Source organism: Myxococcus sp. CA033 (assembly GCF_013336625.1).
Classification (GTDB): domain Bacteria; phylum Myxococcota; class Myxococcia; order Myxococcales; family Myxococcaceae; genus Myxococcus; species Myxococcus llanfairpwllgwyngyllgogerychwyrndrobwllllantysiliogogogochensis.
This window is the reverse complement of record NZ_JABUMU010000006.1, coordinates 1-115343: the sequence shown is the minus strand read 5'-3', so window position 1 is coordinate 115343 and position 115343 is coordinate 1. Positions and strand designations below refer to the sequence as shown.

Genomic DNA, 115343 nt, shown 5'->3' with positions numbered 1-115343 from the left:
TCGGCATCTACCAGGGGGGCAATGGCAAGGGCCTCAAGATTGAGCTGATGGAGGGCAAGCACAAGCTCGAGCTCAATGGCGGCCCCTTGAAGGAGCCGTTCCACTTCGAGGTCGACATCAAGCCCAACAGCATCAACCGCGAGACGCAGGACCTGTCCGCGTTCCTCGGCTGAGGGCCCCCTCAGTAGCGGGGCAGCGAGGGGTCCACCTGAATCGAGTACAGGTCGATGCCGCCTCGCAGCGACACGGCCTCCAGTCCGCGTGACATCAGGTAGGCCGTACCGTCCAGGCTGCGCACGCCGTGGTGGCAGTAGACGACGACGGGCCGGCCCCGCAGGGCCTCCAGCTCGTCGGCGCGCTCGTCCAGCTCCGGCAGGGGGATGAGCACCGAGTCCGGCAGCGCGACGTACTCGTGCTCATGCGGGAAGCGCACGTCCAGCAGGGCGGGGCGGGACTCGGCGGGGCCGGCGAGCAGCTCGGCGAGTCGGGCGGGCATGATTTCGGGGATGGGCATGCGGGGAGGTTCCTGGCTCGAGTCGCGGGGCGCTCAAGCGGTGGTGGAGCAGAAGCGCTCGTAGTCGATGAGCTCCACCTTCGCGCCCGGCGCGCACACCGGGCACTGCGCGTCCCGGCGCAGCTTCAGCTCCTGGAAGCGGGTGCTCAGCGCGTCGAAGGTGAGCAGCCGGCCGACGAGCGACTCGCCCTGGCCGAGAATCAGCTTGAGGGCCTCGTTGGCCTGGAGAAGGCCGATGAGCCCGGGCAGCACGCCCAGCACTCCGGCCTCCGCGCATGAGGGCGCGAGCTCCGGCGGCGGCGGGGCGGGGTAGAGGCAGCGGTAGCAGGGCCCCTGGCCGGGGACGAAGGTCGTCACCTGTCCCTCGAAGCGGAAGACGGAGCCGTGGATGTTGGGCAGGCCCTTCATCACGCACGCGTCGTTGAGCAGGTAGCGGGTGGGGAAGTTGTCTCCGCCGTCGAGGACCAGGTCGAACCCCTCCAGCACGCGCAGGACATTGTGCGAGGTGAGCCGCTCCTGGAAGGGGATGACGCGGACGTCTGGGTTGAGGGCTTCAATCGCGGCCCTCGCGCTGACGACCTTGGGCTGGCCCCGGCGCTCCTGGGTGTGGAGCACCTGCCGCTGCAGGTTGCTCAGGTCCACCACGTCCGAGTCGACGATGCCCAGCGTCCCCACGCCCGCGGCCGCCAGGTACAGCGCCGCCGGAGAGCCCAGCCCGCCCGCGCCCATCAACAGCACGCGCGACTTCAAGAGCTTCGCCTGCCCCTCCTCGCCGACCTCCGGGAGGATGAGGTGTCGGCGGTAGCGCTCCTTCTGTTCGGCCGTGAGCACGAAGGGCTTCTCCACCGGCAGCGCCGCGTCGCTCCAGCGGTTGTAGCCGCCCGCCAGCGAGGCCACGCGTGTGTAGCCCAGCTCCTTGAGGCTCTTCACCGCCAGCGCCGAGCGCGTCCCGCCCGCGCAGTAGACGACGAGCTCCTCGTCCCGCCCGGCCCGCTCCTCGATTCGCAGCTCCAGATAGCCCCGGGGGATGTGCACGGCGCCAGGCAGCCGTCCGCCCGCGTACTCGTCCGCCTCCCGTACGTCGATGAGCTTCACCTGGGCCCGGTCGTCCAGGAGCCGCTTCACCTCGTCCACGGTGACTTCGCGAATCTCCTGTTTCACACCGGCCAGAAGCTCACGGAAGGATGGGGCCATGGGGCGGGGTATAACCCGAGGGCGGGGCGTGTTCCGCTCGGGATGAAGCGTCCGGGGCGGACAGGCGGCCGGTCCCATGGATTTTCCGGCCCCGGGCGTTATAAAGGGCCGTTCGAGAGGAGATTTTCCCGACATGGATACGACGACCACGACCCCCGCCCCGGCCACCACGACGGCCCCCCAGTCCGCCCCGCCCGAGGCCGTGCGTTTGACGGAAGGCGCAATCCAGCAGGTGAAGAAGGTCATCAAGGACCAGGGCTTCGAGGGCTACTTCTTCTCCATCCGCGTCGTGCCGGCCGGCTGCAGCGGCCTCGGCTATGACCTGAACCTGGTCAAGGAGTCGAAGGCCGGCGACAGCGTCTGGGAGCAGGACGGCGTGAAGCTCGCCACCGACGGCATGAGCGCCCAGTACCTGGCCGGCACGGAGATCGACTACGTCTCCGCCATCACTGGCGCGGGCTTCAAGTTCAACAACCCGAACGCGAAGTCCTCCTGCGGCTGCGGCACCTCGTTCACGACCTGAGTTCCCGTCGTGGCGTGACGTGGCTCGCGACGGTCCACGCTTCCTGAGGCGTGGGCGGGTGCTCGCGAGCCGACACGAGGGTGGGTGTGCTGCCCGCCCTCGTGCTTTCCCGTTCCGAGCGGGCCTGCTCAGGCCCCGGCGATGGGCTGCATCACCTTCAACCAGGACTGGTTTTCCTTCTGCCGCGCCAGGCGCTGGGCGCGTCGCGCCTCGGCCTCCCGGAACGACTCGCGCTCGGTGTCCGTCTCCATCAGCAGCGGCGGCACCGGGACGCGGCTGCCGTCCTTGTCGATGGCCACGAAAGTCAGGAGCGCGCTGGTGGTGAGCGTGCGCTCGCCGGTGAGGGGATTCTCCGCGTGCACCGTCACGCCCACTTCCATGGAGGTGCGGAAGGCGGCCAGCACGCGCGAGTGCAAGAGCGCAATCCAGCCGACCTTGATGGGCGCGTGGAAGTGCAGGTCATCCATGGACGCCGTCACCACGACTTGCCGGCAGTGACGCTGGGCGGCCACCGCGCCGCAGATGTCGATCCACTCCATCACCTTCCCGCCGAACGCCGCGTTCAGGTTGTTGGCGTCCGGAGGCAGGATGAGTTGGGTCATCACCACCTCCGTGTCCTTGGCTCGCTTGGGCGTCATGTCCGACATCTCACACCTTCCATGCAGGGACTGGGGGGCGCATGCGTGGCCCCCCGTGCCTCATGCCAGGAAGGTGGAGACGCGGTCCAGGAACTCCTCACGGCCCCGGCCCCGGCGGATGTCCTGGCGGGACACATCCATCACCAGGCACTCCACGCCGTACTTCTCCTGGAGCACCTGGGGGAAGGACGCGTAGTAGCCGTTGAGGCCTCGGAGGAACTGCGGGCGGATGCCCTTCTCTTCCTCGCGGCCGCGGGTGCGGATGCGCTCCAACAACACGTCCACGCTGCCGACCTCGAAGCAGATGACCTTGTCCGGGCGGATGATGTGGCGCGACAGGCGCTGGAAGTACTCGTAGTAGAGGTCCAGCTCCGCGTTCGTCAGGTGCCCCAGGCCGTGCAGGTACTTGGCGAAAATCTCCGGGTCCTCGTACAGCGTGCGGTCCTGCACGCAGCTGCGGCGGTACGAGTGGATGAGCTCGTGGTGCTCCACGCGACGGATGAGGAACTCGAGTTGGAGCGTGAAGGACCAGCGCGACATGTCCGAGTAGTAGTCGCGCAGGAAGCGGTTATCGATGACGGGCTCGTCGAACAGCTCGTAGCCGAAGCTCTGGCTGAGCATCTTCGCCGCCGTCGTCTTGCCCGCGCCGATGTTGCCGGAGAGCGCCACGAAGCGCCGCCCCTTGGGGGCCTTCACCTTCGGCTTCTCCTTCACCGCGTTCTTCGCACGGGGGGCAGCGGCCTCGCTCCGACGGGCTTCGGTGGGAGGCTTCGGGGCGGCGGCCGGAGAGGGGGACGGGCGCGAGCGCGAGGTGGTACGAGGCATGGAACCGGGGCTTAACCCGGCTTGGTAAGGTCGTCCATTCGCTGCCTCAGCAGGTCCGGTCGGTCGGTCATGATTCCGCCGACCCCTTCTTCCAGCAGCCGCTGCATCTCGTCCGGGTCATCCACCGTCCAGACGTTGACCCACTTGCCGCGCGCCGCGCAGTCGCGCAGGAAGTCCGCGTCCACCAGCCGCACCTCGCCGAAGTACAGCGGCATGTCGAGCACGGTGAAGCGCGGGTCCTCCGGCGGCGGCTCTCCGCCGCGCAGCGCGATGACGAGCGCGGCCAGCGCGTCGCGGGGGTAGAAGTGACACGCGTGGGGCAACCGGGCGACCAGCCGCTCGCCCACCGCGTCCTGCTCGCTGCCCATGCACACGCGCTCCACCGCGCCTTCGTCCTCCAGCAGCCGCGCGAAGACCTCCTCGTGTCCGGGCACGTCTGGCTTCAACTCCACGTTGAGGCGCAGCGCCGGAAAGGCGCGCAGCACCTCTCTCAGTGTGGGGATGCGCACGCCCTGGCCCCGGAAGGGAAATGTCCGGCCCTCATCCGGGGTGAATCCATACCCCGCATCCAGCTTCTTCAGCTCCGACAGTGTCTGCCCCGCAAGGGGCCCGAAGCCATCCGTGCAACGCTCCAGTGTGTCGTCGTGCGCCACGATGACTTCGCCGTCCCGCGTCACGTGGACGTCGAGCTCCAGCATGTCCGTGTGGAAGCGCTCCACCGCCTGACGGAAGGCTTCCATCGTGTTCTCTGGGGCGAGTGACGCGCCGCCGCGGTGCGAGATGTGCAGCGTGGGCCGCAGTCCTCGGAGGAAGGCGGGGAGGGCGTTCATGGCTTCCTCGATTTCACGAAGGTGTCACCGGCCTGGCGGGAGTGGCTTCCTTGCCGGCCCCCGCGGGCCGCCGGTATAAGGCCGACATCCTCGGACCGACTGGCGTCGACTTCAACCCTTGGGACGCCGCGACAAGAAATGGAGATACGAGACATGCAACTGCGCAAGACTCTTGGCGCGGCAGCGCTGATCACCGCGGCGGTATTGGCTTCGGTGGCGGGCTGTTCCGGTCGTGACGATGGCGACGACAATCCTGACTCCGGCCCGGGCTGTTCAGGCACGTGCGGCGATGCTGGCACGGACGCTGGCACGGACGGCGGCCCCACGCAGAACTGTCCCGCGCCCGTCAACGGCATGGGCCCCATCGGCAACCTGCGCACCGCTGGTGAGCGTGGCGAGTCGGTCACCCTGGACAACGTGGTGGTGACGGCGGTGAGCAATGTCTCCCGCGGCACCTCGGGTGACTTCATCGCCCGCTTCTGGGTGGTGAACCCCTGCTTCCCGACGGAAGGCATCTACATCGACAAGTTCTACACCGACCTCGTCATGAACTACGAGCCCGTGGTGGGCGACGTGTTGACCATCACCGGCTTCTTCCGCCGCTTCTACCCGAATGGCGACGACAACGTACCCGCCGGGCGTGACGCGTACCGCCCGGTCATCAAGAGCGACTTCCAGCTCAACGTCGCGGGCGTCAGGGGCAAGCTCTCCATCACCAAGCGCGGCTCCGGCCAGATCCTGCCGGACAACGCGGCCCCGGCTAACTTCGGCAACTCCGAGGGCGGCAGCACGAAGCCCAACCCCGAGTTCGCCGGTTCCCGCGTCCACATCCCGGGCCCCCTCACCCTCACCAACGCCAAGCCCACGGCCCTGCGGCAGTACCCGAATGATCCGGAGAACCACAACTACGTGGGCTTCGAGGTGACCGGCGGCGTGCTGGTGGCCAGCTACAAGACGTACCAGGCCTGCGACCTGCGCGCGACGGCCGACGACGGTGGCACGGTGACCTTCCCCAACGGCATCCACGGCGTCTGGGAGACCTTCACCAACACGCCCTGCACGGACGGCGGCACGACGTCCACCGACGGTGGCCCCCCCCGCTTCACCTGCAACACCTACGGCGACGGCGTCATCCCTGGCACGCAGAACGACTACACCTACGTGCTGTACCCCATGACGTGCGACCCGGACATGGTCGGCACGGTCGCGGCGCCGTAGTTCCAGGCCCATCATCCCTTCCGGGATGATCCGCTGATTTCGCCGCCCCTCGCCCGTGTCGGGAGGGGCGGTTTCTTTTTGGACGCGACCCCCAGGTCGGTGTCCGCTACCTGTCGATGTGGGCCCCCGGCTCCCCCAACCGTTTGATTGTGGGTAAGCTCGGGAAAAGTCCAACCTGTCCCACCCTGTCAGACGCCTTGTTCCCTCCGTGAACTCCCCCCAGACGGCCATCCCGTTCGGACAGTACCTGCTGATCAAGCGGCTCGCCGTGGGTGGGATGGCGGAGCTGTTCCTGGCGCACCGTCCGCCGGATCCGGAGCTGGTCGTCCTCAAGCGCATCCTCCCGTACCTGTCGGAGGAGCCCGAGTTCGTTCAGATGTTCCTGGACGAGGCGCGCATCGCCGCGCAGCTCAGCCACCCCAACATCGTGCAGGTGCACGAGCTGGGGAAGGAGGGCGACAACATCTTCATCGCCATGGAGTACGTGGAGGGCGTGGACCTTCGCCGGGTGATGGCGGAGGAGCTGAAGTTCGGCGCCACGGTCCCCTGCGGCGTGGCGGCGCGCATCTGCTCGCTGGTGGCGGCGGGGCTGGACTACGCGCACCAGAGCCGGGGCGTGGATGGCCGTCCGCTGGAGCTCATCCACCGGGACGTCAGTCCGCAGAACGTGATGATTGGCTATGACGGGCGCGTCAAGCTGGTCGACTTCGGCATCGCCAAGGCCGGCGCGTTCATGGAGCGCAGCAAGCCGGGCGTCATCAAGGGCAAGTTCCTCTACCTGGCGCCGGAGCAGGTGTCGCAGGAGCGGTTGGACCACCGCGCGGACATCTTCGCGCTGGGGACCATGCTGTACGAAATCACCACCGGCAAGCAGCCCTTCGCCAAGCCGACGACGGAGGGGATTCTCTACGCCATCCGCTTCGACGACCCGACGGCGCCGCACCTGTTGCGTCCCGACTATCCGCTGGAGCTGTCGCGCATCGTCATGCGGTGCCTGACGAAGGACCGCAACCTGCGCTACCCGCGCGCCGCGGTGGTGCACGAGGAGCTGGAGGCGTTCCTCGACTCGGGCGAGCTGCAGCAGAGCCTGGACGTGTCCGAATACATCGCCCGGCTGATGGGGGAGGAGGAGGAGCGCACCATCCTCCACATCCCCATGGCGAGGCCGGTGGGACGCACCCAGGCCACCGTTCCCCTGGCGGGGAACCGGCTGATGCAGGCGCCGTCCAGGCTGGCCCCGCTGGAGGTCACCGCGCCGACGTTGTCGTCCACCACGCCCATGGCGGAGCCGTCGCCCGGGGCCGTGACGGCGGTGCCCGGGCTCACCGCGCGTCCCACTCCCCGTCGAGTCTCCGCCGAGGCCGTTCCGGCCGCGCGCTACGCGGACGAGCCGGAGCCGGCGACGCAGATGGCGCGCCCACGCGAGCTGCCCACCGGGCATCGTGGTGCCCATGAGGACGCGGACGAGGACATGTCCACCGCAATCCGGACCGCGCCCACCGGATACGTGGTGCCGTCGGAGCTGCAGGACCCGGATGAAGAGGACATGGGGGACGGAGAGTCCACCATTCCGCAGCGGGGGCGGGGCCGCGCGCCTGTCACGCCGCCTCCGGGCCCGCCGGTGCGCCGCTCCAGCACCCAATCGGAGTTCCCTCCCACGCCTCGGTCGCTGTCGGCGGTGGAGCCCCTCACCGCGCCGCCGACCCCGCCGCGCCGCTCGGGCATGTCCCCCTCCGAGCCGCCGCGCGCCGTCGCTCCGCTGGAGCCGCTGCCGTCGCCCCGCGCGGCCGGCTTCGCGGAAGCGCCCGTCGCCAAGACGCCCTCGCCGGTGGAGACCCGCTCCCGTCGCGTGTCGACTCCACCGACGCCCGCCGCCGCGCCGCCCCGCCGGGCCCCGACGCCCGTGCCGCAGGACCCCCGAGACTTCGACATGGGCGAGGCCTCCGGCGACATGACGATGCCCATCCGGCGTCAGTCCATCCTGGACGTGGAGGCGTCGGTGTCGCTCACCACGCCCATGCGACGCATGTCGCCGCTGGACGAGGAGTCCTCGCAGTCGGTGTCGCTCACCACGCCCATGCGGCGCATGTCGTCCGTGGACGTGGAGGCGTCGCTCACCACGCCCATGCGGCGCATGTCGTCGGTGGACGTGGAGGCGTCCCAGTCCGTCTCCATCACCCCGGCGACGGTGAGCCACCGCCATGCCTCCCGGCCGCAGATGCCCGCGTCCCGGGGTGGCAAGGCCGTGGGCGACGAGGACGAGAACTTCCACACCGACTCCAGCATGTCGGCGGCGCACACGAATCCCACGGCTTCGCTCCGCGACGACGGCGAGGACGACGAGTCCACCGCCGGGTACGCCGGCTACGACTACCCCGACACGCGCGCGACCACCGGACGCACGAATCCGCGAGGGCTCCTGCTGGCCATCGTCGGCGGACTCCTGCTGCTGGCGCTGGGGGCCATGTTGCTCTGGGTGCTCTACGGCCGGCTCCGGAGCCCCGTGCCGATGTCGTCTCAGGACCTCTCCCGGAGGGCGCTGGAGGAACAGCAGGTACGGCCGTCGGCTCCGGTGCGGGCCAATACGCCGCCTCCCGCCGTGAATGCCGCGCCCCCAACCGTGGCCCCTCCACCCGCGCCGACGCCGACCGCCCCCGAGGCGGCCGCCCCTCCGTCGCCCGTGCCCTCGACTCCGGACCCGGCAGTGGTGGCGGCTCCCGGCGGCTCGGCGAACGGCGGTTCCGGCCTTCCTCCGCCAGCTCTCTCCCTGGTCGAGGTGCGGTTCGAGGCCCCGGCGAAGACCATCCTTCGCCAGGAGGGGGGCGAGCGGCTGCCCGTCAACCGGCTCCTGGCCCTGCCGCCCGGCCCCATCAAGGTGGCCTACGACTGCCCCGGACGACGCGCACCTCGGGGGGCAATACCCTACCTCATCGAGCAGGCGACCCCGGGGCCGCTCGTGCTCCAGGTCCCCTGCAAGGTCCGGCGCTAGTCCGGACGGGCACTTGCCCGTATGGGCCGTGCTCCCCCCGAATCGGACAAGTGGGACTGGGTGGGCTTGAGTGCCCTTAAGTCGTTGGATTTCCTAGCTTTTCCGAGGCGCGCGCGCATTGCGCATGTCAGACGGGGCCGTAGAATCCGGCGCTCCATGGCGCGCCTCAAGAAGCAGAAAAACATCGTGACGAAGAGGAGTTACACGGCCGGACGGGTAGTGCGACAGCAGCCTGTCGCACCAGAACCGAACCGGCTCGTGAAGGTTTGGAGACGCGTGCTCGAACGCCGCCTCCGCACGCGCTTACGCGCGAAGGTGGCGGTGGAGGTCCACGACAACACGCACACGATGCTGACCTTCCAACGTCACCGGGCGATGTGGCGGCTGCGGCTGCACCACATGTTCCTGGCGGCGCCGGATGACGTCGTGCAGGCCCTGGCCAGCTTCGTGCGCAAAGGGGACCCGGAGGCGAGCACGCTGTTGGACCGCTACATCGAGCGCAACAAGATGTACATCCGGCGGCTGTCTCCGGCGCAGATGCGCAAGCGCATCCGGCTGGAGCCCCTGGGTCAGCACCACGACCTGGAGCGCATCTTCGAACGGCTCAACGAGCGGTACTTCAGCACCCGTCGCATCGATGCGGCCATCACCTACGGCCCGGCGCCTCGGGTGAAGGGGCCCCGCAAGAGCATCAAGATGGGCTCCTACTCGGCGGACTCCAAGGTCATCCGCATCCATCCGGCGTTGGACCAGCCGGTGGTGCCCCGCTACTTCGTGGAGTGGATTGTCTTCCACGAGATGCTCCACCACATCTACCGGACGAGGAAGGGCGACGACGGGCGGCGGTGCATCCACCCGCCGGAGCTCATCGAGCACGAGAAGCGCTTCCACGACTACACGCGGGCCCAGGCCTGGGAGCAGGAGAACCTGGACCTGCTGCTGCGCGCCCGCGTCTCGCCGGACTGAAGGACTCGGCAGGGCCCATCCTCCCCAGGGCTCAGGGGAGGATGAGGCCGCCGGGGCTGCGCCGCTCCTGGGTGGGGGCGGCCTCCGCGGGCGAGGGCGCACTGGCGCCAGGGGCCCCCCCAGCTCGCCGGGCGGCGGCCTCTTCGCGGGCTCCGGCGGCGGCGACCAGACCAACCACCTTCTCGAAGAGATGCTCGGCGAAGCGGGAGAAGGGCTGCGTGGCGCCGTGGAAGAGGCGCCGTGCCTCGCCCCGGGCGACTTCGGCCTCGCGCTTCCTCCCGGTCCGCTCGAAGAAGTCCGCCATTCTCCACAGCCGCAGGGCGTAGCGACGGGACATGTCGGGGGTGAAGTACTCCTGCGTCACCGTGCGCACCGCGCCCTGGAGCTGGTCCTGGCGCTGTACGTCGCTGAGCGCCAGGGGGCTGACCACCACCTCGTCCAACTTCGCGAGCAGGCGCCTGGTGATGGACTCCGGTGGGAGCCACGCTGCCAGCTCCGGTGTCTCGTGCAGCAGGTCTCCGTCGAGCGCGTGGCGGACGTCCTCCGGCTCGGGCGGGGGGAGGGTGGTGGGCTCGAGCTGGGGCTGCACGCCGAAGTGGCGCAGCGCGACATCGAGCCCCTCGGGAAAGGGCGTGTGGGCGCGCAGATTGAGGCCGGCGGCCTCGGCCAGCAGGGCCGCCGCCTCGTGCTGGGGCAGCTCCACCGTGCCGCCCTGCTCCAGTCCGTCCTTGAGGATGCGGCGCCAGATGCTCCGGCTCGCCTCCTGGAGCTGCAACTGGAGGACGCCCTCCTCGTCGGAGATGAGGGCCTGGACCATCTCGATGCCACCCGCGCGCAGCACGCGGCCCATGACGAGGGCCCGCTCACCTCGGCCCGTCACCGTGCTGGCCAGGGCCGGGAGCGCCTCGGGGGAGGGGGAGGGCCGAGGGGCCTCCGGGGGCGCCGTGCGAGGGGGCTCGGCGATGGCGACGCCGCGTGAGCGCAACCGGTACAGCGCCTTCTTGGCGAGCTTGGCCAGGGGCTTCACCGCCGAGGCGGACAGGGCCTCGGGCAGCGCGACCTGGCCGTTGAGCACGGCGGCCTCGAGGAGCGCGGCGGCGAGGGGCTCCGGGAGGGCTTCCACGGAGGCCGGCGTCGCGGTGCCCAGGTCCTTCGCGAGCGCCCGCGCGGACTCCACCGCCTGGACGGGGAGGTCAGGCAGCGAGGTGCCGGCGCGCAGCGCGTCCAGCAGGGAGCGAGGGTCCAGGGCGGAGGATTTCATGCGGGCCTTGTAACGCGCGAAGCGGGTCCCGGGCATCGCTCGGGCCGGCACGCCGCCCACTGGCCCACATTCGTGCGCGGCGCGGCTTCAGCGGCGGCGCACCAGCCAGCTTCGGCCCGACTGGCCCACCACCGTCAGCTCCGTCTGGAGTCGCGCGCCGAACACCTGCGAGGGGTGGACGCCGCGCACCACGAAGGTGTCGTACCAGGCCCCCTGCGTGTCCAGGTCCACGTCCTGCGGGCGCCACTCGGACGGGAAGGTGGGCGGCACCTCGTCGCGATAGCGCAGCGGAGAGTGCGGCGTGGAGGCAAACGTGAAGTTCGGCACGCCTCCGCGCTCGCGGGCCAGCACCGCCGCGGAGTGGATGAACACGGGGAAGCGCACCACGCGCGAGCCCGGGTCGTAGATGAGGCCCATGACGCGAGGCCTCTGGGCGGTGGCCGCCACCAGTCCCTCCCACTCCGTCGCCTCGCGGGAGAAGGCTCGGAAGCCCCGGCCCAGCGTGAAGGCCAGCACCAGCGTGCAGGCCGCGGCGGCCCACTTGAGGGGCAGCCGCCACTCCGGAATCGTCGCGGGCGCGGTGGCCACCAGCAGCGCGGCGGCCAGGTGCGCGTAGCGCGTGTTGAGGTAGTAGACGTAGCCGCGGATATCGAACGGCAGCAGGAAGTAGAGCGCGAGCGCCAGCACCCCCAGCCCCAGCAGCCGCGCGCGTGCCACCGGACCTTGTGTGCCCGTGGGCCCCGGACGCACGAGCGCCGCCACCCAGCCCGCGAGCGCCACCGCGCCCACCGCGTACATCGCCCACCGGTCCGAGCCGTCGCGCAGCGTGTTGGCGAGCACGTCGAACAGCTCCGCGCGGTTCTGCGCGAAGCCCTTCCAGCCCAGGTTCTGCGGGGAGAACGTCGGGCCCCACGCCTTCCAGGGCGCGCCGGGCTGGATGTCCGGCGGCTCGCCGAAGCGCAGCACCACCCAGCCCAGGAACAACGCCACGCCCGGCACCACGCCCAGCAACGCCGGCACGCGGGGCCGCAGCCGCTGCGCGAGTCCACGAGCGGTGGCGTCCTCCGGCACGGCGGTGGTGAGCAGCAGCCATGGCAGCCCGAGCGCGAGGAACCCGAAGGCCTGGACATGGAACAGCAGCACCGTGACGAGGCAGACCGCCAGCGCCGCCGTCCAGCCTCGTCGCCGGGGCACGTCCTCCAGCGCCCGCACGAAGAAGCCGCAGCACAGCAGCGTCAGCGGCAGGGCCGCGCAGTAGTTGATGAAGCCCCAGCCGAAGCTGTCGCCGTACGCGAAGGGCAGGGCGAGCAGCGCGGGCCACGTGGGCCGGCCCAGCGAGCGCAGCAGGAAGCCCAGGCTCAGCGGCAGGCCCACCACGTACGCGGTGAGGAAGACGCGGTTGGCCAGGTCCAGCGGCAACAGCCAGTTCAGCGCGCTGACCAGGTAGTAGTAGCCCAGGTAGGGCGTCAGCGCGTGTCGTGCCTCGAACAGCTGGGGGTACAACGTGCTCGGGTCATCCAGCCGGTGCAGCACGGAGATGAGGTACAGGTGCTGCGGCAGGTCCACCATGGGCAGGTGGCGCGAAACCCAGAGGGGCAGTGCGCCCAGCACCAGGGCGGCGATGTGAATAAAGCGAGCGTTGGGGTTCGTCACGAGAGGTGCCGGACTGTATGCGCCGCTTTCCTGCCCGGCGAGCAACCGACGCGGGGCGTCTGGAGCAGCGCGTCGGGGTAGACAAAGGTATGGCCGTCGACCTTGGCAGTCGACGGGGGCTGCGCTATAGGCGCCGATGGACGGGAGCCGAGGCCGAGAGTCTCCCGAAGGAGAGCATGCACATGACACGCAACGCGACGATGGTGGCCGCGGGGCTGCTGGCCAGCGGTCTGCTGCTGCTCGCTCCCCGCGCGGCGAGCGCCTGTGAGGCCCACGCCCAGGCGGCACGGGAGAAGTCGGCGGAGGCCCAGAAGCCGTCGCCCGACAGCGCCTCTTCGGAGGCGGCTCCCGCCCCCGAGAAGGCGCGGCCCACGGGCGGTGAGGTGGACCGTCCACTGGACGCGCTCGACTCGCTGATGGCCGCCAAGTGCCAGTGTGGCAGCAAGGCGGACTGCACCTGCAAGAAGGGCTCGTGCGAGTGCTCCAAGTGCCAGAAGCCCAAGCGGCAGGTGATGGACGCGCTGCGCGGCCGTCCCGCCGAGCTGAAGCTGGACGAGGCCCGTCGCTACGACGCCTCCGCCGGCATCTTCATCTGAGCGACTCGGCGGAGCCCTTCTCCGCCTTGAGCACCAGCAGCGGCGGCAGGGCCACGCGCTCGAAGCGCACCAGTCCCGCCGCGCTGGTCGCCGCGCGCAGTGTCTCCTCCGCCCGAGGGTGAAGGCCCACGCGGCGGTGCAGGAATCCGGACGCGGAGCCCGGCGGCGCATAGGTGCTCGCCACCCAGCGGCCCCCCGGACGCAGCACCCGCGCCACCTCCAGCATCAGCCGGCCCAGGTCTTCCAGGTAATGCAGCGAGTCGGCCATCAGCACCGCGCCGAGCGTGCCGTCGAGGAAGGGGAGCGCGGGGGCCTGTGCCCGGAGGAAGTCCACCGTGGCGCCCGCCTCGCGTGCCTGGGCCACGCCTTCTTCCAGCATGGCGGGGGACAGGTCCTGGCCCGCGACGAGGGGAAAGGCCGGCTCTCGCGCGAGTCGCCTCGCCACCAGGCCCGTGCCGCAGCCCAGGTCCAGCACCGGTCCGTCGGGCGTGCCCAGCAGGCTGCGGTAGAGGAGGTACTCGCTGTCCGTGTCGAGCGGCTGGCGCAAGAGGGCGCGCTGGAGCGCGGGGCGGACATGACGCTCGTAGGAGCGCGCCACCCAGCGACTCTCCAGGCCCCGCTGCAGTCCTCCGGCGGAGCCATGCTCCAGCACGAGGTCAGCGACGCCCTCGGCCACCGGATAGCTGGCGCGGCACTCCGGGCAGCGCAGGGGGCCGAACATCAACACCGGCGTGGGCGCCTCGGGACGGAGGGCGCCTCTGCGGCAGCGAGGGCAACGAAGGAGCTGGACGAGCGCGTGCCGCATGAGCGGCGGAGGCTACCGTCCCCCGTCCGGCGCGAGAACCGCTTTGTATGCCGCGGACCGCTTCAGGCGGACGGGCCGCTCGGAGCCGCCGCCACCCGCTTGTCCTCGGCCACCAGGACGGGCCAGCCCCGGGCCATGGCCTCGCGGAAGAACACCGCCAGCTCCTTGCGGCTGTGGTTCACCGCGCCCTGGAACGGGTCGATGAGGGCTTCCTCGCCCAGGCTGCGGGTGGCGTTGAGCTCCACCGGCGTCCCGCACCGCTCGCAGCGGATGGACACCTGCCGCACCAGCGCCACGGGCACCGCGTACCGGGCACCGCAGTCGCCGCACTTCCACACCAGCGCGCGCTCGCCGGCCTCGCGACGGGCCAGGCTCTCCAGCTCGTCCGCGAGCCTGAGCAGCGCGGGCAGGTCCTGGGGCGGCTGGGCGAAGACGGCCGACGGACCGAACCCCGCCTCGGGGGAACCCAGCGTGGGAGGTCGGTCCCCCTGGAGCAGGGCGCGCATGCGGTCCTTGGCGCGGACATCGCGGAACTCGGCGCCCGCCAGGGCACGCTCCACCGCCTCATGGACCGGGGGGAGGTCCGGCTCGAGGCGCTCATCAACCGGCAGCGACTGGGGGTGATTCACCAGCCGGTGCGACGGGACTGCGAGAAATCGGAAGGCCACGGATGGCTCCATTGCACCCCGGCCTTTCCGGCGCAAGACGCGAGTTGGCAAATGTCCGCTGTGACGACAGATTCCGCTCTATCTGGACCACTCCAGCATGAGCTGCAACGGCGCCCGGGCCGCCTCGCGCAGGTCCTCCCGCATGGTCAGCTCCGGCGTCCGCTCCTTCATGCACTTCCAGAGCTTCTCCAGCGTGTTGAGCCGCATGTACGGGCACTCGTTGCACGCGCAGCCGTTGTCGGGGGGCGCGGGGATGAAGGTCTTCTGGGGCGCGCCCTTCTTCATCTGATGGAGGATGCCCGCCTCCGTCACGACGATGAACTTCTGCTTCGGGCTCTTGAGCACGTAATCCAACAGCCCCTTCGTGGAGCCGATGAAGTCCGCGTGCCGCAGCACCGCCTGCTCACACTCCGGATGGGCGACGACCTCCGCGTCCGGATGCTCGACCTTGAGCCCCACCAGCTTCTTCTCGCTGAAGATTTCGTGGACGATGCAGCTGCCCGGCCACAGCACCATGTCCCGGCCGGTCTGTTTCATGACGTGGCGTCCCAGGTGCTGGTCCGGGGCGAAGAGGATCTGCCGGTCCCTGGGCACCTGGTTCACGATCTTCACCGCGTTGGAGGACGTGCAGATGACGTCGCTCATCGCCTTCACCGCCGCGGAGCTGTTGACGTAGCTCACCACGAAGGCGCCTGGGTGCTTCTCCTTGAAAACCTTGAAGGCCGCGGGCGGGCACCGGTCCGACAGCGAACACCCCGCCTTCAGGTCCGGCAGCAGGACCTGCCGCGTCGGATTCAGGATCTTGGCCGTCTCCGCCATGAAGTGCACACCGCAGAAGACGATGACGTCCGCTTCCGTGCGCTCCGCCGCCTGCGCCAAAGCGAGGCTGTCTCCAACGAAGTCCGCGACATCCTGGACTTCGCTCTCCTGGTAGTAGTGCGCAAGAATCACAGCGTTCATGGAACGCTTGAGCTCCTGGATTTCCTGCGCGTAATCCACCTCGGTGCTCATGGGCCCTCCTGGCCTGGTCGACATTTAACTCGCCCGCCGGTGCCAGGCCACCTCGTCGGAAGTTGGCTGCCGGGCGGACGGACGCCTGTCGCTGGCGCGCCCTGGGTCGACTCTGCCACCGTCCCCCTTCGTGCAAGAGCGGTGGATGGTCGCATCACCTGACGGCGCGGAGAGGGTAGACTGCGCGCAATCCTCCGGGTCGGCCCGGAGGGAGGCAGTCGCCTTGCTGTCAAGCTTGGACAAGCCACACATTCGGGGTCGAGAACACGCGATCGGCTGGTGGAGAGGGGGCGGCACCGGACCTGTGGCCCGTGGGCAGACGATGGCTCTGCCCCTTCTCCATCTGAACGCCTTTCCCGTCGAGGAGAGAGCATGAGTGTCCCCACTCAGGACGTCCTGATTGTGCATCCGAACGAGGGCCGGCGCGCCGCGCTGGCCGAGGTCCTGGGAATTCACCGCGTGGTGGCGGTGGAGTCCCAGGTCGAAGCCACACGGAGGATGGAGTCCTCCGCGCCCACCCTCATCATCGCGCCCCCGGAGAACGCGCGGCGTTTCCTGAGACATGTCGACAGGGCCGCCCCGGAGGCCGTGCGCGTCTTCGTGTGTGCGCAGTCGGACCGCCAGGGACTGGAGGAGCTCGTGGAGACGGCCGCGGAGGGGCACGTCTTCAATACGCTGGACGACAGTCTCACCATCCCCGAGCTGGGCCGGCGCATCACCAACATCCTCCAGCTTCGCGCCTCCGCGCGCGTCACGCCCAACTCGCGGATGGAAGCGGGCTTCAGGCTCCTGGGCCGGGGCTACACCGCGCGCTGTCTGGACGTGGGCAACTTCGGCGCCGCGCTCCAGGTCCCCATGGATGCGTCGGTAGGCGCCTTCCTTCCCGGCGCCGTGCTGGATGACCTGCACATCGAACGCGAGGGCCGCTGGGTCCTGAAGTCCCGCCGGGCCCTGGTGCGTCACGTCAGTCCGGTGCGCAATGGCGCGGAGCACGCGCTGCGGCTGGGGCTCTCCTGGAGCGGCTCGCTGGAGGAGACGTCGGCGGCGCCCCTCGCCGTGGTGCGCGACCCGGTGAGTGTGCTGGCCGCCCTGCGCAAGGCGGTCCGCCGGGGCTCCGCCCTGTGGGTGCACTACCCGGACACCCCCTCGGTGCAGTTCATCCTCGAGGCGCCCCTGGTGGACCTGGTCGATGGCCGCTCGGTGCTGAGGGGTGTCAACGTCGGCGGCTGTCCCATCTCCGCCGGCGACGTGCTGAACCTCTCCTTCGAGGTGAGCGGGCAGAGCTACCTGGGCGTCACCAGCGTCCTGCAGCGAGGGGAGGGGGCCGTCACCCTGAGCGTGCCGCGCACCCTGGGGGTGCAGAACCGGCGGGGCCTGCAGCGCTTCCGCCCGGGACCGGACCACCGCTTCCTCGTCTCCTTCAGCGCGCCGTTCAGCGGCAAGCGCATGACGCGCTCCGTGCTGGACATGAGCAGCCGCGGCCTGTCCTTCGCCATCGACGCCTCTTGCGAAGTCCTCCCCGCCGGCTCCCAGCTGGACATGTCGCTCCTGCTGCCCGACGGCAGCGAGGTGGCGTGTCGCGCGGAGGTCCGCTCGGTGGATGGGGTGTCCTCCGGTGAGGGCGCGGACAACCCGCTGCGGCCGTACCGCTGCGGCGTGCGGTTCCTGGAGGTTCCTCCCTCGGTCCGCAACGCGGTCCTCTCCGCCTTCATCTCCTCGCGCAACCAGACGGTGGCGGACGGCGGACGGTTCCCGTTCCAGGACATCTGGCGGATGATGGAGGCGGCCCACTACGGCTTCCATCCGGACTACCCCTTCGGCGGCGAGGCCAGATACCTCGACGACCTGGAGCGGACGCACCATCAGCTGTGCGCGTCCGGGGAGCTGGGCAGCTCGCTTGTCTACAACGACGCGGATGGCGTGCAGGGGCACGTCGCGGGCCTGCGCATCCACTCCCGCACGTGGCTGGTGCAGCACCTGGCGGTGCGGCCGGGCTTCCACCGGCAGGACCAGATTGCCCACGAGCTGTCCGCGCTGGCCATCGAGCTGGGCGAGGCCCACGAGGATATCGACTTCATCCGCTTCTCCTGGCGCGAGGACAACCGGTGGCCGAGCCGGCTCGGCACGTGGTTGCTGCGCGTCATGGACAGCCACGGGCTGAGCTGGCTGCGGCACTTCCAGTACATGCGCCTGGAGCTGGACGGCACGGAGCCTTCGCCCCAGGGCTCGCTGCCCGCGGTGCGCGAGGCGTCCGACGCCGACTGCGCGCGCCTGGAGTTCTTCCTGCGGGAGCGGGGCGAGGTGGTGCGCGTGCTCGCGGAGGACCTGCAGGCGGACCAGATGCGGCTGGAGGCCCTGTCGTCGCGCTACGCGGCCCACGGGCTCCACCGGGCCCGGCGCGTCTTCGTCGTGGATGGCGAGACGGGCCCGCTGGCCATCGCGCTCCAGGAAGAGGGCAGCCCGGGCATCAACCTCATCGAGAAGACCAATGCCTTCTGGTTCGTGGTGCTGGAGCCGGGGCATCCGGACGAGGCCGCCGCGGTGCGCGCGCTCATCCAGCGTTGCGAGGAGCACGCCCGGGAGCACGGACGCTCCGCCGTGGTGGCGCTCGCGGCCGACGAGGACCTCAAGGCACTGGAGGCCGCGGGCTTCACGTCCCACGGCCGCTTCTCCGAGTGGTTCTTCCACCGCTCCATGGTGCGCCGGTGGGTGGAGCTGTTCCGTTCCATCTTCGAGCGTGTCCAGCGCACGGGAGGAGAGGCGCGGGCGCGCGGCCGCGCGGCGCGGGGGAAGGCTTGAGCTACATCATGGAGTCCGAGGCGGAGACGCGCCGGCTGCTCCTTCAGGAGCAGGCGGACGACGCCCGCGCGCTACTACTGGCCACCGGGCTGACGCCGGGGGCCCGGGCGCTGGATGCGGGCTGCGGCCCGGGTGGAATCTCTCGGACCATGGCGCGCATCGTCGGCGGTGAGGGCAGCGTCCTGGGCATGGACCTGAGCGACGTGCGGCTGGCCGAGGCCATCCAGCGCTGCGCGGGGCTGCCCCAGGCGCGCTTCATCCGGGGAGACATCCGCCGCACGGGCCTGCCCGACGCCGCGTTCGACTACACCTGGAGCCAGTACGTGCTGGAGTACCTGTCGGACCGGGACGCCGCGCTCGCGGAGCTCATCCGCGTCACCCGGCCGGGTGGCCGCGTCGTGGTGTCCGAAATCGACGGTCAGGGCCTCAACAACTGGCCGCTCCCGGCGGGGCTGGAGGAGGGCGCGCGGTGCTTCGAGCGGGGGCTCGCCTCCCAGGGGTTCGACTTGTTCGTCGGGCGCAAGCTGTTCCAGTCCTTCCGTCGGGCGGGTCTGCGCGACATCCGGGTGCACGTGACGCCCCAGTATGTCGTCGCCGGCACGGCGGATGACCGTTTCCTGGCGGACTGGGAGACGCGCTTCGCGGCGCTGGCTCCCGTGGTGACGCCCGCCTTCGGCTCCGAGGTCGCCTATGGTGAGTTCTGCCAGGCCTACCTGCGGATGCTGCGAGATCCGGATACGCTCAAGTATTCGGTGTTGGTCGTCACCGAGGGAGTGCGTGCTTGAGCGAAGGGATAGGGGAAGTCATGTCAGGCGGGGGGCAGGAGACGCCCGACAATGCCCCCGAAGTCAGCGTGCGCACGACGTCCACGTTGCTGCTGTACTTCGAGCGCACGTACGGCGTGGAGCGGCTGCAGGCGCTGTGGGCCCGGCACGACATCCCGCTGTCGCTGGAGTACCTGCGCACGCACGCCAACTACATCTCGCTGCCCTTCCTGGAGCGGCTGTCCGCGCTCTTGATGAAGGAGTCCGGCGATGTGCACTTCATGCGCAACGCGGGCCTCTTCCTGGCCACGCCGGAGGCGATGGGCTTCGCGTTCTACCTGCTGCGGGCCTTTGGCTCGCCGCGCATGTGCTACCTGAAGACCATCGAGCTGGCGCCCAGCTACAACCGCGTGGGCAGCTTCCACGTGGAGTTCCTGGAGCAGAAGCAGCTGGTGCTCACGTACTCCAGCAAGACGCCGGAGAAGAGCCGCAACATCTGTGAGCTGCGCATGGGGCAGTTCGCCTCCATCCCCACCATCTGGGGCCTGCTGCCCGCGGAGGTGCGCGAGTCGGAGTGTCAGGTGCTGGGCGCGCCGGTCTGCCGCTATCACCTGTCTTGGGCGGACCCGATGTCGCAGTGGGGCCACCACCTGGGCCTCTTGCTGGGCACGGTGAGCGGGCTCGTCGTTGGCGCGCTGGGCTGGGCGCACCCCGTCTTCGGCGTGGCGTCGCTGGCCACCGCCGGCTTCTCCATGGGCGGCTGGCTGGACGGGCGGCGCGAGCTGAAGCGCAAGGACGAAGCGCTCCGCTCCCAGAACCAGGCCATCATGGGCTCGCTGGTGGAGCTGCAGCAGCGCTACGACGAAATCTTCCGCGCCAACGTGGCCCTCGAGGACCGCGTCGCGGAGCGCACCCAGGCCCTCAAGGAGGCCAACGGCAAGCTGGGCGACGCGCTCTTGCGCCAGCAGGAGCTGGACCGGCTCAAGAGCGAGTTCTTCGACAACGTCAGCCACGAGCTGCGCACCCCGCTCACCCTCATCCTGCTGACGCTGGAGTCGCTGGAGCGCCGGGGCGAGGAGAACAACCCGGAAGTGGTCATGCAGCACGTGGCCACCATGGAGCGTAGCGCCCAGCGCCTGTTGCGCCTCATCAACAACCTGCTGGACCTGGCGCAGCTCGAATCGGGCAAGGCGCGCCTGCGCTACCAGCCGCTGGAGCTCAACGGCTTCCTGAGCACCGTGCTGCCGCCGTTCCACGCCATGGCGGAGCGGCAGGACGTCTACCTGCGCCTGGAGGGGCAGGAGGTGACGCCCGTGGAGGTGGACCACGAGCGCATGGACATCGTCTTCCAGAACCTGCTGTCCAACGCGCTGAAGTTCACCCAGACGGGCGGGGTGACGGTGCGCGTGCACGAGGACGACAAGGACGTGCTGGTGGACGTGGAGGACACCGGCCAGGGCATCTCCCAGCAGGACACGAAGGTCATCTTCGACCGCTTCGCCCAGGCGGACAACAGCGGCACGCGCCGCTTTGGCGGCACGGGCATTGGACTTGCGCTGGTGAAGGAGACGCTGGAGCTGCACTCCGGCGGCATCAGCGTGACGAGCGAGCTGGGCAAGGGCTCCACCTTCCGCGTGCGGCTGCCCAAGGGCCGCGCGCACATCCGCGAGGACCTGCGCGAGCGCCGCCGCGCGGAGATGCCCGTGCGCCGGGAGCGCCGCATCTCCGGCTCGTTCCCGTCGCTGGAAACGGGCGTACCCGACAACGGCCGCGCGTCCGTGGTGGCTCCAGCCAGGGACCACGCGGGGCCGGGGCCGGATGCGCCCCGCATCCTCGTGGTGGAGGACGACGTGGAGATTCGCGGCTTCATCGCGGGTCTGCTGAAGCAGCACTACCGGGTGATGGAGGCCGTCAACGGTGAGGAGGGCCGGCAGCGCGCCATGGCGGAGCGGCCGGACCTCATCGTGTCGGATGTGATGATGCCCGTGCTGTCCGGCCTCCAGATGCTGGTGGCCCTGCGCGAGCAGACCGCGACGGTGGACATCCCCGTCATCCTGCTCACCGCGCGGCAGGAGGTCTCCGCCAAGGTGGAGGCGCTGGGCACGGGCGCCAATGACTACCTGGGCAAGCCCTTCAGCCCGCGCGAGCTGCTGGCGCGAATCGAAACGCAGTTGCGCCTGCGCGAAGCGGCGGTGCGCTCCGCGGAGAATGAGCGGCTGGCGGCCATCGGCCTGCTGACGTCGGGCTTCGCGCACGAGGTGCGCAATCCGCTCAACGGGCTGATGAACGCGCTGACGCCGCTGAAGGAGGTGCTGTCGGACAGCTCTCCGGACGCGGAGATGAGCCGCGCGATGGTGGAGGTGATGGAGGAGTGCGGCCAGCGCATCCGCCACCTCGCCGAGTCGCTGCTCGCCTTCACCCGCTCCTCCGACGCGCCCATCATGCTGTCGCTGGACACGCTGCTGGACTCGACGCTCGGCGTGCTGACGTGGAAGGTGCCCTCGGGTGTCACCGTGGAGCGGGCCTACGAATGCACCATGCCCATCCAGGGAGACCCCGGCTCGCTCAACCAGGTGTGGCTCAACCTCCTGGACAACGCTTTGCGCGCCGTGGGCGAGCAGGGCCGCGTCCGAGTCGCCACGGCCTGCCAGGGCGACGAGGCCGTCGTCACCATCAGCGACAATGGCGTGGGCATCCGCGCCGAGGACATGGAGCGGCTGTTCCAGCCCTTCTTCTCCACCCGCGCCGCGGGCGAGGGGACGGGCCTGGGCCTGGCTCTCAGCCGGCGCATCATCTTGAGCCATGGCGGGCGCATTCAGGTCCGTAGCACGCCGGGGAAGGGCACTCAGGTAGAGGTGCACCTGCCCCTTCGTCCCCCGGGGGGACGCTCCTCGTCAGGCAACGGCTCCGAGGGGCAGGGTGAGTCGCGCGTGGGTCGGCTGGGTTGAGGTGCGGGCTTCACGACGCGCCCTGACGTGAACTGAGCGGGCCAGGGGGCTGGGGAATTCTCGGCCGCCCCTGTTGTCCACTTGCGCATAGCTGTTGCGCTGTCTGCTACAGTCAAGTGCTCTTTCAGTCACACCCGACCACCGAAGCGAAGGAAACCACGGCATGCAAGGAACCGTAGCCGCGGGCGCTGCCCGCCAGGGGCACCCGCGAGGGCTGTATCTCCTGTTCTTCACCGAGATGTGGGAGCGCATGTCGTATTACGGCATGCGAGGCCTGCTCGTCCTCTTCCTCACGAGCAAGGTCAACGGTGGGTTCGGGTGGACCACTGGCGAGGCGCTCAGCCTTTACGGGACGTACACCGGCCTGGTGTATCTGACGCCCATCGTCGGAGGCTTCATCGCGGACCGGTTCATCGGTCAGCGCAAGGCGGTGGTGCTCGGCGGCACGCTGATGATGATCGGCCACCTCGTCCTGGCGCTCCCCAACGTGACGATGTTCTACGCGGGCCTGGGCTTCCTGATTGTGGGCAACGGCTTCTTCAAGCCGAACATCTCCACCATGGTGGGCGGGCTGTACGCGCCGGGGGATGGTCGTCGCGACAGCGCCTTCACCATCTTCTACATGGGCATCAACCTGGGCGCGATGTTGGGCAACTTCATCTGCGGCACCCTGGGTGAGAAGTACGGCTGGCACTACGGCTTTGGCTCCGCGGGCGTGGGCATGTTCCTGGGCCTCGTGGTCTTCATGCTGATGCAGAAGAAGCTCTTGGGCCCGGTGGGACTGGCGCCGGTGAAGCCGTCGCTGGAGGCGCGGGCCAACGGGACCGCGGAGAAGAAGGGGTTCTCCAAGGACGAGATTGACCGCATCGTCGTCATCTTCATCATCGCGGTGTTCGTGGTGGCGTTCTGGACGGGCTTCGAGCAGGCCGGTGGCCTGATGAATCTCTACACGAACGAGAAGGTCGACCGGACGATGTTCGGCTGGGAGGTTCCCACCACGTGGTTCCAGAACTTCAACTCGTTCTTCATCGTCGCGCTGGCGCCGGTGTTCGCGGGGCTGTGGAGCTGGCTGTCGATTCGGGGCAAGGCTCCGAGCATCCCGGTGAAGATGGGCCTGGGGCTCGTCTTCCTGTCCACGGGCTTCGTCTTCATGCTGGGCGCGTCGAGCCAGAGCGCGACGATGGGCAAGGCGGCGGCGCACTGGGTCATCCTGGCCTACCTGTTCCACACCATGGGTGAGCTGTGCCTGTCGCCGGTGGGTCTGTCGATGGTGTCCAAGGTGGCGCCGGCGCGCATCGTCTCCGCGATGATGGGCGTGTGGTTCCTGGCGAACGCAGCGGCGAACAAGCTCTCCGGCGTCATCGGCGCGTACTCGGAGAAGCTGGGTGAGTTCGACGTGTTCCTCTACATCAGCCTGGGCACGGGCCTTTCGGGACTCATCCTGCTGGGCGTGGCGCCCATCCTGAAGCGGATGATGCACGGCACGGACGAAGAGAAGCCGCCCGCGCCCCAGGGCGCGTCGACGCAGGATGGTTCCTCGGTGGCCGCGGCCTGAGTCCAGACGACGAGAGGCGCGCTCCCTGAGGGAAGCGCGCCTCTTCGGGTGAAGCACCTGACGCCGGAGCTCCTCTCAGATTCGAGGGCTCCGGCGTTGCTCTTTTCTCAGGCCGACCGGGCGGTGATTCCCGCGGCGTTGCGCTCCTCGGTGGGGAGGGGCGCGGACGTCTGGAAGTAGTCGCGCACCACGTAGCGGCGGGCGACCAGCGTCATCCCCACGGCGGCGATGAGCGCCATGCCCGCGTAGAAGAAGAACTGCCCGGAGCCGGAGAAGATGTTGAGCGCCGCGGAGATGGCCACCGCCACGTTGGCCAGCGTGTTCGTCACCAGCCACACGCTCTGGATGGTGCCCTTCATCTCCCGGGGCGCCTGCGTGTACGCGAACTCCAGGCCCGTGGTGGACATGAGGATTTCGCCCAGCGTCAGCACGATGTACGGGAGGATCTGCCAGGAGATGTTCAGCACCGTGCCGCTCTCCATCGCCACCTGGAAGAAGCCGGCGATGATGAACGACACCGCGCCGAACACGAGCCCCAGCGGCATGCGCCTGAGCGGCGTCAGCTCCCAGCCGGAGCGCTGGAACAGCGGGTACACCACCGCCGTCAGCAGGGGGATGAGCAGCATCACCAGCAGCGGGTTGATGAACTGCATCTGACTGGGCTGGAAGGCGAACCCCAGGATGTTCAGGTCCATGGAGCGCGCCTGCACCACCCAGGTGGACGCCTTCTGGTCGAACAGCATCCAGAAGAACGGCACGAACGGCAGCATCAGCCCGCTCACCCGGAACACCGCCTTGACGCCCTCCACCGACTCCGAGGGGTGCGCCGCCTTGGCGCCGTCCAGCCAGTGGCCGCCCTGGCCCCGGTTCTTCAGCGCGCTGCCCACCACCTTGAAGAACGAGTGCGGGTTGGCCCCCGTCGGCGGGACGATGACGTAGTGGCGCCGGCCCAACCAGAAGATGATGGTCGCGATGAACATCAACACGCCGGGGATGCCGAACGCGACGGCCGGCCCGAAGTTCTTGAGCAACAGCGGGATGAACAGCGACGCGAAGAACGAGCCGAAGTTGATGGTCCAGTAGAAGATGGCGAAGAGCTTCTTCACCAGGTGGCTGTTGGACTCGTTGAACTGGTCGCCCGCCATGGCCGCGACACACGGTTTGATTCCGCCGCTGCCCACCGCAATCAGCGTCAGGCCCGCGAAGAAGCCCGTGGCGTTGTTCTCGAAGATGGCGAGAAACGCGTGGCCCACGCAGTACACGATGCTCAGCCAGAGGATGGTGCGGTACTTCCCGAAGAAGCGGTCCGCGAGATAGCCACCGATGAGCGGGAAGAAGTACACCCCCGCCATGAAGGTGTGCATCAGGCTCTTGCCCTGTGCCTCGCGCAGCCCTGAGTCGGGCACCGCGTTCTTCAGCAGGTAGTCGATGAGGAACACCGTGAGGATGTTCCGCATCCCGTAGAAGCTGAAGCGCTCACACGCCTCGTTGCCGATGATGAACGGTATCTGCGGCGGGAACTTGTTGTTCTGCGCGGCGGGACTCTCAGCCATGAGGCGGGGTGCTCCCTGGTGGAGAAAGGTGGGGGCTCCAAGAAGACAAGAGGCCCAACCCTACCCAACGCGGGGCCCGGACTCCACCGAAGCCCCTCGCGGCACGTCCTCTCGTCCAGGCGGGCGGCCCTCTCCTCCACGGAGGGGCGACCTCCAACCCGGCCTCGCGGTCCGCCTGCCTTCAACCCGTGCGGGCCACGTGCTTCACGCTCCGCTTCGCAGTCCCACCGGAAATCTCCCGTCTGCCCAAGGCCCCGTTCCGGTGACAGTGCGTCTTTATTGATACACCTTAAGCGGGCTGGGCTGGTTTGACAGGAATTGATAAGGCCCTAGAATGCAACAGGCGTTGTCAATGATTTCGAGGCTCACACCCCACCTGTGAAGTCTTCCTCCAAGGTGGACGGGGGGTTGGGGGTGAATGAAGGCACCCTCAGCCCCCCGCTCCATGTTTTGGATGCGGTGGGAGTGCTCAGCCTGGTGCGGCGTGCTGCACCGGCGTCGAGCCATCCACGCGCTTGCCGACGCGAGCGCGCCGGCTCTTGCCCAGCACGTGCGCCAGGTAGCGGCCGGTGTGGCTGCCCTGAACCTTGGCGACGCTCTCCGGGGTGCCCACGGCGAGCACCTGGCCGCCGCCCGCGCCGCCCTCGGGGCCCATGTCGATGAGCCAGTCCGCGCTCTTGATGACATCCAGGTTGTGCTCGATGACGAGCACGCTGTTTCCCGCGGCCACCAGCCGGTTGAGCACGGACAGCAGCTTGCGGATGTCCTCGAAGTGCAGGCCGGTGGTGGGCTCGTCGAGGATGTAGAGCGTGCGGCCGGTGGCCACGCGCGCCAGCTCTCGCGCCAGCTTGATGCGCTGGGCCTCGCCGCCGGACAGGGTGGGGGAGGGCTGGCCCAGGCGGATGTAGCCCAGGCCCACGTCGCCCAGCGTCTGGAGCACGCGCATGAGGTCCTTGTGCGCGGAGAAGTGCTCCATGGCCTCGCGCACGCTCATGTCGAGCGTCTCCGCGATGTTCTTCCCCTTGTAGCGCACGCGCAGCGTCGCCTCGTTGAAGCGCTTGCCGGCGCACACCTCGCACGGCACGTACACGTCCGCCAGGAAGTGCATCTCCACCAGCTTGACGCCGTCGCCCTCGCACGACTCGCAACGGCCGCCCTTGACGTTGAAGCTGAAGCGGCCCGGGCCGTAGCCGAACGTGCGCGCCTCCGGCGTCATCGCGAACACTTCACGGATGGCGTCGAACAGCTTGGTGTACGTGGCGGGGTTGCTGCGCGGGGTGCGGCCAATGGGCCGCTGGTCGATGTCGATGACCTTGTCCAGGTGCTCGAAGCCCAGCACGGCCTTGTGCTTCCCGGGAGACTCGCGGCTGTCGTACAGGTGCTTGGCGAGCGCGGGGTAGAGAATCTCGTTGATGAGCGTGGACTTGCCCGCGCCGGACACGCCGGTGACGGCGGTGAAGATGCCCAGCGGAATCACCGCGTCCACGTCGCGCAGGTTGTTTTCCTTCGCCCCTTGAATCACCAGCTGGTGCTTGGGATTGGGCGCGCGGCGCTGCTCGGGGATTTCAATCTCCAGCCGCCCGGACAGGTAGCCGCCGGTGGTGCTGTTCTCGTCCGCCATCACCTGCTTCGGCGTGCCCTGTGACACCACCTGTCCCCCCAGCTCGCCGGCGCCCGGGCCGAAGTCCACCAGCCAGTCCGCCTCCTCCATCGTCTCCTCGTCGTGCTCCACGACGATGACGGAGTTGCCCAAATCCCGCAGGCGCTTGAGCGTCGTCAGGAGCTTGCCGTTGTCGCGCTGGTGCAGGCCGATGGAGGGCTCGTCCAGGATGTAGATGACGCCCGTCAGCTCGCTGCCCATCTGCGACGCCAGCCGGATGCGCTGGCTCTCGCCGCCCGACAGCGTGGACGCGGTGCGGTCCAGCATCAGATATCCCAGGCCCACGTCGACCAGGAAGGACAGGCGGCTGCGAATCTCCTTCAAGAGCTCCGTGGCGATCTTCCGCTCCTGCGCCGTCAACCCCAGCTCGCCCAGGAACCCGAGCGCGTCGGAGATGGTCAGCCGGCTCAGGGCGACAATCGAGTGTCCGTGCACCTTCACCGCGCGGCTCTCAGGCCGCAGGCGCTCGCCCTTGCAGGAGGGGCAGGGCTTGTTGCTGAAGTACTTCTGCAGCTCGGTGCGCCGGGCCTCGGACGTGGTCGTCTTGAAGTTGCGCATCAAGCGCTCGACGAGCCCCTCCCACTCCATCTTGTACTGGCCGTTCTCGCCCCACTCGACGGTGAAGCTCTTGCCCTTGCCGCCGTTCATCAGCGTGTCGCGCTCGCGCTTGGACAGCTTCCCGTAGGGCACGTCCAAATCAATCTTGAACGCCTTCGCCAGGCTCTCCACGAAGTCCGCCGTCCAGCCCTCGCCGCGATTCATGCCGCTGGCCCAGGGTTCAATGGCGCCGTCGCGGATGCTGCGTGACGGGTCCGGGACGATGAGGTCCGGGTCCATCTCCGGCCGGGTGCCCAGGCCGTTGCAGTCCGTGCACATGCCCAGCGGGTTGTTGAAGGAGAACGACGCGGGCGTCAGGTCGCCAAAGGAGATGCCGCAGGCGGGGCACGCGTTCAGCTCGCTCATCACCCGGTCCGACGTGGACGCGCCCGCCTCGTCGGTGATGATGAGGGTGCCCTTGCCCTCGCGCAGCGCCGTCTCCACCGAGTCGGTGAGCCGCGTCTTGATGTCCGGCTTGAGCACCAGCCGGTCAATGACGAGCTCGATGTCGTGCTTGGACTTCTTGTCCAGCTCGACGCGCTCCTCCAGGCTCTTGAGCTTCCCGTCGATGCGGGCGCGGGCGAAGCCGCGCTTCTGCGCCTCGGTGAGCAGGTCCTTGTGCTCGCCCTTGCGGTTGGTGACCAGCGGCGCCAGCACCTGCACCTTGCTGCCCGCGGGCATCTTCAGGATTTCGTCGACAATCTGCTGCGCGCTCTGCTTGCCCACCTTTCGGCCGCAGTTGGGGCAGTGCTGCACGCCGATGGAGGCGTAGAGCACGCGCAGGTAGTCGTGCACTTCCGTGACGGTGCCCACCGTCGAGCGCGGGTTGTTGCTCGCCGCCTTCTGCTCGATGGAGATGGTGGGCGACAGGCCCCGGATGGTGTCGTACTTGGGCTTCTCCATCTGCCCGAGGAACTGGCGGGCATAGGCGGAGAGGCTCTCGACGTAGCGTCGCTGACCTTCCGCGTAGAGCGTGTCGAAGGCGAGCGAGCTCTTGCCGGACCCTGAGACTCCCGTGAAGACGACGAGCTTCTTCTTCGGGATGTCCAGGGAGACGTTCTTGAGGTTGTGCTCCTTGGCGCCTCGGAGGGAAATGACGTCGGGCTCGGACATGATGGGCGGGCGATTTACCACTGAATAGGTGTTCCGGTAGTGGGAAAACTCGTGACGGTGGGTGGATGGTCGTCAACGCGCGGCGTTGCGCCGCCACTCCCACCCGAGGCCGGCCTCCAGGCGTGCGGCCCGAGAGCACTGGAGGACGGCGGGGGAATCCGATAGAGGGGGCGCCCTCCATGACACCCCGCTGGGTCCTCCCCGTGCGCTTCCGCGGCACGCCGCTGCTCGTCTTCTCGAGCGTGCTGTTCGCGGTGATGGCGCTGTGTACCCGCCTGCTCTCCGGCCGCCTGTCTCCAGGCCAGGTGGCGTCCGGCCGCTTCCTCATCGGCCTGCTCTTCCTCGCCATCTACTATCCGGTGATGGGCCGCGGGCCCCGCTTCGGTCGCCTGCCGCTGTGGTGCTTGCGAGGCATCTTCGGCGGCGCGGCCGTCTATCTGTACTTCGTCGCCATCGACCGGATGACGGTGGGCCCCGCGGTGCTGCTCAACGCGTGCTGGCCCATCTACGCGGCCATCATCGGCTGGGCCTTCTTGAAGGAGCGGGTGACGGGACCCCTGCTCGCGGGACTCTTGCTCACGACGGTGGGCGCGGGGCTCGTCATGTGGAGCACGATGGACGGCGGCGTGTCGCTGACCCTGGGCCTGGGCGCGTGGGCGGGCATGGGCTCCGCGGTGCTGGGCGGCGCGGCGGTCGTCGTGGTGCGCGCGCTGCGCCACGAGACGGACGCGGCCACCGTCTTCCTCTCCTTCTGTCTGTTCGGCCTGCTGTTCAGCCTGCCCTTCGCGCTGCACGACTGGAGGCCGCTCGGCTGGGATGTCGCCCTTCCTCTTCTGGGCGTGGGTTTGACCTCCGTGGTGGCGCAGATGACCTTCACGTATGCGTTTGGCTACGTCACCGCGGTGGCCGGCGGCGTCGCCACGCAGTTGACGCCCGTCTTCTCCTGGGTGCTGGGCGCGGTGCTGCTGGGCGAGGCCGTCTCGCCGCTGGCCGTGACGGGCGCCCTGGTGTGCATGGTGGGCGTTCTCTGGGGCACGGGAATGCTGGACCGCTGGCGCTCCGCGTCGGCCCGCACCGCGACCTGAGCCCCCGGATGGGTGGCGGTTTCTCCTGACTGTTACCCGCCGTTCCTGAAGGAATTCCAGTCCCACCCGGTCCGTGGGAAATGTTGTTCCCACGTCGGGGAAGGCCCTTTCCCAGGCAGGCCCACGGCTTGCCACGTTGGCCGGTGGACTTCGGACCCCTCTTTGGTCCGGGCACTCGGGTTGCAAAGCGCCCCCTCCGCCGGAATCGCGGGGTGCGAGGCCGCGCGGGATCCGGGCTTGGGGAGTCGTGGGGAGGCAGGCATGCGACGTGTGTTTTGGGTGGCGTGGGTGGCGGCGGCGTTGGTCTTTGGGATGGGCTGTGAGCGCCCGTCCTCGCAGAGAGCGAAGAGCGCCTTCGTGGTGCGCCCCGAGACCATCGACTTTGGCCCCGCGGCGCTGGGTCGCACCAAGAGCTTCAAGCTGAAGGTGACCAACGCTGGCCGCGCGTCGTACCGCGTGGAAGGCGCCGTCTCCAGCATCCCCAATGTGTCCGTGCCTCCGTTCGAGCCGTTCACCCTGGGCGCGGGGGCGGAGCGCGAAATCGAGGTTCACTTCAAGCCGGACGTCGAAGGCTCCGTGCAGGGCTCGCTGGAGCTCCTCACGGATGCGGACTCGCAGGGCGAGGTGCCGGTGTCCGGGCGGGGCGTGAAGGCCTTCCTGGAGGTGCCCGACACGGAGCTGGACTTCGGCAACGTGTCCATGGGCTTCGTGGAGATGCGGCAGGTGACGGTGCGCAACACGTCGGACGTGGACACGGCGCTGGGCCTGTCCGTCCAGGGCGCGGATGCGGACCAGTTCACCGCGGAGCGCGGCGAGCCGGAGATGCTGGCCCCCGGTGAGCAGCGCGTGCTGTCGGTGGCCTTCGCGCCTCGGCGACTGGGCTTCGCGACGGCGGAGCTGCGTGTCGTGGTGTGCGAGGGCTGTGAGCCGGCCGTGGTGCCGCTCAAGGGCATGGGCGTGGCCTCCAAGCTGGAGGTGACGCCGCTGCGCCTGGACTTCGGGCGCGTGGCGCTGGGGGCCAGCGCGGAGCAGTCCATCACCGTGCGCAACCAGGGCACGGAGCCCCTGCGCTGGTCGGGCGTCGACCTTCAGGCCAATCCCGGCGGTGTCTATCGCGTGGTCAGCGAGCCGGTGCTCAGCGGTGGCATCCTGCCCCCGAGCGCCAGCGTGGAGGTGCGCGTGGCCTTCACGCCCGTGGTGCTGGGGCGCGCGGGTGAGGGCCGGGTGGAGGTGGGGGTGCGGGAGCAGGGCTCCTCCGCGCCGGGCCCCAAGGTGTCGCTGACGGGCGAGGGTGGCACGTCCTGCGTGGCGGTGCTGCCGCGCAAGGTGGACTTCGGCGTGGTGGCGGAGGGGATGACGGCGACGCGCGCGGTGGAGGTCGTCAACCGCTGCCGCGACAGCGTGCTCGTCAACAACCTGCGGCTGGACACGGCGCAGGGGGGCTACTTCACCCTGGCGCAGGCGCCGGCCAGCGTGACGGTGCCCTCGGGTCAGTCGGCCTTCGTGGGCGTGACGTTCAGCCCTCGGGTGGGCGCGGCGGGTGCCAGCGAGGGACAGCTCGCCGTCACGGTGCGGGCGGGGAGCACGACGTCGACGGAGGCGGTGGAGCTGAAGGGTGAGGGCCGCGCGTTCAAGCCGTGCCAGTACGCGCTGCCGCAGCAGCTGCGCTTCGGCAAGGTGCCGGTGGGCGCGGAGGTGGCGTTGGGCGTGTCGCTGCGCAACACCGGCGCGGAGGCGTGCTACCTGGCCTCCATGCAGCTGGTGGCGGGCTCGGACCCGTCCTTCGTCGCCGCGGCGGTGCCCAACGGCGTGCTCCAGCCCGGCCAGAAGGCCACGCTCGTCGTGCGCTTCAAGCCGGAGGCCGAGGGCGCCTTCGAGGGGCTCGCGGAGGCGTGGGTGAACCACCCGTCGCTGGGACATCCGCTGGTGACGCTCGTGGGCGAGGGCGTGAAGGGCTGCTTCGCGGTGCAGCCCACCACGGTGGACTTCGGCATCACCAAGCTGTCCTGCGGCCCGCGCACGCGGGAGCTGCTGGCCATCAACGAGTGCATTGGCCCGGTGAAGGTCGCGGGCATGGAGTTGGAGCAGACGGGCAGCGAGTTCGAGGTGGCGTCGGCCAACCCCTTCCCGGCGACGATTGCCCCGGGCGCGCGGGTGAAGCTGACGGCGCGCTACACGCCGACGGACGACGGGGATGACGCGGCGGCGCTGCGCTTCCGGCTGGAGGATGGGGGCGAGTACACGGCGGGCCTGGTGGGCCGGGGCGTGACGAAGGCGGAGCAGACGGACCGCTTCTTCCAGGAGTCGAAGGCGAAGGTGGACGTCCTCTTCGTGGTGGATAACTCGGGCTCGATGATGGAGGAGCAGCAGAGCCTGGGGCAGAACTTCGCGGCCTTCCTGAGCGCGGCGAGCGCGGCGGCGGTGGACTACCGCATCGGCGTCACCACCACGGGGTTGGACCCGTCTCCGGGGGGCTGGTCCGAGTGCCCCGGTGGCGCGCAGGGCGGAGAGAACGGGCGTCTGTTCCCGGTGGATGGCTCGCGGCCCCGCATCATCACCCCGGACACGCCGAACGCGGCGGGGGTCTTCGCCGCCAACACGCAGGTGGGTGTGTGTCATTGGAACGAGCAGGGCCTGGACGCGGCGCACCGCGCCCTGTCGGACCCGCTGCTCTACAACCTGGATGACGTCCGCACCCCTCTGGCCAACGACGGCAACGGCGGGTTCCTGCGCGAGGAGGCGAAGCTGGCCATCATCTTCCTCTCGGACGAGGAGGACTTCAGCTCGCAGCCGGTGTCCTTCTACGAGACGTACTTCCTGGCGCTGAAGGGCAACGACAAGTCCAAGCTCAGCATCAACGCGATTGTCGGCCCCATGGACCTGGCCACCTGCCCCACGTCGAGCAGCTCTGGTAGTCGCTACCTCCAGCTCGCGAGCGCGACGGGCGGCGTGGTGGAAAGCATCTGCACGCCGAACTGGGCCGCGTCGCTGGAGAAGCTCTCCAACAGCGCCTTCGGTCCCAACCGCAACTTCCCGCTGACCGAGGTGCCCGCCGACTCGACGCGCATCGTCGTCGAGGTGGACGGGGTGCAGGTCACCACGGGTTGGCACTACGACGCGCGCACCAACACCATCATCTTCGACCGTGACGCGGCCCCCGCGCCCGGCTCGTTGGTGGAGGTGACGTACCCGCTGGGCTGCAACTAGGGATTGCTCGCGAGGCAGTGACGGCGCCGCGCTTCACCTTCGGGTGGAGCGCGGCGTTTCGCATTCCCTCGCGGCGAGGGACGTCACGGTGGGAACTCGAGGGAAGCACGGACCGCGTCGTGGTCCGAGCCCCCGTTGCGCAGCACCTTGGCATCCGACAGCGTGATTCGCCGGCCGAGGATGTGGTCGATCTCCACGATGGCCGGAAGGACGGAGGCCGCGCCCGGCCAGGTGGAGCCACAGCTCTCGCCCGGCCCTTCACATGCGTGCTGGAAGTCCGCGGAAGCGAAGGTCTTCATCGCATCACCCGAGCGGCCTTCGTTCATGTCCCCGAGCAGCAGCAGGGGGCCCTTCTCCTTCGAATAGCGCATCACCAGTGCGTCGGCCTGCTCCTTTCGGAGCACCGCGTTCTTCGCCATGGACTCAACCAGGTCGTCGTCCTTGCGATGCGTGGCCCCCGGCGCCATCAGGTGCACACAGGAGACCTTCAAGGTCCGCCCCGCGAGGCGCACGTCCGCTTCCAGGGCCGGCATGCGGTGTGGCTCCTGGGAGAAGTGCTCCGTGCGAGTCATCGGATGGCGACTCGCGATGCCCACGCCCCAGGTCCCCTTCCGGGGGACGAGCCGGACATGGGGATACTCCTTCCCGAGCCGTTTCCGGAAGGCGCTGGCGAACCCTGGCGTCAACTCGCGCAGACAGAGGATGTCCGGCGCCTCCTTCTCGATGAGGTCCAGCGACTTCGCCACATCCTCTGGCGGCGCGGAGTAGAGGACGTTGTAGGTCATGACCGTCACCTTCCCCTGCGCGGGTGGAGGTGACGAAGGCGCGGAGGCTTCCAGGACGGACAGCACCAGGGACGCGGCGAGGCTGGGGGGCCACATATCCAGACCCCATAGCAAGACCTGGGCTCGGACAATCGCAGGCGGAGCGTGGCCCCGGGGAGACACCTTCGGGGGTGACTGTCTCCCGGGGGCCGCGTGCTGACCGCCTACACGGTGGTGTCGTCGTTCCCATGAGCCGTGCCCCGGCTGCTGCTGGGGCTGTCGGGGTCGGCGCTGGGATCGGAGCGCACCTGTCCCGAGGGCGGGAAGAGGTTCGGGAACACCCGCTCGAAGAACGCCCGGATGATGGGCGGAAGCAGGGGACCCCCCATGGGGCGCGTACTGGTGGGGCTGTCGCCATCCGTGCTGGGATCTCCACCCCGAGCGACGCGCGCGGAAGCGGCGAACGTCGAGCGGCCCTTCAGGGCCTGGTGGAGCGGGGCGGAACCGTGCTGCCGGTCTCCGGTGGGCTGGGGGGGCTTCGGGCGTGGCTGAGCGGTGAGACGCCGCAGCGCGACCGCCGCGTGACGCAAGGGAGTCAACATGAGGGAGCTCCTGACTTCTGAATTCAGGCTTGCTTCATTCTCCAGGAAACCAAGGGCGGAGTTGCCGATGAGTGCTCAAGGCCTGGAATGAGCTTGCTTCCAGAGGGCCACCTCGCGGGCCTGGGCCTGTTTGGCTTTGCCCGCGGAGGTGAAGGCCGCGAGGGCCTCGTCGACGAGCGCGAGCGCCTGGCCTCGTGATGACTTCGCGTCCCAGAGGGCCTGGGCCAGGGTGAACTGGAGCTCCGCCCTGCGCGTGGGGCTCCACCCCAGCGGCTGGATGATATCGAGCGCGCGCTGTGCGGCGACGCGGGCGCGCTCGGGCTGCTTCAACTCCAGCCAGGTGCGAGCCAGCTCGACGAGCGACGTGACGAGGCGTGGCTGACGCGGGCCACCGTCCGCCTCCTTTCTCGCGAGCACCTCCTCCAACTCCGCCAGGGCTTCACGCGGCCGGCCCGCCTTGCGCAGCACTGCCGCGCGCTCCTCCCGTGTGCGCAACGTGGAGGAGTCCTTCGCCCCGAGCAGCCGCGCCTGGAGGGCCAGCGTCCGGTCATACCCCTTCAGCGCCGCCGCGAAGTGGCCCTGACGGTTCTCGAGCGAGGCCAGGGCCAGCAGGGACTGGGCGTACTCCGCATGCTCCTCGCCGAAGGCGTGGGCCGTCAGTGCCAGGGCCTTCTCGTGGTGCACCCGGGCTGAATCGAAGCGCTCGAGTTGCTCGTGCAGGCGGCCCAGGTCGTTGTGGAGGCGGATGGTGTCCAGGTGCGTTTCGCCGAGCGTGGCTTCGCGAAGCGCGAGGGCTTGCTCGTAGAAGGCGACCGCGGCCTCGGGGCCCTCCACCCAGCGGCGTGCGTCTCCCAGGAGGATGAGGGTGTTGGCGACCAGGGGGTGTCCTGCTCCCAGCTCGCGTCGCTGGATGGCGAGCGCCCGCTCGTAGAGCGAGACGGCATCGAGCGGGCTCCCCTGCCGCGTGCGCACGAGGGCGAGATTGGTGAGGACCTTGGCCGTGTCGAGGTGCTCGGGCCCGAGGGTTCGCTCGCGCAAGGCGAGGGCGCGCTGGTAGTGCTCCAGGGATTGGGGGAGCTGGCCTTCGCCGAAGTACACCAGGCCCAGGTTGTTCTCCAGCCGGGCCGCGCTCTCGTCCGCCGAGCCCACGCGCTCCATCAGCGCCCGCGCCTGGGCGGCGTGCTCCAGCCCGCGCTTCATGTCCTCCAACTCGTAGCCGATGACGAAGACCAGGTCCGTGGTCGCGCGCAGGGCCAGCACGTCATGACGTCCGGCGAGCGCGGCCCGCACGGCCTCGGTCCAGGAGCGCTCGGCCTCTTCGTTCCGGGCGAGCCGATGCTCCAGCCAGCCCGCGACATGGAGCACCTCCGCCTCCAGCGGGCGGTAGCCGAGCGCGCGGGCCTCCTCCAGCGCCGCCGTGGCCTCCGTTTTCCCCTGCGCGTAGCGTCCCGTCTCCAGCAGCACCTGGGCGCGCGACAGCCGCAGCCGCGCCTGCTCCATCCGGGCGCGCACGGCGGGGTCCTGGGGTTCGGGCGCGAGGGAGAGGATGGACTCCACGCGTGAGCAGTCGGAGACCGAGGGGAGGCGCAGGGAGGCCTCGGCGGCTTTCTGCACCAGGGCCGAATCGGCGCGCTCCAACGTGTCAGCGAGTACGTCAAGGGATTGGCGCCGGGATTCCAGGCAGGCCATGCGCAGCGCGAGCACGTTCTCCGGTTGCTCGTGGCGCACGTGGGTGGCCTCGCACGTCTCGGTGTAGCCCGCCTCCCAGGCCCGCGCGTAGTCGGAGAGGTGTCGGGATACCGCGTCCATGGTGGACCCCGCCAGGGAAGCGCCGGTGGCGAGCATGGCGGCGCGCACCCTGGCCTCGCGGGGAGCGCTCCACACCGGAGCGAGGCGCGCGGCGGCACCGGTGCAGGGCGCGGGCTCGGCGCGCAGCCATGGCAGGAGGGCGAGGGCGGACACCCCGGCGACAGCGCACCCGGTGGCGAGCAGCCGCGCGCGCCGGCGGGCCGGGTCCTTCCCGAGGTCCTCCAGGAGCGCGGTCATGGAGGCGTAGCGGTCCGCGGGCTTGATGCCGAGGCCGCGCAGCACCACGCGACGCACCCAGGCGGGGACGTCCGTGTCGTGCGCGGGGGCCTGGAGGTGCTCGAAGTCAGGAGGCTGGCCCCTGGCGAAGGGGCGGATGCGGAAGAGGGCTTCGTACAAGGCGACGCAGAAGCTGAACTGGTCCCCCCGGGCATCCATGGGCTCGCCGCTCCATTGCTCGGGCGGCATGTAGGCCGGGGTTCCCACCAGGGAGCCCGTGCGCGTCAGGGGCGCGGCGTCGTCATCGGGCACGTTCGCGCGCGGAGGCGTGGGCAGGGCGGGGGTGGTGTCCTGGAGGCGCGCGAGTCCGAAGTCCGTCACACGCGCGCGGCCCTGGCCATCGACGAGCACGTTGTCTGGCTTGAAGTCGCGGTGGATGAGCTGCGCGGCATGCGCGGCCGCGAGCCCCTGGCCCGCCTGCTTGAACAGGTGCAGCACCTCTCGCCACGAGCGAGGGCTGGCCTTGAGCCACTGGCGCAGGGTGGGGCCCTCGACGAACTCCATGGCCATGAAGAGTCGGCCGTCCACGGTGCCCACGTCGAAGACGGTGATGACGTGGGGATGGGACAGTCGGGCCACGGCCTGGGCCTCGCGGAGCAGGCGCTGCTCCAGCTCCCTGGCGCCGTCCCCGTCGAGCGCGCGCACCAACTTGAGGGCGACCCTGCGGTCCAGCCGAGGGTCATACGCGCTCAGCACCACCCCCATGCCTCCGGCGCCCACGCGGTCCAGGACCACGTAGCGGCCCAACTGGGTGCCTCGCCCGGGTGAGGACGAAGGGGCGGTCGCCGGCTTGTCGGTGCCTGGTTTTTCTCCGGACGCGTCCATCAGCGTGGTGCGCGCGGCGCCCCGAGCCGCCTCACCCACCAGCGCGAGGCACGCCGAGCAACGGTCCACGTGGGCCTCCACGGCCTGGGCCTGGGACGGTTCCAGGGCCCGCTCGCAGTACGCCAGGAGGGTGTTTTCGTCGGGGCAGTCCATGGCCTCACTCAGCGCAGCAGGTGCCTCACGCTCAAGTCCAGTCCGCTCAGGAGCGTGCGGGCCAGGCTTTCCAGCTCGGATGCGTCGACCTTCAGTCGTCGTCGCAGCTCCGCGTGGGTGCGCTCGGTGAGCGTGTCCCTGGCGGCTTTGAGCCATCGCGTCATGGTGGCGCGACTCACGCCATGCACCCGGCCAATGTCCTCCACGCCCACGTTCTCCACGAGGTGCAGCCGGAGGAAGGCGCGCTCGCGAAGCTCCATCGAGGCGAGCGCGGAGGCGATGGACGCTTCGATGTCCGCGTGGTGGCGATGCTTCAGCGCGGCGAAGGAGGCGTCATGGACAGGCAGCAGCGCTTCCTCCAGGGCGATGGGGCGGGCGGCGCGCTCACGCAGCTCCGTGAGTGCGAGCCGAAGGGCCACGGTGCGGACCCAGGTCTCCAGGGGGCCACGACCGTCGTATTCGGCAAGACGGGGTGGGGCATCCTCGCGGGGCAGCAGCAGGCGTTCGCGCAGCCGTTGCATGGCTTCGTCCACCACGTCGGGGGCCATGTTCCTTCGAGCCAGGGCCTGGCGCGCGGCGGGGAGGAGGCGACGCTCGAAGAGCGCGAGCGCCGCCGGAAGGCCCCGTGCGCAAGCACAGGCGAGGTACAGGTCCTCCACGTGGCGGACCGGGTCCGTCCCGCCGCGTGCGCTCAGGTGCGCGAGGAAGACGCCGCGTTCGAGCACCACGCCGGGCCAGGCGGCGCGGGCCCTGAGGTACGCGTCCTCATCGGGGCGGGGTGGGTCCATGCGGTTGGGAGTGTACAACGCTGGCTCCTGTTCCAGCCCGAGGGCGCGCGCCGGGCCGAGGGCTCGTACCGCGCCGAGTCATTCCCGCGGCGGGTGGATGGCGGTGGCGAAGCCTCCGGCGTGGTGCTCGGCGAGGAAGCGGGAGAGCTGGTCCGGAGTGAGTTCGCGGCAGGTGCTGGACGGGTCGTGGACGATGAAGTTGCCCTCGGGCGTCATGCCCGTCACCGCAATCCAGTGGCCTCCGGAGAAGTTGCCGGAGGCGTTGGGTGGCTGCTCGTTGGCGAGCATGACGCTGCTCTCTCCGTTGACGGCGACGAGGTTTCCCGCTTCGAGCTGTTGCTGAATCCAGGCCGTATCGGAGCCGGCGTGGGTCTCCGACGTGAGTCCCTGGTTAGCGGCCATCTGCTCGATGCCGACGTAGCCGGTGCCTTCGGCGCCCATGCCGATGGAGTTGGCGAGCTGGTTGATGAAGGCGCCGTCGGACAGGCCCTCGCCGAGCCCGTAGCCCTTGAGAATCATCGCCATCGTCGTGGGGCCGCAGTTGGAGAAGCGGTTCCAGTCGTCCTCGGTGCCCTCGGAGGAGATCTGATTGATGTACGGCACGGGGTAGCGCTCACCCGGCGCGGAGGGGGTGGAGGGCGTTGAGCCCGGCGTCGGCGTGGTGCCGGGCGTCGGAGCGGAATCCTGGGTGGGGACGGACGGCGGGGGGCCGTCGGTGGGGGTGGGAGGGGCGGGAACCTGAAGCGTGCTGCCCGCGTGGATGAGGTCCGGGTTCTCCAGACCGTTGAGCTCCACGATTTGTCGCGCGATGTCCTCGACGGGGCCCGGCACGCCTTGCTGCATCAGGCTCCACGAGATGTCCCCCACTGTGTCACCGGGTTGCACCTGCCAGTCGGTGGTCGGGGCCTCCGGCAAGCCGGGTGGAACACTGTTTCTCAGCGCCTCCGCCATCTGGGCGCCCAGCTCACGAGGCGCATGCTGGAGGAGCAGGGCTTCAAGCTTCGCCATCTGCTCGTCCCTCCCGGGGTCGCCGAGCGCTTCGCGCAATGCTTGCTGCCTGAGCGCGGCGCCGAGGTCTTCGAGCTTCTCGCCACGCCCCGCGTCGCGGAGCGACTCACGGAGCATCCGCGCTCGAAGTGCCTCGCCCAGCTCATCGAGCTTCTCGTTCCGCCGTGCCTGGTCGGCGGCCTCGCGGAGTTCGGTGCCGACGGCACGCCCGAGGTGCTTCAGCCCCTTCGTCTCCTCGGCCCTGCGCGGGGAAGGCCCCGGGGCGTCGAAGGCATCCATGCGTTGGCGCGGCGCCAGCCGTCCGGAGGCGGCTGTCCCGGAGGGACGAGACGTGTCGTGGGAAGGACTCCGCACGGGGCGCGCGGCAAAAGGGTGAAGGAGGGATCGGATGGTCATTTCGTTCTCCGCTGAGAGGGTTTGGAATGTTTGTCGATAAAGCGCGAATATTTGTTTCGTGCGCCGGTGAGGTTTCCTTCATCACCCCGTCGCGCTGGGAACGTCATTGAAGCCCAGTGAATTCATCGAGTTGGCGGGGAATTGAGAAATATTGAGCCACTAATTCCCCGGGTCCCGTCTTCCAGTTGGAGCGGTGTTTGAAACATTTGTTTTGTTTGTGATTGGGGTCCGGGGAAGGGATGGCCTCGTGGGGGGCACCCGCACTGAAGTGTGGGTTTTCTGTCAGCGGTCGGTCCCCTGGGGCACGGATGACTCGACAGGGTGGAGGAGCGGGTGCAGCCTTGCGGACGCGATGCCGGAGCCCCTCCTGGTTGCTGCCCTGGGTGACGTCCACGGTCGCTTCCACCGCGTGGAGACGTGGTTGGACGCGCTGGAGGAGTCTCGTGGGCGGCGTGTGGGAATGGTGCTCGCGGTGGGGGACGTGGAGGCGTTCCGCCGCGCGGATGACCACCGTCGCAAGGCCGCCAAGCGGATGATGCCCGCCGAGTTCGCCGAGTACGCGGACGGGGTGCGGCGCGTGAAGCGGCCGCTCTATTTCATCGGGGGCAACAACGAGGACTTCGATGCGCTGCACGACTTCCTGGACGGAGGCGAGCTGGCGCCGGGCGTGTCCTATCTGGGGCGTGCGGGCGTGCGGGAGCTATGCGGGCTTCGCGTGGCCTACCTCTCCGGCATCCATGCGCCGCGTTTCATCGACCAGCCGCTGAAGCGGCCCGTGACGCAGGACCTGATGAAGCAGGCGGGATACTTCCGCGCGGCGGAGGTCGAGCGCGTGATGTCCCTGCGAGACGTGGACCTGATGCTGGTGCACGAGTGGCCGCGCGGCATCGTCCAGCGCGCCCGCGAGGAGAATCCCTCGCCGCCCCGGCCCCTGCCTTCGTACTGGATTGGGAACGCGGTGACGCGGCGGGTGGTGGACACGGTGCAGCCGAAGTGGCTGTTGTGCGGTCACTCGCACAAGTCCTTCGCGGTGACGTTGGAGGGAGTGGGGCGGCCCGCCACGCGCATCGCCTGTCTGGACCAGGCCACCCGGCCGGAGGAGTCGGTCTTCTGGCTGGAGTACGACGGCTCGACGGTCCAGCGCGTCGGGTGGGGCACCACCGGGCAGGTGGCGTGGGAGGCAGGCCAACGCTGGGACATGTCCGCGCTGCCGCCTGCCCCCGTGGAGAGCGAGGCCACCGCCGACGACGCACCGGTCGGCGCGATGTAGCGCCGCTCAGGGTTGTCCTTCGCCCCAATGCGTGAGCGTCACCCGCGGGTCGGGTGTCACGAGCGGGCTGGGCGGAGGGGGCGGGGCTCCCGGGATGACCAGCCTGCGCCGCACGTTCGCATCGAGGAACCGGCGCGTGGCGCTCGCCGTCGTGGCCCAGCCCTGGGCGATGTCCGCCGCGGACCGCGCGGGCGCGAGGCCCGGGGCCAGCACGCTCGCCGCACCCACGCTGGTGAAGTCCAGGTGCCGCATCCCCGCGATGCGCAGCGTCCATCGCTCCGCGCCGCGCAGGGACTCCAGCAACTCGAAGTCGGGCACCACCTCCGCATCTCCCTCCTGGTAGATGTGGAGCAGCGGGACGCGATAGCGCTCGGGGAAGAAGTACGGCAGGCCCGTCAGCCAGTCCTTGCCCGCCTGGTTCGCGAGGCCGCCATCCAGGCTCACCAGGGCGGCGGCCTCGGGATGCGCGAGCACGAAGAGGAACGCGGCCCGAGCGCCCAGGCTGTGTCCCACCAGCGCCACGCGGGTGGAGTCGATGCGGCTGTCCGACTGGAGCTGGTGCAGCGTGCGTTCGAGCTCGTGCGCCTGGGCCCGGGCGGTGGCGAGCACATCGAGGTCCGGCCCAGGCGGCGCGCGCCGAGTGGGTGAGGGCGTGGTCGCCACGACGTAGCCATGGCTCGCCAGGTACTCGGCCAGCACGGCCTGATGCTGGGCGGAGTGGTAGCGGCCCTGGGCCACCAGCACGAGCGGGAAGCGGCCCGGCGCGGGCGGCGCGTCAGGCACCGCGGCCATGGGCGAGTCGAGCCAGGCGCTCGTGCTCTCCTCGGGAATGCCTCGGTCGACGAGCCCCTGCTCGTACCGCGTCACGGCCTCGTTCGCGAGGAGCGCGTCACCCGTGGCCTCGGGATGCTCCTCGGAGCTGGTGAGCCCCACGTAGTCGCGATAGTGCACGCGGCGCGTCGGGTCCCCACCCCGCGCGGGATACCAGAGGGTGAGCTGGAGCGTCGATGCGCCCGCCACGTCCGGAGGGAGGGTCCGCACGCGCAGCCCCACGTTCCAGGGCCCCGCTTCAAGCTGTCCCCACAGGGGCGGAGTCAGCACCACCGGCTGCGGAGGAACCAGCAGGTAGGTGGGCGCGAACCTGCTCGCGGACTGGCAGCCCGTCACGAGCAGCAGCGCGGCCAGGGCACCGAGCCATCGCGCGGTCCGGTGCATGCGCGGTGGCGCCGCGCGGAGCCACGCCGCGTGGCTGGAGGCGCTCAGAAGACGCCCGAGACGCCAGCCATGCGCGCGCCGGCGACGGGCATCAACCGGGCGGCGGAAGAAGAGCGGCGAGAGGCGTTGGCTTCCACGGTGCCGGTGCGCCCGTGAAGCAGCAGGGGCACCGCGACGCCGAAGGCCGCGCCCAGCAGGGCCCCGGTGGCCACGTCGGTGAGGTAGTGCTTGTCGGCGCCCATGCGCAGCAAGCCCACGGAGGTCGCCAGCGGCAGCCCCACCGCCCAGATCCACGCCTGATGCTCGTAGCCTCGCAGCGCGGCCACCGTGCCGGCGGAGACCACCAGCGAGAAGGCGAGGTTGGTGTGTCCACTGTAGAACGACAGGTTGTTGTCGCTGGGCTGCTCGGTGAGGCCCTTCTGGTCCTCCGGCAGCACGTGGACGAAGGGGCGCTCGCGACCGACGAGGAACTTCACCGTCTGGTTGGCCAGCGTCGCCACCATGGCGCTCTCCAGGATGATGGTCGCGTCCTGGGCGAAGAACCGGTCCGGGCTGTCCGACGCGCGTCCCATCGCGAACTGCAGGCCCATCACTCCGGCGGGCAGCACGCCGAAGCCCAGGATGTTGCTCCATGTTCCTGCCCGGTGGCGCGACGCCTCCGTGCTCCCCGCGAGCCCCCGGCCCCAACGGTCCACCCGGTTGAGGGTGTCCGTCCCATCCGGCGCCCGGTCACACCAGCGGCACGTCGCTGGCGCCAGGTCGCTCTTGAAGAACGCCTCGCTCGAAATCCAGAGCACCGCGGCCGAGCCGGTGATGACGCTGTCGCGAGCCCAGTCGAACCGCAGCTCATGCAGGCGGGGTGCATCCTCCGCCGCCTGGGCCAGGGCCGGAGTCGAGGGAGCGACCACGAGGAGGAGACCCAGCACGAGACTGGAAAAGGACGAGCGCACGGTTCGCAGCATAAGGGGCTTCGTCTCGTTTTCGAAGAACCGGATGCGGGGGCTGAAGGGGGCAGCCGTCGCTGGCGTGCCGCGATGGGTTTGACTACAAGCAGCCGACTTCCATTCGCATTCCGAGGCACCATCGTGAGTGATCACCCCGTCGATTTGACGGCCGAGACCTTCGAGCAGACGACTGGCAAGCCGGGTCTGGTCCTGGTGGATTTCTGGGCGGAGTGGTGCGGTCCCTGCCGCGCCTTCGCCCCCACCTATGCGTCCACCTCGGCGAAACATCCGGACGTCGTGTTCGGCAAGGTCGACACCGAGGCACAGCAGGAGCTGTCAGGCCGGTTCGAGATTCAGTCCATCCCCACGCTCATGGCGTTCAAGGACGGTGTCGTCGTCCACCGCTCCAGCGGCGCGATGTCGCCGGGGCGCCTGGACACGCTGGTCCGGTCCCTGAAGGCGCTGGACGCCGCCGTCGCCCGGCAGGCCGAGGAGAACAAGAAGCTCACCGAGCAGGGCATCGCTCCTCCCGGCGTTCATCCCGAAGCGGAATGGGATGACAACGACAGCGAGTGGGTCCACGGCGGCAAGGACGCCAAGGGTCGCAACCACGGGCCCTATCGGTATTGGCGCGCGGACGGCACGCTCTGCAACGAGTGCACCTTCGAGCAGGGCAAGCCGCACGGCCCCTTCAAGCGCTTCCATGAGAGCGGCGAGGTGTCCCAGGACGGCGAGTTCGTGAAGGGCGACCTTCACGGCCCCCGGACGTGGTTCGCCTCCGACAAGTTCACCACCGAGCGCATGCACGAGAACGGCGTCTCGGAGAAGGTGCGCAAGACGGTCATGACCTATGACCACGGCCGCGTCGTCGGCGTGAAGCACTACGACGGCGAGGACCGCCGTGTGGTGCCGTCGACGGGAGAGCCGTACCCGGACCGGCCCGCGGGCATTCCCGTGGAGGCGGAGCTGCGCGAGGACCTGAACCAGTGGTCCCATGTGAATCTGAACGCGGAGGGTGAGCGTCACGGCCTGGCGCGCTTCTGGACCCAGGACGGCGAGCTGCTCTGGGAGGGAGAGTTCGTCGACGGCAATCGCCATGGCGTGTACCGCTCGCTGGCGAAGGACGAGTATGCGGACCCTCGGGTGATGTTCGACGAGGGGCGGTTCGAGGGAGACGACGCCTGTGGCACCTGGACGCTGTTCGACCAGGACCGCAAGGTGGTGCTGACGCGGGACCTGGGTGTCGCGCAGGGCGAAGACGAGATGAAGGCCTCGCCGGTCTTCTCCAATCTGCCCCGGTCGGCGGCGGCGTGGCGTGAATACGCGGACACGTGCATCGCGGCGCGCAAGTACCGCGAGGCCCTCCTGGCGCTGGCCCGTGCGACCTCGAGCGACCAGCAGGTGGGGCCGCTGAAGGAGTGGGTGGAGCGCGTGACGCTGCCGCGCACGCCAGAGAACGCGCAGGCGACGGCGGGTCAGGTGCTGGAGAAGGCGTCGGACGCCTGGTCGCCCATGGCGGAGACGCTGGTCCATGGCGGTGACGTGGCCATGCTGCTGCGGGGCTACGCGGTGCTGCTGGACCAGACGGACCGGCCTCGGGCGGCGCTGGACTTCGTCAACGCGGCGCTGCTGTTCGAGCCGACGCGGACGGCGTTCCTGTTCACGCGCGGCCTCATCCTGCTGAACCTGGGGATGGACGAGCACGCGCTGGTGGATGCCGATGGACTGGCGAAGTCGGAGCCCGGCACGGCGGACTTCCTGCGGGCCTATGCGCACTGCCTCTTCCCCCGGTTCGATTTCTGGCCGGCGAAGGAGACGCCGCACTCGACGTACAACGACCTGCCGGAGAAGCCCGCGCAGCAGCTGAAGGCCATCCAGCGGGTCGCCCAGAAGTACGCGACGCGGCTGCAGATGCTTCGTGCGGAGTTGCTCAAGCGCTTCAAGCCGGGCGCGGCCATGCCCTGGATGCCGCCGGATGTGTCGGCGCTGCTTCCTGACGGGCCGGTGGAGCTGGCGGAGGACGAAGTGGAGATTGGTGAGGACTCGGTCGCCGTGGACGAGACGCTCGCCGTGGGGACGCTGGGGCTGCCGGACCTGGTGCGCACGGCTCGCGCGGAGTGGGCCGCGCTGACGTGGCTGCTGTGGGCCTGTGGTGAGACGCAGGTCGTGATGCCTCGGAAGCTGTCGCCGCCGAAGGACTTCGGCCACGCGGCGGGCATGGCCAGTCAGCGGTTGTGGCGCGCGAGGGATCGCCGCGTGACAGGAGGCCGGGGCGCTCAGGCGTCAGGGGCCGCCAGCTTCAAGTTCGAGGGTATCGACATCGACAATGTCCACCCCAACCTGGTGGGCATCGTCGAGCAGCAATACGGCGAGGTGCAGGCGATGTTCTACTGGATGGCCGACAGCGACAATGTGTCTCCCTGGCAGGACAACCTGAGGGGGAGCTGAGTCATGAACAGGACTCCTCGAAAGGTCGAAATCGCGGATCCGCTCTGGACCGCGCTGGAGACGATGAGCCGGGAGATGGGCGTGGACCGCGACGTCCTCGTCAATCAGGCCGTCTTCTCGCTCGCGCGACAGTTCGGGTTCATCCAGCCCACGCAGGTCAGCCTCGCGGAAGCGGTGGCTGCTCCGGCGGTGGTCGCAGTGGCGTCGCCCGCGCCGGTGGCGGCACCCGCGGTCGTTGTCGCCGTCGCCCCGCCCGAGCTGACGGTGGCGAAGGCCCCCGTCGAGACGAAGACGGAACCCAGCGACGCCACGCCGAGCGTCGAGGTCGCCGAGCGCGTTCGGGAGATTGTCCGCGAGGTCGAGCAGAAGGTGGAGCCGCGGCCGGCACCACCGGCTGTCGAGCTGGCGGATACGGAGGAGGACGAGTCCAAGACCGGGGAGCACGAAGGCTCACCGGATTCGGATGAGGCCTTGGCCAGTGACGCGGCGCCGGAGGAGAAGGCCGCCGTCGCGGAGGCTCCCGTCGATGTGGAGGCGCTGCGAGAGGCCGTCGGCGCGCGAGTCCGGGACCTCGTGCGGGATGTCGATCAATGGGTCGAGCCCGTGGAAGCGAAGCCGGAGGAGGACTCGGACGACGAGGACTCGGACGACGACGCTGACGGCGAGGAAACGGACGAGGAGGATTCGGACGAGGGCGCTGAAGACTCGGACGACGACGCTGATGACGAGGACTCGGATGACGAGGGCTCGGATGACGACGCCGATGAGGAGGACTCCGACGACACGGATTCGGGCAAGGACGCTGACGACTCGAATGAGGATGCCGAGGGAGACGAAGACGCGGACGAAGAGGACGAGGCCGCGAGTGGTCCCGCCCTGGCGGACGATGATTCCGCCGACCTGGTGACCCAGGCCAAGGACGAGCGGAAGACAGGCGCCGCCGTCAAGCCGGACAAGACCATCATCGTCCAGGCGCCGCCGGAGCTGAAGGTGCACGTCAAGCTCGACGAGGGCGAGCCCGTGCTCGTCGCGCGCGAGCGGTTCATCATCGGGCGTGGGCCGAGCGCCGACCTGATGGTGAAATCCGCGAGGGTGTCTCGCGAGCACGCGGTCATTCAGCGCGACGGCGATGAGGTCTTCATCGAGGACCTCAAGTCCTCGAATGGCACGTGGTTCGACAACACCCGCATCACCCGTCGGCAGGTGGCGGATGGTGAGGAGTACCTGCTGGGCGGTATCCGCATCACCTTCTCGCTGACCACCTGAGCCGCGAGGGAAGACTCTCTGCCTCCACCGTCTTTCCAGAGGGTGGAGGCAGCCGGGGCTTCAGCGGGACAGTGGTACCGAAGCCACCCAGAAGGTCTCCGGCAGAGGCACCGACGTGCCCTTGAGGAGTCGGTCGCGAAGACGCGCCTCCGTCACCCACACCGTGCCCTCGTCCGACACGGTGAGGTTGACGGGCGACTCCAACTCCGAGGCGAGCACTTCCAGCGTCCTCGGGCCCTGTGTCTTCCCGAGGACCTCGACGCGGATGAGGCGTCCGTCGCCGCTCTGAATCGAGCCTTCGACGAGCAGCAGGCGGCCATCCGGTGCGAAGCGCATCCCATCTGGGTTCTCCAGACGGCGAGGCAGCTCCACCTCGGTGACTCGGGGCGGGGCGTCGGACGACGCTCCGGGGTGAATCAAGAACAGCCGCCCTGGCCCGTAGGTATTGACGGCGAGCGTGCGCCCATCCGCGGCGAGCGCGATCCCGGCGGGGCCGACCGCGCTCATGCCCGTGCCCTGCGCCTTGAAGCGCGGGTCTGTCACCCACGTCTCCAGGTGTTCACCACCGGGGCGCAGGTACAGCACGGAGGCACGGGCGCTGTCCGTGACATAGAGGCCGCCATCCGGCGCCACGGTGAGGTCATTTCCGAGCGCGCCTTCCGGCAGGTGGACGAGCTTGCGCAGCGCCCCCGTGCGAGCGTCGAGCGCGAAGATTCGAGCGTGACGTCGTCCACCCATGGTGCCCTTGGGGCGCAGCAAGCCCATGGCATCGGGAGACGTCCCCCACAGCAGGTTCCGAGGTGCATCCAGACGGAGGCTCGTCGCGGAGAACACCTGCTCCGAGCCGGGAAACAGCTCTGTCCATGCACCTCCGGGCGCGCGTCGGAGCACGCGGCCATCCGCCACGGAGCCGACATAAAGCGTCCCGTCCACGGCGTGGGCGATGCCGTTCGGAATGGTGAAATCGGGAGGGAGTGGCAACTGCTCGGTAACGCGGGGACGCGACTTCGCGCTCACGTCGGAGGCCGAGGAGGCGGGGGCGGGAGGTGACGCCGCCGGGGTGGAGGCGAGCAGCAGGGCGGTCAAGGCACCAGCGAGGGATGGCGAGCACATCCAGTGGACTCCCGAGGCAAGGAGAGGGGACTTCATCGAGCCGCGCAGTGCGGGTTCGTGAAGGGCGCACGAGGCCCGTGGGCCTCGCCGCGCTTCGTCACGGCATACCTGCGAGAGAGGACGGACTCGCGGGGACACGAGGGAAGTAACCCGGGAGTGGTGCCCCATCATCGGAAGTGGGCGCATTAGACTCGTGCGGAAGTCGCAACAATCGGAGGTCGGGCGTGGAGCGCTTGGAGTTGAGGGACCGACTGGAGGACATGCTGGGTTTCTCCGCCGTGGCGAAGGCGCTGAGCTTCGCGGATGCGGCGAGGGAGCTGCGGGTGAGCGCCTCCACACTGAGCCGCCGTGTGGCGCGGCTGGAGGCGGCCCTGGGGACCGCGCTGCTGCGTCGCACCACCCGTCATGTCTCGCTCACCGAGGCGGGCGCCCTGTACCTGGAGCGTTGTACGGATGTGCTCCATCGCGTCGAGGAGGCGGAAGCGCTCGTGTCCGGGCTCGGAGGCGACCCGAAGGGCAGGCTTCGAGTGGCGCTGCCCAACCTCTTCGGCCAGCTCCACGTCGCGCCGCTCATCCCGGACTTCATGCGTCGCTATCCGCGCATCGAGCTGGAGCTCACCTTCCAGGATCGTTACGTCGACCTCGTCGAGGAAGGGGTCGACGTCGCCATCCGGATTGGCGCGTTGCCGGACTCCAGCCTGGTGGCGCGTCGTCTGGCCACGGTGCGGCGTCTGCTGGTGGCGTCACCTCGCTATCTGCGGGGACGAAAGCCGCCCGCGCGGCCGCAGGACCTGTCGGCCCATCCCTGTCTCCAGTTCAGCCACTTCGCGGACGGAGAGACCTGGACGTTCTCGCGGGGGGCGGAGCGCGCCACGGTCCGTGTGCGGCCCGCGCTGAGGGCGGACAACGCCGAGGCGCTGAGGCTCGCCGCGTTGGGGGGCTGTGGTGTCTCGGCGCTGGCGACCTTCCTGGTGGGAGAGGACCTGCGCGCGGGTCGGCTCGTGCGGGTGTTGGAGGACTGGTCGATACCGGAGGTGGGGGTGTTCGCCGTCCACCCACCTGGGCGACTGGTGGCGTCGAAGGCGCGAGCGTTCGTCGCCTTCGTGGCGGAGCGGCTCGCTGGCGAGCCTTGGGACAGCCCGTAGCCGAGCGGCGCATCACGAGGCTCCGAGGGCGGGAGCGAGAGTGGTAGGGAGGGTGCTGAGTTCCGGAGACGTCATCGCCGTGGCGCGGAATGGACCGCGATCTCCGGGGTTCGAGCGACATCCCATGGACCTCATTTCCGCAGCGGAGTTGCCGTTCCTGGCCTTGTCCACGTTGTTCGCCCGTTCGTTCGAGGGCTACTTCGTCCCGATTCCCGACGCACCCCAGGCCTTCGATGCGCGGGTGCGGAGCGAGCACATCTCGCTCATGGAGAGTCGGGTCGCGCGGGTGGACGGAGAGTGGGCGGGGCTGGTGTTGATGGCAAGGCGCGGGCGGGTCAGTCGCGTCGCGGGCATGGGCATCATTCCCAGTCGACGGGGACAGGGACTGGGTGGGGAGATGCTGCGGCCGTTGATGGCGGAGGCGCGAGCACGCGGGGATGCGCGGATGGTGCTGGAGGTCATCGAGCAGAATGCGCCAGCGGTGAAGCTTTACGAGCGGCTGGGTTTCCGGCGTGTGCGGCGACTCGTGGGGTTCGTGGGGACGCCGACGCCGGAGTCGGGGGCGTTGGAGGAGGTGGGGCTGCAGGAGTGCGCGAGGCTGCTTCCGGACGGGTTGCCATGGCAGCTCGATGCGGCGACGGTGCGGGGGTTGTCATCTCCGGCGAAGGCGTTCCGGTTGGGGCCGGCGTGCGCGGTGGTGGCGGATGTCTCCGCGCCGACGCTGGGGGTGCGGTCATTCGTGGTGGAGCCCGCGTCGCGAGGGCAGGGCGCGGGGCGCAGGTTGCTGCGGGCACTGGCCGCCGCGCATCCCGGGAAGGCGCTGGCGGTGAGCGCCATCGTTCCAGAGGGCCTGTGCGAGCGCTTCTTCCTGGGGGCGGGCTTCACGCATCCCGCCCTGTCTCAGTTGGAACTCGTGCTCGACTTTTCGCCAGACGCGAAGTGAGTGTGGCTCACCGCTCGCGCAGGTGGGCCGTGAGTCCTGTCAGGTGCTCCCTCGCGGGGGTGATGACTTCCGGCCGCTGCGTCTGGAGCGCGAGCCGGAACGAGGCGATGGCCGCCGCCAATTCCTCGCGGGCCCGTCCCGTGAGCTGGACATGCAAGGCATCTGCTCGCGCGAGCGCCGTCGTGTTCGGCAGGGCATCCTGGGGATGCAGCTTCAGCGCCGCCATGGAGCGCCGCGCCTCTTCGATTTGCCCCGGTGACAGCTTGCCCGGGCGCTGCTCGATGACGAAGGCTTCCTTGCGACCCGTGGTGACGACGGTGACCTCCACCTCGAGGATGCCATTGAGGTCATACGAGAAGCGCACGTCGATGGACTGCTCTCCCGCCGGGGCCGGTGGCAGCCCCGAGAAGGCATACTCGCCCAGCTTCACGTTGTCGCTGCACTGCGCATGCTCGCCCTGGTACACCTCCAGCCGAATCTCTCGCTGGAAGTCGCCGGCCGTCCAGTAACGCTCCACGCGGCTCGCGGGGATGACCGTGCCGCGCTCCAGGATGGGACTGAAGATTCCGGTGATTCGCCGGTGGCCCGCCTGCGCGGCGGTGCTCACCCCCAGCGTGAACGGCGCGACGTCCGTGACGACCAGGTCATCCACGGCCTGGTCTCCCGCCTTCATCGCCGCCTGCACCGCGGCGCCCATGGACACGGCCTCGTCCGGCGGCAGCTTGCGCAACGGCAACCGTCCAAACACCTGCGTCGCGAAGGTCGTCACGCACGGCATGCGCGTCGAACCTCCGACGAGCAGCACCTCCTCGATGTCCGTGGCCTTCAGTGACGCATCCTGCAACGCCCGATGAATCGGCCCGCGCATGCGCTCGAGCGCGGAGGCCCAGGCGTACTCGGCATCCTCACGGGTGAGCGCGAACTCGAAGTCCAGCTTCTTGCCTTCCGCCACCGGCAGCTCGGGAAGGACGATGCGCGTGCTCTCCGTTTGCGAAAGCCGCCGCTTCGCGGCTTCACACGCCTCCCGCAAGCGCGCCCAGCCCGGTGCGTGGGCCTCCAGGTCGAAGCCCTTGTCCTGTCGCAACCGCTGGGCGACATGGCGCGCCAGCAACGTGTCGAAGTCCTCGCCGCCCAGCCGCGCATCACCCGCCGAGGACTGGATCTCCACCACGCCCTCGATGATCTCCAACACCGTGACGTCGAACGTCCCGCCACCCAGGTCCAACACAACGGCTTTCAGCTCCCGGTTGCGCTCGTGCAGCCCATAGGCCAGCGCCGCCGCCGTGGGCTCGTTGATGATGCGCTCGACCTTGAGTCCCGCGATGGCTCCGGCGTCCCGAGTGGCCTGTCGCTGCGGGTCCCCGAAATAAGCGGGGACGGTGATGACGGCCTCTTCAACCGCCATTCCCAGGAAGGCCTCGGCGTCGCGCTTGAGCGCGGCGAGCACCAGCGCCGACAGCTCCTGGGGCGAGTACGTCCGGTCTCCCAGTCGATAGACCCGCGAGGTCCCCATGTCTCGCTTGAAGGCGAGCGCCGCCTGCTCGGGGTGGAGGACTCCGCGAGAGCGAGCCGCCGCGCCCACCAGCACCTGACCCTGTTCGTCGAGCGCGACAGCGCTGGGTGTCAGGAACTCGCCGAGGGAATTGGGAATGAGGACCGGCCGGCCCTCGCTGAACACGGACACCAGCGAGTAGGTGGTGCCCAGGTCGATGCCGAGGATGGGAGACTTGGAAGAAGGACTCATAGGGATTGGGGGCAGAGTCCCCGGAGTTCGTCCGTGAGACGGAACCGGGCGGCGGTCATTCGCGCCTGGCGCGCGGCGGGGTCCTGCTCGTTCGCGGGGACTCGGGCGGTCTGTTCCTGCACCACCGCGAGGACCTTCATGTACTTCCTCGACACGTCGGGACAGTCCTCCGCCTCCACCGAGTCGACCAGCTTGGTGAGCCCCGTACAGGCTTCCTTTGAGTCAGTGCCGGGGATTGCCGCGCACAGCACTCGGGCTGCCTCGCGCGCCGCCGACACGCGCTCCTCACGAGTGACCTCCTCGGTGCCTCCAGGACCCGACTTCGGCCCGAAGGTCATGACTCCCACGGCGACCATGGTCGCCATCAACACGCCGACGGACGCGAGCGCGTACGTGGTGTACCGCGAGGCGCTCCGTCCCGTGTCGGGCGCCGGCGGCTTCGCGTCAGCGGGGGCTTTCTTCGGCGGGGAAGGGCGGGTCACTCCGGGCGGCGGCCCCTTGGGCACCAGGCTCTCCCCGAGCGCGGCCTGGAAGGAAGGACAGCGGGCGCGAATCTGCTCCAGGGCATGGGCGGCGCGCTCGGGCTCGCGGCGGCGATAGGCGCGCATCTGCTCCCGGGTGTTCTCCAGGTTTCCGTTCAGCACCGCATCGGCGAGCAGCTTGCGCACGCCGGGAGAGACGTCGTCATCCAGCTCCGCCAGCTCCTGAACCAGCCTCCACACCCACGCCTCATCCTGTTCCTGGAACGCGTCGAGGAGTCCCTCGGCCTCCAGCCACGCTGAGTAGCTCGCCTGCAGCGCACGCGCTTCGCGGGGCCGGCCATTCAGGTGCAACTGCAGCAGGAAGGCGAGCACCCACGTGGGTTTCGGCGGTGGATGTTCGGGATGGCGCTTGATGGCGGCCAGCGCCACGAGCGCGGCCTGGCCCGCCTTGTCCCAGTCATCGGAGGTGCCCAGCTCCTCGGCGAGTCCCCACAAGAAGGGATGCGCGGCCGTCGTTCCGAGCAGGTTGATCTCCGCTTCGGTCAACCGCTGCGGAAAGGTCTGCGCGAACGCCAGGAGGAACTCGGGATGCCCCTGGTTGAACGCGTCCCGGAAGGCTTGCGTCGCCTCCTCCTTCCGGTTCGACGCCATCAGGGCCTTGATGAGCCAGTGGCGGGCCTCGCCTGCCTCGGGAAGGGCTTCCACCGCCTCGCGAGCAATCAGGATGGGCGCATCCGTGGGAGCATCCGAAGGCAGTGTGCTGAAGCGGGCCCGAAAGGTGTCGAGCCGCGCGTCGGCGCTCAGGGGCCCGGACGCGTGTGGCGCGTCGACCGTGGCGGGAGCCACCGGTTCCGGAGCGGCGCTCGTGCGCGGTGCCTCGGTGCCGTCGTGCGCGGCCTTGAGCAGCTCATATGCTTCGCGCAGCCGGGCGAACCCTTGGGGGTCCACTTCCGGCTTGCGGGTCTTCAACATGCGCAGATACGTCCTGCGGACGAGTTCGGGCTCCGCCTCGGCGGTCACCCCCAGCTCCCCGCGAGCCTCTTCGAGCGTCATTCGAGTCGGAACGCTACACCGCGCTTCGAAGCGGAGCGACTGCCAATCAAGTCCACCATGCCAGGGCGGGGAGGCTTGCCCTCCCGTGGGAGCGTGACGAAGACACGGAGTCCTGTTACCTCCGCGCGTGCCCGTGGCGAGGGCAGGGGAGCGCGACGTCATGCAGGAGTGGCTCGACCATCGACCCGATTTCAAACCCCAGGATTGGGAGCATGCCTGGGCTCGGGCCCTGGCCCGGCTCAACGAGTCTCAGCGGGAGGTGCTCGCCGCGACCTCGCTGCTGCCTGACCCCGCCGGGTTCGCGAAAGTCGCCAGCCAGGGCCCCGCGCAATGGAAGGCGGAAGGCGGCAATCCGACCCTGCAAGCGGTGTGGGCGCTCGCCTTGAGAGAGCTCCATCCGGCGGAGCTGCCCACGCTGACGCTCGATGAACAGGCCTGGAACGAACCCCGGGTCATCGCCGCGAACGTCGTCCTCACGGGCCCGGTGCGGTGGCGTGTGCCGCTCGTGTTCCTCGGGAGCGTCCTGTCCACGCTGCCCCTGTACGATTGTGGTCCCGACTCGTCTGTCACCATCGTCGGACGCGTCACGGCTCCGGGACTCATCACCTCGGGCGACATGCAGCTCCTGGGCGACGTGGACATTCCCCTCATCGAGGGGCAGGGCAACGACAACATGCTCATCGTGCTGGGGGACGTGAGCGCACGGGTCATCCAGGAAGCGGACCATGCCTGCTGCTGGGCGGGGAACGTCGTGGCGCGGACCCATGCGTCCCTGGGCGACCTCCCCAAGGAGCAGCGCCAGAAGCTGGAGGACGCCATCCTCCCCGAGTTCCTGGCGGAGAGTCGGCCGCGCCTGGCCCCCGCGATGGAGGCCCTGGCCGCCGGTCAGGACGTCTTCCGGGGGCGTCCCGAGTGACGGCCGAGGCGCCCGGATGCGCCGGGGCTTCGGGATAAACCCGGCACGGAGGTCCGGTTCACTCGTGAATCGTGTGAAACAGGTGGGCAAGCAGGCGGGCTTGCAAACACACTGGGCGCCGAGCGTGGAATGGAGCATGAAAGCGACCCGCTCGGTCGTTCTACACTCCGCGCATCCATGGCCCGCCCCATCCGTACCCTCCACGTGTTCCCCGATGCCAGTCGGCGTCAGGCCGCCTTGCGTGCGGAGCGGAGCGCCCGGGGCCTGGCGATGGGGACGGACCTGCTCACCTGGGATGAGCTGCTGGGCGTGCTCGGGGGCGCTCGCGAGCTGAACCGGCGTCCGTGCCCGGCGGTGGGTGCGCGCGCGGTGATGTCCTCGCTGGGGGCGTTGCTGGGTCCCACGCACTTCGGCGAGTACGTCCGGGAGCCGGCCTTCGCGCGCGCGGGGCTGGACGTGGTGCTGGACCTCAAGGCGGGGCGCCTGTCGCCGCGCGAGCTGCAGGACGCGGTGGAGGTCCTCCCGCCCGAGCGGCAGAAGCACGTGCGGGTGCTCGCCCGGCTGTACCACCTGTACGAGCAGAAGCTGGCGGAGCTGGGCCTCGCTGACCGTGAGGACGTGTTGAGGGGCTCGCGCGAGGCGCTCGGTCGGGGCGAGTGGCCCACGAGCTGGGATGGCGTGGGCACGCTCGTCCTGCATGGCGTTTACGACGTGCGCCCCTCGGGCCTGGAGCTGTTGCTGGCGCTGGCGGCCGCGTGTGAATCGCGGCGCGTGACGCTGCGGGTGGAGACGCCGGTGGGTGGCTCTCCGGTGGCGGACGCGGCGCTGGCCTCGCTGTTCCGCGCGTTCGAGAACCGTGGCGAGACGATGCCGCACGTGGACCTCTTCAAGGCGGACGTCACCTTCGAGGCCCGGCCCTTCATCGACCTGGGGCGCTTCGTCTTCTCGCCCCGGGCGCCGCGCGAGGCGCTGAAGGACGTGGAGCTCCAGCCTCGTGTGTGGAGCGCGGCCACGGCGCGGGAAGAAGCGCGACTGGTCGCCCGGGACGTGCGCCGACTCATCGCCGACGGGGCGTCTCCCTCGGACATCGCCATCGCCTACCGCGAGCTGGGACCGGAGGCCGGGTGGCTTGCTGAATCGCTGGGCGAGCTGGGGGTGCCCGTGCGTCTTCCCTGGGGCGAGCCGCTCGCGCTGGCGGGGCCGGTGCGCCTGGCGCTGGACCTGCCGTTCCTGGTGGAGGATGGCTTTCCGGCCGAGCGCGTGGCGGAGCTGGTGGGCAGTCGCTACGCGCCCACGTTGTCGCGGGGAGGACCGGAGGCGCCCGCGAGCTTCTTCGCACTGGCGGCCGTGCGTGATGACCGGCTGGGCGCGCTGCGAGGGCGTGGCGCCTATGACATCCGGCTGGATGGGCTCGCGCGCCGACTCCAGGCGTTGCAGGGGGCGCAGAAGAAGGACGGGAGCGCCCGCATCCATGCGGTGCGGCTGCTGCGCGAGCGCTGCCAGTTGCTGGTGGATTACTGCCGACGGATTCCCGAGAAGGGCACCGTCGCGGAGCTGCTGGCCACGTGGTGGCATGTGGTGGAGCGGCTGGGGCTGATGGACTCGGAAGGGCCGCTGGAGGCTCGCGAGGAAGGGGGCCTCGCGGCTCGGGCCCTGGATGCGCGAGCCCGTGACGAGGCCGCGCGCGAGGCGCTCCGGCTGCGAGTCCAGGGCCTGCTGCGGACGATGAAGGCGGTGGGCGGCGGCCCGGTGTTGCGTCGGCGCACCTTCGGACGCTGGCTGCGCGATGCGATGGCGGACGCGCACCTGCCCGCGCGAGGGCCTCGTGGCTCCGCGGTGGAGGTGCTGGATGCCGCCGAGGTTCCAGGGCGCTCGTTCCGACATCTGTTCCTCGCGGGGCTCACCGAGGGACGTTTCCCTGGAAGGGATGCGCCCTCTCCGTTGCTCGGGGACGCGGAGCGCTCCGCGCTCAACCAGCACCTGGGCCGGGATGTGTTCCGGCTGACGGGAGGCGAGTTCGAGGAGCGAGCGCCGTGGCGGCTCACCGAGGACCGGCTGCTGTTCGCCAGCGCGCTCGCGGCGGCGGAGGAGACGCTGAGCCTGTCCTTCGCGATGGAGGGCTCGGGAGGCCAGGAGCAGGTGCCGTCCTCGTTCCTGGAGGAAGTGCGCCGGCTCACCGCGCTGAAGTGGCAGCCGCGCTCGCTGCCGCCCATCCCTCCGCTCGACGAGGTGCTGACGGAGTCCGAGCTGCGTCGCTGCGTGGCGCTGGAAGCCCTGGCGCAGCCGAAGCTGCGCGTCACCGAGCCGGACGCGGCGGCGAGCCTGCTCAAGCGTCACTTCGACAAGGAAGCCTGGTACTCGGGCGCCCGCGAGCTGTCCCTGGTGGAAGTGGAGCGGCTGTTCTTCTTCGGCGACCCGAACAAGAAGCCGGGGCCCTTCACGGGCTCGGTGGACGGGAACACGCAGCGCGCGTCCTTGCGTGAGGCGTTCCGCTTCGACCTCACTCGGCCGCTGTCCGCTTCCGCGCTCGCGCGCTTCGGCAACTGTGGCTTCCAGGGCTTCCTCACGTATGGCCTGAAGGTGGCCGAGCCGGACCGTCCGGGCGAGGAGTTCGACGCGAGGGGCCGCGGCACCTTCTGGCACCGCGTCGTCGAGGAGGTGTTCCAGGCGCTCAAGGAGCACCAGCTCCTGGGCAAGGCGCCGGAGGACGTGCCGGACGAGGTGCTGGACACGGCGCTCCAGTCGGCGGTGGCGCACTTCGAGAAGTTCCATCACGTGGGGCATCCCGCGCTGTGGAAGCTGGCGCATGAGCGCGCGCGGGCGATGGCCCGTCGCATCCTCGTGGATGAGCGGCGCGGGCTTCCGTTCGAGCGGTTGGTGCCAGAGGGCTTCGAACTCCAGTTCGGCCCCGCGGCCACGGACGACCGTTGGCGCCACGTCGTCCTTCCCATCGAAGGGGACGCCATCGTCTTCGAGGGGAAGATCGACCGGCTCGACGTGGCGGGCTCGGAGGTGGGCGTCATCGACTACAAGTCCGGGAAGCTGGACAAGAACGAGCTGAAGAAGCGGCTGCTCACGTCGGACTTCCAACTGCCGCTGTACCTCTTCGCGGCGCGGGAGAGCGGGCACGCGACGGCGAGTCAGGCCGCGTGGTTCTCGCTGCGCACCGGCGCCACCATCCATCTGTCCGACGTCGTCCCCGCGCAGGAGCTGGATGAGCTGCTGTCCACGGACCCGGAGGTGCGGGCGAGAGTCGCCGCGAAGGAGGGTGGACGCAACCTGCCCAACGCGGTGGAGTCACTCGTGAAGACGCTGCGAGAGGGACAGTTCGCCGCGCGGCCCCAGGACTGCGGCATGTGTGGCTTCCGAGCCGTGTGCCGCATCACCGAGCGCCGGATGACGGAGGAGGGCGGATGAGCGTGGCTCCCTCCCTGCTCGCGCTGGAGCGCAACCTCGCGTTGATGGCGGGCGCTGGCGCGGGCAAGACGTACAGCCTGGTGACGATGACGCTGCACCTGTTGGCCGGTGCGCGCGAGGCGGGCGCGGCGATTCGTCCCGCGCGGCTGTGCATGTTGACCTTCACGGACAAGGCCGCGGCGGAGATGCGCTCCCGCGTGCGCCAGCGTCTGGACGGGCTGGCCCAGGGGGATGCTCGCCTGGACCAGGAAGTGGAGCTGCGCGAGTCGCTCGAACGGCTGGGCCGGCCCTTCCCGTTGCCCGATGCATGGCGGCAGATGCGCGAGGAGCTGGGCTCGGCCACGGTGGGAACCTTCCACTCGCTCTGTGGCCAGTTGTTGCGACGGGCTCCTCCTGCGGTGGGCATCGACCCGAGCTTCGAGGTGCTCGACGAACTGGAGGCCTCCAGCCTCGTGCAGGACGTGGCCGAGCGCGTGGTGTTGGAGTCGCTGGAGGGCGGGGACGCGCAGGTGCGCGAGCTGTGCCAGGAGCTGGGCTTCTCCGGCTCGGGCTTCTCCGACGGACTGGTGGCCGCGCTGGTGTCGGTCTACGGCAAGCTGCGCGAGGAGGGGTTGAAGGCCGCGTCGGCCGCCGTGGGAGACGTGGCGGAGGCTCGCGAGGACCTGGATGAAGCCCTGACGCAGAGCCTGCGGCTGTGCGGTGAAGCGCGCGCGCTGGATGCGAAGGGCGAGTGGAGCCGGCTGGTGGGCGCCCTGGAGAAGGCGCTGAACGGGATGACGGCGGAGAACTTCCATCAGGGAGACCGCTACCCGTGGTTGCGCGCCAGCTTCGCGGCGGATGGGCGCAACTTCGCGAGGCTCAGCAAGGGCGCCGCGGCGCCGGTGCGTGAGCTGTACTGGCGGACGTTCGGCAAGAGCGACGGCTCGGTGCGCAGGCTGGAGGATTCCTGGGCCGCGTGGCGCACGGCGCCCTTCGAGGCCACGTTCCGTGAGCTGCTGGGCCGCGTGGAGACCCGGCACGACGCGGAGTTCTCCCGTCGCAACGTCTTCGACTTCACGTCGTTGCTGGTGAAGGCGAGGGACCTGCTCAGGGACTACCCCGAGTTCCGCCGACAGGTGCAGGAGCGCGTGGGCTCGCTGCTGGTGGACGAGTTCCAGGACACCAACCGTCTCCAGTTGGAGTTGGTGTTGTTGCTCTCGGAGCGGCGCGAGGAAGGCCCGCGCGAACTTGCGGCGGACGTGGACCTGGCCACCGCGCTGCCCCTGGAGCCCGCGTTCCTCTGCGCGGTGGGAGACCGCAAGCAGTCCATCTACGAGTTCCGTGGCGCGGATGTCTCCGTGTTCACGGTGCTCGCCAAGAAGATTGAAGACGAGGGGGGCACGCGCGGCTTCCTCCAGCACAACCGCCGCTCGGTGCCGGGGCTGTTGTCCTTCTTCAATCACGCCTTCGCCGGCGTGCTGGTGGCGGCGGATTCGCAGGCGCCGCGTCCGTTCGAGGTCATCTACGTCCCGGAGGAGGACGACCTGTCCCCGGTGCGTGCCTCGCTCTCCGAGACGGCCGCCGTGGAGCGGCTCCACCTGGAGGAGCAGGAGACCGCGGGCGACTTGCGCTGGCTGGATGCGGACTGCGTGGCGCGACGGCTGCGCATCATGCTCGCGCCGGGCGCGGCGCCCACCGTGGCGCGCGAGGATGGAGAAGGGGCCCGGCCCGCGCGCGGTGGGGACGTGGCCATGCTGTTCCGGACCTTCACGCACCTGGAGGTCTATCGACAGGCGCTCATCCGTCACGGTGTGCCGCACCGGGTGTTGCGCGGACGCGGCTTCTACGGCGCGCAGGAGGTGTTGGACCTGGCCTCGTTGCTGGCGCTGCTGGCGGACTCGGAGGACGCGCTCGCGTTCGCGGCCGTGCTGCGCTCGCCGCTCGTGGGGCTGTCGGATGCGTCCCTGTTCCAGCTCGCGGGGGAGCAGCCGTTGTCGCTGGCGTCGCCGCGCTTGTCGGACCCCACGGTGCTGGAGTCGCTGCCCGAGCGCGAGCGGGTGCGCCTGGTGGACTTCCTCGCCGCGCTGCCCGGTTTGCGCCAGGAGAGAGACCGCCTGGGTGTGAGGGAGCTGCTGCTCGCGGCGCTGGACATGACGGGGTATCGCGAGGCGTTGGCGGGCTCACCCTACGCGGAGCAGGCGAGCGCCAACGTGGAGAAGCTGCTGTCGCTGGCGTCGCGGCGTGACGAGCGTGGCACGGGGGGCTGTGTGGCCTTCGCGCGAGAGCTGCGCATGCTGGCCGAGTCCGACCCCACCGAGGCGCAGGCGGACCTGCTGGACGCGGGTGACCCGCGCGCGGTGCAGTTGCTCACCATCCACCGCGCCAAGGGCCTGGAGTGGCCCGTCGTCGTGGTGCCGGGCATGGGCGGCCGGCGTCGGAGCACCTCCGGGCGCGCGCACTTCGAGCGCTCTCATGGCATCGCCCTGCGGCCGTGGGTGCCGGACTCGTTGGAGGGCTACACCTCCAATCGCTTCGAGGCGGTGCGACAGGAACTCAAGGCGCGCGAGGACGCCGAGTACCGCCGCCTGCTCTACGTGGCCCTCACGCGCGCGAGGGACTTGTTGGTCCTCTCTGGAGGCGAGGAGCCTCGCGCGGGCAAGGACTCGTGGTGGCATCTCATCGATGCGCGGTTGGAAGACGTCACCACGCGCGAGTTCGTCGACGACGTGGATGTGGATGAACTGCCACCGCCCGCGGACCCGGAGCCACCGGGACCGGAGTCGCTCGCTCGCGCGGGGGCTCGAGTGGAGGCCGCGCTGCTGCGCGTGCGCGGCGGGCTGGTGGAGATGGGCGAGTCACCCGGTGGAGTCTCCGCGCCCGTGAGCGCGGTGCAGGACTTCCTCGCCTGTCCTCGACGCTTCCACTACGTGCACCGGCTGGGGTTGCGCGCGGCGCCCTGGCCCTGGGAAGCCCCTGTCCGGGACGCGCCACTCCTGGTCGACCCGGAGGGGTGGCTGCCCGCGAAGAGTCCAGCGGAGCTGGTGCGTGAGTTGTTGCGGAGAGCGGACCTGCGACTCGCCTCGGCGCGTGACGTGGACGTGACGGAGCGCCGAGCGCATCTGGAGTCATTGTTGCGCGAGGCAGGCTCGCTTCCGGACGACGAGGGCATGGAGGAGGTCCTGTCGACGGTGGAGCGCTTCCTCGTCACGGACTTCGCTCGCTCGGTGGCGGAGTCTCCCTCGCGCATGGTGCACCGGAGCCTGGCCTTCTCGCTGTCCCTGGAGGACGGCGTGTCCCTGGAGGGCGAGGTGGATGTTCTGTGGGAATCACCTCGCGGTGAGGCGGTGGTGGTCGCCTACAAGTCGGGTGGACGACATCCCCTGGGGGCCGCCGCGTATACACACGAGCTGGCGGCGCTGGCGTTGGCGGCTCGACGGATGGTGCGGCCTGGAGTCCCCGTCCGTGTGGGCGTGGTCTTCCTGGGCGAGGCCCGGCCCGAGCCCGAGTGGAGCATGGACGGGGTGGGTCAAGAGGAAGCGGCCAGGCGGCTCGCGGACGGCGCGCGGGCGCTGGCCAGAGGAGAGGTCCGAGGTGCCTGGGCGGGACGAGAGGTGGCGACCTGCCAGGCCCTGCATTGTGGCTTCTCGGAACACTGTCACCCGGCCCCTTCCGCGTGCTAAGCGGCGGGCACCATGCCGAACGTCGTCGTCATCGGAGCGCAGTGGGGAGATGAGGGTAAGGGCAAGGTCGTCGACCTGCTTACCGAGCATGCCCAGTTGGTCGTCCGCTTCCAGGGCGGCAATAACGCGGGCCATACGCTCGTGGTGGGTGGCCAGAAGACCGTCCTTCACCTGATTCCCTCGGGCATCCTCCACCCGGGCAAGACGTGTGTCATTGGCAACGGAGTGGTGGTGGACCCCGCGGTGCTCGTGGGTGAAATCGATGCGCTCAAGGCGCGCGGTTTCCTCAAGGAGGACTCGCAGCTCCTCATCTCCGACAATGCCCACGTCATCTTCCCGTGGCACAAGCTGCTGGACAGCTTCCGCGAGAAGGCCCGCGGTGGCAGCGCCATTGGGACCACCGGTCGCGGTATCGGCCCGTCCTACGAGGACAAGGTCGCGCGCCGGGGCATCCGCATGCGTGACCTGCTCAATTCGGACCGGCTGCGCAAGCGCATCGAGGAGCGGCTGCCGCAGGCGCTCGAGGAGCTGAAGGAGCTGTGCGCGAAGGCGGGCGTTCCCGTGCCGCAGCTGGAGGTGCCTCAGGTCCTGGCCGAGTTCTCCGCGCTGGGCGAGCGACTCAAGCCCTACGTGCACGACGCCTCGCTGTTCCTCGCGGAGCAGGTGCGCAAGGGCGCGCGCATCCTCTTCGAGGGCGCGCAGGGCACGCTGCTCGACGTGGACCACGGCACCTATCCCTTCGTCACGTCGTCGAACTGCGTGGCCGGCAACGCGGCGGTGGGCTCGGGCCTGGGGCCCACGGCCATCGACAAGGTGATGGGCATCAGCAAGGCCTACACCACGCGCGTGGGCGGCGGTCCGTTCCCCACGGAGCTGAACGACGCGATTGGCGATCAGCTGCGCAAGGTCGGTGATGAGTTCGGCGCGACGACGGGTCGCCCTCGCCGCTGCGGCTGGTTGGATGGCGTGGTGCTGCGCTACGCGGTGCGCGTCAACGGCCTGTGGGGCATCGCGCTCACCAAGCTCGACGTGCTCAGCGGGCTCAAGTCGCTCCAGCTCTGCAACGCGTACGACCTGGATGGCCAGAAGGTCACCGAGCTGCCCGGGGACTACGAGGACCTGGCGCGCGTCAAGCCCATCTACGAGACGCTGCCCGGTTGGGACGAGAAGCTCGCCGGCGTGCGCAGCTTCGACGAGCTGCCGGAGAACGCGAAGCGCTACGTCCGTCGCGTGGAGGAGATCAGCGGCGTCCCCGTGGTGTGCGTCTCCGTGGGCGCTGACCGTGGCGAGACGGTTTTGCTGCAGAACCCCTTCCGCAGCTGAGGCGGGGAAGCGCACCCTCGGAGGAAACTTCCCACCGAGGGTGCGGGAGCGCCGTGACGCCGTCCCCGGTTTCTGCTACGGCAGTCGGGAGCCACCCCCTGGGGGACGTCATGGTTTTCGTGAGCAGGTCCGTCATCGCCCTGACCGCGGTGTTGCTGCTCGGCGCCGCGGAGCCTTCCGAGCCCGCCCGGGCTGCCTTCGCTCGCGGTGAGTCAGCGCTCTCCGGTGGTCGTCTGGATGAGGCCACCATCGCCTATCGCGAGGCGCTGGCCGCCACGCCTGGATACGCCCCGGCGCTCAATGGCCTGGGCAGTGTCCTGTTCCGCCAGGGCCAGTTGAAGGACGCCATGGCGCGCTTCATCGAGGCCACGGAAGCGGACCCCCAGCACAAGATGGCGTTCTTCAACCTGGGCTATGCCGCGCGCAAGGCCGGGGATGCCTCCACCGCCGCGCGAGCGTATGCGCGCTACGTCCAGCTCGAGCCCGACGACGCGGACGGCTACTACGGACTGGCGGAGAGCCACCGTCAGCTCGGTGACAAGGCCCAGGCGATTGCCGCGTATCAGGGCTACATCGCCCTTGAGCGGCGGCCCTCGGAGCAGATCTGGGTGCAGAAGGCGCGAGGGCACCTGAAGGCCCTGGGCGGAGTGCCCCTGCCCGCGACGGCCGAGCGCACGGGCCCGCGTGTCGCCGCCGCGCCGCCGCCTTCATCCGTTGTTCCAGCGAGCGAGGCCGTCCCTCCAGTGGGGAGCGCGGAGCCCGCGGGCGGCGTGCGTGAGAAGGGGAGCACCCCGAGCGCCACGCCCGTGGCGGGAAGGCCCTCACCGGAGGGGAGCAGCGCGCAGAAGGGGACTGCTGCTCAGGCTGGGACTGTCGCTCCGGCGGGGAGCGCGGGCCCGGCGGTGGGTCTTGCCCAGGCTGAGTCGGCCTCACCCACGGGGAACGCCGCGCAGGATCCGCTGCCCTTCCCGTCGACCCGCGCGGCCACGGAGGGCTCCCAGGAGCGGCCGTCGAACCCGGCGCTCGCGGCCTCGCGCATCCGTGATGGCGATGCGCTGATGAAGGAGCGTCGCTACCGTGAGGCGGCCTTCGCGTTCCTGGACGCGTCGCACGCGGACTCCAGCCATGTGGAGGCCCTCTTCAAGCTGGGCAATGCGTTGGCGGTGCTCGGCTACTACGGGCAGGCGGTGGAGAAGTGGGAAACGGCGACGCGGCTCACGCAGGACGCCGCCATCCGTCAGAGTGCGCAGGACAACATCACCCGGGCTCGCGCGAAGCTGGCCCAGGCGGGCGCTTCACCCCAGGCCGCGGGGCAGGCACCTGGCTCCGGACCTGTCGCTGACACGACGCGCACCCAGGCCCGGCGAGCCTATGAGCAGGGCGTGCAGCGCATCGGTGCGCGGGACTTCGCCACCGCGCTGACGCATCTGACCCAGGCCATCCAGCTCGAGCCCATGCTGGCGGTCGCCTACACCGCGCGCGGCAGCGCGAACATCGGCCTGCGTCGCTACGCGGAGGCCGCGGCGGACTACCAGTTCGCGTTGGAGTTGGAGCCCCAGGTGGCCTCCCCCCTTTACGGGTTGGCTGAGTCCTACCGCGCCCTCGGTCGCAACGCCGAGGCCCGTGGCCTCTACGAGCGCTACGCCGCTTCGTCCGCCGCGGATGTCCGACCTCAGCTCCAGGAGGAATCTCGACAGAAGGCCACGAAGCTGCGTTGACCGGCTGGCAGGCGGGCGCCGGGGCAGGTGGATCCTGTCAGTCCCAGGCACTAATTTGGATGCATGGCCGTGCGCGACGCGGAGATGGACGAACGGCAGGTTTTCCGCCCCCGCCGGGGGCTGGCGGCCTCGATGGCGGTGGCTGGCCTGCTCTGGGTGGCGGTGCTTCTCTACCTCTTCAAGTTCGAAGGGGTCCCGCTGAAGACCTTCCTCTCGGCGGGCTTCTTCATCCTCTTCTTCGGCGTCTCGCTCACGTACTACGCGCGAACGCTCATCGTCGTGGATGCCCGGGGCATCACCTACCGGGGCATGGTGCGAACCCGGCGGTTCTCCTTCGCGGATATCCGCAACGTGGACGTCCTGCCGGGGCCCGTCACCGTCTACGCGATTCGTGGACAGTGGGGATTCGTACACTTCACGAGCTTCTTCCGGCACCACCAGACGCTCGCCCGGATTCTCGTCGAACGTGCCGGGTTGGGGCCTCTGCCGGGCTGACTATCCCGTCGCCAGCACATAGGTGACGAGCAACCCCGCCAGCGCCGCCGCTCCGCCCAATCCAATGAGCCACCATTCCGCGTGAGCGCGGCGCACGGTGGGCCGAGCCTCCGAGGGCCCCTTTGCCTCGGCCCCCTCGCCGTCGGGTGTCGGAACCTCGACGATTCCTTCCGGGGGCCGTGAAGGGGGCTCACTGGCGACGGAATCAGGTGCGAGTTCCTCCAGCGGGGCCTGGAATCGCAGCAGCGTCCGGCCCAGCTCCAGGACGTCGCCATCGGACAGGGGCACCTGTTCTCTCACCCGCTGACCATTGACGAAGACACCGTTGGGACTGCCCAGGTCCTCCAGGGTGAAGGTGCCCTCGTCCTCGTCGTGGAGGATGCAGGCGTGGCTGCGCGAGACGGCGCGGTCTCGAAGGCGCAGCGTCGCCTCCTGGCCGCGACCCAGCCTGGTGCGTGCCTCCGCGAGCGCGTGGGTGCGGCCCACGTCCAGCCCCGTCAGACAGGTGAGGGTGGCGGCTCGGGACGGGGCGGGTGCGTCCAGGCCCGTGAGCAATCCCTTGAGCACGGCGACCGTGCCCAGGCCGCGCTCCATGGGGGCTTCCGGCAGCACGCTCAGGAGCATCGTGTCGGGCAGGCCCAGCACTTCACCCGGGAGGACCAGTCGGGACACGCCGGGTGGCACGAGCACGCCGTTGACGTTGAAGGTCCGCGTCGCCTCCACCATGAGCTGGGACCCTTCGATGCGCAGGGTCAACAGCTTGGGCGGGAGGGACTCCAGGCGGATGTGGTCGTCGGGACCGCCGCCCAGCAGGTGGTGTCCTTCGGGCAGTTCGAAGGGCGTGGTGGTGCCCAGGTGTTGGAACTCGAAGCGCATGGCCCGACGTGGAGCAACGCGCGGACCGGCACGCCGCTCGGGGAATCGCGCGCTTACCGGGCGTGAGCGTCCGGGACGGCGTCAGTCCATCCCCACCGCGAGACGCTCGCCCGGATACACCGCCACGCCCGAGCCATCCGCGACGAACGCCGACGCGGGAGTCCCGCTCAGGACGGACGTGAAGCGGTCGCCGTAGAGCCGCGAGACGTCACAGTCGAAGGCCACGTCGTCCGCCTGCCACACGGACCACCGCGGGTGCTCCACGCGGTACTCCGCGCAGCCGCCATCGCGCTGGGGCGTGTAACCCCAGTAGTGCTCGGTGATGAACTCTTCCTGCGAGTCGGGGGTGCTGGCGACGGGGCGGCCGCGAGTGCTCGCCGCCAGGCGCTGCCAGCGGCCCTCGTGCTTCCACGCATATTCCAGCCGGCCCGGAGCACCCTGCTCGGCGCCCTCCATCTCCACGATGTGCCGCATGGGCAGCGCGAGATAGGGCTCGTTGTAGACGACGCGCGCCACGGTGGCGATGGCCCAGCGAGGGACCAGCTCCCGCACGAAGGCCACGCCGCGCCGCCAGCCTTCGGGGCCGCGATGGCGCACGTAGTAGCGCAGGTTCACCTCGTCGAATTCCCGGTGGAAGGGCACCGCGAGTCCGCGCACGCGGGTGTCCAGGAAGCGGAAGCCCACCATGCTGACGAAGGTCTTCCCCTGCCACGTGTCCAGCTCCGTGCCCCGCGGCACGAGCGGCGCGAGCACCTTCGGGTCCACCTCGTAGTTGAGCATCACGAGGTACCGCCACGTGGCCGTGAGAAAGGGGCGCATGCCCCTTCGTAATGCGCGCGAAGCCGCGACGTCCTGGCCGGCGCATCCTTCCCGGCACTCCGGCTTACTGGATTCGGAAGCCGATGTTTTGTGGCAGGGAGAACATGTAGAGGGTCGCCACCACCATCATCACCCCTGCCAGCGCGAGGAGGGCGATCTTCAGCGAGGGGTGGAGCAGCTTCGTCGACACGCCCGCGAAGAAGAGAACGGAGGCGAAGAGGACGACGCAGAAGGTGAAGTTGTCGCCGTTCTGGTTGGACTGTCGCGCCTGTTCGAAGGCCTTCTCGGCTTCTGCGGCCAGCTCCCGACTCTTGTCGAGCGTGGCGGGGTGGTACTCGGGTCGGGTGAAGGGCGTTCCCTCCGGAGTTTCGCCCGGGCGGGTTGCCTCCGCGCGCCAGGCTTCGAAGGCGGGTCGGAACTCTTCCCGGAAGCGGCGCTCGTAGAAGTCGAGCCTTTGCGAGTCGCCGTCGGTCCACGCGTCCGCCCAGCTCGCGAAGAGGCTGGTGTCGATTTCAACGAGCAGCGCCATCGTCGTGGAGGCGCGCACCGACTCCGCACGCAGCGCGTTCGCCTTGCTGTACTGGAAGGATTGGTCTCCGCTCCACCGGGTCGACTGGTAGGCGGTCCATGCGGACCCGACGGTGGCGAGGGCCAGCAGCACGGTGGCCAGGAGCTCCAGCACGTACTCACGGCGCCGCTCATGCGCGGGACGGAGGTGGAGGAGCGCGTCGGCGATCTCCTTCTTGAGCTCGGGCGGAACCGTCGCGGGCGTGTCCATGTCGTGGGCCCTTCGTTACTGCGGTGGGGTGGGACTCGTCGTGGCCTGGGTCGCCGTCACCACGGGCCCCTTGGGGCCTGGCTGGAGCTCGTACTGCACGGAGCCCTGTCGCGATGGACAGCAGAGCGGGTCGTCCGCGGCGTAGCGACGCACGGTGGCCGTCAGGTTCCTGGGGCTGTAGAGGCGGACCTCGCCCATGGCTCCGTCGAAGCGGTCCGTCATCGGCTCGGGTGCCAGGGTGCCCGCGAAGCGCCCGTCGACGAAGACGAACACCTGGAAGCCCATGGCGCGGCACATGCCGTCGCCTTCCGCGGCGGCGGTGATGACCTCCGTCGTGTCGAAGATTTGGAGCGGGCCCAGCAGCGTCCACCCCGCCTTCATCAAGGCCCGGTCCGACGCGGTGGTGGGCTTGCGCGCGAACCGTGCGCAGCGTCCGGTCCGCAGGGACTGGCCATCGCCCGGGAGCGCCTTGGGCAGGCGAGCGCCCGACGTGTTCCAGGTGGGCAGGGGCTTCGCGTCCAGCCAGGTGGAGCCCGTGGATACGGAGTCGTCGGAAGCCGCCATCGCGAAGAGGGATGTCAACACCGCGCAGAGCAGGGCCGTGGGTGCGAGCAACCGACTACGCGACATGAGCGAAACCTCCCGGAAGGTGCCGGCTTGAAGATGGAGCCTGCGCCCCGCGAATGGGACGCAGGGGGCACGGCCGGGCAGGTGCGCGCAGGGCCGCCAGGGCTTCCCCTCGTGGCGAACGGGCCCACTCCCCACCGTGAAGTCGCTAGGATGCCCGCCGCCGATGCGCACCCCTTCCACCGTCCTTCTCCTGACCCTCTCGTGCCTCGTGGCCGCGTGCCGCGATGAACAGGCGGGCCCCAAGCCGCGCACGTCCCGTCTGCCCGAGCCCGCGAAGGCCCGCGTCCTGGACACCGCGCCCTCGGACCTGACGTACCGAAGCGGCGCCACGTTCGCGGGGGGCTCGGTGGTGTACCTGGGCTCGAAGGTGACGCCTGCTCATGCCGCCCCGGGCGAGCAGGTCCGGCTGGCGCACTACTTCCAGGCGGTGCGTCCGCCTCCGCAGGGGTACGGCTTCTTCGTCCACGTGGTGGACGCGGCGACCGGCGGAATGCTCGTCAACGCGGACCACGAGATTCAGGACGGCGCGGCGCCGCTGGCCTCATGGCCGGTGGGCAAGGTCGTCGAGGACATCCACTCCGTGCCGATGCCGCCCGTGCCCTCTCGGGCGATGCTGGGCTTCTGGCGCGGCGACGAGCGGCTGCCTGTGGATGACGCCGCCTCTCACGACGGGGCACACCGAATGCTTGGTCCCCAGCTCGGCGGCGCGGCTCCGGAGCTGCCCGAGTATGTCGTCCGCAGGGCGGGCACCGCGCCCACCATCGACGGTGTGCTCGACGACGCGGTCTGGAAGGAGGCCGCGCCCGTGGTGTTGAGGGGCAGCTTCGACGGGCGCGCGGTGCGACTGCGCACCGAGGCGCGTCTCGCCTACGACAACGCGTACCTCTATGTGGCCTTCGACAGCGAGGACCCCGACGTCTGGGGCACGCTGCGCAAGCGCGACGACCCCATCTACGAGCAGGAGGTGGTGGAAATCTTCCTCGACGCCAACGCGGACGGGCGCACGTACAACGAGCTGCAGGTGTCACCGCACAACGTCAACTTCGATGCGTACTTCCCCGCGCGTCGGCAGGGAATGGACCTGTCCTGGGACTCGGGGATGACGACGGCGGTGAAGGTCCGGGGCACGCTGGACGACGCCTCCGACAAGGACGAGGGCTGGTCCGTGGAGATGCGGATTCCCTTCGCGAAGCTCGCCGAGGTCCCCCAGGTGCCTCCCCAGCCGGGAGCGCGCTGGCGCTTCAATCTCTACCGCCTGGAGCACCATGGCCGCCGCACCGTGGAGGGGCAGGCCTTCTCGCCCCTCTTCGTCGGTGACTTCCATGCACTGCCGCGCTTCGCGTGGCTGACCTTCCAGTGAAGACGCCCGTGCCGCGCGCGCTCACGCGTGCGGAGTGATGTCCCACTGGGCATCCGCCACGGAGCGCTCGGAAGGGTCCCCGAGGAAGCGGAGGTAGCCCTGGAGCTCCAGCGTATCGATGAGCTCCTCGGCTTCCTGCTGGGAGAAGGCCTTCAGGTCCACGAGCAAGTCCCGCATGAGCGACTTGCCGCGCAGGTAGCCCACGGGTTCTCCAGGGCCCAGCGCGTCCTTCAGGTCCGCCGTCAGTTGCCGCAGGTCGATGTCCTCGGGATTCATCGCCTCAACGATGGGAATGCCGCGCATCAACGGCAAGTCGAGCGTCCTCACCGGCGGGCTCGCGCGTCAGGTGAGGGACCAGCCGGACATCCCGCCCGTCACTCTCCACGGTGACGGCGCCGTCGATGTCCGTCCTCCAACACTCGCTGCCCGCGGCGCGATAGCGCGCCTCCACCTCCGGATGGGGAAAGCCGAAGCGGTTGCGCCGGCCGACACAGAACACCACGTGCTTGGGGCGTATGCGGTCCACCAGGGCCTGCGTGGAGGACGTGCGTGAGCCGTGGTGCGGGGCCTTCAGCACCGTCACCGGGCCCAGGCTGTCAGCCAGCAGCTCCTCCGCGTCGTGCTCCATGTCTCCGGGCAGCAGCACCGTGACGTCACCGTGGCGGACCCGCAGCACCACGCTGCGGTCATTCACGCCTTCCAACAGCTCGCGCTCCGCGTCCCCCGGCGGGCCCAGGACCTCCACCGTCGCCTCGCCCAGGAGCAGCGAGGGATGTCCGGCCTGCACTTCCTCCACGCTCGCATCGCGCGCGGCCGACACCACCTGCCGAGACAGCGGTCCGCCCTCGTCGCCCGCCGGCAACCACAGGCGCGCGGTGGGCACGTGCTCCAGCGTGGACACCAACCCGAGCGCATGGTCCGGATGCGGATGGGACAGCACCGTCAGGTCCAGTGTGGAGATGCCCTGGTGTCGGAGGTAGGGGACGACGAAGCGCAGCCCCGTGTCGGCGCCTCCTGGCGAGCCACCGCCATCCACGAGCGCATGGTGTCCGCGCGAACTGAGCACCACCGCGTCTCCCTGGCCGACCGAGAGGAAGGTGACGCGCAGGCCCGGCTCGGGCGCGAGCCGTGGAACGAGCGCCGCGGCGACCAGGGCCACCGGCGCCAGCCATCCGCCCCCGCGCCACCGGCCCGTTCCCAGGGCCCACGTCAACAGTCCGAAGGCATACAGCGCCGACCAGGCCCCGAGTGGCGGCACCTCCACCGAGGCCAGGGGCATGGCGGCGAACACCCGGGTGAGCCACAGCAGGGCCTCCGACGCCCAGGCGCCCGCCCACAGCACGGGAGTCGCCAGGGGAGGTGCCACCACGAACAGCGCCGCCCCGCCCGCCGCGAGTCCCGTGAGCAGCCCGCACAGGGGCAGGGCGACGACATTGGAGAGGAGCCCCGCAAGGCTCACCCGCCCGAAGGCCGACGCCGCCACGGGCAGTCCCGCGAGTGTTGCCGCCGCGCTCGCGCACAGCGTCTGTGCCACGGCCTCGCGTCCCTGCCCCCAGAGTCGCGCCCATCGACGTGGCTCGCGCGGGTCCGGCCGAGGGAAGGGCAGGGCCAGTCGCAGGGCGGGCACGAGCAGCACAAGTCCGAGCACCGCGAGGAACGACAGCCGCAGCGACAGGTCCTCCACGCTGGAGGGCGCACACAGCACCAGCACCAGCGCGGCGGCGGAGAGGCCATTCAACCCGTCCGCGCGCTTCCACCACGCCAGTCCCAACAACACCACCGTGGCCATCACGGCGGAGCGCACCGCCGGCGGCTGGCTGCCGGTGAACAGCACGTAGGCCCAGACGAAGGGCACCGCCGCGGGCGCCGCCACCCGTCGAGCATCCAGCTTCCGCCACCGGGCCCCCGCCCGCACCAGCAGACGCCGCAACAGCGCGAGGGTCATCAGCGCCAGGGCCGCGACATGCAGCCCGCTCACGCTCAGCACGTGCGCGAGACCCGCCCGGGAGAAGGCCTCCTCCCAATCCGCGTCCAGCTCCGCGCGCCGCCCCGCCGCGAGCGTGAGGAAGAGGGCCGCGGAGTCACGAGAGGGCGCTACCCGGTGCGTCGCCTCGGCGAGCCGCTCCCGCGTGTCCTCCATCACCCAGCGCCACGCGGGCGCGAGCGACAGCACCAGCACACGCTCCGCGCTCGTCGCCCCCGTGAAGGCCACGCCCTGCCTGCGCCGGACCGACGTGAAGTCCTTCTCACCTGGATTGGCGGCGGGCGCGTCCGGAGCAAGGCGAACCCTTGCCCGCAGTCGTTGACCCGGTAGCAGTGGCGGCGCGGCTCCGCGAAGCGTCAGGTTCAGCTTGAAGCGGGCACTCTCGAGCGCCCCTTCCTCGGGCCCCGCGCGAACCACCGCGAGCCGGACCCGGGTGGCTCCGTCCAGGAGGTCCACCCGCCCGGCTTCGCCCTCCACCACGGCCTCGCCGCCCTTCGCCAGGGCCGTCGGAACCAGGGTCTGGGATTCCCAGCGCGCCAGGCCCGCACCGGCCATCCAGAGTGCGCCCAGCACCGCCAGATGAGCACCAGGCAGCCGGGCGAGCGCCAGTCCGGCCACTCCCAGCAAAACCCCGCAGACCAGAAATAGCTCCGCCGGGCCGTCCGTTCCGGGAGACCAGAGAGCGCCTAGCAGCAAGCTCAACGAAGGAAAGAAAAGGGGACGCGTCCCCAGGTCGCGCCACGCGTAACGATCCACCCGCCACCCCGCCCAACACCGTCCGTCACGCCGGCTCGTACACCGAGCGATACCGCGTACGAAAACCGACAACGTAGTCGGGCGCGTCCTGGGTGGTCAAGGCGATATCGTTGCCCGTGGATGTGGTTTGTGGTAGTAGTGCCCGGCTTGTTGATGGAAGGCCGGGAGCGAGTCTTTCAAGGAGGCAGTTAGTGCAGACCAGCTTCAAGACTGGTGACAAGGCGGTTTATCCGGGCCAGGGCGTCGGTGAGGTGATGGGTATCGAGCACACCGAGGTGGCCGGGCAGCGCCAGTCGTTCTACGTGCTGCGCATCTTGGAGAACGGGATGCGGATCATGATCCCGATCAACAAGGTCGGGTCGGTCGGCCTCCGGGAGATCATCAGCGAGGAGGACGTCAAGCAGGTCTATTCCATCCTCAGGGAGAAGGACATCTCGGTCGACTCCACGACCTGGAACCGGCGCTACCGGGAGTACATGGAGAAGATCAAGACGGGCTCCGTCTTCGAGATCGCCGAAGTGCTGCGCGACCTCTACCTCCTGAAGGGCGACAAGGACCTGTCCTTCGGCGAGCGGAAGATGCTCGACACGGCGCGTTCGCTGCTCATCAAGGAGCTGTCGCTGGCCAAGGACTGCACCGAGGAAGAGATCGAGTCGGACCTGAAGAAGATCTTCAACCTCGCCTGAGCTACACGGGCTTCCGCCCGAGAGACTCCTTGCCCCGGGTTCCCGCGAAGGGAACTCGGGGCTTCGTCTTTTCACGTCATGAACGAGTCGCCTTCCTCCTCCTCGGTACAGGCCGAGCGAGACGCGCGCATCGCCGAGCTCGAGTCGAGCCTCGCGCGGCGTCGCGTGGGTGTCAGGCCGCTGGCGGCCGTGCTGGGCATCGTGGTGAGCCTGGCGCTCCTGATGATGCAGCGTCGGGAGCTGGCGTACTTCTTCTCGTCCCGGGTTCCCCTGACCTTGGGCGTGGAGGGGGACTACCGCTTCGACGCGCTCGCCTCCAATCGCTACGCCCAGGTGCATGGCCTTCCCACGGCGCGAGGCGCCTACGAGCGGGATGGGAGCGCGCTGTTCGTGCTGGTGGGCCTGCGCGAGTCGCCCTTCGTCGTGCGCCGGCCCGCGTTGCCCGGCGAGGACTGGGTGACGGGGAGGCCGCCGCCCCCTCCAGACCCGAGGCCCTTCGGCATCCGGGGGCGTCTGCTCTCGGAGGACGATGCGCCGCGCTACCGCGATGCGCTCGCGCTGTTGCGAGGCATGGGGGAGCTCCAGGCCCACGACGGCAAGCTGTGGTTGCTCATCGAGGGCGAGCGGCCGGGCGACGACCGTGGGCTCGTCCTGGCCTGTCTGGCACTGCTCGCCTTCGGCGTGCTCAACGCGGTGCTGCTCTACAAGGCGCTCAAGGGGCCTGCTCGAGCCGCCTGAGTCCCTCGGTGGCCCTGCGGTTGCCCGCGTCGTACTTCAGGGCCTGCTGGAAGGCCGAGCGGGCCGCGTCGGAGTCTTGGGCCTTCATGTGGTCCGCGCCAGAGCGGACATACAGCGTCGAGAGCTGCGCGCGCAGCTGGGGCCCCAGGCGGCTCCACCCCCTGGACAGCTCCTGGTCGACGTTGACGGCGACGGTGAGTTGGGTGATGGCGCGAGTCGTATCGCCCTTCGCCAGGGCCTTGCGCGCCTCGCTGCCCGCGGCGTCGAAGCGGACGAGCTTCGCGTGCAGCGCCGTGAACCGACCGGACTTCGCCATCTCCATGGCGGACGTCACCTCTCCGGCTTCATAGAGCCGCAGGACCTCCGCTTCCGTCGGAGGGCCCAGGGGCTTGGTGTCACGGGCCTTCGTGTTCGTGACGACCTTCTCAGCGGAAACGGCCTCGTCATCGGAGGACATGGCCTGGAACGCGGGGACTTCTTCCGTCGTGTCACGCGTCCCACGCGGGGGTGCGCGGACCGCTCCCGTGGCCAGGTCGCTCGCGCTGAGGCTCGAGGGCGAAGCAGCGGTGTCTGTCCGCGACGGACGCGCCGAGGTCGTGGCCAGGGCCGTCGCGCGCGGTTCTGGTGGCGCGGCGGACGTGTCGGTCCGCGAAGCCCGTGTAGCGCCCGACGCGATGTCCCGTGCGCTCAGGCCCGCCGTCGACGTGGACGAGCCGCCCTGGGCCGGTCGGACCTTGTCAGGGGCGCGTGAATCGTCATCCCCGGACGGAGCCGCCTGAGCCTTGCGCTCCTCAGTCCGACTGGCGGCGCGAGGCTCGTCACGTTCGGTGCCGCTTCTCCGCGTCCTCGCCGGTGTTTCGCCGACCGTGTCGTCGCCCGTGGGCGCACGGTCCGTGGCTCTGGCGGTGGGACGCACGTTCCCCGTGTCCACGAGGAGGGGACGATCATCCTCCGGTTGGGCGGGCTCGGACGGCGGAGTCTGCCCTCGCGTGGAAGCGGAGCCACCCGAGCGCGTCGCCTCGTTGGTGGGTGCCGTCCGATTCGAGCTCAGTCCCACCGCGAGCACGGTGATGAGGGCCGCCACGGTGGAGCCCAGGCCCGCGGCGACGAGCCCCACGCCCCAGGGGCCGAGACCTCGCTTGCGCGGAAGGGGTTCGGGGGTGGCGCCGGTGAGGGCGGGGATGCCCGCGGCGGGCGTGCCACCCGGACCGCGCAGCCGCAGCATCGCGTTGCCCAGGGTGATTTCGTCACCCTGCATCACCTCGACTTCATCGGTGACGCGGTTGCGGTTGATGAAGGTGCCGTTCTGGCTGCCCAGGTCCTTGATGAAGACCTGGTCGCCCTGGCGGGTGATTTGCGCGTGACGCCGGCTGATGGACGGATGCTGGAGCCGCAGGTCCGACGAGGACGACCGCCCCAACACCAGGGGCCCCTGCTGCACGGGCACGAGCTGACCCGCCCCGGGGCCTCGCTCGACGTAGAGGAAGGCCGGTGGATGTCCGGGGTTCGAGTACTCGCGTCCCCAGTCGAACCGGCCGGACAACTCCCGGTCGTTCTTTTCCCGGCCCTTGCCGCCGCTCTTCGAGCGTCCCTTGCGAGAGCCCGCCGGAAACTGGGGCACCCGCTGGGGGCGAGGGTCGTCGGCCTGGAGGGGGGCCACCTCATCGTCGTCGAAGGGCAGCTCCACCTCGGGCTCCTTCGGCGCCTGCGTACCCGGCGGACGGGGAGGGCGGGGCGGGCGCTTGGGATTCGGTGGAGCCATGAACACCATTCTCGCTGATTGAGGACCGGCTGGAAGGTTCTCAGGCCCGGGTCGTCCGAAGTTGTCCACGTCCGGTGGATTCCGGGGTCATCCCGGCACCGAGGACCTCGTGAATGCTGGCCTGTTCAGGGACCGCGAATCTAGAGTGGCGGCCACACGCACAAAGACGGACCCCTCAGGAGGAATGGCGCAAGTGACTCCCCCACCCATCCGGCTCTTCAATACGATGACCATGCAGAAGGAGCTGCTGGAGCCCGCTGTCCCGGGCTGCGTCGGGGTCTACGTCTGTGGTCCAACCGTCTACAGTTACATTCATATCGGGAATGCTCGCACCTTCACGTCCTTCGACGTGGTGGTCCGCTATCTCCGGTACCGGGGCCTGAAGGTTCGCTACGTCCGGAACTTCACGGACGTGGACGACAAGATCATCAAGGCCGCGCACGAGACGGGCGAGGCCCCCGTGGCGTTGGCCTCGCGCTTCGTGGACATCTTCCACGAGGACGTCCGCGCGCTCCACATGCAGGACCCGGACGTGGAGCCGAAGGTGAGTGACCACCTTCCCGAAATCATCGCCATCATCCAGAAGCTGGTGGACAAGGGCTTCGCCTACGCGTCCCAGGGTGACGTGTACTTCTCGGTGAGCGCCGACAAGGACTACGCGAAGCTGTCCAAGCGACACCTGGACGAGCTGTGCGTTGGCGAGCGCGTGCAGCCGGGAGATCAGAAGCGCGAGCCGCTCGACTTCGCGCTGTGGAAGGGCGCCAAGCCAGGAGAGCCCGCGTGGGAGAGCCCGTGGGGGCTCGGCCGTCCTGGTTGGCACATCGAGTGCTCCGCGATGAGCGCGAAGTACCTCGGCGAGACGTTCGACATCCACGGCGGGGCGTTGGACCTCATCTTCCCCCACCACGAGAACGAAATCGCGCAGAGCGAGTCCGCCAACGGGCAGCAGTTCGCGAAGTACTGGATGCACTGCGGATTCCTGGACCTCGAAGGCGCGAAGATGTCCAAGTCGCTGGGCAACGTGGTGCGCCTGCGCGACGCACTGGAGAAGGTGGACGCGGAGGCCCTGCGCTTCTTCTTCCTCTCCACGCACTACCGCCATCCGCTCAGCTTCTCCGACAAGGCCCTGGCCGACTCGGAGGCGCGCATGGAGTACTTCTACGAGACGCTGCGCAAGGTGGATGAGCGCCTCGCGGGCAAGGACTTCGGCACGGGAGCGCTCCACGGCGAGCCGCACCGCTTCCTCGCGGAGTTCGAGTCCTCCATGGACGACGACTTCAACAGCGCGGGAGGCCTGGGCGCGCTGTCCGGCCTCTTCGGCCTGATGAACGAGCTGACCGACAAGCCGCCGGTGAAGGACAAGCCGATGGTGGGGCGGACGCTCCTGGCGTTGCGTGAGGACGTGCGCAAGGTGTCCGGCGTGCTCGGCCTGTTTGAAGACGACCCGAGCGCGTGGCTCCTGCGCCGTCGTGAGCGCGCGGTGCGCGAGCGCGGCATCGACGTGGCGGAGGTCGAGCGGCTGCTCGGTGAGCGGACGACCGCTCGGGCCGCGAAGGACTTCGCCGCGGCGGACCGGGTGCGGGCCGCGCTGAAGGAGAAGGGCGTGGAAATCATGGATACGGCTGGCGGCACCTCGTGGAAGGTGGCGACCGCGCAGGGCTGAAGGGCTGCGGTGCCCCGGGCCTTCGTGTTAGGGCTCGGGGCACCATGAAGCACCTGCTGTCACTGTTCCTGGCCCTGACGTCCGTTCCCGCGCTCGCCCAGCGAGTGCCCTTGAGCACTCCCGCGGAGAAGGCCGCCGCGAGCAGCATCGACCCGGATGTGTTGCGCGCGCACGTGCGCTTCCTCGCGAGTGACCTGCTCGAGGGTCGAGGCCCTGGCACCCGGGGCGACGCGCTGGGGCAGGCGTACATCGCGGCGCAGTTGGAGGCCCTGGGGCTGAAGCCCGCGGGCACCGACGGCACGTTCTTCCAACCGTTCGACCTGGTGGGTGTCACCGGCCATCCGGAGACGATGTCCATCCGCGCACCGCTGGGCGCCGCGGAGCTGAAGTTCCACGAGGACTTCATCGCGGTGTCGGGCGTGCAGGTTCCCGAGGCGAAGCTGGACGCGTCCGAGCTCGTCTTCGTGGGCTACGGCATCCAGGCGCCCGAGTACGCGTGGGACGACTTCAAGGGGATGGACCTGCGCGGCAAGACGCTGCTCATCCTCAACAGCGACCCGGAGGATGATCCCCGGCTCTTCGGGGGGCGCACGCGCCTCTGGTACGGCCGCTGGGATTACAAGTACGAGCAGGCGGCGAAGGTGGGCGCGGCGGGCGCCATCATCCTCCACACCACGGCCAGCGCGGGTTACCCGTGGCAGGTGGTGCAGTCGTCGTGGACGGGCGAGCAGTTCGAGCTGCCCGCGACGTCGGGCCCCCGTCTTCAAGTGAAGGCCTGGGCCACCGAGGACGCCACGCGCCGGGTGTTGCAGCTCGCGGGGCGGGAGTTGGAGACGCTCCGTGCCGCCGCGCAGTCGCGCGACTTCCAGCCGGTGCCGCTGGGCGTGACGGTGTCCACGCGCTTCGCGAACGACGTCCGTCGTCGCCCCACGGCCAACGTGCTGGCGATGCTGCCCGGCAGCGACGCGAAGCTGTCCGGCGAGGTGGTGCTCTACAGCGCGCACCATGACCACCTGGGCAAGAAGGAGGGTGGCAAGCCGGGTGAGGACACCATCTACAACGGCGCGCTCGACAACGCGGCGGGCGTGTCCGCGATGCTGGCGGTGGCGCGGGCGTACCGTGCGATGCCGCAGGCGCCGCGCCGCTCCATCCTCTTCGCCGCCGTGGCGGCCGAGGAGCAGGGGCTGTTGGGCTCGCAGTACCTGTCCGAGCATCCGCCCGTGCCGGCCGGCCGCATCGCCGCCAACGTCAACATCGACGGCGCCAACATCCATGGCCGCACGCGCGACATCACCGTCATTGGCCTGGGCAAGTCCAACCTGGATGGCGTCATCACCGCGCTGGCGAAGACGCAGAACCGCGTGGTGAAGGCGGACCAGCTTTCGGACCGGGGCTTCTTCTACCGCTCGGACCAGTTCAACTTCGCGCGGCGCGGCATCCCCGCCGCCTACTTCGGCAGCGGCATGGACTTCATCGGTCGCCCGGAAGGATGGGGCCGCCAGCAGCGCGAGGCCTGGGAGGCGAAGCATTACCACCAGCCGTCCGACGAGCTGCGCCCGGAGTGGGACATGACGGGCGCGGTGGAGGACGCACGCCTTTTCTTCCTGCTGGGGGCCCATGTCGCCCGCGCTCCGGAGCTGCCGCGCTGGAACAAGGGGGACGAGTTCGAGGCCGCCCGCCTGGAGGCGCTGGAGGCACTCAAGGCCCCCCGGACGCCGCCCTCCGAGGGGGCATCGAAGTAGGGCTGGAAGCGCTCCGTCCGCCGCTCGACGGGCGGGTACAAATGTCCAGTGTTTCGCCCCGCGAGGGTGTTAAACCTCGCGGATATGCCTGAGTTCCAGATCGTCAGCGACCACCAGCCCGAGGGGGACCAGCCGAGGGCCATTGGCGAGCTCACGGAGGGCGTGCTTCGGGGCGACCGCTACCAGACGCTCCTGGGCGTCACGGGGTCCGGCAAGACGTTCACCATGGCGAACATCATCGCCAAGGTGCAGCGGCCCACCCTGGTCATCGCCCACAACAAGACGCTGGCCGCCCAGCTCTACGGTGAGTTCAAGAGCCTCTTCCCGAACAACGCCGTCGAGTACTTCGTCTCGTACTACGACTACTACCAGCCCGAGGCCTACGTCCCGTCGTCGGACACCTTCATCGAGAAGGACTCGTCCATCAACGACAACATCGAGCGGATGCGCCACTCGGCCACCCACTCGCTGCGCACGCGCGACGACGTGGTGATTGTCGCCAGCGTGTCCTGCATCTACGGCCTGGGCGCGGCCCGGAGCTACGTGGACCTGGCGGTGCGCGTGGACGTGGGCGGGGAGATGGGGCGCGACACGTTCATGCGCCGCCTGGTGGAGGGCCAGTACGACCGCAACGACATGGACTTCCACCGGGGCACCTTCCGCACGCGCGGCGACACCGTGGAGGTGTTTCCCGCCTACGAGGAGGAGCGCGCGGTGCGCATCAGCTTCTTCGGCGACGAGGTGGAGCGAATCACCGAGTTCGACCCGCTGCGCGGCGTCACGTTGGGCACGCTGGACAAGATCGTCATCTTCCCCGCCAGCCACTACGTCGCGGGCGAGGACGTGCGCACGCGCGCGCTGCAGACCATCCGCGACGAGCTGTCCGAGCAGCTCCAGACGTTCAAGCGCGAGGGCAAGCTGCTGGAGGCGCAGCGGCTGGAGCAGCGCACGATGTTCGACCTGGAGATGATTGAACAGGTCGGCTACTGCAACGGCATCGAGAACTACTCGCGGCACTTCTCGGGCCGCGCCACGGGCGAGCCGCCCCCGTGCCTCATCGACTACTTCCCGCGCAACCTGCTGGTCCTCATCGACGAGAGCCACCAGACGGTGCCGCAGATTGGCGCGATGTACCGGGGAGACCGCGCGCGCAAGGAGACGCTGGTCACCTTCGGCTTCCGCATGCCCAGCGCGCTGGACAACCGCCCGCTGAAGTTCGGTGAGTTCGAGGAGCTGGTGCCCCAGGCCGTCTTCGTCTCGGCGACGCCTTCCGAGTACGAGCTGCAGAAGTCCCAGGGCGTGGTGGTGGAGCAGATCATCCGCCCCACCGGCCTGACGGACCCGGAGGTCGAAACGCGCCCTGTTGGCAACCAGGTGGATGACCTGCTCGAGGAGGTCCGCCTGCGTGTCACGCGCGGCGAGCGTGTCCTGGTGACGACGCTCACCAAGCGCATGGCGGAGGACCTCACCGAGTACTACGCGGACGTGGGCGTGCGCGTGCGCTACCTGCACTCGGACATCGACGCGATTGAGCGCATGGCCATCATCAGGGACCTGCGCAAGGGCGAGTTCGACGTGCTGGTGGGCATCAACCTCCTGCGCGAGGGCCTGGACATCCCCGAGGTGTCCCTGGTCGCCATCCTCGACGCGGACAAGGAGGGCTTCCTGCGCAGCCACGTGTCGCTCATCCAGACCATCGGCCGCGCCGCGCGCAACCTGAATGGCCGCGTCATCATGTACGCGGACTCCATCACCGATTCGATGAAGAAGGCGCTGGAGGAGACGACGCGCCGCCGCGAAATCCAGCGGCAGCACAACAAGGCCCACGGCATCACGCCTCGCTCCATCAAGAGCAACATCCTCAACTTCTCCGACCACGCCTACGACGCGGAGGGCGGCGGCACGTTGCCCATGGCGGCCGAGGGTGAGGACGACTTGCTCGAAGCGAAGGAGATCCGGCGGCTGGTGAAGGAGTTCACCGAGGAGATGCAGCGCGCCGCCGAGTCGATGGAGTTCGAGAAGGCCGCCGAGTACCGGGACAAGGTCCAGTTGCTCAAGGACATGGACCTGGGGCTCAAGCCCGCCTCGCGCTTCCTGCTGAAGGGGCCCACGAAGGCGCCGGACGAAGCCCCGAAGCGTGGACGGGGCAAGGGCGGCCGGGCGCGAGGGCGCCGTTAGGAGGCGTCTGCCATGGACGTGAAGCTCCAGGAGAAGCTCGACGCCCTTCCCACCGAGCCCGGCGTGTACCTGATGAAGGACCGCCGGGGGCAGATCATCTACGTGGGCAAGGCCATCAACCTGCGCAGCCGCGTGCGCTCGTACTTCACGCGCACCGGGGACACGCGCGTCTTCGTGTCGCTGCTGGATGAGCTGCTCGGCGACCTCGAGACGGTGCTCGTCCACAACGAGAAGGAAGCGCTGCTCCTCGAGAACGAGCTCATCAAGAAGCACCGGCCGCGCTTCAACGTCCTGCTCAAAGACGACAAGCAGTTCATCTCCCTTCGCCTGGACCGGACCCACGCGTACCCGCGCCTGGAAGTCGTCCGCAAGTACGAGCGCGACGGCGCGCGCTACTTCGGCCCGTACTCCAGCGCGGGCGCCATCCGCGAAACGCTGCGCATCATCAACCGCTACTTCCGCCTGCGCACCTGCACGGACCATGTGCTGGCCAACCGCAAGCGGCCCTGTCTGCTGTTCCAGATCGGCCGCTGCCCGGCGCCCTGCGTCCACCCGGTGCCCGAGGACGACTACCACCGCAGCGTGGACGAAGTGGTGATGTTCCTGGAGGGCAAGGCCAGCGAGCTGGTGGAGGGTCTCCGTCTGCGCATGAAGCGCTCCGCCCAGGAGCTGAAGTTCGAGGAGGCCGCGCGGGTCAGAGACCAGCTCTTGGCGATTGAGCGCAGCCTGGAGCGCCAGAAGATCGCCACCACGGACTTCAAGGACCAGGACGTCTTCGCGCTGTTCCGCGAAGGCGACCGCATCATGTTCTACGTCCTCTGGGTGCGGCAGGGCCGGCTCAACGGCGGCCAGGCGTTCCCCTTCGGCAACCAGGAGTTCCCCAACGAGGAGCTGCTCGCCTCGTTCGTGAACCTCTACTACGACCAGGGCAGCTTCGTGCCGGAGGAGGTGCTGCTGCCGCTGGACCCCGAGGACGGCACCGACGGACTCGAAGGCCTGCTCTCCGAGCGGAAGGGCGAGCGCGTGCGCGTGTTGGTCCCCAAGCGAGGGGAGAAGCACGAACTGGTGCAGATGGCGGTGAAGAACGCCGAACAGGCCTTCCTGGAGCGCCGCCGCACCAAGGACGAGACGGACCAGGTCCTCTCACGCCTCCAACAGCGGCTGAACCTCAAGAACTTTCCGCGCCGCATGGAGTGCTTCGACATCTCGCACTTCCAGAGCTCCGCCATCGTCGCCTCGCAGGTGGCCGTCACGGATGGCGACGCGGACAAGTCCCGGTACCGGAAGTACAAGATAAAGACGCTGGAGAAGCAGGACGACTTCGCGAGCATGTACGAGGTCGTGACGCGGCGCCTCAAGCGAGGGCTGGAGGACGGCGACCTGCCGGACCTGCTCGTCATCGACGGCGGCAAGGGGCAGCTGGCGAGCGCGCACGCGGCCATGAAGGACCTGGGCGTGGACTCCGTCGACGTGGTGGGCCTGGCCAAGAGCCGCGACTTGGAGGTCTTCGACCGGGATGCGGAGAGCGCTCGAAGCCCCGAGCGGGTGTTCGTCGTGGGGCGAAAGGACCCCATCGTCCTGGCTCAGAACTCGGCGGAGATGTTCATGCTGACGCGCATGAGGGACGAGGCGCACCGCTTCGCCATCACCTTCCAGAAGCAGGTGATGCGCAAGAGTCGGGTGCGTTCGGCGCTGGAGGACATCCCGGGAGTGGGGGAGGTGCGGCGCAAGACGCTCTTGCGGCACTTCGGTTCACTCAAGCGCGTGGGCGAGGCGAGCATCGAGGAGCTGGCCGACGTGGTGGGCCCCGCCGTCGCTGAGCGTGTCCATGCGGGGCTTCACGGACACCCCGACGAAGAGGAGGAAGACCCTGTCCGGGAAGCATCCCTCGACGATGCCGTCGAACCGGCGAACGAAAAATCGCAGGGAGGGTCGCCACCCGGTGCCGCGTGATTAATTTCCACTTCGGACTGCGGGGGAAGTGCGCTGGAACCGCGACGTTCCTGGGGTTTTTAATTGCGACTGGGCTCGGCGCTGATTTATAGCGGTTGACGATTCGAGCCGTCCAAAGAGGGCGAGGGACCGACATGAGGCTGTATCCGAAGGTGATCCCGATCATCTCGCGAGAGGCGATTCAGCAGCTCATGCAGGATGGGGACATCGAGGTGGAGCCGATGCGCGTGGCGGACGCCGAGATGGACCTGTCGGCCATCATGCGTGAGTACCTCGCGAATGAAGAGCGTGTGAACCAGGCGACGCGCGAGGCGTTGGAGCGTCGCGGATATGACTACTCCAAGTTCAACCAGGTGAAGCGCGAGATGGCGGATGTCCGCGGCTTCAAGATGGGCGACGAGGGCATCGAGTACGTCATCAACCAGATGATCGAATTCCTCCTCATCAGCCGGAACGTGGAGGAGGTCTACTCGGCCGACAACTCGCTGCGTCAGAAGATTTTCGCGGTGATGAAGCGGCACCTGGACGTGGATGATGAAATCGACAAGGAGGCTCGCTCCCGCCTGAAGCACCTGCAGGAGGGCACCAGCGCCTTCGACATCGAGTACAACAAGACGGTGGAGCAGATCCGCCGGGCTCGAGGCCTCATCTAGTTTTCTTGGGGGAGAGGGGACTGCCGTTCCCCGCTCCGCTGCCTACCTTGTTTTACAAGGAGGCAGCGTCGATGGCGGGACCTCTCACCGCGTTTCTCTTGTCCGGGTTGCTGGCCGCGGGGCCAGGCGGGTTCACGTTCGAGGGCCGGCAGGCCAGCGCGCGGACCGAGCAGCCGGACGCCTTCTTCATCCAAGGACCGCTGCCCTTCACGGACCTGGCCGAAAGCGGCCGAGGGAGCGCGGACCTCACCGTCGAGGACCGGGTCGACGCCCCCGAAGCCACCTACGGCGACAAGGCGAGCTTCTTCGCGTCTTTCCGCCTGGGGGCCACCGACTACCGGGTGGAGCTGTCCCAGGCTGGTTTCCCGCCCGCCCAGGCCCTTGCACAGGCGCCTTCCCGGCCGCTCCCTCCACCCCCGCCGCATACCGTGGCCGGCGGCGTGCTGCTGAACGTGCCGCTCTACGGCAACAGTGGCCTGGGGTGGTCAGCGATGACCCGCACGCATGCCGCGGTGGCGGTGTGGGGCGTGGGCAGCGTGTGGCGCAACGGGCGGCTGCTGACGGACACGGCCTTCGTGCACGTCGGGGCGTTGGATGCGGGGGCATTCGCGGACGACGACACGCACCGGATGCTGCGTCAGGCGCGCGTGGGTGACGCGGAGCTCGTGGTGCTGGTGTGGAACCTGCCTCCGGAGGCGGAGCCGCGAGGGTTCCTCCAGTTCATCTTCGAGGACGTGGCCATCCAGGTGGATGGGGTGTCCGTGCGCTCGGTGGCGGTGGTGGAGAACACGGGCCATGTGACGGGAGACCCGTATCTGCTGACGCCCGTGCCGGCGGGTGTCTATCCCGGAGTTCCGCCCCCGCTTCCGCCCGCGCCGGTACAGCAGACGGGGACCGGCGGCAGTGGGCTGGCGACGTCCGCGGCGGCGGGGCAGGAGCCGTCGGTGGTCATTCCTGGAGGAAGCACGCGGGTGCTCGTGGGCGGGAGTGATGGCCAGGTGGTGACGGAAGGCGGTGCCACGCTGGGCACCGGGGCGAACGTCCTCGTGGCGCCTCGGGAACCCGAGGTGACGAGCGGCGTCTCCCCCATCACGAGCACGCCGAATCCACCGGTGAACACTTCGCAGGTGCTGCCGGGGACGCCCGTGCTGGGCCCGTCGTTCGCAGGGGACCAGACGGTGATTTCGGGCACGACGGCCCCGGGGGTGAATTCCACGGTGAGCGCCTTCGGGACTCCGGCGAACCTGTCGACCACGGGCTCGTTCTCCGTGCCGTCGCTGACCGCGCCCAGCTTCGATGCGTTCTCCGGTACGGCGCAGGTGAGCCCGGGCATCATCGGCACCGCGCCGCCGCTGAACGCGGACTCGGCGACGCCGCCCGCCGCGTTGCTGGGGGCTCCCGCGCCGCTCAATGCCGCGTCGGCGCCCCCGCTGCTGGGGTCGCCCACGCCACTGAACGCGGCGCCGGCCACGGGGCTGCCCGCCACGCCGGCGCCGGCCAATGCGGCGCCCGCGACAGGCGTGGGCTCGACCGGAGCGCCCGCGGCGGCACCGGCGGGTACGCCCGCGAACTGAGGGCGCCGGGCGACACGCCAGCGGGCCAGGGCCGTGGATTCAGCGGCTCTGGGCGCGTTTCGCGCGGAGCGATTGGCGCGCGGGCGTGGGTCGTGGCGCCCACCCGACAGCGTCGAGGACGGGCGCGCGTCGTTCAGCGGACGCGAGAAGGGGGCGTCTGTCGCGCCATCGCGGCGGCCTGGGACAGGCGCTTGCGAAGCTGGAGGACCAGGTGTTGGAGATAGTCGAGCCGCTCGATGATGCGCGGATCATCCCCTGCGTTCACCAGGTTCACCGGTGTCAGGGGCGCGGTGCGCAGCGTGCTCAGCAGGTCCGAGAAGTGGGCCTCCACGTCGCCGAGCGCATCCAGGCCTTCCCGCAAGTCATCCTCGAGCATATCGACGAGCACGGTTGCGTCGGTGCGAGAGGGCAGGGTCCGAGCCAGGCGCTCGGTGGCCACTCGGACCGGGTCGGCCTGGCGCGACAGCACGGGGGCGGCGAGGGCGAGAGGGGGCATGGCCTCGACGCTACAGGCCCGTAGCACCCCGTCAATTTTCCCGCCCTCGCGTCCCCGGTGCGTAGGGCCTCAGCGCCCGGCGGCCTTCAACGTCTCGCGATGGCTCGTCAGGAAGCTCGCCACGCTGGTGGGAGCCTTGCCCGTGAGCTCCGCGACACTTCCCGTCGCTTCGCCCATGCGTCCCTCGGCCACCGCCACGTCGAACGAGGCATAGGCCTCCGCCAGCGGCGCGGGCAACCCGTGCGCCACCATGCCCGCCTTGAGGCTCGTGGCATCCACCGGAACGAACTGCACGGGACGGCCGGACAGCTCGCTCGCCAGTCGCGCCAGCTCCGCGTGACTCACCGCCGACGGGCCCGTCACTTCCAGCGTGCGCTTGCCCTCGAAGGTGGACATCAGCGCGGCCACTGCGATGCGAGCGCAGTCCTCGCGGGCGATGAACGCCGTCGAGCCCGTGCCGGTGGCGGCCACGAGTTGTCCCGTGGCGATGGCCTGCGGCAGGCTGTGCAGCAGCATGTCCGCGTAGATGTTGTTGCGCAGCACCGTGTAGCCCAGCCCGCTCTTCGCCAGCGCCTGCTCCGTCGCCCAGTGGTCCTTCGCGAGGGTGATGGGCGAGTCTGGCTCGGGGCGGGTGAGGGACGTGTAGACGATGTGCCGGACACCGACGCGGAGCGCCGCGTCCAAGGCATTCTGGTGCTGGGTGATGCGGCGTCCGGGGACGTCGAGCGAGTCCGTGCTGATGAGCAACAGCCGCTCCGCGCCCGCGAAGGCGGTGTCGAGCGACTTCGCATCATCGAAGTCCGCCTTGCGCACGACGACGCCGCGCGCCGCGAGGTCCGAGAGCTTCGACGGCTCCCGGGTGGTGACGATGAGCGAGCCCTTGTGGGACTCCAGGAGCAACTCGACGACGCGACGGCCAAGGTGGCCGGACGCGCCGGTGACGAGCAGGGTGGCGGACATGGGGACTCTCCGGAGCAGCGGGGTGACGTGAGCTTCGGCCCTTGGGTTAATCCCCGGACTCCCTGCTGCACAATGCCTCCTCGTGGAGCATACTGTTCCATGGAGGGAACAATGGACCTCAACCAGCTCGCGCTCTTCGTCGCCGTCGCCGAAGGGGCCAGCTTCTCCACCGCCGCGAAGAAGCTGGGCATGCCGAAGTCATCGGTGAGTCGAGGCATCTCCAGTCTGGAGTCCTCGCTGGGCGTGCAGCTCATCCATCGCACGACGCGTCGGGTGGCGCTCAGCACCGCGGGCCAGGCGCTGTATGAGCGCGTGTCTCCCATGCTCGCCTCGCTGCGCAAGTCCGTGGGGGAGCTGCCGGAGTTGGAGGACGAGCCCTCGGGCGAGCTTCGGCTGACGGCGGTGGTGGACTGGGGCACCACCGTGCTGGCGGAGATCATCACCCGCTTCGTGGCGCGCTACCCAGCGGTGAAGGTGGACCTGCACCTGGACAACCGCGTGGTGGACCTGGTGGCCGAGGGCTTCGACGCCGCCCTCAGGTTGTCCTCCAACACGCTCAAGGACTCCTCCCTGCGTGCCCGCCGGCTGGGGCCCTTCTCGCTGCGCCTCTACGGCTCACCCGCGTACCTCGCGCGCCGGGGCACTCCGCGCCATCCTCGCGAGCTGACCAGTCACACGTGGGTCTCCTTCCGGAGCGTGAAGCCCTTCTCGCTGGTGGGACCCGGGGAGACGATGCGCGTCCCTCAGTCGGGCTCCATCCGGTGCGATGACATGTTCTTCATGCGGGAGACGCTGCGCCTGGGCGCGGGCATCGGCTTCCTGCCGTCGATGCTCGCGGAGCCCGAGGTCGCGGAGGGGCGGCTCGTCCCGGTGCTCCCGAAATGGAGCATGCCCGGGGGCAGCGTGTGGTTCGTCTCCACCGCGGAGCGGCACATGCCACGGAAGGTGGCCGCCTTCCGCGATTTCCTCCTGGAGACGCTGAAGCAGCGCCCGTTTCCACCTTGAGCCGGAGCGCGGTGCCGTCCCGCGCCCCTTCGCTGTCAGAGCGAGCCGAGGAACTTCATCAGCGCGGCGCGGTCGTCGCTGGAGAGCGCGCGGAAGCCATCACGGGCGGCGAGGGCCTCGCCCCCGTGCCACAGCACCGCTTCTTCTATCGTCCGGGCGCGACCGTCATGCAGGAACCCGGAGTAGGGCAGCACCGTGTGCGTCAGCCCCAGGCCCCACAGCGCGGGCGTGCGCCACTCGGTGCCGGTGGCCGCGCCATCCGGCCTGCCATCCGCGAGCTCCGGTCCCATGTCGTGCAGCAGCATGTCCGTGTACGGATGGATGCTCTGAAAGGCGAGTTCCTCGTAAGCGGACGCGCCCGTTTCGAGCGTCTCGCGGTGGCAGGATTCGCAGCCCAGTGAGCGGAACAGCTTCTCGCCGCGCTGGACCACCGGGTCTTCCAGCGCCGCGCGCGCGGGAACGCCAAGCGACTGCGAATAGAAGACGGCGGCCTCCAGGAGTTCGGGCGTGAGTTCATGCGTCCCGTCGGGCTCCGGGAAGAGGGGGCTGCTGATGCCCATGTCGTTGAAGTACGCCTCGGCGGACTGCTGCAGCAGATGAGGGCTGTTCGCCTTCCACCCGAAGCGCCCGGGCACGAGCGTGTGCAGCGCCGCGTCCCAGACCTCGTTCATCCGCCCGGAGATGCCATCGCCGTCCCGGTCATCAGGGTCCTCCAGGGCGCGCAGCGTCTCGATCGGCAGGGCTTCCAGCAACCCCAGCCCGAACACGGGAGGAGGAAGCCGCAGCGACATCAACATGTTCGCTGGCAGCGCCGAGCCATCCGACGGGGCGATGTTCACGCGCGGCGAGCGCAGCGAGTACGGCGTGCCGTCCGCGTACTGCCCGGTGCTCTCCACCCATGAAAGCGTGAGTGAGGCCGGTGGCATGGCGCCATAGACGGCCTGGTCCCTCACCTGCAACCCCAGGCCCGGGACCGGCACCGCGCCGTGTGGATGCTCGGGCACGCCCTCGGGAAGGCTCACTCGCACGAGGAGCTGGGTGCGCTGGGCGGTCGGCCCCATCACCGGCATGCCGCGCCCGTTGCGCAGATGACAGCCGTTGCACGAGACGTTGTTGTAGGTCGGCCCCAGCCCTGGATTCAAACGCGAAGGCGCCGGGACGAAGATGGCCTCGAAGGCCGCGTCGCCGTCCCGGTGCAGCCGGTCATACTCAGGTCGCAGATTGGCGGCGGGCTGGGCGAACGCCAGCGACGTGCGATTGTCGACGGTGGTGGCCCCGCCCGCCCTCGGCGGAGCGAAAGGCACCTGAGGTGCCTCCTCTCCGCAGCCAGCGGTCCACAACAGCAAGGCCCCCATCATCACGGCACGTCGCATGGCATCCACCTTCGCTTGCTACCCTACGTTACTTCGTCACCAGGGGCAGCACCTCGCCCTGGAAGGTGTCGTGCAGGGTGCGGATGGCCTCCTGCGCCGCCACGATCTTGGGCTTCTCCGTGGTGTTGGTGATGGACTCGCGGAACGGCTCGGCGATGGCGGCCAGGGCGCTGATCGACCCGGCAATCTGCTGGCGGATCTTGACGTCGAGCGCGCTGTCCACGCCCACCACATCGCGCAGCGAGCTGCCCGTCTTCGTCTCACCCTGCAGGTGGCCCAGGTACGCGTTCTCCACGCTGCGGATGTTGTTGGTGAAGTCCTCCAGCGAGTTGTACGCGAACTGGCTCTCCACCAGGTTCGGGTCCTCGGCGGTGAACGGGTCGGCGATCTTCCCGTTGGCGACCTCGTCCAGGATGGTGGTGATGCCGCCCACCATCTCCTGCGCGGCGGCCTGCACGGACGGGTACGCCGTGTTGCCCGACTGGCCCGCGGTCGCGAGCGTGTCGCGGAACGGCGCATTGCCGTCCACCGACTGGACCCACCGGCCGTGCAGAATCTGGCCCACGGCCTTGAGCTCCGCGGACAGGCCCTTGAGGTACTCGAACTCGCGGGGCGTGAGCTGGCCCACCGTCTTGGTGCCACCGTCGCCGAAGATGAGGTACTCCAGCGTGTGGAAGCCCTTCTGCTCGTTCTTGAGGTTGCTCACGTACTGCTGCGTGAGGGCGTCGTTGTTGGCCAGCACGCCCTCCAGCTCGGTGTGGCTGACCGGCCAGCTGTCCAGCGCCGGGTCATAGCTGAAGCTGTCCACGGGACCGAACAGGAAGCCCTCGCTCTGCTCCCAGGGAATGCGCGCCGCGCGCCACGCCGCCTTGGCCGCCGCCAGCTTGTCCGCCGTGGGCGCCGCCGCCAGCGAGACACAGGCGGCGTCCAGCTCGGTGAGCCGCGTGGCCAGCCGCGCGTAGGTCGGCACCACGACCTTGTCCGCGAACGTGACGACGAGCTCCTGGGTGACCTTGGAGTCGTCGGTGGGGTTGTCGGAGTCGTCGCCGCAGGCGCCGAGGAACAGCGCGCTGGACAGGAGCGCCGGCGCGAGCGCCAGGCGGAGGGGCAGGGACATACGCTTCATGACTGACCTTTCGTTGGGGGTTGGTGGACGCAGGCACCTGGGCCGACGTCAGTAGTTGAAGCCGGTGGCGAAGCGCAGGGTGTTCTCCGGCCGGAAGGCGGAGGAGCCCAGGCGGCGGTGCCCGAAGTCGAGCTTCGCGAACGCCACGTTCATCAGGTTGTAGGACAGGCCCACGGTGTAGACGGAGCGGCGGAAGCGCGGGTTGTCGTACAGCTCCTCGCGCGGCTTGAACTGCGTGTCCGCGTAGTCGTAACGGACGAACGGGAAGAGGTGGTGCGAGTCGCTCAGCCCCACCACGCTCGCGATGTCGTAGCCAAGCTCGCCCCACACGGCCAACGCGTTGTCGGACACCGGCGTGCGTATCACTCCCAGCAGGTTGGACAGGCGCGCGTTGCGCTGGGAGACCAGCTCCGCGTTCTTCAGGTGGCCGTACATCACCAGGGCCTTCGCGCTCCACGGGCCCTTGCGCACGGACAGGTGCGCGTCCAGCAGTGTCAGCGGAGCCGACACGTAGCCGCACGGCGCCACTTCCCTGGGGTTCGCCTCCTCGCAGCTCTTCACCAGGTCCGCCTTGGGACGGTTGCGTGTGGTGTCGCCGTGATAGGCGGACACGCCGAAGGTGAACCCGTCGAAGTGCGTGACGTCCGCCCGGACGACGAGCGCCATGTCCGTGGCCCGCTGCACCTCGAAGCGGCGCTGGTGTCCGCCCGCCGACCAGAGTTGTGAGCTGAAGCCGGTGGAGTCCAGGCCGTTCACCAACTGGCCCGTGAGCCGCAGCCCCCAGGGGAACTTGTAGCGCAGGCGCACGCCCATCTCGTCCCACGTGTTGGGGATGATGCTCGTCTCCGCCTCGTCGCGGTTGGTGCCCAGGTAGTCGGTGGGCCGCGAGAACTCACTCAGCGTGCCCACCGCCACGTAGAAGCGGCCCACCGCGAGCGCGGCGTTGGCTCCCAGCTTCTTCGAGAGGAACATCTCCTCGACGAGGATTTCGCCGCCCTTGTCCAGCTCCTGGTCGAACTCGCCGAACTCCTCGTACTCCAGCTCCATCGCGGAGCCGGTGCCGCCGTGCTCGAATTCGACTTCGACCTCGGCCTCGAGACCGTAGTCGGGCAGGCCGCCCTTCACTTCAATCACGAAGCGGTTGGTGTCGAACTCGATGCGCGAGTCGCGCTGCGCGCCACCCGCCCGGTTCTGGTCCAGCCCGTAGTTGAAGTAGGCGAACTGCAACTCACCGTACGCCGTGACGTAGACGTCGATCTTGGGACGCGTGGGCCCCAACGGGGGCGTCGCGGGCGGCGCGGCGGGAACCGGAGCGGGCTGCGCGGGCTCGGCGATGGCCGGAGCCGAAGGCGCGGGCTCCACCTGGGGCGCCGAAGGCGGCTCCACGGCGGGCTCGGCTTGAGGGGCTGGGGGCGCCTGGGGACCGGCCGGAGCTTCGGCTCGGGCAACCGTGCCGGAGAACACCAGCGTGGAACAGAGCAGCAGGGATGAACGGACGAAGCAAGAGCGTGGGCGCATCGGAGCGGCGCGCACCCTACGCTCGCGATTTTGATTTTGCAAACCAGAATCAAATTGTGTTCAGCAAGAAAGGCCCGGAATACCGCGCACCGGGCCTCTCCAGAGGGGACTTCAGCCCCTCGTCACCACTTCATCTCTTCCTTGCCGGGGCCGGCTTCCTGGCGCTTCTCGCCGGGACGGCTGACGGAGGTGAGGGTGGCGCGCACGGCGCCCAGGTCCAGGGTGCCCACGGCGGCCAGGGGCAGGCGGCGTGCATCGTCGGAGAGCCACACGTGCACTTCGCGCTTCTGCTTGGGGCGGTCCAACCGAACCGCGGTGCCCTGCAGGTGCCACGCGGTGAACTGGCCCAGGGGCGTCGTCACCTGCTCCTTCTTGAGGACCTGTCCCTGCATGCGCCACAGCCGGCGCACGCCGTACACGTCGAAGCAGACGGACATGTTCTCCTCCAGGGGGAGCTGACGCAGCAGGTAGATGGAGCCCGCCACGTCGAGGCCGTCCTTGTCGTAGGTGTAGTTGTACTGGCCCTTGGCGCGCTGGCCGATCTGGTAGTCCACCTTGATGGCGCGGTCCTTGTGGGTGAACGCGACCTCCACCTTGCGGCGCATCTCGTTCTCCGTGGCGTCCTCCACGTAGCGCTTGGGGCGCAGTGTTTTCGGGTGGAGCCACGTAGTGGCGCTGCCCCGGACGCGGCGGACCTTGGAGAAGAAGGAGTTGGTCTGCGCCTCGGCCAGCACGGGGATCTGCCCGTCCTGCTGCTTCTGGACTCGCAGGGTCATCTTGCCCGCCTGCGCGCCCATGGCGTCCAGGTCGAACTCGAGCACCTCGCCGGGCATGAAGGCCAACGGCATGCGCAGCGCGGGCAGCGCCTGGGCGCACGGTTCCACGGTGATGGGGGGCTCTTCGGGTGTCGCCGCCGCGCTGGCTTCAGCGGGTTTGTCGGCTTCGGGCTTGTCGGCCTCCGTGTCCGGGAGCTGAGCCCAGGCGGTGCCGCCGGAGGACAGCATCAGCCAGGCCGCGAGGAGGGTGCGCAGGGAGCTCATCCATCTTCCTTCCACAAGGGACTACGGGGTGCTCTGGGGCGTGTGACGGCCCGGACGCTTCGCAAATTCGGACGTCGACCATCGCTGCCGGAGCCGGGCAGTCACGAGCTGGCGGACCTGGGTCCATTCTCGCGCATCCCGGCTGATGTCCCAACCCGACCGGACCAGGTGACGTGCCGCGTCTCGGGCGAACGCCTGGTCTCCCAGCTCGGAGAGGAGACGGAGGTACTCGTAGTCCTCCAGGCCGTCTCGCAGGTGTTTGAGCCGCAGCGACTGCACCGGGTGGTGTCCGGAATCTCCCAGGTGTCTGGGCGTGCCCGGATAGAAGAGGGTGCCGTCGCCGTTGCCGCCGAACTCGAGGAGGTCCGTCCAGGGGTCCTCCTTCGTGTTGTAGGCAAAGACGGTGTCGAAATAGAGCTCGCCATCCACGCCACTCGCGAACGCCAGCGGGCCCATGGCCCGGTTGAGCGGGGCGGGGTGGTCCACCATGTACGAGGCCCAGCCGCTGTAGGCACGCTCCCGCGCGGAGTCCGGAGCGGGGCCGCCGTTGCAACCATGCGAATTGCAACTCTGATACCACCACACCTGGGTTGCCTCGGGCAGCTTCGCGCGCAGCTCCGCGAGTTCGTGCACGGCGCGACAGGTGGCGGGGCCCGAGCGGGGATAGAAGCAGTTGAGCGTGGGCGCGAGGATGTCCGCGGCGGGCGCGAGCGTGGCGTCGAACGGGCTGGTGATGAGCACCCGGCTTCCACCGGCGGCGCGCACCCGGCGCGACTGTGCAAGCACCAGAGGCACGTCCTCCGGCTTCGGCTCGTCCTTGGTGTAGAAGAAGAGCTGCGCGGGCCAGCCCTTCGTCTGGAAGTGCTCGGCGAAGGCGCGGTAGTACGCCACCTTCTCTTCCTCGGTGACGGCCTGCTTGTTGTCGCGCAGGTCAGCGGTGGTGAAGCGGGCGCCGGAGTCCAGCAGGGTCCCTTCGAGGAAGGGCCCCATCTCCGCGTCGTAGGCGCTCCAGTCCAGGAGGGCCTTGCCGTCCTCGAAGCGCACCGGGGGCGGCGTCATGCTCATGCCGTGCGCGCTCACGCGGTGCTCCAGCAGGACGCGTGCGTACGCGCGCAGCAGCGCGCGCGCCTCCGGTGAGTCCGGGTTCAGGCCGTGTCCCCGGGCGATGCTGTAGAGGGAGATGCCGAAGCTGGTGGGCAGCGAGGACGTCGCTGGCAGCACGAAGGGCTGCACCTCCACCGTGAAGGGCACCGCGACGCGCTCCACCTTGTTGAAGCGTGCCCTCAGCGTGCCCCGGTAGGTGCCCGGAGACTGGCCCTCCGGCGCGCACACCTCCACGTAGAGGACGGTGGGCAGGTCCGGGTCTCCGTCGGGGACGGGGGCGCTCAGCGGCAGCAGCGGATCCGGCCAGGCTCCCTGGGCGCCCTGGCTGTTGGACGCGAGGTGGACCGGGAGGTAGCCCTCGCGCCAGAGGGCCGCGGGCAGCGCTTCCCCGGGGCCTCCGAGGAACAGGGGCGTCACCTGGAGCTGCCGGGCCGTGCCGGGGAGCACCACCTGCACGCCTTCGCACTCGCCGCGCGCGACGCTCAGGCGTGCCTGGGGCCGCCCCTGGAGCGCGGCACCGGGCCGCACCTTGACCAGGGCCGAGACCACCATTGGCTCCGGTGTAGCGGCCACCGCCGCCATCACCACCCACGCCCAGCCCGCGCCCATCCGCCCCCTTCACTCTCCAGCGGTGCTACCCACCGCTCTCGGCACTCGCCACCGTCATGGTGCGCCCGGGCTGGTAGTCGGTGATTTCCGCCACCACCATGCCCAGCGCGAACTCAGCCTCCACCCGCACCGGCACGTGACGCGCGTCCGTGGTGAGGTAGACGAACATGTCCCGCTTCGACGTCAGGCTGCCGCCGAACTCCGCCTGCACCCGCGTCTTGAACACCTCCAGGGTGCCCAGCTCCGTCTTCATCGTCTCGCGCGACTCCACCTTGGCGCGCATGGTGAAGCTCTTGCTGCCGGTGAACACGGGGTAGGCGTACTCACCGCCCACCGCCAGCTCCTGGTTGCGCAGCGCGAAGGTGGCGCCCGTCACGTCCAGCGTCCCTTCGACGACCTCGGCGGTGGACTCGCGCGGCGACTCGCCTTCCTTCTGTTTGACGACGAAGACGCTCTTGCCATCCGGCTGCATCTTGATGCGCTGCCGGCGGCGCTTGCCGTTCTCGTCCGCGTGCAGGTCACTGCCGACGACGCGCTGGGTGCTGGCCTTCCAGTACGACACGAACTTGTCCTTGATGGGCCACACGCCGATGAGCGCGTCGGAGCGCGCCACCGCGACGATGGGCCACACGTCCTCGCCCCACTGCTTCATGGGAGAGCCCACCGTCACCTGCGCGGTGCCCGCGGTCACACCGAGGTACTTCACGCGATACTGCGCCTGCTCACCGGGGCCGAACGCCGGGTTCGCGGAAGGCTCCTGGGCCACGGCCGATGCTGACCAGACCAGGCCCGCCAGCATCGCCGCGAACCCCCAATTGGACTGCGCACGCATCGGTTGAGCTCCATCGCTAGGAAGTTAAGTAGCCTGCCTGCTACCTGCCAGGCCCTGCCCCCGAACCATTCCCGCCACTCCACATTTCCATGGACGTGCCCGTCCCCCGGGCATTCAACGGACGCTCGTTCCCTGGCCGTGGGGGCGACGCAAGGGCCGAGCGGGGACGCAGTCTCGCACGCGAGGGCCCCCGGGCGCCTCTTCGCGGCCCAGGCCCGGCCGCCCTCCAGCAAGCCGGCCATGTCCACCGGCCGACACCGCTGCTAGCCTTCCGAACTGGCGCCTACAGGTAGGCGGCGCCTTGCCACGGAGGCACGGGAACATGGCCGGCAACTACGACTTCGACGATGACGACCACAAGGAATCGGCCCCGGTGGGGAAGAACAAGGAGTTCGACTGCCCGGGCTGCGACGCCAACAACCCCGTGCCTGACGGCTTCGGGGACGGTGACGAGCTGCGCTGCAACTACTGCGGGTGCGAATACAGCGTTCGCATCGGCGCGGAAGGCCGCATGAAGTTCAAGGAGATCTGAGGCGGCCCGCCAGCGAGCCAGCTCGGTCGTCTCAGGTCCGCTCGCCGAAGATGGCGGTGCCCACGCGCACCAGCGTCGCGCCCGCCTCGATGGCCAGCTCGAAGTCGTGCGTGGTGCCCATGGACAACTCGGTCAGCGCGTGGCGTTGCCCGAGCTCGTGCAGCGCCTGGAAGTAGCCGCGCGCGCGGGCCTCGTCGTCGGTGGGCGGGGGCAGGGACATCAGTCCCACCAGCCGCAGCCCGGGCAGCTCGCGCACCTGCGCCAGGAAGTCGGGCAGCGCCGAGGGCTCCAGGCCGGACTTGGTGGCCTCGCCGCCCACGTTGACCTCGACGTAGCAGGGCAGGGGAGCCAGGCCCTCGCGCCGCTTGGACAGCTCGCGCGCCACTTCCAGCCGCTCCAGGGCGTGGAAGGTGCTGGCCACCTTCGCCACGTACTTCACCTTGTTGGTCTGCAGGGGGCCAATCGCGTGCCAGCGCAGCCCCTCCAGGTCCGCCAGCTCCACGGCCTTGTCCCGCAGCTCCTGCGCGTAGTTCTCCCCGAAGTCGCGCTGGCCCGCGGCGTAGGCCTCGCGGATCAGCGCCGCGGGCTTCAGCTTGGAGACCGCCACCAGCGTCACCGACTCCACGGGGCGCCCCGCGCGAGCACACGCGGAGGTCACCCGCGCTCGCACCGACGCCAGCCGCTCCGCGACGTCAGAGCCCATGGTCATCGCTTCCAGGCCAGGGGCACGCCGGCGCGCTCGAGCAGCGCGAGCGTTTCCCCCAGGGGGAGTCCGACGACGTTGGTGGGGCTTCCGTCCACGGTGGCGACGAGGAAGCCGCCCTTGCCCTGGATGGCGTAGGCGCCCGCCCGGTCCACGGGCTCTCCGGTGCCGACGTACCAGGCGATCTCCGCTGCGCTCAGTTCCCGGAACGTGACGCGGGTGCGCACGACGAGCGCCTCCTCGTGGCGGCCCGCGAGCGCGACACCGGTGTGGACGTCATGCGTCCTGCCGGACAGTCGGCCGAGCATGGCGCGGGCCTCGGCCGGGTCCTGGGGCTTGCCCAGGAGCTCCGAGCCCAGGGCCACGGTGGTGTCCGCGGCCAGCACCCAGGCGCCTGGGGAGCGGGCGGCCACGACGGCGGCCTTCTCGCGGGCCAGCCGGAGGACGTAGGGGCCTGCCTCCTCGCCAGGGCGGGGTGTCTCGTCGATGTCCGCCGCGGAGACGGTAAAAGTGAGACCCAGTTGCGACAGGAAGTCCCTGCGGCGGGGAGAACCGGAGGCCAGGACGAGCAACGTTTGATCAGCGTGCGTGTGCATGTTACGGCTCCAGGCGTCGCGTCCTTAGCAGACTTGCGCCTCGGAGTGGACTCTACGGATGAATCCCGCGGACCTCCTGTCGGCCATGAAGCGGACAGTGGAACAACTGGCCGCCTTCAACGAGATGGCGAAGGCGTTGACGTCCACGCTGGAGCTGCGCGAGGTGCTCGCGCTCGTCATGCAGAAGGTCAGCAGCCTGCTGCTGCCCCGCAACTGGTCCCTCATCCTCCAGGATGAGCGCACCGGAAAGCTCTACTTCGAAATCGCCGTGGGCGAGGGAGCGGGCGTCCTCAAGGGCCTGCAACTCAACCCCGGCGAGGGCATCGCCGGCGCCGTCTTCTCCTCGGGCGTGGCCCGGCTGGTCCACGACGTGGGCGGCGACCCCAGCTTCTCGCCCCGCTTCGACGAGGCCTCCGCCTTCCACACCCGCTCCATCCTCGCCGTGCCCCTCTTGTCCCGAGGCCACGTGCTGGGCGTCATCGAACTGGTCAACGGCCCCACGGACCCGCCGTTCTCCAACGACGACCTCACCACCCTCACGGCCATCGCGGACTACGCGGCCATCGCGATCGAGAACGCGCGCAACTTCCGCCGGGTGCAGGAGCTCACCATCACCGACGAGCACACCGGCTGCTACAACGCCCGGCACCTGCGCGCGCTGCTCGACACGGAGGTGAAGCGCTCCGCGCGCTTCCGGCATCCGCTGTCGCTCGTCTTCCTGGACCTGGACCACTTCAAGAGCGTCAACGACCGGCACGGGCACCTGATGGGCAGCGCCACGCTGAAGGAGGTGGGCGACCTGCTCATGTCCCTGGGGCGCAACGGCCTGGACGCCGTCTTCCGCTACGGCGGCGACGAGTTCGCCATCCTCCTGGTGGAGACGGACCAGGACGGCGCGGCCCAGATTGCCCAGCGCGTGTGCGAGGCGTTTCGCGGGCGCTCCTTCCTCCAGGAGCACGGCCTGGACGTGCGCGTCACCGCCAGCGTGGGCGTGGCCACGTTCCCGGATCACGCCACCTCCGCGTTGGAGCTCATCCGCTCGGCGGACTTCGCCATGTATGGGGCCAAGGCCCGGGGCCGGGACGCCATCTGTGTCGCCGAGCCCGGGGGGCCGGATACAGGCAGCGGCAACGGCTCCGATTTCCCGGCGCGCTGAAGCACCTGGCCCGCAAAGGCCGAGGGCCGGGGAGGGGAACACCCTCGGCCCGGCCCTCGTGGGACTGCGTCGTGCGGGACGACGACTACCCGGCGCCCACCACCGAGTCGATGGCCTCGGTGTTCGTCACGACGTTGCCGTTCTTCTTCAGTGCCTTGAGGAAGGACTCCGTCACTTCAATCTGCTTGGCCTGCTGGGCCTGGGCACGCAGGGTGTCCTTCTTCGCCTCGAAGCCCACGGCGTCCGGCTTCTGGCGCTCCACCACTTGCGCCACCACGAAGCCCTCGCCCACGGGGAACGTCTCACCCAGCACCTGGGGACTGGTGGCCGCGAAGGCCGCCTTCACCAGCGCGGGCGCGGGGCCCAGGTGCGGCACGGCCTCACCCTCGGCGGTGAAGCTGTCCGTCTCCACGGCCTCCGGACGCGTCTCCGTCTCGAAGCGCAAGAGCGCGGGCTGCTCCTTCTCCGGCGGGAACAGCTCCTTCAGCGTCTTGCCGCCCTGCACGGTGGCCAGCGCCTTCTCGGCCTCCGTCTTCGCCAGCTCCTTGGCGCGCTCCTGCTTGTAGAGCGTGGTGGCGATCTCGTCCTGGACCTCCTCCAGCTTCTTGTCCTGCGCCGGCTGCTTCTCCTCGACCTTCACGAGGTGCACGCCGAACTTCGTCTCCACCGGCTGCGTGACGCCGCCCGCGGTGAGCGCGAAGGCCGCGTCCGCCAGCGCCGGCTCCCAGCTGCCGCGCTCCACCCAGCCCAGGTCGCCGCCGCGCGCCTTGCTGCCCGGGTCTTCGCTGCTCTCGCGGGCGACCGTGGCGAAGTCCTTGCCGCCGTCGATCTCCTTCTTGAGCGCCTCCGCCTTCTTGAGCGCCTCCGCCTTCTGCTCGGCGGTGGCCTCCGGGGGCAGCTTCACCAGCACCTGACGGGCGCGGATACGCTCGGGCTGCTGGTACACGAAGCGGTTGGCCTCGTAGTAGTCCTTGATCTCCTTCTCGTGCGCCTTCTTCCAGTCCGCCAGCTGCGCGGGCGTGGGCGCCGTCACCTTGTCCGCGAACATGGTGGGCAGGAAGCGCGCGAAGACGACCTTGGCCTGGTTGCCGTCCTTCTCGTAGCGGGCCCGGACCTCGTCATCGGAGACGACCGCGTTGGCGCGGACGACCTCGATCATCTTCTGCGCGGCCAGCTGGCGGCGCAGCTCGGTCTCGAACTCCTGGGGCGTCTTCCGGTAGAAGTCGCGCAGTACTTGCTGGTAGCGCGAGAAGTCGAACCCGCCCTCCTTGGCGTGAAAGTCCGTGTTCTGGTGGATGAGCTTGCGCAGCTCCTCGTCGGACGGGGTGATGCCACGCTGCTCGGCCGCCTGGGCCAGGAGCTCCGTGTTCACCAACCTGTCCATCACCTGGTTGTGCATGCCGAATTGCCGGGCCACGGACTCGGGGATGGGGCTGCCCTGCGATCGCAGGAAGCTCATCTGCCGGGCCCAGGCCGTGGCGAAGTCGCGCAGCGGGATTTCCTTGCCGTTCACCTTGGCCACCGAGCCCGGCGCCGTGGTGGCGGGACCCGTGGAGCCGAAGCCGGAGCTGCCCGGCCCGAACGAAAGCGTGAACACCACCGCGATGCCGATGATGAACAGCAGGGAAAAGACCTTCCGGGGGTTCAGACCGTCCATTGTCGTCACTTCGAGAGCAAACGCGCCGAGAAAAGTCGTGCGGAAGGACTCGCGACGCGGTGTTGTTGGTAGCCCGGCCGAAGGGTGGTTGACCTGCGGCCACCCCCGTCACAGGGCCTTGACTGCCTAGGACACTGCACCGGAAAATGCAAGCGATTTAGAGAGTTTAGCCGGACCCCCACCCTCCGCACTTCCCTCCCACCCCGGAATTCCCCTCTGTGCTGTCGCTCCTCAAGCGATATCGGCGCCCCCTCATGGTCGGCGTCCTGCTGCTCTACCCGCTGGTCGCCTTCCTGCTGAGCGGGCGAAAGGGCAGGGACCCCAACCCCATCGACCGGGCGGTCATCGCGGTGACGTCGCCCGTCCAGCAGGTGCTCACGGCCTCCATCGAGGGTTCGGTGTCGGCGGTGCGGCACTACCTGGATTTGCGCGGGGTGCGGCAGGAGAATGACGCCCTGCGGTTGGAGAACCTCCAGCTCCGGGCCTCGGTGCAGGCGCTGGGCGAGTCGCGCACGGAGAACGAGCGGTTGCGCAAGCTGTTGGGCTACGCGGAGGCCGCGGCGGGGCCGGAGATTCCGGCGCGGGTGGTGGGCGTCAATCCGGTGGCCAAGCTCTTGTCGGTGCGCATCAGCGCGGGGGAGAAGGAGGGCGTCTTCCGGGGCATGTCGGTGGTGACGCCGGATGGAATCGTGGGACAGGTCATCCGGGCCACGGGGAGCTATTCGGACGTGGCGCTGGTGACGGACTCCCAGAGCCGGGTGGCGGTGCGGGTGCAGCGCTCCAGGGCGCGGGGCACGGCGTCGGGTGCTGGCAGCGGACCTTTGAAGCTGGAGAACATGCTGCGCACCGAGGACGTGGACAACGGAGACCTCATCATCACCTCGGGCACGGATGGCATCTACCCACCGGGGCTGGTGGTGGGCCGGGTGACCCATCTAGAGAAGAAGGAACACGGCATGTTCCAGGGTGGGGACATCGTGCCGGCGGTGGACACCAGCAAGCTGGAAGAGGTGTTGGTGGTGGGCAGTCCCTACAGCGCGATGGCGCAGGGCAGCGCGGCGGAGGGTGCGTCGAAATGAAGTTCCTGGTGACGGTGGGCATCGCGCTGGCGCTGCTCACGTTGGAGTCCGTGGTCGTCAAGCAGGCGGGCCTGGTGCTGGGCCGCATCGACGTCACCGTGGTGCTGGTGGCGTTCCTCGCCCTGCGCGCCACGCTGCTGGAAGGCGCCTTCTCCGCGTTCGCGGTGGGCTACCTGTTGGACTTGATGAGTGGCCAGCCCACGGGGCTGTTCACCTTCCTCGCCGTCTTCACCTTCCTGGTGGGGCGGCTCGTGTCGACCTTCGTGGACGTGCGAGGCGGCCTGTCCTTCGCGCTGTTCGCCATGGGCGCGGACGTGGGGCACGGCCTTCTGGCGGCCTTCTTCACCTGGCTGACGGTGAAGGACGGTGGCACGGGGCCGGTGCTGGCGGGGCTGCCCGTGCAGGTGGCGCTCACCGGAGCCGCGGCCCTGGCGCTCTTCCCGTTGCTGCGGCGCTTCGAGGCGGCGCAGGACCGTCCGGCGGGGTTGCTGAGGTGACACCTCCGACGCTGGGCAACACGACGCCGGGCCGCGAGCTGCGCCGGCGCTTCCTGTGGCTGGGCCTGGCCATGACGGTGTTGCTGGGCGTGTTGTCCATCCAGCTCTACCGGCTGCAAATCACCCGGGGCGAGGAGTACTCCGCCAAGAGCGTGGCCAACTTCGTCAAGGAGGTGCGCCTGCGCGCCGACCGCGGCGTCATCAAGGACGCGCGCGGCACCATCCTCGTCGACAGCCGCCCGTCCTTCGACGCCGTCGTCACACCCGCCTTCTGCACCGACTGCTCCGAGCAGGTCATCCCCCGGCTGGCGGAGCTGCTCCAGTGGGACGCCGACCAGGCGAAGAAGGTGGAGGACCTGGTGCGCCAGGGCCGGCGCAACGCGCCCTTCCAGCCCGTGCCGGTGCGCGTGGACCTGACGCGGGACGAGTACGACCGGCTGGCCGCCCGCCGCGACATCCTGGACGGCGTGGAAGTGGCCCCCGTGCCGCACCGCCACTACCGGACCAACACGGTGCTGTCGCACGTGCTGGGCTACATGAACGAAATCACCCAGGAGGAGCTGGAGCGCCTCAACGGCGACGGCTCGCGCTACGCGCTGGGGGACTACATCGGTCGTCGCGGCCTGGAGCGCTACTTCGAGCAGCGCCTGCGCGGCCAGGACGGCGTGCGCAAGGAAGTGGTCAACGCGCGCGGCCAGAAGATTGAAGAGCTCAACGTCAAGCTGGGCGACAACGCCGTGGTGCAGCCCCAGGCGGGCAGCAACCTGGTCCTGTCCATCGACATGCGCCTGCAGGAAGAGGCCGAGCGCGCCTTTCCCGGCGTGACGGGCGCTGTCGTCGCCATCGACGTGCACACGGGCTTCATCCGCGCGCTGGTGTCGCGGCCCGGCTTCGACCCCAACCTCCTGACGGGCCGCGTGACGCCCACGCAGATGGCGCAACTGTCCAGAGACCCGCTGGAGCCCATGGTCAACCGCGTGGCCGCGGAGCACTACAGCCCGGGCTCCACGTTCAAGGTCGTCACCGCGCTCGCGGCGTTCAAGTCCGGCGCCTTCCGTCCGGAGACGGTGGTGAACTGCCCGGGTGGTTACCGGCTGGGCGCGCGCACCTGGCGCTGCCACCTGGACCGCGGCCACGGCCCGGTCAACGGCCTGGACGCGATGAAGAGCTCGTGTGACACGTGGTTCTACAAAGTGGCGGACACCATCGGCCTGGACCCCATTGGAGAGATGGGCAAGTCGCTGGGCCTGGGCAGCCCCACCGGCATCAGCGTGGTGGCGGAAGTGCCGGGCATCATGCCGACCAGCGCGTACCACGACAAAGCCTCCCCGGGTGGCTACACCAAGGGCATGGCGCTCAACAGCGCCATCGGCCAGGGCGACAACAACGTCACGCCGCTCCAGCTCGCGCTGATGTACGCGGCCATCGCCAATGGCGGCACGCTCTACAAGCCGCAGATGGTCCAGCGGCTGGAGAACCTGGACGGGCAGGTGGTCCAGGAGTTCAAGCCGGAGGTCGTCCGTCGGGTGGAGCTCCCCCCGGCGCACCTCAAGTCCGTCATCGAGGGCCTGGTGAAGGTGGCCCACGAGCCGGGCGGCACCTCCTACCGCTCACGCCTCAAGGGCATGCGCGACTTGGACGTCCTCGTCGCGGCGAAGACGGGCACCGCCCAGGTGGCGCGCCTGGGCGCCATCCGCCTCAGGACGCACCAGATGAGCTACTTCGAGAGAGACCATGCCTGGTTCGCGGGCTTCGCCCCGGCGGACAAGCCGGAGATCGCCGTCGTCGTGCTCAACGAGCACGGTGGTCACGGTGGCGTGGATGCCGCGCCGACGGCGATGGCCGTCATCCAGAAGTACCTGGACCTGAAGAAGCTGGATGCCTCGGCGCCGCCGCCGCGCCCCAATCAGCCCTACACCCCCTCGGTGCTGCGCGCGCCGTCTCCGGACGAGGCGGCCCTGACGCGCGGGGTGAAGCCCCCGAAGCTGCTGCCGGGCGACGAAGAGGCCTTGGAGGACACCCATGCAACTCCGGATTGAGCGGCGGATGGTGCCCCACGTTCCCTGGGGCCTCATCATCTGCGTGCTGGGCGTGTCGCTCCTGGGCATCTGGAACCTCGCCTCGGCGTCGCGTCCTCCGCTCGCGCCGGTGTGGTCCAGCCAGGCGCTCTACCTGGGGCTGGGCGTCGTCGCCGTGCTGGTGGTGTGTCTGGTGGACTACCGCTGGATTCAGCGCATGGCGATGCCCATCTACGTCGCCAACATCCTGGCGCTCATCGCGCTGCGCTTCATCGGCCACACGGCCAAGGGCGCGGAGAGCTGGTTCGTCATCGGCCCGTTCCGCCTCCAGCCCGCGGAGTTCATGAAGATTGGCGTCGTGCTGATGCTGGCCAAGGTCTACCACGACGACTTCCGCCCCAATGAGCCGTCCTACGGCCTGGTCCGTCTGTGGAAGCCGGTCCTCGTCGTGGGCGTGCCCTTCGTCCTCGTGCTCGTCCAGCCGGACCTGGGCACCGCGCTGATGATTGGCCTGTCCTCGCTCACCGTCATCCTCTTCGGCAAGGTGCGCTGGTACCTGGTGGCCACGCTCGTCGCGGCCATCCTCGCGGGCGCCATCGTCATCTGGAACGACTACGTGCGCGACGTGCCAGAGCCCCGGCCCACCATCGTCCGGCACCACCTGAAGAAGCACCAGAGTCAGCGCATCTCAGGCTGGTTGGACCCGGAGGCGGACCTGCGCGGCAGCGGGTACCACGCGGCCCAGTCGAAAATCGCGGTGGGCAGCGGCGGTGTGTCCGGCAAGGGCTGGCGCGAGGGCACCCAGACGGGCCTGCGCTTCCTGCCCGAGCAGCACACCGACTTCATCTTCTCCGTCTGGGCGGAGGAGCACGGCTTCGTGCTGTGCACGCTCCTGCTCGTCCTCTACGGCGCCATCTTCATCTTCGGCCTGGGCGTGGGGTTCAACGCCCGCGACAGGTTCGGCGCCTTCGTGGCCGTGGGCGTCGTCGCCATGCTCTTCTGGCAGGTGTTCGAGAACATCGGCATGGTCATCGGCCTGCTCCCCGTGACGGGAATTACCCTGCCGCTGATGAGTTATGGCGGGTCTTCCATGATGTCCGTGATGCTCAGCATTGGCTTGTTGGTGAACATCAGCATGCGGCGTCACATGTTCTGAGACGTCGCGAGCCGCGACGCTCGAACCGGTGCTCCGAAGAGAAGGACGGCGAGGAGCGCTCGGCGGCTGCTCGCGGGTGGTGTATGAATCACCCCACCAATTCCGGGGGGAGGGCGAGTCCCTCTCGGGCCGGTGGAGGTCAGGCATGCAGAGGAAGGTCGGGCAGAAGGTGAGTGGGAGTGTCCGCGTGGCGGAGATTCCCGTGGCGGCGAGGGACGTGAAGCCCCCGGCGCCAGCGCCCGTGGCGCGGGCCCCCGTCGTGGTGAAGGACGAGGTCCGAAAACCGGCGGCGTCGCTGCCGACGTTCTCGCCCCTCATCGAGCGCAACCAGGGGGAGCCGGAGCACCGGGAGTTTCCCCGGGCGCAGCTGACGACGCGTTTCGAGGTCTGGGTGGATGACGCGGAAGGCGGGCGGCGCTTCGCCGCGAGCCTGGCCTCCATCAACGTCAGCGTCAGCGGGGCCTTCCTGGAGAGCACCTTCTACCTGCCCATGGGCACGGTGCTGGGCGTGAGCTTCTCGCTGGAGCCAGGCGCCTCGCCGGTGCGGGCGCGGGCGGAAATCGTCCGGGAGGAGCGTGAGGACGGCCCCGAGGGACGCAGCGGCTTCGGCATCCGCTTCCTCGACTTCAGTGGACAGACGGAGGTCGCCCTGGCGCGGCTCTTCGTGGGGGCCCGGCTGCGAGCCTTCGCGGAAGACTACCTGCACTCCCAGCGGGCGCGTTCGCTGCCCAACGAACTGGAGCGCGTGGTGGATGTCCTTTCGGCGTGGGAGCTGCTCAAGGCGACGAGCACCGAAGCGGACCCCTGGCAGGCCAAATAACGCCTGACACCCCACTCCGAGGGTCGGCCAGCCATGGAAGGGTGGGGGGGATTTGCTGGAGACACGGATTGAGGAGCGGCTCGCCCAGGGCCGTGGGCGCCACCGCGAACCGCCTGTCTCAGGCGGGCTTGCCACCCGCCAGCAGGCGTCGCCGCTCCGCCTGGTAATGCGCTGAACACAGTCCCTTCGAGCGCTGCTCCCGCGTGCAGTCCGGCATGGTGCAGCGCCGGTCTGATGCCACCATGTTGCCCGCAAGGGCCTTGGGCGGACGGCCACGGCGACGGCTTGCCGCCATGCCGTTGCTGTTGCCACCCGTGGGAATGCCCTGGTTCATCGCCCGGAGGACGCCTCGGCCAATCGCATCGCCAAGCGCTTCCGCCCAATTCACCAATGCGGGGGTCAGGGGGACCTTCGACAACTCCTTACGTGGTCGTGCCATGAAAACTCCCGTGAAAACAGTCAAAACAAACAAGGCTTCCAATGCGCCTATTTGGCGGTGGATGTCAACGCTGTCAATACAACCAGGGAGGGGTCTCGTCTGACTCGCAAAACCCGCGCGGAAAATTGATGACAAGACTGCAAAGGGATACGTGTTTCCCGCAGGCGTGGCGGACGAGCATTCGGTATCCGCGCTGTATTTGTCCGCAGGGGTGAAAATGACGCGGAGTCTGAGAAATCGCTGAAGGCTCGTCACGACAACGTCGCGCGAGTCGATTCGGGTGTTGGGTTGGATTGAGTCAGTGCCGCGGCAGGGCAAAGCCGCTGCTCCAACGGTTCCGGGCTCGCGAGAAGGATCCGCTGACAAGCCATGCTTCGTGGAGTCAGTCCGTGGAACGAACGGGGCGGGCATCACGCCGGCCAGAGGCGCTCGGGGGGACGCTGGAACTCATCCCACGACCCGACAGCGCGAAAGGGCGACAGTGCCCTTGGGGTGACAACAAGGCCGGGCGAGGCGCGACGTGGGACTCGAGGTCCTCACGTGCGCACAGGCCCGGCGAAGCGGCCTACAGCGCCTTCTTGATGGCGTCTTCGATGCGCGCCTTGGGGACGGCGCCGACAATCTGCTCCACGACCTTGCCGCCCTTGAAGAGCAGCAGCGTGGGGATGGACCGGATGTTGTAGTCCTGCGGCGTTTGCTGGTTGTCGTCGATGTTCATCTTGGTGAACTTCACCTGACCGCCATACTGGGTGGCGAGCGCGTCGATGGACGGGGCGATGGCGCGGCACGGCGCGCACCAGGTCGCCCAGAAATCCACCAGCACGGGCTCCTGGGAGTCCAGCACCAGCTGCTTGAAGTCGCCATCTCCGACCGCCTTCACGTTGTCGCCTGCCATGGTGTCTCCTTCGGGCCCTCTCCGGCCTGCACGGCGCGTCGTCTAGTACGTGCCCCGGGAGCCTGCAAGAATCGGCGGACCGTCAGCCGATCTGCCAGAAATGATGCGGTGGACAAGCGGGGGTTTCACCCGTCATTCCGAACGGCTCCCCATAGAAGCCCGGCGCTGGTGTAGGCTGGCGGGCGTGACGAAGCTCTTTCTGCCCCAGTCCCAGCTCGAGGAGTGGGCACTGGCCGACAAAGCGGACGTGCGGGATGGCCGGCTGGTGGTCATGGCCGAGGGCGGCACCGCCTTCGCCGTCTCTCCCGCCGTGCATTTCCTGCAACTCGTGTCGGGCGAGGACACCCACGGTCTGGTGGCCAAGGTGAAGACCGAGGAGCAGCTCTCCCGCCTGGGGGCCGAGCAGATGGCCGACTCGGTGCTGGTGGGGGAGTCCGCCTACGAGGTCGTTCCAGGGTATGTGACGGAGGTGCCCTCCGGGGCGCCGAAGCCGGAGGCGGCGGGCAAGAAACCCGATTCGGAGACCGACCTGTTGGCGGCGTTCCTTCTCAACAAGATGGGCTGATTCGCTCGTCTGTCACGGTTATTGCCTGAATCCATGAGCCACACGCTCGTATCGCTCGCCTGCCACGCCTACGGCATCGCCGCCGTGGCCTATCTGGCCTACCTGGTCCGCCAGTCGGACGCGCTGGCCATGGCCGGGCGCGTGCTGGTGGGTGGGGGGCTCGTGCTGCACGGGGTGGCCCTGTTCGAACTGCTGGGGGCCCAGTCCGGCCGCCCCGTGGGGATGGCCCAGGGCTTCTCCACGCTGGCCTTCCTGCTGCTGGCCATCTTCCTGGCGCTGGATGTGCGCTACCGCCGCCCCGTCATTGGCGCGTTCCTCACCCCGCTGGCGGTGACGGTGCTGATACCCGGGCTCTTGATGCACGGAGGGCAGTCGCCGCTTCCGCCGGGGGTGCGACAGCCGCTGCTTCCGCTGCACATCACCCTGGCGTTGCTGGGGCTGGCGGCGTTCGCGGTGGCCGCGGGCGTGGGCGTCATGTACCTGTTGATGGAGCGGCAGGTGCGCGCCAAGCGCTTCGGCCTGCTCTTCTCCCGGCTGCCGTCGCTGGAGTTCCTCGACACCCTCAATCGGCGTTTGGTGGTGTGGGGCTTCATCGCGCTGTCCATCACCCTGGCGACGGGCGCGTTCTTCGTCGCCACGACGGTGGGCTGGCAGTGGGACGGCAAGTCGATTGCCACGGTGGTGGCGTGGGCCGTCTTCGCCGCGCTCGTCAACGCGCGCATCTTCGCGGGCTGGAGGGGGCGCCGGGTGGCGTTGCTGACCATGGCGGGGTTCTGTCTGGTGCTGGTGTCGTTCCTCACTTCGTACGACGTGACGACGAGCACGGCGGCCGCCCTGAGGATTCCCTGAGTATGGAGCTCGTCTGCATTGGCCTGTCCCACCGTACGGCGCCCCTGGTGGTGCGCGAGCGGTTGGCCCTGTCCGAGACGCGTCAGGTGGAGGTGCTCCAGCGGCTGGCCCAGTCGCCGGTGGAGGTGCTCTGGGTGTCCACCTGCAACCGCGTGGAGGTGTATCTGTCCGCGCCGGACGGGCTGGTGGCTCGGGAGCGCGCGGTGATGGAGCTCCAGGCGCTCGGCGGTGAAGAGGCGTTGGAGCACCTGTACGAGCACCGCGGCGAGGCGGCCCTCATCCACCTGTTCCGCGTGGCCTCCAGCCTGGACTCCATGGTGCTGGGCGAGGCGCAGATTCTCGGGCAGGTGAAGGACGCCTTCGAGCGAGGGCAGGGCGCGGGGGCGGTGCGGGGTGAATTGACGCGGGCGTGCGCGGCGGCGTTCGGGTGTGCCAAGCGCGTGCGCACGGAGACGGCCATCGGCCGCGCGGCGACGTCCATGGCGTCCGCGGCGGTGCAACTGGCCAGCAAGGTGTTCGACGGCTTGAAGGGCAAGACGGTGCTGGTCGTGGGAGCGGGGGAGATGGGAGAGCTGGCGGCGCGCCATCTGCAGCAGGCGGGCGCGACGAAGCTGTTCATCACCAACCGGACGTTGGCTCGCGCCGAGGCGCTGGCGACGGAGGTGGGTGGGGTGGCGCGTCCCTTCGAGGAGCTGTTCACGCTCCTGGGGGCCGCGGACGTGGTGGTGTGCAGCACCGCGTCGCCCGTGCCCCTCTTCACGCGGGAGAACGTGAGCGCGGTGGGCAAGGGGCGCAAGGGCCGGCCGCTGTTCATGGTGGACCTGGCGGTGCCTCGAGACATCGACCCGGGGGTGGGCACGCTGGACTGGGTGCACGCCTACGACGTGGACGACATCCAGAAGTTCGTCGCGGACAACGCTGCCGCGCGCGCCGAGGAGGCGCACAAGGCGGGCGTGCTGGTGGCGCAGGAGGTGGCTCGCTTCGTCAAGGAGCGCGCGCTGCGCGAGGGAATGCCGGTGCTCGCGAGGCTGCGGCAGCGCGCGGAGGCGATTGCCCGCTCGGAAGTGGAGCGCACGTTGACGGCGTTGGGTGACGGGCTGACGGACAAGCAGCGCAAGAGCATCGAGGCCATGGGGCGCGCCATCGTGAACAAGCTGTTGCATGAGCCCACCTCGCGACTGCGCGCCGTGGGGCCGGAGGGCGAGGGCAACCGGCTGGCGGGTGCCGCCGCGGAGCTGTTCGGTCTGCTGGAGGCGGAGCTCGAGGCGGCGGACGCGGCTTCTTCCGCCCTGGCCCCTGTCCCACAACAGGTCGCCACGGGGGCGAAGCGATGAAGTCCGTGCGCATCGCCACCCGACAGAGTCCGCTGGCGCTCTGGCAAGCGCGACATGTGGGAGCGCTCCTGGCCGCGCATCATCCCGGCCTGGAGGTGTCCTTCGTGGAGATGACCACCGCGGGAGACCGCTTCCTGTCCGCGCCGCTGTCCGCGGTGGGCGGCAAAGGCCTGTTCGTGAAGGAAATCGAGCAGGCGCTCATCGACGGTCGCGCCGACCTCGCGGTGCACAGCCTGAAGGACATGACGTCCGAGCTGCCGGAGGGCCTGGTGCTCGCGGCGGTGCCGACGCGCGAGGACCCTCGCGATGCCTTCTGTGGCTTGGAGGGACAGACGCTGGACTCGTTGCCACAGGGCGCGCGCGTGGGCACGTCGTCGCTGCGTCGCAGCTGCATCCTGCGTTCGCGTCGGCCGGACCTCGAAATCGTCAGCGTGCGTGGCAACGTGCAGACGCGTTTGCAGAAGACGAAGGAGCTGGGGCTCGCGGGCGCGGTGCTGGCGTATGCGGGACTCAAGCGTCTGGGCCTGGAGGGTGTCATCACTCAGGTGTTGTCCACCGAGGTGAGCCTGCCCGCGGTGGGGCAGGGCGTGCTCGCCATCCAGTGCAGAGGTGCCGATGCGCGGGTGTGTGGGCTGCTTGCCCCGCTGGAGGATGCGACGACTCGGGTGGCGGTGACGGCCGAGCGCGCGCTGCTGGCGAAGCTCGAGGGGGGGTGCACCGTGCCGCTGGCGGGGCACGCCACGGTGTCCGAGGGCATGGTGCACCTGCGCGGACTCGTGGGCCGGCCGGATGGCGCACGGGTGGTGCGGGGCGAGGTCCGTGGGCCCGTGGCACAGGCGCGGGAGCTGGGCGAGGCGCTGGCCGAGGACCTGCTGTCGCAGGGCGCGGCGGACATCCTGCGTGATTTCGCTCGCCGCCCGGACGCACGGCCCTAGACTGTCGCCCGCGTGGAACGGCGACTGGAAGGCATCCGAGTCTTGGTGACGCGCCCGCGTGAGCGGGCCGAGGAGCTGTGCTTTCTCCTGGAGGACGAGGGCGCGGAAGTGCTCAGCCTGCCACTGCTGGAGTTGCGTCCTCCGGAGGACCCTCGGCCGCTGGCGTCCGCCGCCGAGCACATCCAGCGCTATCGCTGGGTGGTGTTCGCGAGTCCCTCCTCGGTGGACGCGCTGATGGATGCGCTGCGCGAGGCGGGCACGGCGCAGCGGCTCGCCCGCGTGAAGCTGGCGGCGGTGGGGCCTCGCACGGCGCGCGCCGTGAGGGGTTATGGCCTGGACGTCGCCGCGGAGCCGGATGAGGGGACAGGGGAAGCGCTCTTCGAGGTACTCAAGGACGCGCTCCAGTCGGGTGACGAGGTGTTGTTGCCCGCGGCGGAAGAGGGACGGCGCGAACTCGAGGATGCATTGCGAGACGCGGGCGTGCTCGTCACCCGCGTGACGGCCTATCGCTCTCTTCCAGCGGAGCTTTCGCCAGAGGCGCTGGAGCTGCTCGCCGGTTCACCGCCGGACGTCGCGGTGTTCGCCTCGCCGCGCACCGTCGAGGCCTTCCTGGAAGCGGCGGGTCGCGAGCGGCTGGGGCCCGCGCGAGTGGTGGCGATTGGCCCCACCACGGCGTCCGCACTGGAGCAACTCGGTCTGCCTGCCACCGCCGTCGCGGAGAAGCCCACGCCCGAGGCGCTGGTGGATGCCACGGTCCGCGCGGTGCGCGGGTAGCTCACGGAAGTTGGCCTCGGCTGTCGCGGAGCGTCCTCGGCCCGAGTCGTGGGTGGATGCCACGGTCCGCGCTATGTGCGGGTAGCCCGGGGGATTCGGCCTTGCCCGTCGCGGGAGGCGGCCCCGCTTGAGTCACGGGTGTGAGCCTCCGCGCCGTTCGCGGGTAGACTGTCCTTCCCGTCGACGTCCGGGCGAATGCGTACCCGGGGATGGTCGACGTGGAGGGGTCTTCGATGATTCGGGGTTCGCAGCGGAGCGCCGTCGTACTCGGGTTGTTGTTGTCCGTCACCGCGGCGGCGCAACAGGTGTTGGAATACAAGGACCTGGGCCACCGGGTGCTCAGCACTCCCGCGGACCCCTTCGTCTTCTACGTGGACGGCCGCCAGGCACAGCCCGCGGGCAATGACCTCAACCTCGTGGTGGCCGCCAGCCGCGCGGCGGCCCAGACGTGGCAGGTGAGCTGCTCGTGGCCGACCTTCTCCTTCCCCCAGGACGGTGGCGTGGCCACGACGGGCTCGCCCATGGCGAACGTCAATGACCCCACCGATCGCTTCAACGTGGTGCCCGTCTGGGTGACGAGCGCGAGCGACCCGCGCTACACGGACACGCTCAATGGCGGGGACAGGCCCTCCGCCGCGCGTCCGCTGACCTTCAGCGGCTACGTGTACCAGTGCGACATCTTCCTCAACGCCGTGGACTTCACCTGGTCCACGCTGACGCCCACGCCCGCGGGCCAATACGACATCCAGAGTGTGCTGACGCACGAGATTGGCCACTGCCTGGGCCTGGGCGACTCCTTCGAGGCCATTGGCGCGGTGATGTTCTTCGACATTCCGAGGGGCGAGAGCCGACGCCAGCTCGCGGACTACGACAGGACGGCGCTGTGCCGCTTCTATCCGAAGACGGGCGCCGTCGGTTCGCCCTGTGACACCACCGCGTGCACCACTGGCCTGACGTGTGTCACCGCTCCGTCCACCGTTTCTGGCGCGGACCTCAAGGTCTGTGCGAAGGGCTGCTTCGGCAGTACCTCCGGCGAGTGTCCGGCCCCCTATGTCTGTCGCGAGTCCACGGCGGTCTCCGGGTACACGCGGGCCTGTCTGCCGGCCCTGCCTGACGGAGTCACCCCCGTGGGGCGCGAGTGCACGCCTGGCCCGAGAAGCTGCGGCAACACGAATGGCGACTGCATCGCCCCGGTGGCCCCTCCGTCTGGCAACGGCGAGTTCGACCGGTGGGACAATGGATACTGCACGGAGACGTGCAGCGGCTCCGGTTCGTGCCCCGCGGGCTCGGAGTGCTCCAACGTGGCCGGGCAGGGCTCCATCTGTCTCAAGGACTGTACGCCCGGTGGCAGTGACTGCCGCCCTGGCTATACCTGTGAGACCCGGCCCGAGGGCGACCTCTGTGTCCCCGGCTGCTATGGCGACCTGGACTGTGACAGCAACTCCGTCTGCCGGACGTGTGACCGTGTCTGTGTTCCGAAGCAGACGGCGGGCAAGCAGGTGGGCGATGCGTGCGCGGCGAACGCCGAGTGCGGCACCAACCAGTACTGCCTCTTCGCGGAAGGGGGCACGCAGGGCGTGTGTGCGCAGCAGTGCTCCGTCTCGGCGTGCGCCTGCCCGGGTGGAACGTCGTGCCAGGTGGTGAACAAGGACGGTGAGCGAGCCTGCGTCCGGGCGTGCTCCACCAGCTCGTGTCCCTCGACGCTGCGGTGTGGCGCGGTGGAGCAGGGGAGCTCCGCCTGCCTGCCTGTCTGTCTTTCCAATCAGGACTGCGCGCCCAACATGCTCTGTGCTTCCGGGGGCACCTGTTACGATCCGCTGGCGCGGCCCGACGCCGGCCCGTGCACGCTGTGCAACGATGGTGGCACCCAGCCGCCACCGCCCGTGGACGCGGGGCCGCCCCAGGGCAGCGTCAATGGTCCGGATGGCTGTGGTTGTACAGGTGCTCCTGTCTCGGCCGCGGCGTTCCTGGGTGGATTGGTCCTGCTGCTGCTGGTGGCGGGAAGGAGACGGACTTGGCACAAGCAGTGAGCGGCTCTGGCAACCCTCCCGCACGGAGCCGGGATGACTTCACCACGCTCTTCGTGCTGGAGGCGTTGGTGGGGCAGGGGCTGCTGACGGCCCAGCAGGCCCAGGAAATCCTCGCGAAGGAGGGGGCCGCGCGAGCGCGAGTCCTCAAGGCGCAGACAGCCGCGAGTGGCAAGGAGGCCGCGCGCTACGACGTGTCGCCGGTGGAGGTGGTGGCGGCCTTCCAGGTGCCCCTGGCCAGTGGCCGGGGCGTGCTGGACGAGGACCGCGTCACGGAGGCCGCCGCGCGCGCCGCGGGCATCGCCTACCGGAAGATCGACCCGCTCAAGCTGGACATGACGCTTGCCACGCGAACGGTGTCCCGGCCGTATGCGCAGAAGCACGTGTTGCTTCCGCTGGAGCGTACGGCGCAGGGGCGGTTGTTGGTGGCGGTGGCCAACCCGTTCGACCGGGAGCTGTTCGAGAGCTTCCATCGCCTCACCAGTCTCCCGGTGGAGCCGGTGCTGAGCTCGAAGGCGGACATCCTCAAGTCCATCTCCGACATCTACGGTTTCAAGAAGACGCTGGCCCGCGCGGCGGATGACTTCAGCGTGGCGGCGGGTGGGGGGCAGCTCTCCAACTTCGAGCAGCTCGTGTCGCTCAGCGGCACGCAGGAGTTGGAGGCGTCGGACCGGCCCGTGGTGCAGGCGGTGGACTATCTGCTGCGCTATGCCTTCGACAACCGCGCTTCGGATATCCACATCGAGCCCAAGCGGGCCACCAGTGTGGTTCGGTTGCGCATCGACGGTGTGTTGCACCCGGTGTACTCGTTGCCGGCGCAGGTGCATCCGCCGATTGTGTCGCGCGTGAAGATGCTCTCGCGCATCGACATCTCCGAGAAGCGCAAGCCCCAGGACGGGCGTATCAAGACGGAGCGGGACGGGCGTGAGGTGGAGTTGCGTGTCAGCACGCTGCCCACGGCCTTTGGCGAGAAGGTGGTCATTCGCATCTTCGACCCGGAGACGCTGGTGCAGGACATCGCCCAGCTCGGGTTCGAGCCGGACGAGAAGAGCTCCTTCGAGTCGTGGATTGACCAGCCCCACGGCCTCATCCTCGTCACGGGGCCGACGGGCAGTGGCAAGACGACGACGCTCTACTCGGCGCTCAAGGCGCTCGCGGGCCCGGACGTCAATGTCACCACGATTGAAGACCCTATCGAGATGGTGTGGGACGCCTTCAATCAGGTGCAGGTGCAGCCCAAGCTGGGGCTCGATTTCGCGAGCGCGCTGCGCCACATCCTGCGTCAGGACCCGGACGTCATCATGGTGGGTGAGATTCGTGACCAGGAGACGGCGGAGAACGCCATCCAGTCCGCGCTCACCGGACACCTCGTCCTCTCCACGTTGCACACCAACGACGCGCTGGGCGCCGTGGCGCGCATGAGGGATTTGGGCGTCCCGTCGTTCCTCCTGGCACAGAGCTTGTTGGGCGTCATGGCCCAGCGACTGCTGCGGCGCGTGTGCAGTCATTGCGCGGAGGAGGCGACGCTGACTCCAGATGAGCTCCTCGCGCTTCAGGCGCCGCTGCCCTTGTTGCCGGGTGGGGTGCGCCTGCTGAAGGGCGCGGGCTGCGTGCGCTGCCGAGGCACCGGTTACGTGGGCCGCACGGGCGTCTTCGAAATCGTCACCACGAATGGAGAGCTGCGCGAGCAGATTTCACGCGAGGCTCCCTACGAGAAGCTCGTGGAAGTGGCTCGGCGCGGAGGGATGCGCACGTTGCGCGAGGCCGCCGTGCGCAAGCTGGCGCAGGGCCTCACTGCCTTCGACGAAGTGGTGCGCATGACTTCGGCGTGAGGCGGGACGTGGACAGGCCTCCCGCCGGAAAGGTGGGGGCCTGCAATCACCCGGTGTCAGGCGGGGCAGGTGAAGCGCGCGTGCCTGTGATTGAAGGTGGGGCAACGCCGCCTTGAATCAAGAACGAGAAATCCGCAGCTGCTGAATTTGCATGGAATGGCATGCCCAACGACAGTCATCGCCATTGCGAGAGTGCCCGTTCGGTACTCGCTGGTCGCTGAACTGTGGCTCGGTGATATGCAGATGGGCGAGGTCGCTGCTCTGTGTCCGGCGCAAGAAACCACTCGGGGCTGTATGATGAGTGGCACGGAACGCGACGAGATTGGCCTGAGATGGCCTCAAGATTGATGACACTTATCGACGTCGAACGCCTCACCGGTGGTGGCAAAAAAACTACGCTGGCAAATATGGCCTGAGCCCGGGGTGTTGCCCCTCTGAGAATGGGAGGAACGCCATGGCACGAACGACAGCCCGCCCCCTCGCCACCCGCGAGGTGAGAATCGACAGCGAGCGCCGGCCT

At 69.3% G+C, this 115343-nt stretch carries 89 protein-coding genes (1 of these 89 running past the window's edge); 47 read left to right on the top strand and 42 right to left on the bottom strand.

The features are described 5' to 3' along the window. Positions 1-173, top strand: the 3' portion of a protein-coding gene (locus tag HUA78_RS17785) for a serine/threonine-protein kinase (protein WP_174454902.1). Its footprint begins 2143 nt before the window's first position; the window shows 173 of its 2316 coding nt (coding positions 2144-2316); its start codon lies beyond the left edge, outside the window; the stop codon is at positions 171-173. Between the two features lie 8 nt (positions 174-181). Here HUA78_RS17785 and HUA78_RS17780 read toward each other — a convergent pair whose 3' ends face one another. Together HUA78_RS17780 and moeB are read right to left on the bottom strand one after the other, a co-directional pair. After that, positions 182-514: a rhodanese-like domain-containing protein gene (locus HUA78_RS17780; RefSeq protein ID WP_174454903.1), complete on the bottom strand. Its 333-nt coding sequence runs from the start codon at positions 512-514 to the stop codon at positions 182-184. Positions 515-547: 33 nt separating this feature from the next. Beyond that, positions 548-1708: a molybdopterin-synthase adenylyltransferase MoeB gene (gene moeB / locus HUA78_RS17775; RefSeq protein ID WP_174468910.1), complete on the bottom strand. Its 1161-nt coding sequence runs from the start codon at positions 1706-1708 to the stop codon at positions 548-550. Positions 1709-1841: 133 nt separating this feature from the next. Between moeB and HUA78_RS17770 the strand changes: the two genes are divergently transcribed. Further along, a complete protein-coding gene (locus tag HUA78_RS17770; RefSeq protein ID WP_174454905.1) occupies positions 1842-2231 on the top strand; it encodes an iron-sulfur cluster assembly accessory protein in 390 nt (129 codons plus the stop codon). A 128-nt stretch (positions 2232-2359) separates the two neighbouring features. Here HUA78_RS17770 and HUA78_RS17765 read toward each other — a convergent pair whose 3' ends face one another. The 3 genes from HUA78_RS17765 to HUA78_RS17755 are packed head-to-tail and all read right to left on the bottom strand — an operon-like array spanning position 2360 to position 4524. Further along, entirely contained in the window at positions 2360-2878 is a 519-nt protein-coding gene (locus HUA78_RS17765; protein WP_141649209.1) for an acyl-CoA thioesterase, read from the bottom strand. A gap of 51 nt (positions 2879-2929) precedes the next feature. After that, positions 2930-3694, bottom strand: a complete 765-nt coding sequence (locus tag HUA78_RS17760; protein WP_174454906.1) for a deoxynucleoside kinase — start codon at positions 3692-3694, stop codon at positions 2930-2932. Between the two features lie 11 nt (positions 3695-3705). Next, positions 3706-4524 (bottom strand): glycerophosphodiester phosphodiesterase, encoded by an 819-nt coding sequence (locus HUA78_RS17755; protein ID WP_174454907.1) that lies wholly within the window; start codon positions 4522-4524, stop codon positions 3706-3708. Positions 4525-4677: 153 nt separating this feature from the next. Here HUA78_RS17755 and HUA78_RS17750 point away from each other — a divergent pair, with 153 nt between their 5' ends. The 3 genes from HUA78_RS17750 to HUA78_RS17740 all read left to right on the top strand — a co-directional run bounded on the left by HUA78_RS17750 (position 4678) and on the right by HUA78_RS17740 (position 9697). After that, complete coding sequence (locus HUA78_RS17750) at positions 4678-5742, top strand: hypothetical protein (RefSeq protein ID WP_174454908.1); 1065 nt, start codon at positions 4678-4680, stop codon at positions 5740-5742. A 208-nt stretch (positions 5743-5950) separates the two neighbouring features. Continuing rightward, positions 5951-8731 carry a protein kinase gene (locus HUA78_RS46485; protein WP_371745604.1) on the top strand — a complete coding sequence of 927 codons (2781 nt, stop codon included), beginning with the start codon at positions 5951-5953 and terminating at the stop codon, positions 8729-8731. 156 nt (positions 8732-8887) lie between these two features. After that, positions 8888-9697: a hypothetical protein gene (locus HUA78_RS17740; RefSeq protein WP_141649457.1), complete on the top strand. Its 810-nt coding sequence runs from the start codon at positions 8888-8890 to the stop codon at positions 9695-9697. 31 nt (positions 9698-9728) lie between these two features. Here the strand turns inward: HUA78_RS17740 and HUA78_RS17735 are convergent, their stop codons facing one another. Then, positions 9729-10958 carry a hypothetical protein gene (locus HUA78_RS17735; protein ID WP_174454909.1) on the bottom strand — a complete coding sequence of 410 codons (1230 nt, stop codon included), beginning with the start codon at positions 10956-10958 and terminating at the stop codon, positions 9729-9731. A gap of 87 nt (positions 10959-11045) precedes the next feature. Further along, entirely contained in the window at positions 11046-12611 is a 1566-nt protein-coding gene (locus tag HUA78_RS17730; RefSeq protein WP_174476787.1) for a hypothetical protein, read from the bottom strand. A 182-nt stretch (positions 12612-12793) separates the two neighbouring features. On the opposite strand from HUA78_RS17730, the gene HUA78_RS17725 reads away from it, so the two are divergent. Next, positions 12794-13207: a metallothionein gene (locus tag HUA78_RS17725; protein ID WP_174454911.1), complete on the top strand. Its 414-nt coding sequence runs from the start codon at positions 12794-12796 to the stop codon at positions 13205-13207. Here the strand turns inward: HUA78_RS17725 and HUA78_RS17720 are convergent. From HUA78_RS17720 to nadA, 3 genes are all read right to left on the bottom strand, one after another. Further along, on the bottom strand, positions 13200-14012 hold the full coding sequence (locus HUA78_RS17720; protein ID WP_174476786.1) for a class I SAM-dependent methyltransferase: 813 nt from the start codon (positions 14010-14012) through the stop codon (positions 13200-13202). The genes HUA78_RS17725 and HUA78_RS17720 overlap by 8 nt on opposite strands. Before the next feature lie 62 nt (positions 14013-14074). Beyond that, entirely contained in the window at positions 14075-14680 is a 606-nt protein-coding gene (locus HUA78_RS17715) for a hypothetical protein (RefSeq protein ID WP_141647074.1), read from the bottom strand. A gap of 78 nt (positions 14681-14758) precedes the next feature. Further along, entirely contained in the window at positions 14759-15691 is a 933-nt protein-coding gene (gene nadA, locus HUA78_RS17710) for a quinolinate synthase NadA (protein WP_141647075.1), read from the bottom strand. Between the two features lie 372 nt (positions 15692-16063). Between nadA and HUA78_RS17705 the strand changes: the two genes are divergently transcribed. The 4 genes from HUA78_RS17705 (at position 16064) to HUA78_RS17690 (ending at position 23757) form a co-directional block, all read left to right on the top strand. Further along, positions 16064-18490 carry a PilZ domain-containing protein gene (locus HUA78_RS17705; RefSeq protein ID WP_174476785.1) on the top strand — a complete coding sequence of 809 codons (2427 nt, stop codon included), beginning with the start codon at positions 16064-16066 and terminating at the stop codon, positions 18488-18490. Continuing rightward, the gene (locus HUA78_RS17700; RefSeq protein ID WP_174454914.1) at positions 18487-19275 is read left to right on the top strand and encodes a methyltransferase domain-containing protein; all 789 of its coding nucleotides are present in this window, start codon (positions 18487-18489) and stop codon (positions 19273-19275) included. Before HUA78_RS17705 ends, HUA78_RS17700 begins: the two co-directional genes overlap by 4 nt. Positions 19276-19295: 20 nt before the next feature. After that, positions 19296-22202, top strand: a complete 2907-nt coding sequence (locus tag HUA78_RS17695) for an ATP-binding protein (protein WP_174476784.1) — start codon at positions 19296-19298, stop codon at positions 22200-22202. 163 nt (positions 22203-22365) lie between these two features. Continuing rightward, positions 22366-23757: a peptide MFS transporter gene (locus HUA78_RS17690; RefSeq protein WP_141647078.1), complete on the top strand. Its 1392-nt coding sequence runs from the start codon at positions 22366-22368 to the stop codon at positions 23755-23757. Between the two features lie 107 nt (positions 23758-23864). On the opposite strand, the gene HUA78_RS17685 is transcribed toward HUA78_RS17690, so the two are convergent. Both HUA78_RS17685 and uvrA read right to left on the bottom strand, forming a co-directional pair. Further along, positions 23865-25310 carry a POT family MFS transporter gene (locus HUA78_RS17685; protein WP_141647079.1) on the bottom strand — a complete coding sequence of 482 codons (1446 nt, stop codon included), beginning with the start codon at positions 25308-25310 and terminating at the stop codon, positions 23865-23867. Between the two features lie 469 nt (positions 25311-25779). Continuing rightward, on the bottom strand, positions 25780-28680 hold the full coding sequence (gene uvrA / locus HUA78_RS17680) for an excinuclease ABC subunit UvrA (RefSeq protein WP_141647080.1): 2901 nt from the start codon (positions 28678-28680) through the stop codon (positions 25780-25782). 179 nt (positions 28681-28859) lie between these two features. Between uvrA and HUA78_RS17675 the strand changes: the two genes are divergently transcribed. Both HUA78_RS17675 and HUA78_RS47505 read left to right on the top strand, forming a co-directional pair. Continuing rightward, on the top strand, positions 28860-29765 hold the full coding sequence (locus HUA78_RS17675; protein ID WP_174476783.1) for a DMT family transporter: 906 nt from the start codon (positions 28860-28862) through the stop codon (positions 29763-29765). Positions 29766-30026: 261 nt separating this feature from the next. Continuing rightward, the gene (locus tag HUA78_RS47505; protein WP_174461878.1) at positions 30027-32972 is read left to right on the top strand and encodes a choice-of-anchor D domain-containing protein; all 2946 of its coding nucleotides are present in this window, start codon (positions 30027-30029) and stop codon (positions 32970-32972) included. A gap of 83 nt (positions 32973-33055) precedes the next feature. On the opposite strand, the gene HUA78_RS17665 is transcribed toward HUA78_RS47505, so the two are convergent. The 5 genes from HUA78_RS17665 to HUA78_RS17645 form a co-directional block, all read right to left on the bottom strand. After that, the gene (locus HUA78_RS17665; protein WP_174476782.1) at positions 33056-33853 is read right to left on the bottom strand and encodes an endonuclease/exonuclease/phosphatase family protein; all 798 of its coding nucleotides are present in this window, start codon (positions 33851-33853) and stop codon (positions 33056-33058) included. 107 nt (positions 33854-33960) lie between these two features. Next, positions 33961-34338, bottom strand: coding sequence for a hypothetical protein (locus tag HUA78_RS17660; protein WP_174476781.1), 378 nt, complete (start codon positions 34336-34338; stop codon positions 33961-33963). A gap of 75 nt (positions 34339-34413) precedes the next feature. Continuing rightward, positions 34414-37401: a serine/threonine-protein kinase gene (locus HUA78_RS17655; RefSeq protein WP_174476780.1), complete on the bottom strand. Its 2988-nt coding sequence runs from the start codon at positions 37399-37401 to the stop codon at positions 34414-34416. Positions 37402-37409: 8 nt separating this feature from the next. After that, positions 37410-38189 carry a sigma-70 family RNA polymerase sigma factor gene (locus tag HUA78_RS17650; RefSeq protein ID WP_174476779.1) on the bottom strand — a complete coding sequence of 260 codons (780 nt, stop codon included), beginning with the start codon at positions 38187-38189 and terminating at the stop codon, positions 37410-37412. Positions 38190-38267: 78 nt separating this feature from the next. Further along, the gene (locus HUA78_RS17645) at positions 38268-39476 is read right to left on the bottom strand and encodes a C39 family peptidase (protein WP_174476778.1); all 1209 of its coding nucleotides are present in this window, start codon (positions 39474-39476) and stop codon (positions 38268-38270) included. A 469-nt stretch (positions 39477-39945) separates the two neighbouring features. Between HUA78_RS17645 and HUA78_RS17640 the strand changes: the two genes are divergently transcribed. Beyond that, entirely contained in the window at positions 39946-40863 is a 918-nt protein-coding gene (locus tag HUA78_RS17640) for a metallophosphoesterase (protein ID WP_174454924.1), read from the top strand. A 6-nt stretch (positions 40864-40869) separates the two neighbouring features. Here the strand turns inward: HUA78_RS17640 and HUA78_RS17635 are convergent, their stop codons facing one another. Together HUA78_RS17635 and HUA78_RS17630 are read right to left on the bottom strand one after the other, a co-directional pair. Continuing rightward, a complete protein-coding gene (locus HUA78_RS17635) occupies positions 40870-42078 on the bottom strand; it encodes a dienelactone hydrolase family protein (protein ID WP_174476777.1) in 1209 nt (402 codons plus the stop codon). 44 nt (positions 42079-42122) lie between these two features. After that, positions 42123-43040: a phosphatase PAP2 family protein gene (locus HUA78_RS17630; protein ID WP_174476776.1), complete on the bottom strand. Its 918-nt coding sequence runs from the start codon at positions 43038-43040 to the stop codon at positions 42123-42125. A gap of 123 nt (positions 43041-43163) precedes the next feature. Between HUA78_RS17630 and HUA78_RS17625 the strand changes: the two genes are divergently transcribed. Continuing rightward, the gene (locus HUA78_RS17625) at positions 43164-45470 is read left to right on the top strand and encodes a thioredoxin domain-containing protein (protein WP_174476775.1); all 2307 of its coding nucleotides are present in this window, start codon (positions 43164-43166) and stop codon (positions 45468-45470) included. Positions 45471-45473: 3 nt separating this feature from the next. Then, positions 45474-46736: an FHA domain-containing protein gene (locus HUA78_RS17620; RefSeq protein WP_174454928.1), complete on the top strand. Its 1263-nt coding sequence runs from the start codon at positions 45474-45476 to the stop codon at positions 46734-46736. 60 nt (positions 46737-46796) lie between these two features. Here the strand turns inward: HUA78_RS17620 and HUA78_RS17615 are convergent, their stop codons facing one another. Beyond that, positions 46797-47849, bottom strand: coding sequence for an SMP-30/gluconolactonase/LRE family protein (locus HUA78_RS17615; protein WP_174461886.1), 1053 nt, complete (start codon positions 47847-47849; stop codon positions 46797-46799). Between the two features lie 224 nt (positions 47850-48073). On the opposite strand from HUA78_RS17615, the gene HUA78_RS17610 reads away from it, so the two are divergent. Beyond that, positions 48074-48994, top strand: a complete 921-nt coding sequence (locus tag HUA78_RS17610) for a LysR family transcriptional regulator (protein ID WP_217442513.1) — start codon at positions 48074-48076, stop codon at positions 48992-48994. A gap of 124 nt (positions 48995-49118) precedes the next feature. After that, positions 49119-49937, top strand: coding sequence for a GNAT family N-acetyltransferase (locus HUA78_RS17605; RefSeq protein WP_174454930.1), 819 nt, complete (start codon positions 49119-49121; stop codon positions 49935-49937). 7 nt (positions 49938-49944) lie between these two features. On the opposite strand, the gene HUA78_RS17600 is transcribed toward HUA78_RS17605, so the two are convergent. Further along, positions 49945-51681, bottom strand: coding sequence for an Hsp70 family protein (locus HUA78_RS17600; protein ID WP_174454931.1), 1737 nt, complete (start codon positions 51679-51681; stop codon positions 49945-49947). Continuing rightward, positions 51678-53216: a hypothetical protein gene (locus HUA78_RS17595; RefSeq protein ID WP_174454932.1), complete on the bottom strand. Its 1539-nt coding sequence runs from the start codon at positions 53214-53216 to the stop codon at positions 51678-51680. The genes HUA78_RS17600 and HUA78_RS17595 overlap by 4 nt, the downstream gene beginning before the upstream one ends. Positions 53217-53376: 160 nt before the next feature. On the opposite strand from HUA78_RS17595, the gene HUA78_RS17590 reads away from it, so the two are divergent. From HUA78_RS17590 to HUA78_RS17565, 6 genes are all read left to right on the top strand, one after another. Beyond that, on the top strand, positions 53377-54132 hold the full coding sequence (locus HUA78_RS17590; protein ID WP_174476774.1) for a hypothetical protein: 756 nt from the start codon (positions 53377-53379) through the stop codon (positions 54130-54132). A 177-nt stretch (positions 54133-54309) separates the two neighbouring features. Continuing rightward, the gene (locus HUA78_RS17585) at positions 54310-57549 is read left to right on the top strand and encodes a PD-(D/E)XK nuclease family protein (protein ID WP_174476773.1); all 3240 of its coding nucleotides are present in this window, start codon (positions 54310-54312) and stop codon (positions 57547-57549) included. Further along, positions 57546-61208, top strand: a complete 3663-nt coding sequence (locus tag HUA78_RS17580) for a UvrD-helicase domain-containing protein (RefSeq protein ID WP_174476772.1) — start codon at positions 57546-57548, stop codon at positions 61206-61208. Before HUA78_RS17585 ends, HUA78_RS17580 begins: the two co-directional genes overlap by 4 nt. Before the next feature lie 12 nt (positions 61209-61220). Further along, positions 61221-62531, top strand: a complete 1311-nt coding sequence (locus HUA78_RS17575; protein ID WP_141646300.1) for an adenylosuccinate synthase — start codon at positions 61221-61223, stop codon at positions 62529-62531. Between the two features lie 110 nt (positions 62532-62641). Beyond that, positions 62642-64249: a tetratricopeptide repeat protein gene (locus HUA78_RS17570; RefSeq protein WP_174476771.1), complete on the top strand. Its 1608-nt coding sequence runs from the start codon at positions 62642-62644 to the stop codon at positions 64247-64249. A gap of 63 nt (positions 64250-64312) precedes the next feature. After that, positions 64313-64744 carry a PH domain-containing protein gene (locus HUA78_RS17565; RefSeq protein ID WP_141646302.1) on the top strand — a complete coding sequence of 144 codons (432 nt, stop codon included), beginning with the start codon at positions 64313-64315 and terminating at the stop codon, positions 64742-64744. On the opposite strand, the gene HUA78_RS17560 is transcribed toward HUA78_RS17565, so the two are convergent. From HUA78_RS17560 to HUA78_RS17545, 4 genes are all read right to left on the bottom strand, one after another. Next, the gene (locus HUA78_RS17560) at positions 64745-65620 is read right to left on the bottom strand and encodes an FHA domain-containing protein (RefSeq protein WP_174454937.1); all 876 of its coding nucleotides are present in this window, start codon (positions 65618-65620) and stop codon (positions 64745-64747) included. It abuts the gene before it with no gap. Positions 65621-65701: 81 nt separating this feature from the next. Beyond that, entirely contained in the window at positions 65702-66439 is a 738-nt protein-coding gene (locus HUA78_RS17555; RefSeq protein WP_174476770.1) for a YqjF family protein, read from the bottom strand. A gap of 64 nt (positions 66440-66503) precedes the next feature. Further along, a complete protein-coding gene (locus HUA78_RS17550; RefSeq protein ID WP_174476769.1) occupies positions 66504-67217 on the bottom strand; it encodes a hypothetical protein in 714 nt (237 codons plus the stop codon). 15 nt (positions 67218-67232) lie between these two features. After that, positions 67233-67847, bottom strand: coding sequence for an LppP/LprE family lipoprotein (locus tag HUA78_RS17545; RefSeq protein WP_174476768.1), 615 nt, complete (start codon positions 67845-67847; stop codon positions 67233-67235). Positions 67848-68010: 163 nt separating this feature from the next. On the opposite strand from HUA78_RS17545, the gene HUA78_RS17540 reads away from it, so the two are divergent. After that, positions 68011-69207, top strand: a complete 1197-nt coding sequence (locus HUA78_RS17540; protein ID WP_174454939.1) for a carbohydrate-binding family 9-like protein — start codon at positions 68011-68013, stop codon at positions 69205-69207. 21 nt (positions 69208-69228) lie between these two features. Here HUA78_RS17540 and HUA78_RS17535 read toward each other — a convergent pair whose 3' ends face one another. Together HUA78_RS17535 and HUA78_RS17530 are read right to left on the bottom strand one after the other, a co-directional pair. Continuing rightward, on the bottom strand, positions 69229-69483 hold the full coding sequence (locus tag HUA78_RS17535; RefSeq protein ID WP_174476872.1) for a hypothetical protein: 255 nt from the start codon (positions 69481-69483) through the stop codon (positions 69229-69231). A gap of 4 nt (positions 69484-69487) precedes the next feature. Further along, positions 69488-71947 carry a DNA internalization-related competence protein ComEC/Rec2 gene (locus HUA78_RS17530; protein ID WP_174476767.1) on the bottom strand — a complete coding sequence of 820 codons (2460 nt, stop codon included), beginning with the start codon at positions 71945-71947 and terminating at the stop codon, positions 69488-69490. Positions 71948-72138: 191 nt separating this feature from the next. Here HUA78_RS17530 and HUA78_RS17525 point away from each other — a divergent pair, with 191 nt between their 5' ends. Both HUA78_RS17525 and HUA78_RS17520 read left to right on the top strand, forming a co-directional pair. Further along, positions 72139-72633, top strand: a complete 495-nt coding sequence (locus HUA78_RS17525; RefSeq protein ID WP_002639129.1) for a CarD family transcriptional regulator — start codon at positions 72139-72141, stop codon at positions 72631-72633. Between the two features lie 78 nt (positions 72634-72711). Then, on the top strand, positions 72712-73371 hold the full coding sequence (locus HUA78_RS17520; protein ID WP_174476766.1) for a hypothetical protein: 660 nt from the start codon (positions 72712-72714) through the stop codon (positions 73369-73371). On the opposite strand, the gene HUA78_RS17515 is transcribed toward HUA78_RS17520, so the two are convergent. Further along, positions 73346-75133, bottom strand: coding sequence for an FHA domain-containing protein (locus HUA78_RS17515; RefSeq protein ID WP_174454942.1), 1788 nt, complete (start codon positions 75131-75133; stop codon positions 73346-73348). The genes HUA78_RS17520 and HUA78_RS17515 overlap by 26 nt on opposite strands. A 184-nt stretch (positions 75134-75317) precedes the next feature. Between HUA78_RS17515 and cysS the strand changes: the two genes are divergently transcribed. From cysS to HUA78_RS17485, 6 genes are all read left to right on the top strand, one after another. Next, positions 75318-76796, top strand: a complete 1479-nt coding sequence (cysS, locus tag HUA78_RS17510) for a cysteine--tRNA ligase (protein WP_174476765.1) — start codon at positions 75318-75320, stop codon at positions 76794-76796. Positions 76797-76840: 44 nt separating this feature from the next. Then, positions 76841-78538: a M28 family peptidase gene (locus HUA78_RS17505; RefSeq protein ID WP_174454944.1), complete on the top strand. Its 1698-nt coding sequence runs from the start codon at positions 76841-76843 to the stop codon at positions 78536-78538. 84 nt (positions 78539-78622) lie between these two features. Then, on the top strand, positions 78623-80716 hold the full coding sequence (gene uvrB, locus HUA78_RS17500) for an excinuclease ABC subunit UvrB (RefSeq protein ID WP_141648988.1): 2094 nt from the start codon (positions 78623-78625) through the stop codon (positions 80714-80716). Positions 80717-80728: 12 nt separating this feature from the next. After that, on the top strand, positions 80729-82669 hold the full coding sequence (gene uvrC / locus HUA78_RS17495; RefSeq protein ID WP_174454946.1) for an excinuclease ABC subunit UvrC: 1941 nt from the start codon (positions 80729-80731) through the stop codon (positions 82667-82669). Between the two features lie 134 nt (positions 82670-82803). Beyond that, the gene (locus HUA78_RS17490; RefSeq protein WP_141648986.1) at positions 82804-83322 is read left to right on the top strand and encodes a DUF507 family protein; all 519 of its coding nucleotides are present in this window, start codon (positions 82804-82806) and stop codon (positions 83320-83322) included. 71 nt (positions 83323-83393) lie between these two features. Further along, the gene (locus tag HUA78_RS17485; RefSeq protein ID WP_174454947.1) at positions 83394-84896 is read left to right on the top strand and encodes a hypothetical protein; all 1503 of its coding nucleotides are present in this window, start codon (positions 83394-83396) and stop codon (positions 84894-84896) included. A 133-nt stretch (positions 84897-85029) separates the two neighbouring features. Here the strand turns inward: HUA78_RS17485 and HUA78_RS17480 are convergent, their stop codons facing one another. Together HUA78_RS17480 and HUA78_RS17475 are read right to left on the bottom strand one after the other, a co-directional pair. Beyond that, the gene (locus HUA78_RS17480) at positions 85030-85392 is read right to left on the bottom strand and encodes a hypothetical protein (RefSeq protein ID WP_174454948.1); all 363 of its coding nucleotides are present in this window, start codon (positions 85390-85392) and stop codon (positions 85030-85032) included. Between the two features lie 69 nt (positions 85393-85461). Further along, entirely contained in the window at positions 85462-86352 is an 891-nt protein-coding gene (locus tag HUA78_RS17475) for an SDR family oxidoreductase (RefSeq protein ID WP_174476764.1), read from the bottom strand. A 111-nt stretch (positions 86353-86463) separates the two neighbouring features. Between HUA78_RS17475 and HUA78_RS17470 the strand changes: the two genes are divergently transcribed. Beyond that, on the top strand, positions 86464-87357 hold the full coding sequence (locus HUA78_RS17470; protein ID WP_174454950.1) for a LysR family transcriptional regulator: 894 nt from the start codon (positions 86464-86466) through the stop codon (positions 87355-87357). A 35-nt stretch (positions 87358-87392) separates the two neighbouring features. Here the strand turns inward: HUA78_RS17470 and HUA78_RS17465 are convergent, their stop codons facing one another. The 6 genes from HUA78_RS17465 to HUA78_RS17440 all read right to left on the bottom strand — a co-directional run bounded on the left by HUA78_RS17465 (position 87393) and on the right by HUA78_RS17440 (position 94959). Then, positions 87393-88730 (bottom strand): di-heme oxidoredictase family protein, encoded by a 1338-nt coding sequence (locus tag HUA78_RS17465; RefSeq protein WP_174476763.1) that lies wholly within the window; start codon positions 88728-88730, stop codon positions 87393-87395. Between the two features lie 28 nt (positions 88731-88758). After that, positions 88759-89856 (bottom strand): imelysin family protein, encoded by a 1098-nt coding sequence (locus tag HUA78_RS17460; RefSeq protein ID WP_174476762.1) that lies wholly within the window; start codon positions 89854-89856, stop codon positions 88759-88761. Positions 89857-89904: 48 nt separating this feature from the next. Next, positions 89905-91374, bottom strand: a complete 1470-nt coding sequence (locus tag HUA78_RS17455; protein ID WP_141647673.1) for a hypothetical protein — start codon at positions 91372-91374, stop codon at positions 89905-89907. Between the two features lie 122 nt (positions 91375-91496). Then, positions 91497-92414, bottom strand: coding sequence for a DUF3108 domain-containing protein (locus tag HUA78_RS17450; protein WP_141647672.1), 918 nt, complete (start codon positions 92412-92414; stop codon positions 91497-91499). Between the two features lie 21 nt (positions 92415-92435). Next, positions 92436-94127 (bottom strand): DUF4091 domain-containing protein, encoded by a 1692-nt coding sequence (locus HUA78_RS17445; RefSeq protein WP_174454954.1) that lies wholly within the window; start codon positions 94125-94127, stop codon positions 92436-92438. A gap of 25 nt (positions 94128-94152) precedes the next feature. Beyond that, on the bottom strand, positions 94153-94959 hold the full coding sequence (locus HUA78_RS17440; RefSeq protein ID WP_174454955.1) for a DUF3108 domain-containing protein: 807 nt from the start codon (positions 94957-94959) through the stop codon (positions 94153-94155). 322 nt (positions 94960-95281) lie between these two features. Between HUA78_RS17440 and HUA78_RS17435 the strand changes: the two genes are divergently transcribed. Beyond that, positions 95282-95491 carry a hypothetical protein gene (locus tag HUA78_RS17435; protein WP_174454956.1) on the top strand — a complete coding sequence of 70 codons (210 nt, stop codon included), beginning with the start codon at positions 95282-95284 and terminating at the stop codon, positions 95489-95491. A gap of 31 nt (positions 95492-95522) precedes the next feature. Here HUA78_RS17435 and HUA78_RS17430 read toward each other — a convergent pair whose 3' ends face one another. Then, a complete protein-coding gene (locus HUA78_RS17430; RefSeq protein WP_174454957.1) occupies positions 95523-96194 on the bottom strand; it encodes a YggS family pyridoxal phosphate-dependent enzyme in 672 nt (223 codons plus the stop codon). A 2-nt stretch (positions 96195-96196) separates the two neighbouring features. After that, a complete protein-coding gene (locus HUA78_RS17425) occupies positions 96197-96790 on the bottom strand; it encodes a nucleoside triphosphate pyrophosphatase (protein ID WP_174454958.1) in 594 nt (197 codons plus the stop codon). A 58-nt stretch (positions 96791-96848) separates the two neighbouring features. Here HUA78_RS17425 and HUA78_RS17420 point away from each other — a divergent pair, with 58 nt between their 5' ends. Then, entirely contained in the window at positions 96849-97946 is a 1098-nt protein-coding gene (locus HUA78_RS17420; RefSeq protein WP_174454959.1) for a diguanylate cyclase, read from the top strand. Between the two features lie 85 nt (positions 97947-98031). Here HUA78_RS17420 and HUA78_RS17415 read toward each other — a convergent pair whose 3' ends face one another. Beyond that, positions 98032-99603: a SurA N-terminal domain-containing protein gene (locus tag HUA78_RS17415; protein WP_174461902.1), complete on the bottom strand. Its 1572-nt coding sequence runs from the start codon at positions 99601-99603 to the stop codon at positions 98032-98034. Between the two features lie 218 nt (positions 99604-99821). Between HUA78_RS17415 and mreC the strand changes: the two genes are divergently transcribed. The 5 genes from mreC (at position 99822) to HUA78_RS17390 (ending at position 105173) form a co-directional block, all read left to right on the top strand. Continuing rightward, positions 99822-100682 (top strand): rod shape-determining protein MreC, encoded by an 861-nt coding sequence (mreC, locus tag HUA78_RS17410; RefSeq protein ID WP_174454961.1) that lies wholly within the window; start codon positions 99822-99824, stop codon positions 100680-100682. After that, complete coding sequence (locus HUA78_RS17405) at positions 100679-101179, top strand: hypothetical protein (protein ID WP_174461903.1); 501 nt, start codon at positions 100679-100681, stop codon at positions 101177-101179. The genes mreC and HUA78_RS17405 overlap by 4 nt, the downstream gene beginning before the upstream one ends. Next, positions 101176-103218, top strand: coding sequence for a penicillin-binding protein 2 (gene mrdA / locus HUA78_RS17400; protein WP_174454962.1), 2043 nt, complete (start codon positions 101176-101178; stop codon positions 103216-103218). Before HUA78_RS17405 ends, mrdA begins: the two co-directional genes overlap by 4 nt. Beyond that, on the top strand, positions 103202-104353 hold the full coding sequence (rodA, locus tag HUA78_RS17395; RefSeq protein ID WP_141648961.1) for a rod shape-determining protein RodA: 1152 nt from the start codon (positions 103202-103204) through the stop codon (positions 104351-104353). Before mrdA ends, rodA begins: the two co-directional genes overlap by 17 nt. 145 nt (positions 104354-104498) lie before the next feature. Next, complete coding sequence (locus HUA78_RS17390) at positions 104499-105173, top strand: PilZ domain-containing protein (RefSeq protein WP_141648960.1); 675 nt, start codon at positions 104499-104501, stop codon at positions 105171-105173. 118 nt (positions 105174-105291) lie between these two features. On the opposite strand, the gene HUA78_RS17385 is transcribed toward HUA78_RS17390, so the two are convergent. Continuing rightward, positions 105292-105612 (bottom strand): hypothetical protein, encoded by a 321-nt coding sequence (locus HUA78_RS17385; RefSeq protein ID WP_141648959.1) that lies wholly within the window; start codon positions 105610-105612, stop codon positions 105292-105294. A 565-nt stretch (positions 105613-106177) separates the two neighbouring features. Continuing rightward, positions 106178-106507, bottom strand: coding sequence for a thioredoxin (gene trxA / locus HUA78_RS17380; protein ID WP_174454963.1), 330 nt, complete (start codon positions 106505-106507; stop codon positions 106178-106180). Positions 106508-106691: 184 nt separating this feature from the next. Here trxA and HUA78_RS17375 point away from each other — a divergent pair, with 184 nt between their 5' ends. The 7 genes from HUA78_RS17375 (at position 106692) to HUA78_RS17345 (ending at position 114823) form a co-directional block, all read left to right on the top strand. Then, complete coding sequence (locus HUA78_RS17375) at positions 106692-107072, top strand: hypothetical protein (RefSeq protein ID WP_141648957.1); 381 nt, start codon at positions 106692-106694, stop codon at positions 107070-107072. A gap of 33 nt (positions 107073-107105) precedes the next feature. Continuing rightward, on the top strand, positions 107106-107921 hold the full coding sequence (locus HUA78_RS17370; protein ID WP_141648956.1) for an inner membrane protein YpjD: 816 nt from the start codon (positions 107106-107108) through the stop codon (positions 107919-107921). Between the two features lie 2 nt (positions 107922-107923). Then, on the top strand, positions 107924-109255 hold the full coding sequence (hemA, locus tag HUA78_RS17365; RefSeq protein ID WP_174476761.1) for a glutamyl-tRNA reductase: 1332 nt from the start codon (positions 107924-107926) through the stop codon (positions 109253-109255). Further along, positions 109252-110190 (top strand): hydroxymethylbilane synthase, encoded by a 939-nt coding sequence (hemC, locus tag HUA78_RS17360; RefSeq protein WP_174476760.1) that lies wholly within the window; start codon positions 109252-109254, stop codon positions 110188-110190. The genes hemA and hemC overlap by 4 nt, the downstream gene beginning before the upstream one ends. A 12-nt stretch (positions 110191-110202) precedes the next feature. After that, entirely contained in the window at positions 110203-110964 is a 762-nt protein-coding gene (locus HUA78_RS17355) for a uroporphyrinogen-III synthase (RefSeq protein WP_174461905.1), read from the top strand. A 233-nt stretch (positions 110965-111197) separates the two neighbouring features. Next, positions 111198-112994 (top strand): adhesin, encoded by a 1797-nt coding sequence (locus tag HUA78_RS17350; protein WP_174476759.1) that lies wholly within the window; start codon positions 111198-111200, stop codon positions 112992-112994. Then, a complete protein-coding gene (locus HUA78_RS17345; protein ID WP_217441818.1) occupies positions 112979-114823 on the top strand; it encodes a GspE/PulE family protein in 1845 nt (614 codons plus the stop codon). Before HUA78_RS17350 ends, HUA78_RS17345 begins: the two co-directional genes overlap by 16 nt. Positions 114824-115343: the final 520 nt, after the last annotated feature.

Bases quoted from the DNA above. Each gene is read 5' to 3' on its own strand.
- HUA78_RS17780 (WP_174454903.1), bottom strand. From the start codon at position 514: ATGCCCATCCCCGAAATCATGCCCGCCCGACTCGCCGAGCTGCTCGCC.
- moeB (WP_174468910.1), bottom strand. From the start codon at position 1,708: ATGGCCCCATCCTTCCGTGAGCTTCTGGCCGGTGTGAAACAGGAGATT.
- HUA78_RS17770 (WP_174454905.1), top strand. From the start codon at position 1,842: ATGGATACGACGACCACGACCCCCGCCCCGGCCACCACGACGGCCCCC.
- HUA78_RS17765 (WP_141649209.1), bottom strand. From the start codon at position 2,878: ATGTCGGACATGACGCCCAAGCGAGCCAAGGACACGGAGGTGGTGATG.
- HUA78_RS17760 (WP_174454906.1), bottom strand. From the start codon at position 3,694: ATGCCTCGTACCACCTCGCGCTCGCGCCCGTCCCCCTCTCCGGCCGCC.
- HUA78_RS17755 (WP_174454907.1), bottom strand. From the start codon at position 4,524: ATGAACGCCCTCCCCGCCTTCCTCCGAGGACTGCGGCCCACGCTGCAC.
- HUA78_RS17750 (WP_174454908.1), top strand. From the start codon at position 4,678: ATGCAACTGCGCAAGACTCTTGGCGCGGCAGCGCTGATCACCGCGGCG.
- HUA78_RS17740 (WP_141649457.1), top strand. From the start codon at position 8,888: ATGGCGCGCCTCAAGAAGCAGAAAAACATCGTGACGAAGAGGAGTTAC.
- HUA78_RS17735 (WP_174454909.1), bottom strand. From the start codon at position 10,958: ATGAAATCCTCCGCCCTGGACCCTCGCTCCCTGCTGGACGCGCTGCGC.
- HUA78_RS17725 (WP_174454911.1), top strand. From the start codon at position 12,794: ATGACACGCAACGCGACGATGGTGGCCGCGGGGCTGCTGGCCAGCGGT.
- HUA78_RS17720 (WP_174476786.1), bottom strand. From the start codon at position 14,012: ATGCGGCACGCGCTCGTCCAGCTCCTTCGTTGCCCTCGCTGCCGCAGA.
- nadA (WP_141647075.1), bottom strand. From the start codon at position 15,691: ATGAGCACCGAGGTGGATTACGCGCAGGAAATCCAGGAGCTCAAGCGT.
- HUA78_RS17705 (WP_174476785.1), top strand. From the start codon at position 16,064: ATGAGTGTCCCCACTCAGGACGTCCTGATTGTGCATCCGAACGAGGGC.
- HUA78_RS17695 (WP_174476784.1), top strand. From the start codon at position 19,296: ATGTCAGGCGGGGGGCAGGAGACGCCCGACAATGCCCCCGAAGTCAGC.
- HUA78_RS17690 (WP_141647078.1), top strand. From the start codon at position 22,366: ATGCAAGGAACCGTAGCCGCGGGCGCTGCCCGCCAGGGGCACCCGCGA.
- HUA78_RS17685 (WP_141647079.1), bottom strand. From the start codon at position 25,310: ATGGCTGAGAGTCCCGCCGCGCAGAACAACAAGTTCCCGCCGCAGATA.
- uvrA (WP_141647080.1), bottom strand. From the start codon at position 28,680: ATGTCCGAGCCCGACGTCATTTCCCTCCGAGGCGCCAAGGAGCACAAC.
- HUA78_RS17675 (WP_174476783.1), top strand. From the start codon at position 28,860: ATGACACCCCGCTGGGTCCTCCCCGTGCGCTTCCGCGGCACGCCGCTG.
- HUA78_RS47505 (WP_174461878.1), top strand. From the start codon at position 30,027: ATGCGACGTGTGTTTTGGGTGGCGTGGGTGGCGGCGGCGTTGGTCTTT.
- HUA78_RS17665 (WP_174476782.1), bottom strand. From the start codon at position 33,853: ATGTGGCCCCCCAGCCTCGCCGCGTCCCTGGTGCTGTCCGTCCTGGAA.
- HUA78_RS17660 (WP_174476781.1), bottom strand. From the start codon at position 34,338: ATGTTGACTCCCTTGCGTCACGCGGCGGTCGCGCTGCGGCGTCTCACC.
- HUA78_RS17655 (WP_174476780.1), bottom strand. From the start codon at position 37,401: ATGGACTGCCCCGACGAAAACACCCTCCTGGCGTACTGCGAGCGGGCC.
- HUA78_RS17650 (WP_174476779.1), bottom strand. From the start codon at position 38,189: ATGGACCCACCCCGCCCCGATGAGGACGCGTACCTCAGGGCCCGCGCC.
- HUA78_RS17645 (WP_174476778.1), bottom strand. From the start codon at position 39,476: ATGGATGCCTTCGACGCCCCGGGGCCTTCCCCGCGCAGGGCCGAGGAG.
- HUA78_RS17640 (WP_174454924.1), top strand. From the start codon at position 39,946: ATGCCGGAGCCCCTCCTGGTTGCTGCCCTGGGTGACGTCCACGGTCGC.
- HUA78_RS17635 (WP_174476777.1), bottom strand. From the start codon at position 42,078: ATGCACCGGACCGCGCGATGGCTCGGTGCCCTGGCCGCGCTGCTGCTC.
- HUA78_RS17630 (WP_174476776.1), bottom strand. From the start codon at position 43,040: ATGCTGCGAACCGTGCGCTCGTCCTTTTCCAGTCTCGTGCTGGGTCTC.
- HUA78_RS17620 (WP_174454928.1), top strand. From the start codon at position 45,474: ATGAACAGGACTCCTCGAAAGGTCGAAATCGCGGATCCGCTCTGGACC.
- HUA78_RS17615 (WP_174461886.1), bottom strand. From the start codon at position 47,849: ATGTGCTCGCCATCCCTCGCTGGTGCCTTGACCGCCCTGCTGCTCGCC.
- HUA78_RS17605 (WP_174454930.1), top strand. From the start codon at position 49,119: ATGGACCTCATTTCCGCAGCGGAGTTGCCGTTCCTGGCCTTGTCCACG.
- HUA78_RS17600 (WP_174454931.1), bottom strand. From the start codon at position 51,681: ATGAGTCCTTCTTCCAAGTCTCCCATCCTCGGCATCGACCTGGGCACC.
- HUA78_RS17595 (WP_174454932.1), bottom strand. From the start codon at position 53,216: ATGACGCTCGAAGAGGCTCGCGGGGAGCTGGGGGTGACCGCCGAGGCG.
- HUA78_RS17590 (WP_174476774.1), top strand. From the start codon at position 53,377: ATGCAGGAGTGGCTCGACCATCGACCCGATTTCAAACCCCAGGATTGG.
- HUA78_RS17585 (WP_174476773.1), top strand. From the start codon at position 54,310: ATGGCCCGCCCCATCCGTACCCTCCACGTGTTCCCCGATGCCAGTCGG.
- HUA78_RS17580 (WP_174476772.1), top strand. From the start codon at position 57,546: ATGAGCGTGGCTCCCTCCCTGCTCGCGCTGGAGCGCAACCTCGCGTTG.
- HUA78_RS17575 (WP_141646300.1), top strand. From the start codon at position 61,221: ATGCCGAACGTCGTCGTCATCGGAGCGCAGTGGGGAGATGAGGGTAAG.
- HUA78_RS17570 (WP_174476771.1), top strand. From the start codon at position 62,642: ATGGTTTTCGTGAGCAGGTCCGTCATCGCCCTGACCGCGGTGTTGCTG.
- HUA78_RS17565 (WP_141646302.1), top strand. From the start codon at position 64,313: ATGGCCGTGCGCGACGCGGAGATGGACGAACGGCAGGTTTTCCGCCCC.
- HUA78_RS17560 (WP_174454937.1), bottom strand. From the start codon at position 65,620: ATGCGCTTCGAGTTCCAACACCTGGGCACCACCACGCCCTTCGAACTG.
- HUA78_RS17555 (WP_174476770.1), bottom strand. From the start codon at position 66,439: ATGCGCCCCTTTCTCACGGCCACGTGGCGGTACCTCGTGATGCTCAAC.
- HUA78_RS17550 (WP_174476769.1), bottom strand. From the start codon at position 67,217: ATGGACACGCCCGCGACGGTTCCGCCCGAGCTCAAGAAGGAGATCGCC.
- HUA78_RS17545 (WP_174476768.1), bottom strand. From the start codon at position 67,847: ATGTCGCGTAGTCGGTTGCTCGCACCCACGGCCCTGCTCTGCGCGGTG.
- HUA78_RS17540 (WP_174454939.1), top strand. From the start codon at position 68,011: ATGCGCACCCCTTCCACCGTCCTTCTCCTGACCCTCTCGTGCCTCGTG.
- HUA78_RS17535 (WP_174476872.1), bottom strand. From the start codon at position 69,483: ATGAATCCCGAGGACATCGACCTGCGGCAACTGACGGCGGACCTGAAG.
- HUA78_RS17520 (WP_174476766.1), top strand. From the start codon at position 72,712: ATGAACGAGTCGCCTTCCTCCTCCTCGGTACAGGCCGAGCGAGACGCG.
- HUA78_RS17515 (WP_174454942.1), bottom strand. From the start codon at position 75,133: ATGGCTCCACCGAATCCCAAGCGCCCGCCCCGCCCTCCCCGTCCGCCG.
- cysS (WP_174476765.1), top strand. From the start codon at position 75,318: ATGGCGCAAGTGACTCCCCCACCCATCCGGCTCTTCAATACGATGACC.
- HUA78_RS17505 (WP_174454944.1), top strand. From the start codon at position 76,841: ATGAAGCACCTGCTGTCACTGTTCCTGGCCCTGACGTCCGTTCCCGCG.
- uvrB (WP_141648988.1), top strand. From the start codon at position 78,623: ATGCCTGAGTTCCAGATCGTCAGCGACCACCAGCCCGAGGGGGACCAG.
- uvrC (WP_174454946.1), top strand. From the start codon at position 80,729: ATGGACGTGAAGCTCCAGGAGAAGCTCGACGCCCTTCCCACCGAGCCC.
- HUA78_RS17490 (WP_141648986.1), top strand. From the start codon at position 82,804: ATGAGGCTGTATCCGAAGGTGATCCCGATCATCTCGCGAGAGGCGATT.
- HUA78_RS17485 (WP_174454947.1), top strand. From the start codon at position 83,394: ATGGCGGGACCTCTCACCGCGTTTCTCTTGTCCGGGTTGCTGGCCGCG.
- HUA78_RS17480 (WP_174454948.1), bottom strand. From the start codon at position 85,392: ATGCCCCCTCTCGCCCTCGCCGCCCCCGTGCTGTCGCGCCAGGCCGAC.
- HUA78_RS17475 (WP_174476764.1), bottom strand. From the start codon at position 86,352: ATGTCCGCCACCCTGCTCGTCACCGGCGCGTCCGGCCACCTTGGCCGT.
- HUA78_RS17470 (WP_174454950.1), top strand. From the start codon at position 86,464: ATGGACCTCAACCAGCTCGCGCTCTTCGTCGCCGTCGCCGAAGGGGCC.
- HUA78_RS17465 (WP_174476763.1), bottom strand. From the start codon at position 88,730: ATGCGACGTGCCGTGATGATGGGGGCCTTGCTGTTGTGGACCGCTGGC.
- HUA78_RS17460 (WP_174476762.1), bottom strand. From the start codon at position 89,856: ATGAAGCGTATGTCCCTGCCCCTCCGCCTGGCGCTCGCGCCGGCGCTC.
- HUA78_RS17455 (WP_141647673.1), bottom strand. From the start codon at position 91,374: ATGCGCCCACGCTCTTGCTTCGTCCGTTCATCCCTGCTGCTCTGTTCC.
- HUA78_RS17450 (WP_141647672.1), bottom strand. From the start codon at position 92,414: ATGAGCTCCCTGCGCACCCTCCTCGCGGCCTGGCTGATGCTGTCCTCC.
- HUA78_RS17445 (WP_174454954.1), bottom strand. From the start codon at position 94,127: ATGGGCGCGGGCTGGGCGTGGGTGGTGATGGCGGCGGTGGCCGCTACA.
- HUA78_RS17440 (WP_174454955.1), bottom strand. From the start codon at position 94,959: ATGCGTGCGCAGTCCAATTGGGGGTTCGCGGCGATGCTGGCGGGCCTG.
- HUA78_RS17435 (WP_174454956.1), top strand. From the start codon at position 95,282: ATGGCCGGCAACTACGACTTCGACGATGACGACCACAAGGAATCGGCC.
- HUA78_RS17430 (WP_174454957.1), bottom strand. From the start codon at position 96,194: ATGGGCTCTGACGTCGCGGAGCGGCTGGCGTCGGTGCGAGCGCGGGTG.
- HUA78_RS17425 (WP_174454958.1), bottom strand. From the start codon at position 96,790: ATGCACACGCACGCTGATCAAACGTTGCTCGTCCTGGCCTCCGGTTCT.
- HUA78_RS17420 (WP_174454959.1), top strand. From the start codon at position 96,849: ATGAATCCCGCGGACCTCCTGTCGGCCATGAAGCGGACAGTGGAACAA.
- HUA78_RS17415 (WP_174461902.1), bottom strand. From the start codon at position 99,603: ATGGACGGTCTGAACCCCCGGAAGGTCTTTTCCCTGCTGTTCATCATC.
- HUA78_RS17405 (WP_174461903.1), top strand. From the start codon at position 100,679: ATGAAGTTCCTGGTGACGGTGGGCATCGCGCTGGCGCTGCTCACGTTG.
- rodA (WP_141648961.1), top strand. From the start codon at position 103,202: ATGCAACTCCGGATTGAGCGGCGGATGGTGCCCCACGTTCCCTGGGGC.
- HUA78_RS17390 (WP_141648960.1), top strand. From the start codon at position 104,499: ATGCAGAGGAAGGTCGGGCAGAAGGTGAGTGGGAGTGTCCGCGTGGCG.
- HUA78_RS17385 (WP_141648959.1), bottom strand. From the start codon at position 105,612: ATGGCACGACCACGTAAGGAGTTGTCGAAGGTCCCCCTGACCCCCGCA.
- trxA (WP_174454963.1), bottom strand. From the start codon at position 106,507: ATGGCAGGCGACAACGTGAAGGCGGTCGGAGATGGCGACTTCAAGCAG.
- HUA78_RS17370 (WP_141648956.1), top strand. From the start codon at position 107,106: ATGAGCCACACGCTCGTATCGCTCGCCTGCCACGCCTACGGCATCGCC.
- hemA (WP_174476761.1), top strand. From the start codon at position 107,924: ATGGAGCTCGTCTGCATTGGCCTGTCCCACCGTACGGCGCCCCTGGTG.
- hemC (WP_174476760.1), top strand. From the start codon at position 109,252: ATGAAGTCCGTGCGCATCGCCACCCGACAGAGTCCGCTGGCGCTCTGG.
- HUA78_RS17350 (WP_174476759.1), top strand. From the start codon at position 111,198: ATGATTCGGGGTTCGCAGCGGAGCGCCGTCGTACTCGGGTTGTTGTTG.